This window comes from Pseudomonas sp. GW821-FHT10B02, from assembly GCF_059415665.1.
Genome location: NZ_JBWKNR010000018.1, coordinates 1 through 113,275 on the forward strand (window position 1 = coordinate 1; position 113,275 = coordinate 113,275).

At 61.9% G+C, this 113,275-nt stretch carries 102 protein-coding genes and 1 pseudogene (1 of these 103 cut by a window edge); 35 read left to right on the forward strand and 68 right to left on the reverse strand.

Annotation, left to right across the window (positions count from 1 at the left end; genetic code table 11):
• Nucleotides 1-275 precede the first annotated feature (275 nt).
• Complete coding sequence (locus tag AC07OF_RS23440) at nt 276-1,283, reverse strand: Ldh family oxidoreductase (protein ID WP_157192901.1); 1,008 nt, start codon at nt 1,281-1,283, stop codon at nt 276-278.
• Between the two features lie 124 nt (nt 1,284-1,407).
• Nucleotides 1,408-1,596 (reverse strand): hypothetical protein, encoded by a 189-nt coding sequence (locus AC07OF_RS23445; protein WP_157192902.1) that lies wholly within the window; start codon nt 1,594-1,596, stop codon nt 1,408-1,410.
• A 104-nt stretch (nt 1,597-1,700) separates the two neighbouring features.
• On the opposite strand from AC07OF_RS23445, the gene AC07OF_RS23450 reads away from it, so the two are divergent.
• Nucleotides 1,701-2,567, forward strand: coding sequence for a LysR family transcriptional regulator (locus AC07OF_RS23450; protein WP_342622378.1), 867 nt, complete (start codon nt 1,701-1,703; stop codon nt 2,565-2,567).
• On the opposite strand, the gene AC07OF_RS23455 is transcribed toward AC07OF_RS23450, so the two are convergent.
• The 3 genes from AC07OF_RS23455 to AC07OF_RS23465 all read right to left on the reverse strand — a co-directional run bounded on the left by AC07OF_RS23455 (nt 2,541) and on the right by AC07OF_RS23465 (nt 4,695).
• Nucleotides 2,541-3,698 (reverse strand): HPP family protein, encoded by a 1,158-nt coding sequence (locus AC07OF_RS23455; RefSeq protein WP_495073527.1) that lies wholly within the window; start codon nt 3,696-3,698, stop codon nt 2,541-2,543. The genes AC07OF_RS23450 and AC07OF_RS23455 overlap by 27 nt on opposite strands.
• A 214-nt stretch (nt 3,699-3,912) precedes the next feature.
• Nucleotides 3,913-4,071: a DUF2986 domain-containing protein gene (locus tag AC07OF_RS23460; protein ID WP_157192904.1), complete on the reverse strand. Its 159-nt coding sequence runs from the start codon at nt 4,069-4,071 to the stop codon at nt 3,913-3,915.
• Nucleotides 4,072-4,209: 138 nt separating this feature from the next.
• Nucleotides 4,210-4,695, reverse strand: a complete 486-nt coding sequence (locus AC07OF_RS23465; protein WP_495073528.1) for an adenosine-specific kinase — start codon at nt 4,693-4,695, stop codon at nt 4,210-4,212.
• Between the two features lie 160 nt (nt 4,696-4,855).
• On the opposite strand from AC07OF_RS23465, the gene AC07OF_RS23470 reads away from it, so the two are divergent.
• The gene (locus AC07OF_RS23470) at nt 4,856-5,386 is read left to right on the forward strand and encodes a P-loop NTPase family protein (protein WP_157194750.1); all 531 of its coding nucleotides are present in this window, start codon (nt 4,856-4,858) and stop codon (nt 5,384-5,386) included.
• 12 nt (nt 5,387-5,398) lie between these two features.
• Here AC07OF_RS23470 and AC07OF_RS23475 read toward each other — a convergent pair whose 3' ends face one another.
• The 3 genes from AC07OF_RS23475 to AC07OF_RS23485 all read right to left on the reverse strand — a co-directional run bounded on the left by AC07OF_RS23475 (nt 5,399) and on the right by AC07OF_RS23485 (nt 8,074).
• Nucleotides 5,399-6,016 (reverse strand): GAD-like domain-containing protein, encoded by a 618-nt coding sequence (locus AC07OF_RS23475; protein WP_495073529.1) that lies wholly within the window; start codon nt 6,014-6,016, stop codon nt 5,399-5,401.
• A 71-nt stretch (nt 6,017-6,087) separates the two neighbouring features.
• Nucleotides 6,088-6,705, reverse strand: a complete 618-nt coding sequence (locus tag AC07OF_RS23480; protein WP_157192905.1) for a GAD-like domain-containing protein — start codon at nt 6,703-6,705, stop codon at nt 6,088-6,090.
• A 10-nt stretch (nt 6,706-6,715) separates the two neighbouring features.
• On the reverse strand, nt 6,716-8,074 hold the full coding sequence (locus tag AC07OF_RS23485; protein ID WP_495073530.1) for a DUF6861 domain-containing protein: 1,359 nt from the start codon (nt 8,072-8,074) through the stop codon (nt 6,716-6,718).
• A 366-nt stretch (nt 8,075-8,440) separates the two neighbouring features.
• Here AC07OF_RS23485 and AC07OF_RS23490 point away from each other — a divergent pair, with 366 nt between their 5' ends.
• The 3 genes from AC07OF_RS23490 to AC07OF_RS23500 all read left to right on the forward strand — a co-directional run bounded on the left by AC07OF_RS23490 (nt 8,441) and on the right by AC07OF_RS23500 (nt 14,558).
• Nucleotides 8,441-11,842: an Ig-like domain-containing protein gene (locus tag AC07OF_RS23490; RefSeq protein WP_495073531.1), complete on the forward strand. Its 3,402-nt coding sequence runs from the start codon at nt 8,441-8,443 to the stop codon at nt 11,840-11,842.
• A gap of 293 nt (nt 11,843-12,135) precedes the next feature.
• Nucleotides 12,136-13,932, forward strand: coding sequence for a hypothetical protein (locus AC07OF_RS23495; protein ID WP_495073532.1), 1,797 nt, complete (start codon nt 12,136-12,138; stop codon nt 13,930-13,932).
• Entirely contained in the window at nt 13,929-14,558 is a 630-nt protein-coding gene (locus AC07OF_RS23500; protein WP_476446898.1) for a hypothetical protein, read from the forward strand. Before AC07OF_RS23495 ends, AC07OF_RS23500 begins: the two co-directional genes overlap by 4 nt.
• A 218-nt stretch (nt 14,559-14,776) precedes the next feature.
• Here the strand turns inward: AC07OF_RS23500 and AC07OF_RS23505 are convergent, their stop codons facing one another.
• The 12 genes from AC07OF_RS23505 to AC07OF_RS23560 form a co-directional block, all read right to left on the reverse strand.
• Entirely contained in the window at nt 14,777-15,064 is a 288-nt protein-coding gene (locus tag AC07OF_RS23505; protein ID WP_157192910.1) for a DUF3303 domain-containing protein, read from the reverse strand.
• Nucleotides 15,065-15,263: 199 nt separating this feature from the next.
• A complete protein-coding gene (locus AC07OF_RS23510) occupies nt 15,264-15,482 on the reverse strand; it encodes a DUF4287 domain-containing protein (protein WP_157192911.1) in 219 nt (72 codons plus the stop codon).
• A gap of 25 nt (nt 15,483-15,507) precedes the next feature.
• Nucleotides 15,508-19,053 carry a cellulose synthase complex outer membrane protein BcsC gene (gene bcsC / locus AC07OF_RS23515; RefSeq protein ID WP_495073533.1) on the reverse strand — a complete coding sequence of 1,182 codons (3,546 nt, stop codon included), beginning with the start codon at nt 19,051-19,053 and terminating at the stop codon, nt 15,508-15,510.
• Nucleotides 19,041-20,141, reverse strand: coding sequence for a cellulose synthase complex periplasmic endoglucanase BcsZ (gene bcsZ / locus AC07OF_RS23520; protein ID WP_495073534.1), 1,101 nt, complete (start codon nt 20,139-20,141; stop codon nt 19,041-19,043). Before bcsZ ends, bcsC begins: the two co-directional genes overlap by 13 nt.
• A complete protein-coding gene (bcsB, locus tag AC07OF_RS23525) occupies nt 20,138-22,393 on the reverse strand; it encodes a cellulose biosynthesis cyclic di-GMP-binding regulatory protein BcsB (RefSeq protein WP_495073566.1) in 2,256 nt (751 codons plus the stop codon). Before bcsB ends, bcsZ begins: the two co-directional genes overlap by 4 nt.
• 47 nt (nt 22,394-22,440) lie before the next feature.
• Entirely contained in the window at nt 22,441-25,038 is a 2,598-nt protein-coding gene (gene bcsA / locus AC07OF_RS23530) for a UDP-forming cellulose synthase catalytic subunit (protein ID WP_495073535.1), read from the reverse strand.
• Nucleotides 25,035-25,769 carry a cellulose biosynthesis protein BcsQ gene (gene bcsQ / locus AC07OF_RS23535; RefSeq protein WP_495073536.1) on the reverse strand — a complete coding sequence of 245 codons (735 nt, stop codon included), beginning with the start codon at nt 25,767-25,769 and terminating at the stop codon, nt 25,035-25,037. The genes bcsA and bcsQ overlap by 4 nt, the downstream gene beginning before the upstream one ends.
• Complete coding sequence (gene bcsR, locus AC07OF_RS23540; RefSeq protein WP_495073537.1) at nt 25,766-25,978, reverse strand: cellulose biosynthesis protein BcsR; 213 nt, start codon at nt 25,976-25,978, stop codon at nt 25,766-25,768. Before bcsR ends, bcsQ begins: the two co-directional genes overlap by 4 nt.
• A 23-nt stretch (nt 25,979-26,001) precedes the next feature.
• Complete coding sequence (bcsG, locus tag AC07OF_RS23545) at nt 26,002-27,600, reverse strand: cellulose biosynthesis protein BcsG (RefSeq protein WP_495073538.1); 1,599 nt, start codon at nt 27,598-27,600, stop codon at nt 26,002-26,004.
• Complete coding sequence (locus tag AC07OF_RS23550; RefSeq protein WP_157192919.1) at nt 27,593-27,781, reverse strand: cellulose biosynthesis protein BcsF; 189 nt, start codon at nt 27,779-27,781, stop codon at nt 27,593-27,595. Before AC07OF_RS23550 ends, bcsG begins: the two co-directional genes overlap by 8 nt.
• The gene (bcsE, locus tag AC07OF_RS23555; protein ID WP_495073539.1) at nt 27,778-29,337 is read right to left on the reverse strand and encodes a cellulose biosynthesis protein BcsE; all 1,560 of its coding nucleotides are present in this window, start codon (nt 29,335-29,337) and stop codon (nt 27,778-27,780) included. Before bcsE ends, AC07OF_RS23550 begins: the two co-directional genes overlap by 4 nt.
• 211 nt (nt 29,338-29,548) lie before the next feature.
• Nucleotides 29,549-32,272 carry a cation-transporting P-type ATPase gene (locus tag AC07OF_RS23560; RefSeq protein ID WP_495073540.1) on the reverse strand — a complete coding sequence of 908 codons (2,724 nt, stop codon included), beginning with the start codon at nt 32,270-32,272 and terminating at the stop codon, nt 29,549-29,551.
• 192 nt (nt 32,273-32,464) lie between these two features.
• Here AC07OF_RS23560 and AC07OF_RS23565 point away from each other — a divergent pair, with 192 nt between their 5' ends.
• Complete coding sequence (locus tag AC07OF_RS23565) at nt 32,465-33,493, forward strand: GlxA family transcriptional regulator (RefSeq protein WP_495073541.1); 1,029 nt, start codon at nt 32,465-32,467, stop codon at nt 33,491-33,493.
• A gap of 1 nt (nt 33,494) precedes the next feature.
• On the opposite strand, the gene AC07OF_RS23570 is transcribed toward AC07OF_RS23565, so the two are convergent.
• The 3 genes from AC07OF_RS23570 to AC07OF_RS23580 are packed head-to-tail and all read right to left on the reverse strand — an operon-like array spanning nt 33,495 to nt 36,169.
• Nucleotides 33,495-34,796, reverse strand: coding sequence for an MFS transporter (locus AC07OF_RS23570; RefSeq protein ID WP_495073542.1), 1,302 nt, complete (start codon nt 34,794-34,796; stop codon nt 33,495-33,497).
• A 38-nt stretch (nt 34,797-34,834) separates the two neighbouring features.
• Nucleotides 34,835-35,779: an NAD(P)-dependent oxidoreductase gene (locus tag AC07OF_RS23575; protein ID WP_495073543.1), complete on the reverse strand. Its 945-nt coding sequence runs from the start codon at nt 35,777-35,779 to the stop codon at nt 34,835-34,837.
• A gap of 42 nt (nt 35,780-35,821) precedes the next feature.
• Nucleotides 35,822-36,169 (reverse strand): RidA family protein, encoded by a 348-nt coding sequence (locus AC07OF_RS23580; protein ID WP_232478182.1) that lies wholly within the window; start codon nt 36,167-36,169, stop codon nt 35,822-35,824.
• Between the two features lie 281 nt (nt 36,170-36,450).
• Here AC07OF_RS23580 and AC07OF_RS23585 point away from each other — a divergent pair, with 281 nt between their 5' ends.
• Both AC07OF_RS23585 and AC07OF_RS23590 read left to right on the forward strand, forming a co-directional pair.
• Nucleotides 36,451-37,857 carry an NAD(P)/FAD-dependent oxidoreductase gene (locus AC07OF_RS23585; protein ID WP_408635427.1) on the forward strand — a complete coding sequence of 469 codons (1,407 nt, stop codon included), beginning with the start codon at nt 36,451-36,453 and terminating at the stop codon, nt 37,855-37,857.
• A gap of 9 nt (nt 37,858-37,866) precedes the next feature.
• Nucleotides 37,867-38,214 (forward strand): cupin domain-containing protein, encoded by a 348-nt coding sequence (locus AC07OF_RS23590; RefSeq protein ID WP_476446887.1) that lies wholly within the window; start codon nt 37,867-37,869, stop codon nt 38,212-38,214.
• Between the two features lie 38 nt (nt 38,215-38,252).
• On the opposite strand, the gene gltS is transcribed toward AC07OF_RS23590, so the two are convergent.
• Entirely contained in the window at nt 38,253-39,467 is a 1,215-nt protein-coding gene (gene gltS, locus AC07OF_RS23595; protein WP_157192925.1) for a sodium/glutamate symporter, read from the reverse strand.
• Nucleotides 39,468-39,647: 180 nt separating this feature from the next.
• Between gltS and AC07OF_RS23600 the strand changes: the two genes are divergently transcribed.
• Nucleotides 39,648-40,106: an HIT family protein gene (locus AC07OF_RS23600; protein WP_495073544.1), complete on the forward strand. Its 459-nt coding sequence runs from the start codon at nt 39,648-39,650 to the stop codon at nt 40,104-40,106.
• Nucleotides 40,107-40,131: 25 nt separating this feature from the next.
• Here AC07OF_RS23600 and AC07OF_RS23605 read toward each other — a convergent pair whose 3' ends face one another.
• Nucleotides 40,132-41,718, reverse strand: a complete 1,587-nt coding sequence (locus tag AC07OF_RS23605; RefSeq protein WP_495073545.1) for a winged helix-turn-helix domain-containing tetratricopeptide repeat protein — start codon at nt 41,716-41,718, stop codon at nt 40,132-40,134.
• Nucleotides 41,719-41,921: 203 nt separating this feature from the next.
• Between AC07OF_RS23605 and AC07OF_RS23610 the strand changes: the two genes are divergently transcribed.
• From AC07OF_RS23610 to AC07OF_RS23625, 4 genes are all read left to right on the forward strand, one after another.
• Nucleotides 41,922-42,683, forward strand: coding sequence for an SDR family oxidoreductase (locus AC07OF_RS23610; RefSeq protein WP_495073546.1), 762 nt, complete (start codon nt 41,922-41,924; stop codon nt 42,681-42,683).
• Between the two features lie 33 nt (nt 42,684-42,716).
• Nucleotides 42,717-43,130 carry a cupin domain-containing protein gene (locus AC07OF_RS23615; RefSeq protein ID WP_476446882.1) on the forward strand — a complete coding sequence of 138 codons (414 nt, stop codon included), beginning with the start codon at nt 42,717-42,719 and terminating at the stop codon, nt 43,128-43,130.
• A gap of 77 nt (nt 43,131-43,207) precedes the next feature.
• Entirely contained in the window at nt 43,208-44,305 is a 1,098-nt protein-coding gene (locus AC07OF_RS23620; protein ID WP_495073547.1) for an HlyD family secretion protein, read from the forward strand.
• Between the two features lie 56 nt (nt 44,306-44,361).
• Entirely contained in the window at nt 44,362-45,915 is a 1,554-nt protein-coding gene (locus tag AC07OF_RS23625; protein WP_495073567.1) for a DHA2 family efflux MFS transporter permease subunit, read from the forward strand.
• 8 nt (nt 45,916-45,923) lie between these two features.
• On the opposite strand, the gene AC07OF_RS23630 is transcribed toward AC07OF_RS23625, so the two are convergent.
• From AC07OF_RS23630 to speB, 15 genes are all read right to left on the reverse strand, one after another.
• Complete coding sequence (locus tag AC07OF_RS23630; protein WP_476446879.1) at nt 45,924-46,727, reverse strand: alpha/beta fold hydrolase; 804 nt, start codon at nt 46,725-46,727, stop codon at nt 45,924-45,926.
• Between the two features lie 151 nt (nt 46,728-46,878).
• The gene (locus AC07OF_RS23635; protein WP_157192933.1) at nt 46,879-47,691 is read right to left on the reverse strand and encodes a class I SAM-dependent methyltransferase; all 813 of its coding nucleotides are present in this window, start codon (nt 47,689-47,691) and stop codon (nt 46,879-46,881) included.
• Nucleotides 47,692-47,997: 306 nt separating this feature from the next.
• On the reverse strand, nt 47,998-48,966 hold the full coding sequence (gene lipA / locus AC07OF_RS23640; protein ID WP_495073548.1) for a lipoyl synthase: 969 nt from the start codon (nt 48,964-48,966) through the stop codon (nt 47,998-48,000).
• A 24-nt stretch (nt 48,967-48,990) separates the two neighbouring features.
• Complete coding sequence (gcvT, locus tag AC07OF_RS23645) at nt 48,991-50,115, reverse strand: glycine cleavage system aminomethyltransferase GcvT (RefSeq protein ID WP_495073549.1); 1,125 nt, start codon at nt 50,113-50,115, stop codon at nt 48,991-48,993.
• 9 nt (nt 50,116-50,124) lie between these two features.
• Nucleotides 50,125-51,501 carry an L-serine ammonia-lyase gene (locus tag AC07OF_RS23650; protein WP_495073550.1) on the reverse strand — a complete coding sequence of 459 codons (1,377 nt, stop codon included), beginning with the start codon at nt 51,499-51,501 and terminating at the stop codon, nt 50,125-50,127.
• A 27-nt stretch (nt 51,502-51,528) separates the two neighbouring features.
• On the reverse strand, nt 51,529-52,782 hold the full coding sequence (glyA, locus tag AC07OF_RS23655; protein ID WP_495073551.1) for a serine hydroxymethyltransferase: 1,254 nt from the start codon (nt 52,780-52,782) through the stop codon (nt 51,529-51,531).
• Between the two features lie 133 nt (nt 52,783-52,915).
• Nucleotides 52,916-55,786 carry an aminomethyl-transferring glycine dehydrogenase gene (gene gcvP / locus AC07OF_RS23660; protein WP_495073552.1) on the reverse strand — a complete coding sequence of 957 codons (2,871 nt, stop codon included), beginning with the start codon at nt 55,784-55,786 and terminating at the stop codon, nt 52,916-52,918.
• 14 nt (nt 55,787-55,800) lie between these two features.
• On the reverse strand, nt 55,801-56,178 hold the full coding sequence (gene gcvH / locus AC07OF_RS23665) for a glycine cleavage system protein GcvH (RefSeq protein WP_342622415.1): 378 nt from the start codon (nt 56,176-56,178) through the stop codon (nt 55,801-55,803).
• 257 nt (nt 56,179-56,435) lie between these two features.
• Nucleotides 56,436-57,968, reverse strand: coding sequence for a transcriptional regulator GcsR (gene gcsR, locus AC07OF_RS23670; RefSeq protein WP_157192940.1), 1,533 nt, complete (start codon nt 57,966-57,968; stop codon nt 56,436-56,438).
• Between the two features lie 81 nt (nt 57,969-58,049).
• On the reverse strand, nt 58,050-59,468 hold the full coding sequence (gene cycA / locus AC07OF_RS23675) for a D-serine/D-alanine/glycine transporter (RefSeq protein ID WP_495073553.1): 1,419 nt from the start codon (nt 59,466-59,468) through the stop codon (nt 58,050-58,052).
• A gap of 410 nt (nt 59,469-59,878) precedes the next feature.
• Nucleotides 59,879-61,564, reverse strand: coding sequence for a choline dehydrogenase (gene betA, locus AC07OF_RS23680; RefSeq protein ID WP_495073554.1), 1,686 nt, complete (start codon nt 61,562-61,564; stop codon nt 59,879-59,881).
• A gap of 4 nt (nt 61,565-61,568) precedes the next feature.
• Nucleotides 61,569-63,038, reverse strand: a complete 1,470-nt coding sequence (locus tag AC07OF_RS23685; RefSeq protein ID WP_157192943.1) for a cytosine permease — start codon at nt 63,036-63,038, stop codon at nt 61,569-61,571.
• Entirely contained in the window at nt 63,035-63,214 is a 180-nt protein-coding gene (locus tag AC07OF_RS23690; RefSeq protein WP_038611724.1) for a hypothetical protein, read from the reverse strand. The genes AC07OF_RS23685 and AC07OF_RS23690 overlap by 4 nt, the downstream gene beginning before the upstream one ends.
• A gap of 95 nt (nt 63,215-63,309) precedes the next feature.
• Complete coding sequence (locus AC07OF_RS23695; RefSeq protein ID WP_342622420.1) at nt 63,310-64,818, reverse strand: aldehyde dehydrogenase family protein; 1,509 nt, start codon at nt 64,816-64,818, stop codon at nt 63,310-63,312.
• Nucleotides 64,819-64,832: 14 nt separating this feature from the next.
• Nucleotides 64,833-65,804, reverse strand: a complete 972-nt coding sequence (gene speB / locus AC07OF_RS23700) for an agmatinase (RefSeq protein WP_157192945.1) — start codon at nt 65,802-65,804, stop codon at nt 64,833-64,835.
• A 302-nt stretch (nt 65,805-66,106) separates the two neighbouring features.
• On the opposite strand from speB, the gene AC07OF_RS23705 reads away from it, so the two are divergent.
• Nucleotides 66,107-67,018, forward strand: a complete 912-nt coding sequence (locus AC07OF_RS23705; protein WP_157194753.1) for a LysR family transcriptional regulator — start codon at nt 66,107-66,109, stop codon at nt 67,016-67,018.
• A 75-nt stretch (nt 67,019-67,093) separates the two neighbouring features.
• Here the strand turns inward: AC07OF_RS23705 and AC07OF_RS23710 are convergent, their stop codons facing one another.
• On the reverse strand, nt 67,094-69,034 hold the full coding sequence (locus AC07OF_RS23710) for a patatin-like phospholipase family protein (RefSeq protein ID WP_476446868.1): 1,941 nt from the start codon (nt 69,032-69,034) through the stop codon (nt 67,094-67,096).
• Between the two features lie 258 nt (nt 69,035-69,292).
• On the opposite strand from AC07OF_RS23710, the gene AC07OF_RS23715 reads away from it, so the two are divergent.
• The 3 genes from AC07OF_RS23715 (at nt 69,293) to AC07OF_RS23725 (ending at nt 71,031) form a co-directional block, all read left to right on the forward strand.
• Nucleotides 69,293-69,805, forward strand: a complete 513-nt coding sequence (locus AC07OF_RS23715) for a hypothetical protein (protein WP_157192946.1) — start codon at nt 69,293-69,295, stop codon at nt 69,803-69,805.
• 72 nt (nt 69,806-69,877) lie between these two features.
• Complete coding sequence (locus AC07OF_RS23720) at nt 69,878-70,270, forward strand: GFA family protein (RefSeq protein ID WP_157192947.1); 393 nt, start codon at nt 69,878-69,880, stop codon at nt 70,268-70,270.
• A gap of 122 nt (nt 70,271-70,392) precedes the next feature.
• A complete protein-coding gene (locus tag AC07OF_RS23725; protein ID WP_476446867.1) occupies nt 70,393-71,031 on the forward strand; it encodes a hypothetical protein in 639 nt (212 codons plus the stop codon).
• Between the two features lie 33 nt (nt 71,032-71,064).
• On the opposite strand, the gene AC07OF_RS23730 is transcribed toward AC07OF_RS23725, so the two are convergent.
• The 4 genes from AC07OF_RS23730 to AC07OF_RS23745 all read right to left on the reverse strand — a co-directional run bounded on the left by AC07OF_RS23730 (nt 71,065) and on the right by AC07OF_RS23745 (nt 75,374).
• A complete protein-coding gene (locus AC07OF_RS23730) occupies nt 71,065-73,488 on the reverse strand; it encodes a TonB-dependent receptor (RefSeq protein WP_157192949.1) in 2,424 nt (807 codons plus the stop codon).
• Nucleotides 73,489-73,587: 99 nt separating this feature from the next.
• The gene (locus AC07OF_RS23735; RefSeq protein WP_476446865.1) at nt 73,588-74,049 is read right to left on the reverse strand and encodes a MarR family winged helix-turn-helix transcriptional regulator; all 462 of its coding nucleotides are present in this window, start codon (nt 74,047-74,049) and stop codon (nt 73,588-73,590) included.
• 172 nt (nt 74,050-74,221) lie between these two features.
• Nucleotides 74,222-74,662, reverse strand: a complete 441-nt coding sequence (locus AC07OF_RS23740; protein WP_157192951.1) for an Ohr family peroxiredoxin — start codon at nt 74,660-74,662, stop codon at nt 74,222-74,224.
• A 202-nt stretch (nt 74,663-74,864) separates the two neighbouring features.
• On the reverse strand, nt 74,865-75,374 hold the full coding sequence (locus tag AC07OF_RS23745) for a GNAT family N-acetyltransferase (RefSeq protein ID WP_174446943.1): 510 nt from the start codon (nt 75,372-75,374) through the stop codon (nt 74,865-74,867).
• 92 nt (nt 75,375-75,466) lie between these two features.
• Here AC07OF_RS23745 and AC07OF_RS23750 point away from each other — a divergent pair, with 92 nt between their 5' ends.
• Both AC07OF_RS23750 and AC07OF_RS23755 read left to right on the forward strand, forming a co-directional pair.
• Nucleotides 75,467-76,177, forward strand: a complete 711-nt coding sequence (locus AC07OF_RS23750) for a methyltransferase family protein (RefSeq protein WP_476446863.1) — start codon at nt 75,467-75,469, stop codon at nt 76,175-76,177.
• Between the two features lie 15 nt (nt 76,178-76,192).
• Nucleotides 76,193-76,418: pseudogene (locus AC07OF_RS23755) on the forward strand (DUF1801 domain-containing protein); the annotation flags it as partial.
• A gap of 113 nt (nt 76,419-76,531) precedes the next feature.
• Here the strand turns inward: AC07OF_RS23755 and AC07OF_RS23760 are convergent.
• The 5 genes from AC07OF_RS23760 to AC07OF_RS23780 form a co-directional block, all read right to left on the reverse strand.
• Nucleotides 76,532-77,707, reverse strand: coding sequence for a cystathionine gamma-synthase (locus AC07OF_RS23760; RefSeq protein ID WP_191831638.1), 1,176 nt, complete (start codon nt 77,705-77,707; stop codon nt 76,532-76,534).
• The gene (locus AC07OF_RS23765; RefSeq protein ID WP_476446862.1) at nt 77,704-79,080 is read right to left on the reverse strand and encodes a pyridoxal-phosphate dependent enzyme; all 1,377 of its coding nucleotides are present in this window, start codon (nt 79,078-79,080) and stop codon (nt 77,704-77,706) included. Before AC07OF_RS23765 ends, AC07OF_RS23760 begins: the two co-directional genes overlap by 4 nt.
• A gap of 138 nt (nt 79,081-79,218) precedes the next feature.
• A complete protein-coding gene (locus AC07OF_RS23770; protein ID WP_495073555.1) occupies nt 79,219-79,578 on the reverse strand; it encodes a hydroxyisourate hydrolase in 360 nt (119 codons plus the stop codon).
• Entirely contained in the window at nt 79,575-80,084 is a 510-nt protein-coding gene (locus AC07OF_RS23775) for a nucleoside deaminase (protein WP_157192956.1), read from the reverse strand. Before AC07OF_RS23775 ends, AC07OF_RS23770 begins: the two co-directional genes overlap by 4 nt.
• A gap of 33 nt (nt 80,085-80,117) precedes the next feature.
• Nucleotides 80,118-81,455 carry a nucleobase:cation symporter-2 family protein gene (locus AC07OF_RS23780; protein ID WP_157192957.1) on the reverse strand — a complete coding sequence of 446 codons (1,338 nt, stop codon included), beginning with the start codon at nt 81,453-81,455 and terminating at the stop codon, nt 80,118-80,120.
• A gap of 203 nt (nt 81,456-81,658) precedes the next feature.
• On the opposite strand from AC07OF_RS23780, the gene AC07OF_RS23785 reads away from it, so the two are divergent.
• Nucleotides 81,659-82,573 carry a LysR family transcriptional regulator gene (locus AC07OF_RS23785; RefSeq protein WP_157192958.1) on the forward strand — a complete coding sequence of 305 codons (915 nt, stop codon included), beginning with the start codon at nt 81,659-81,661 and terminating at the stop codon, nt 82,571-82,573.
• Between the two features lie 40 nt (nt 82,574-82,613).
• Here the strand turns inward: AC07OF_RS23785 and AC07OF_RS23790 are convergent, their stop codons facing one another.
• The 3 genes from AC07OF_RS23790 to AC07OF_RS23800 all read right to left on the reverse strand — a co-directional run bounded on the left by AC07OF_RS23790 (nt 82,614) and on the right by AC07OF_RS23800 (nt 86,694).
• Nucleotides 82,614-85,127, reverse strand: a complete 2,514-nt coding sequence (locus tag AC07OF_RS23790; RefSeq protein WP_495073556.1) for a TonB-dependent siderophore receptor — start codon at nt 85,125-85,127, stop codon at nt 82,614-82,616.
• A 78-nt stretch (nt 85,128-85,205) separates the two neighbouring features.
• A complete protein-coding gene (locus AC07OF_RS23795) occupies nt 85,206-86,171 on the reverse strand; it encodes a FecR family protein (protein WP_495073557.1) in 966 nt (321 codons plus the stop codon).
• A 4-nt stretch (nt 86,172-86,175) separates the two neighbouring features.
• Nucleotides 86,176-86,694, reverse strand: a complete 519-nt coding sequence (locus tag AC07OF_RS23800; protein ID WP_157192961.1) for a sigma-70 family RNA polymerase sigma factor — start codon at nt 86,692-86,694, stop codon at nt 86,176-86,178.
• Between the two features lie 181 nt (nt 86,695-86,875).
• On the opposite strand from AC07OF_RS23800, the gene AC07OF_RS23805 reads away from it, so the two are divergent.
• The 4 genes from AC07OF_RS23805 to AC07OF_RS23820 all read left to right on the forward strand — a co-directional run bounded on the left by AC07OF_RS23805 (nt 86,876) and on the right by AC07OF_RS23820 (nt 89,538).
• A complete protein-coding gene (locus tag AC07OF_RS23805; protein WP_038611755.1) occupies nt 86,876-87,205 on the forward strand; it encodes a hypothetical protein in 330 nt (109 codons plus the stop codon).
• A 51-nt stretch (nt 87,206-87,256) separates the two neighbouring features.
• Nucleotides 87,257-87,661 (forward strand): GFA family protein, encoded by a 405-nt coding sequence (locus AC07OF_RS23810; RefSeq protein WP_157192963.1) that lies wholly within the window; start codon nt 87,257-87,259, stop codon nt 87,659-87,661.
• 79 nt (nt 87,662-87,740) lie between these two features.
• A complete protein-coding gene (locus tag AC07OF_RS23815; RefSeq protein ID WP_038611758.1) occupies nt 87,741-88,073 on the forward strand; it encodes a YegP family protein in 333 nt (110 codons plus the stop codon).
• A gap of 223 nt (nt 88,074-88,296) precedes the next feature.
• A complete protein-coding gene (locus AC07OF_RS23820; protein WP_495073558.1) occupies nt 88,297-89,538 on the forward strand; it encodes a DUF1835 domain-containing protein in 1,242 nt (413 codons plus the stop codon).
• A gap of 5 nt (nt 89,539-89,543) precedes the next feature.
• Here AC07OF_RS23820 and AC07OF_RS23825 read toward each other — a convergent pair whose 3' ends face one another.
• The 5 genes from AC07OF_RS23825 to AC07OF_RS23845 form a co-directional block, all read right to left on the reverse strand.
• Nucleotides 89,544-90,491: a DUF4880 domain-containing protein gene (locus AC07OF_RS23825; RefSeq protein ID WP_495073559.1), complete on the reverse strand. Its 948-nt coding sequence runs from the start codon at nt 90,489-90,491 to the stop codon at nt 89,544-89,546.
• Nucleotides 90,488-90,997 (reverse strand): sigma-70 family RNA polymerase sigma factor, encoded by a 510-nt coding sequence (locus AC07OF_RS23830; RefSeq protein ID WP_495073560.1) that lies wholly within the window; start codon nt 90,995-90,997, stop codon nt 90,488-90,490. The genes AC07OF_RS23825 and AC07OF_RS23830 overlap by 4 nt, the downstream gene beginning before the upstream one ends.
• Before the next feature lie 143 nt (nt 90,998-91,140).
• Nucleotides 91,141-91,476 (reverse strand): DUF2790 domain-containing protein, encoded by a 336-nt coding sequence (locus AC07OF_RS23835; RefSeq protein WP_157192967.1) that lies wholly within the window; start codon nt 91,474-91,476, stop codon nt 91,141-91,143.
• Between the two features lie 76 nt (nt 91,477-91,552).
• On the reverse strand, nt 91,553-92,305 hold the full coding sequence (locus tag AC07OF_RS23840; RefSeq protein ID WP_495073561.1) for an anti-sigma factor family protein: 753 nt from the start codon (nt 92,303-92,305) through the stop codon (nt 91,553-91,555).
• Nucleotides 92,302-92,811 carry a sigma-70 family RNA polymerase sigma factor gene (locus tag AC07OF_RS23845; protein ID WP_157192969.1) on the reverse strand — a complete coding sequence of 170 codons (510 nt, stop codon included), beginning with the start codon at nt 92,809-92,811 and terminating at the stop codon, nt 92,302-92,304. The genes AC07OF_RS23840 and AC07OF_RS23845 overlap by 4 nt, the downstream gene beginning before the upstream one ends.
• Nucleotides 92,812-92,943: 132 nt before the next feature.
• Between AC07OF_RS23845 and AC07OF_RS23850 the strand changes: the two genes are divergently transcribed.
• The 4 genes from AC07OF_RS23850 (at nt 92,944) to AC07OF_RS23865 (ending at nt 96,457) form a co-directional block, all read left to right on the forward strand.
• A complete protein-coding gene (locus AC07OF_RS23850) occupies nt 92,944-93,990 on the forward strand; it encodes a catalase family peroxidase (RefSeq protein WP_157192970.1) in 1,047 nt (348 codons plus the stop codon).
• Nucleotides 93,987-94,541, forward strand: a complete 555-nt coding sequence (locus AC07OF_RS23855) for a cytochrome b (protein WP_157192971.1) — start codon at nt 93,987-93,989, stop codon at nt 94,539-94,541. Before AC07OF_RS23850 ends, AC07OF_RS23855 begins: the two co-directional genes overlap by 4 nt.
• Before the next feature lie 79 nt (nt 94,542-94,620).
• Nucleotides 94,621-95,850 carry an MFS transporter gene (locus AC07OF_RS23860; protein WP_495073562.1) on the forward strand — a complete coding sequence of 410 codons (1,230 nt, stop codon included), beginning with the start codon at nt 94,621-94,623 and terminating at the stop codon, nt 95,848-95,850.
• A 58-nt stretch (nt 95,851-95,908) separates the two neighbouring features.
• Nucleotides 95,909-96,457: a cupin domain-containing protein gene (locus AC07OF_RS23865; RefSeq protein WP_157192973.1), complete on the forward strand. Its 549-nt coding sequence runs from the start codon at nt 95,909-95,911 to the stop codon at nt 96,455-96,457.
• Nucleotides 96,458-96,644: 187 nt separating this feature from the next.
• Here AC07OF_RS23865 and AC07OF_RS23870 read toward each other — a convergent pair whose 3' ends face one another.
• The gene (locus AC07OF_RS23870) at nt 96,645-98,135 is read right to left on the reverse strand and encodes a DASS family sodium-coupled anion symporter (protein ID WP_157192974.1); all 1,491 of its coding nucleotides are present in this window, start codon (nt 98,133-98,135) and stop codon (nt 96,645-96,647) included.
• Between the two features lie 363 nt (nt 98,136-98,498).
• Here AC07OF_RS23870 and AC07OF_RS23875 point away from each other — a divergent pair, with 363 nt between their 5' ends.
• Complete coding sequence (locus AC07OF_RS23875) at nt 98,499-98,831, forward strand: hypothetical protein (protein WP_476446854.1); 333 nt, start codon at nt 98,499-98,501, stop codon at nt 98,829-98,831.
• A gap of 110 nt (nt 98,832-98,941) precedes the next feature.
• Nucleotides 98,942-99,364, forward strand: coding sequence for a group II truncated hemoglobin (locus tag AC07OF_RS23880; protein WP_157192975.1), 423 nt, complete (start codon nt 98,942-98,944; stop codon nt 99,362-99,364).
• Here AC07OF_RS23880 and AC07OF_RS23885 read toward each other — a convergent pair.
• The 3 genes from AC07OF_RS23885 to AC07OF_RS23895 all read right to left on the reverse strand — a co-directional run bounded on the left by AC07OF_RS23885 (nt 99,355) and on the right by AC07OF_RS23895 (nt 100,472).
• Nucleotides 99,355-99,657: a hypothetical protein gene (locus tag AC07OF_RS23885; protein ID WP_157192976.1), complete on the reverse strand. Its 303-nt coding sequence runs from the start codon at nt 99,655-99,657 to the stop codon at nt 99,355-99,357. The two genes, AC07OF_RS23880 and AC07OF_RS23885, sit on opposite strands and share 10 nt — an antisense overlap.
• Nucleotides 99,658-99,799: 142 nt before the next feature.
• Entirely contained in the window at nt 99,800-99,988 is a 189-nt protein-coding gene (locus AC07OF_RS23890) for a hypothetical protein (RefSeq protein ID WP_038611798.1), read from the reverse strand.
• Nucleotides 99,989-100,151: 163 nt separating this feature from the next.
• Nucleotides 100,152-100,472 carry a YbjQ family protein gene (locus AC07OF_RS23895; protein WP_038611801.1) on the reverse strand — a complete coding sequence of 107 codons (321 nt, stop codon included), beginning with the start codon at nt 100,470-100,472 and terminating at the stop codon, nt 100,152-100,154.
• Nucleotides 100,473-100,654: 182 nt separating this feature from the next.
• Here AC07OF_RS23895 and AC07OF_RS23900 point away from each other — a divergent pair, with 182 nt between their 5' ends.
• Nucleotides 100,655-102,085 (forward strand): MFS transporter, encoded by a 1,431-nt coding sequence (locus AC07OF_RS23900; protein WP_495073563.1) that lies wholly within the window; start codon nt 100,655-100,657, stop codon nt 102,083-102,085.
• Between the two features lie 78 nt (nt 102,086-102,163).
• Nucleotides 102,164-102,835 carry a helix-turn-helix transcriptional regulator gene (locus tag AC07OF_RS23905; protein WP_191831620.1) on the forward strand — a complete coding sequence of 224 codons (672 nt, stop codon included), beginning with the start codon at nt 102,164-102,166 and terminating at the stop codon, nt 102,833-102,835.
• On the opposite strand, the gene AC07OF_RS23910 is transcribed toward AC07OF_RS23905, so the two are convergent.
• The 4 genes from AC07OF_RS23910 to AC07OF_RS23925 form a co-directional block, all read right to left on the reverse strand.
• Complete coding sequence (locus tag AC07OF_RS23910) at nt 102,816-103,301, reverse strand: DUF2165 family protein (RefSeq protein ID WP_157192979.1); 486 nt, start codon at nt 103,299-103,301, stop codon at nt 102,816-102,818. The two genes, AC07OF_RS23905 and AC07OF_RS23910, sit on opposite strands and share 20 nt — an antisense overlap.
• Before the next feature lie 119 nt (nt 103,302-103,420).
• On the reverse strand, nt 103,421-104,437 hold the full coding sequence (gene cydB, locus AC07OF_RS23915; RefSeq protein WP_157192980.1) for a cytochrome d ubiquinol oxidase subunit II: 1,017 nt from the start codon (nt 104,435-104,437) through the stop codon (nt 103,421-103,423).
• Nucleotides 104,438-104,450: 13 nt separating this feature from the next.
• Nucleotides 104,451-105,842, reverse strand: a complete 1,392-nt coding sequence (locus tag AC07OF_RS23920) for a cytochrome ubiquinol oxidase subunit I (protein ID WP_157192981.1) — start codon at nt 105,840-105,842, stop codon at nt 104,451-104,453.
• A gap of 102 nt (nt 105,843-105,944) precedes the next feature.
• A complete protein-coding gene (locus AC07OF_RS23925; RefSeq protein ID WP_157192982.1) occupies nt 105,945-108,269 on the reverse strand; it encodes an FdhF/YdeP family oxidoreductase in 2,325 nt (774 codons plus the stop codon).
• Nucleotides 108,270-108,633: 364 nt separating this feature from the next.
• On the opposite strand from AC07OF_RS23925, the gene moaA reads away from it, so the two are divergent.
• Both moaA and AC07OF_RS23935 read left to right on the forward strand, forming a co-directional pair.
• On the forward strand, nt 108,634-109,665 hold the full coding sequence (gene moaA, locus AC07OF_RS23930; protein ID WP_157192983.1) for a GTP 3',8-cyclase MoaA: 1,032 nt from the start codon (nt 108,634-108,636) through the stop codon (nt 109,663-109,665).
• A gap of 10 nt (nt 109,666-109,675) precedes the next feature.
• Complete coding sequence (locus AC07OF_RS23935) at nt 109,676-110,575, forward strand: bestrophin family protein (protein ID WP_157192984.1); 900 nt, start codon at nt 109,676-109,678, stop codon at nt 110,573-110,575.
• A gap of 98 nt (nt 110,576-110,673) precedes the next feature.
• Here the strand turns inward: AC07OF_RS23935 and moaB are convergent, their stop codons facing one another.
• Complete coding sequence (gene moaB, locus AC07OF_RS23940) at nt 110,674-111,219, reverse strand: molybdenum cofactor biosynthesis protein B (RefSeq protein WP_157192985.1); 546 nt, start codon at nt 111,217-111,219, stop codon at nt 110,674-110,676.
• 240 nt (nt 111,220-111,459) lie between these two features.
• Here moaB and AC07OF_RS23945 point away from each other — a divergent pair, with 240 nt between their 5' ends.
• The gene (locus tag AC07OF_RS23945; RefSeq protein ID WP_157192986.1) at nt 111,460-112,347 is read left to right on the forward strand and encodes a LysR family transcriptional regulator; all 888 of its coding nucleotides are present in this window, start codon (nt 111,460-111,462) and stop codon (nt 112,345-112,347) included.
• 17 nt (nt 112,348-112,364) lie between these two features.
• On the opposite strand, the gene AC07OF_RS23950 is transcribed toward AC07OF_RS23945, so the two are convergent.
• Nucleotides 112,365-113,275: the 3' portion of a Dyp-type peroxidase gene (locus AC07OF_RS23950; RefSeq protein ID WP_157192987.1), read on the reverse strand. Its footprint extends 37 nt past the window's final position; the window shows 911 of its 948 coding nt (coding positions 38-948); the start codon falls outside the window, past its right edge; it ends in the stop codon at nt 112,365-112,367.

Below are 113,275 nucleotides of genomic sequence, written 5' to 3' on the forward strand. Positions count from 1 at the left end.
GCACCCTTCGGCCTTAGCCGAAGTTCGCGAGCCGTAGACTTGGCGAAGCAAGTCGTAGGCCGCGATGCCCCTGGAAGGCACCGAAGCGAGGGGACCCGGAGCGCAGCGTAGGGCCGGATGTAGGAGCCAGCGGTTTTGCCTACTTTTTCCAAGAAAAAAGTAGGCCGCCGTAAAGGCGGAAGGGGCCGGCAGCCTCGCCACACCGAATGGATAAGCTCGCATTCAAAACCCAACCCAAAGCTCATACTCCCCAGGATCCCGTGAAGAGCCTTTCGTTATGCCAGCAACGCCTTGAGATCGTTGTACAAGGCTTCTGGAATCTCTACGCCCTCTACCAGACTGCGCGCCCGCGCGGCATAACGACGCTGCGATGGCAACCGCGCGCCCTGCCCTTCGATGCTTTCGAACACCGTTTCAGCGCGAGCCAGATGCTGATCGGCAGCGTCACCGAGGAACCGTTTCGGGTCCAGGGCAATCAGCAATTCCCCATGATAGGGCGAAGATTTACTGCCATCGGCATGGGCCAGCGATTCAGCGCTGGTCAGGTCACCGATCAACGGCCCGGCAATCAACTCGACCATCGCCGCCAAGGCCGAGCCCTTGTGCCCACCGAAGGTCAGCATCGCACCACGGTCCAGTACCACATTGGGATCGGTACTGGACTGGCCGTGCTCGTCCACACCCCAGCCTTCAGGGATCGCCTTGCCCGCGCGCCGATGCAATTCAATGTCACCCCGAGCGATGGCGCTGGTGGCAAAGTCGAACACATAAGGATGCTTGCCCGCCCGCGGCCAGCCGAACGCGATGGGGTTGGTACCGAACACCGGCTGGTGGCCGCCGGCCGGCGCAACCCAGGCATGGCTCGGGGTAAACGCCAAGGCAACCAGGCCGGCCTCGGCCAGTTGCTCGATCTCGACCCACAAGGCAGAAAAGTGCACACAGCGGTTGATCGCCAGGGCCGCGATGCCATTGCTCCGCGCCTTGGCTTGCAGCAGCGGCAAGCCAGCCTGAAACGCCAGCTGTGAGAACCCGCCGGCGGCGTCCACACGCACGATCGAGGGTGCCTGATCGATCACTTCGGGGCGCGCGTCGGCTACCACCTTGCCGGCCTTGAGCGAGCTGACACATCCCAGCACCCGGTACAGGCCATGGGACGCGCAACCGTCGCGCTCACCGGCAACGATGGTGTCTGTCACCGCCTGGGCGTGGTCAGCCGTGAAGCCATTGTGCAAGAGGATCGAATGGGCAAGCGTTCGCGCTTCGGACAGGGTCAATCGGATCATGGTCATCTCCTTGAGCAGACTGTCCAGCCTGCCCGACCCCTGCCTTACCGGCTTGATCGCTTTAGCCCGTTGCGGTGACGAACTCGGCACAGCCTGCTTACAGCGAAGGCTGTGCGCCTACCGGCTAGTCCTCAGCCTCGGGGAAGTTGCGACAACTCTTGCGTTCGGCCAGCTCTTTGTCGCTGGGGCGTTGAGCGACGAACACTGCATGGCCGTCCTTGTAGATTTCCAGGTATCCCCACTCCAGGTCCTCTTCCCGTTGACCGGGCTGCGGCGGCGTACGCCACCAAGGTTCGCGGCTGATCAGCTCCATGGACAAGGCTCTCGCTGAAAATGTCCTTTCACTATAGACAGCAGCTCGCCCCAACTCTGTGCAAACCCACTAGAATGGGCAACCTTCCCCATCCGGCAACCTCCATGGATATCGAGCTGGCCCGCACTTTCCTTGAAATCGTCCGCAGTGGCAGCCTGGTCTCCGCCGCCGAACGTCTGCACGTGACCCAGACGGCAATCACCGCGCGGGTGCAGAAGCTGGAGCAGCAACTGTCTTGCCAGCTGTTCATCCGCAGCCGCAGTGGCGCCAGCCTGACGGCCGACGGCGAAGCTTTCGTGGTGTATGCCAACCAGCTGGTGCAAACCTGGGAAGCCGCCCGCCGCGACCTGCCGCTGCCTGAGGGTTGTCACCAGGTGCTGCACATCGGTGGTGAAGTGAGCCTGGGCAACCCGATGGTGCTCGACTGGGTCAGCGCCCTGCACCGCAGCATGCCCAGCCATGCCATCCGCAACGAAGTCAGCGATGGCGAGTCGTTGCTGCGCAAGCTGGAAATGGGTGTGCTCGATGCCGTGCTGGTCTACCAGCCCACCTATGGGCCGGGCCTGCAGGTCGAGCAGTTGATGGAAGAAAAGCTCATCCGCATCCGCCGCAAAGACAAACCCGAGCCCTACATCTACATCGACTGGGGTCAGGCCTTTCGCCGCCAGCACGACGCCGCCCTGCCCGAGTGCGCCCGCCCTGCCCTGAGCTTCAACCTCGGCCCGCTGGCGTTGCAGTTCATCCTCGAAAACGGCGGCAGCGGCTACTTTCGCACCCGTGTGGTGCAGAGCTACCTGGACAGCGGTATTTTCGAACGCGTGCCGCAAGCGCCGGAGTTCACCTACCCGACCTACCTGGTACACGCCCGCGAGCGCGACACCGAAGCCCTGCAGCAGGCCTTCAGCATACTGCGCCAGCTGGTGGCCGACGGTGACAGCGACTGGTCACAACGCTGGGACCCGGTCATCTGAGCGCGACGCGGCACTGAGCAGGTGCCGCTTGAGCCCGGCGATCAGATCGGTCTGGGTGATCACCCCGACCAGTTGCTGCCCCTCCAGCACCGGCAGACAATGTAGCCCCTGCTCGCTGAGCAACGGTATCAACGCCACCGCAGGTTCGTCACTGCGCACGGTAATCACCGGCCGGCTCATGATCTGCTCGACCCGCACCTGGCGGCGCCGAAACAGCCCGCGCCAACTGAACCGCCCCTGGGCCATGGCGGCCCCGACCAGGTCGCTGAGCGTCACGATACCGACCAGTTGCCGCGCTTCATCGAGCACCGGCAACGCCTTCAAATGATGACTCGACAACTGCTGCCAGGCCTGCTGCAAGGTGCTGTCAGGCGTTGCCTGCTGCACATCCCGCGACATTACCGAAGCGGCAGTAATGCCGCCGAGGCTACGCTGCAACGCATGCTGTTCGGTCGCCAGAATGATCCGTTCCAGTTCATCGCGAGTGATGTCGACAAATTCACCCAGCTCCTCCAGCGCCTGATCCAGGTCGGCGCCGCTGACCCCGACCCGCTCGCTGGGAATCACATCGGCAGTGTGGTGCAGATCCTTGCGCGGTGCGGCGGTCTTCGGATAGCGCACCCCGGTCAGGCGGTTATAGATCACCGCCACAGCCACCAACACCAAGGCATTGAGCATGATCGGTTCAAACAGCTTGTCGCCCAACGCCGTCAGCGATGAATCCGCCAACACCACGCTGACCGCCACTCCGCCGCCCGGTGGGTGCAGGCAGCGCAGCACACACATCACCACCAACGCCAGGCCCAGTGCCAGCGCCGCCACCCACAACGCCGAACCGAACCAGTGATGCAGCACCAGCCCGACCAGCGTGGCACTGGCATAGCTGCCAACAAACGGCCAAGGCTGTGCCAGCGCCCCGGAATGCACGGCAAACAGCAACACTGCCGAAGCCGCCAGCGGCCCGAGCAGGTGCAGCGCTACGCTACTGCCAAAGGCGTAACTGCAGGCGGCCCCGGCCAGAAACAGGCCAAGCAATGCACCAACGCCTGCACGTAGCCATTCTTTCGGAGGGATGTTCAGCGGGGCCGGCATCAGCCGGGTAAACCAGTTGTTCATACGGCGCGAAGACATGGGGAAATCAGCTACCTGGCAGTAAAAAAAGCCCGGCCAAAGGGGCTGGGCTGAGTATCGCGAGGGGCAATACCGAATGGGCTCCGTCCATGGAGATGGAATTTTTTGCGCTTGCGGGTGATGCGTTGGGGGGATTTTGACGGGGATGAATGCGGGGGTGGTAATTCAAAAAACTGAGGGGTGGGTGCAAAAATTTTGAGGGATGCGCGGCGATTCACTCAGAAGGCGTGTTTGAGTCGTCACTCGATTCAGCGGCCAGTTTCAACCGGTCAGCTTTGCTGATGTATTTAGGCTTGTTTTTCGGCGCCAGCTTGGCGCTGGCTTTTTTGGCGTGAGCCTTTAATAGCTGTTTGATTTTCTTTTGACGATTCATTCTTTTTACTCGGATGTTTGCTGCTTGAATGGTACCAGTTCCAGCCTGGTTTTTAGCCGCTCAGGAGCATAAACGGATCGATGCATCTGTCCTTCGAGCGCGTCTGGCCGACCCGGGGTATGCCTGACCCGCTGCAGTTCACAGCTTGTAGCCGATCTGCCGCAACAGGTTCTTGCGCCACAGGATGTCATCGTCGCCTTCAATGTCCTTGGCACAGAAGCCATCCACTACACCCAGGATTGCTCGTCCCTGTTCTGTCTCAGCGAGAATCACTTCAACTGGATTGGCTGTTGCACAAAAAATACGGCAGACCTCTGGAACCATTTTGAGGCTGTTCAACACGTTCAGCGGATAGAAACCGTCGCCCAGGAAAATGATGAAACTATGGCCGGCGGCGATGGCTTGGGCATTCTTCTGTGCAAGGTCAATCATTGCGCTATCAGTGCCAGACCATCGCACCAGGCATTGGCCAGAAGCCTCACAAAAGGCCACGCCAAACTGGATGCCTGGCACGGTATTGACCAACGCTTCGTGGATGTCCTCGACGGACTTGATGAAGTGCGTCTGCCCCAAAATGAAGTTTGTCACATCCGGCTTATCGATTTTCAACGTGATGAGTTGCATTGCAAACGCCTCCTTTCACGATGTTGCTGCCAGCGCCTGGCAACAGATCAAGCATAGCTACTCATTTGTAATTGCTCAGCTCACCCCCCGCTTGCGCAGTGATCTGTTACTGCCCACAGAAAACCTGCACAATTACCGGTTCGCCGAAAAGGACTTCTTCATGCAACGCATTGTAATTCTGGGCAACGCCGGCAGCGGCAAATCGACTCTGGCGCGCGCGTTGGGCAAGCGCCTGGATGTGCCTGTCGTGCACCTGGATAAACTGTTCTGGGAGCCCGGCTGGATCGAGCCCGATGCCGAACAGTTCCGCCAACGTGTTGGCCACGCAGTGTCATCAGACGCGTGGATCTGCGAGGGCAACTACTCTCGGCGAACCTTTGATTTGAGGCTGCCACGCGCGCAGTTGATCATCTGGCTGGATACGCCACGCACTACCTGCTTTCGCCGGGTAATTGTGCGCAGTGTGTTGAACCGGCCTCGCGCCGATATGCCGGTCGGCTGCAGCGAGAAACTGGACCGGGCGTTCCTGACCTTTCTCAACTATGTATGGACTTTTGATCGTGACTACCGCCCCTCCATCGAGGCGATGCGCCTGGCCGTAGGGCCGCTTGTTCCAGTAGTCCATTTGCGCAGTGCTGAGCAGATTGCTGCGTTTCTGGCGCAGCCGCACGGGGTGAAGATTGCCGGGTAGCAACCTGTGCTCTCAAAACTCCGGAAATCCCCAATCTTGAAGGGGTGAGAGTTGGGATAGAAACTCCAGATGCTCGATAGTTTTGACTTTCTGTAGGTTCCTCAACTCCATTGCCCCGCCGAGGGCTAAAGCCGGTACAAATCCATACATCTCATCGCTACTCAACTGACCAAGCTTTTCCAGGGCAGGCTTGAATAATCCATTTAAGTCGTTGTGCTCGGGTCTAACGAATGCAAAAAACACACTAACCCCAAAGCTCAGCCTATCACCCGTGAATTTTGAGACACGACAAGAGTAACGCGCAGCATGAGTCGAAATAGTTAGGCACCAACCACTTTTTTCTCCCCACACATAAAGCTTGCCAAAAGCGCTTCGTGCAATGACATAGTAGTTATCTCGCAGATAAAACTCCGTACTCGCCAGCCAATGCTCCAGCAGGCCCTCATATTCTTGAGGATTGACAAGCCAAAATAGCCCCTCCGCGTAACCACCCCAACCAGATTCATGCCAATACTCAAGCAGCCGCTCAGGCAGTTTGTTTTCATAGTGAGCAATGCTGGACCCTGGAGCTTCCCGGTGATCAAAAACAGGACTGAATTTTTTGAGGAAAAAATCATAATACTCATCCATAATCATGATCCTACTTATACATTTCGAACTTAGTCTCCTCCGGACAGCGCAGTAGATGGCAGCTCGCCTCTTCAAAACTCTGGAAAGCCCCAATCCTGGAGGGGTGAGAGTTGTGATAAAAACTCCAGATGCTCGATAGTTTTGACTTTCTGCAGGCTCCTCAAGTCCATTGCCCCGCCAAGTGCTAAAGCCGGTACAAACCCATACATTTCGTCACTTTTAAGTTTGCCAAGATTTTCCAGGGCAGGTCTGAAAAGCCCTTCCAAGTCGTTGTATTCAGGTTCTAGAGATGAGAAAAACACCCTTACACCGAAATCTAGCCTATCACCTGCAAATATGGACTCACGGGTAGAGAAACGGCCCATATAAGTGGTAATTGTCAAGCAGTAAGCGCTTTCCTCACCCCACACATAGATCAATCCAAAGGCACTACGTGCAATAACATAGTATTTATCCTTCTGGCTAATTCCTGTACTAGCAAGCCATTGCTCCAACAGCACTTCATAGTCCTGAGGATTTACCGTCCAAAACAGCCCATCAGCGTACCCACACCACCCGTGCTCTCCCCAATATTCAAGCAGTTGATCAGGCAGTTTATTTCTGTATCGCTGGATACTTGAAAGCGGAACTTCCTGACGCTCTATTGCTGGGCCGAAATTCTTGATGAAAAACGCATAATCTTCATCCATAGCAAGGTCCTTATTTGCATCTTTCAAGTCGTGCGCTGATTTGTGTGGTACGGCGCATTGCCTCAGGCACATCATTTGCAGCTACATCCAGCCCGCCTATACGGCTAGGCCATTGGGGGCCAATACTAGAATTGACACGCCGATCCCCGAAACCACTAATGATGTCCTTCCCTCCCGCGAATAGATCAGGATTATGCAATGCGGCTAGGGTGGCCATTTTCTGGGATGCTATTTCCTGGGCCAAGAGTCTTGCTTGCTCCGCAGGCAATCCTTCCGACCGGAGCTTTTCACGAAACTTGCTCTCTATGTCAAGCCTAAGTGCTCGCCGAGCATCTGTAGCAACCTTCGAATTCCTAACAACCAGCTTATTCGTAAACGCATCCCTCCCCTTCAGATACTCATCCACGGTCAGCTCATTAAGTCCCTTCTGCTGCCCTGCCAACTGCCGGTCAAACTCCGCAATCTTGCTGGCGGGCATGTTGCTTGCGTTAAAGCATGGCACTTTATGCTCTGGCATGCCCACCGGATTTTTGCGCACTGGCGGTTGTGCTTGGCGATGCGCAGGTGACGCCGGCTCCTGCGGGTCATAAGCGCCTTTACGGGGGGCTGGTGGCTGCAGGTCCGGGTGCTTTTTCAAGGCGTCTTCGTGTTTGAGCATCCATTGCCCCAGCCGCGCACCCTTGGGGCTTGCCTGCATTTCCTGGGCAAGGACATGGGCATTGCCCCGGCCCCGGGTGAGGTAAGCAACCATGGCGCCCAGCAACAGCACCACAACTTCCTCGTGCCCACGCGCAATGTGGTGGGCAGCCCTTTGCAGGGCAAAGGGATCGTCCTGGCTGAACGGATTCAGGCCGTCGTCACCACGGGGGCCATTCCAGGCGATATTGATTCCGTCCAGGTAATACTCGCCAATACGTGGCAGGCCTTCGACGAAAAACTCGGCAACCGACACCAGCCCGAGCATCCCCAGTAACCAGGTACTGACTTGCAAGCCCATTGCCGCACCGGCCGCACCGAGGGGAATGGCACCCGCGCCTCCGGCAAAAAAACCCACCCCCGCGCCAATGGCGCCTCCGGTCACGGCACTGCCGACCACAATCATTGCCATCTGCGTGACCACCTCCAGCAACTCGGTGAGGATGCTGGCGATGTCGAGCGCGGAAAAACGTTGTCTCAACGTTTCAGCGGCTTGCCACTGCGCTCGATTAAATGCCGCCCTGACACTTGCGACGCGGCGAATGTTAAGGCCGATGCTGGGGACGAATTCATTGAGGTGGGTACGAAATCGACCTGCACCTTGAAAACCCATATCCCGGATGACCCGGTCCTCTATCTCGAACCACGAGGGCACGATGTTCCATAAAAACATTCGCTGTCTCCCTGACACTGCCTTGCTGCTGAGCAGCAACAGACGCTAGGGAGATAGGAGAACGCTGTCAAAAACGCGGTGTTTAATCGGCCGGGATGAATCAGAGAAGGATCCGACCCTCCGCCAGAATTGGGGCACTACACCCGCTCATCCAGACGCATCCCCGCTGTTTATAGAAAAATCCCCCACCGCTGCACACAGCCCAATAAGAAATATTTAGAAACATCTCATTAATAAGCCTGAACTTTTATTCCGCCTTGAGCACATGGCCCATCTGTTGCGATGGCCCCTCCAAGCGCTGCAGCTGCCGTCTCCACTTTGGGGGCGGCAGGTTTCGCCGTTTCGGCATGACGCGAGGGGAAAAGCATGAAAAACGCTACACCAGGGGTGTATTCGCGAAGCTGTTTGTGGGGGCCGGGGGTGGTCTCGGTGATGTTGATCAGCGCCAGCCTGGCGTCGGTCAGTGCAGCCCCCCTCGATGATTTCGGCCCACCGCCACCGACCGACCCGTCCGCTTTCACTAACCCACCCGCCGACCCGAAGGCCGCGCTGGAGGCCCTGGAAAAAATGGCGCCAGCCAACCAGGGCGCGCTGGCCTTGCCCAATGGCGTATTTGGCGACCGCAACACACCGCGGGCCGATAACGTGCTGCCGCCCGCCGCACAGACCTCGTTCAATTTCCCTACCAACGGCAAACCCAGCCCTTTGTTCGGGGCTCTGCCGTTTACCCAGCAATTGCTGTTGTTCGAAGAATTCGGCACGGAAAAATTCGACCCGACACTGCCGACGCCACCGCTGAAGTTCCCGGTACCCAAGGTCGGTCCCGCCCCGCAACAGGACCCCAACAGCGTTGCCCGCAGTGCGCCTTCCATCACCGAGCTGGATGATTTCATGCGCCAGCCGGGACTGTTCCCGTTTCCATCACAGTATTCCAACGTGCTCGATCGCAACCCCTGGAAGGCGCAAATCGAAGACTTCCTCAATCGTTATCCGGTGGGCTCTCCCGCCGAAGGCCGGCCACCGGGAAAAGGCTGGTCGCATCAGCGCTGGAACGAGTTCTTCCCTCAGGTCGATTTCAAAACCGTGCAGACCGGTGCGCGGCTCAACCTCGGTCTGCGCGACCGCGGGCAATTGCACAATTACGCGGTTGGCGAGTTCGGCCCCGGCGGGCTGTACTACCAGACCTCCGACATCCCGACCACGACCGGCACCACCCGCGGCATCGACACCCGTTTCCATCCGAACATGCCGGTGCAGAATCACAACTCGCTGTGGACCTTCGACGGCACCTTCCCGGTCAAGCTGCTGATGGCCCGTTACGGTCAACCGCTGCTGATGCGTCACTACAATGGCCTGCCGATCGACCCCGCAGCCAACGCCGGCTTCGGTCTGCACACCATCAGCACCCACGAACACAACGGCCACGCCCCCGCCGAAAGCGACGGCTACACCAATGCGTTCTTCTTTCCGGGGCAGTACTACGACTACCGCTGGCCGCTGCAACTAGCCGGCTACGACACCATCAACACCGACGCCCATGACCCGCGCGCGGCGTTCCCCTGCTCGCCGGGAGAAAAGCTGTTCGTCAACGACCGCAGCCCTGGCCTGAAGACCTGCGACAACGGCAGCATCAAGATTCGCGGCGACTGGCGCGAAACCATGAGCACCCACTGGTTCCACGACCACATGCTCGATTTCACCGCGCAGAACGTCTACAAGGGCAATGCGGTGATGATGAACTACTACAGCGCCCTGGATCGCGGCAACGAAGCCCTCGACGATGGCGTCAACCTGCGCCTGCCCAGCGGTTCGGCGCTGGCCTGGGGCAACCGCGACTACGATGTGAACCTGTTGGTCGCCGACAAGGCCTGGGACGAAAAGGGCCAGTTATGGTTCAACCCGTTCAACACCGATGGCTTTCTCGGCGACCAGATCCTGGTCAACTGGCAGTACGAGCCGCGCCTGAAAGTGCGGGCGCGCAGCTATCGCTTGCGTATCCTCAATGGTTCGGTGTCGCGCTACTTCAAGTTTGCCGTGGTGCGTGAAATCGCCGGCAATGGTGGCGAGTTCCCGGGGCCGTCCGGCTCTGGTGTGTCCTATGCCCGTGTGCCGTTTCACCTGATCGCCAACGACGGCAACATCATGGAACACGCAGTGCCGTTCGACGGCAGCATGGACCTGGACGGCGATGGCGACCGTCAGAACCACAACGCCATCCTGCCCACCCAGGGCATCGCCGAACGTTTCGACATCATCATCAATTTCGCCAAAAACGGGATCAAGGCCGGCGACAAGATCTACTTCGTCAACCTGATGGAGCACAAGACCGGCAAGGGCCCGGAGAAAAACCCGTTGAGCCTGGCCGACGTGCTGTCGGAGAAGTACAAAGCGGTGATCAAGCAGACCAGCAAAGGCCCGCAATGGGACAAGGGCGATCCGGCGGTGGGCAAGTTCCTGCAATTGCTGGTACAGCCTTACAGCGGCCAGGACCTGAGCATGAATCCGGCCGACTTCGAACCGGCAAAACCGGGAAAACCTGCGGGTAAATACATGATCCCCTTGACCCTCGATCGCGACGACCCGGCCGTTCAGGCCAGACTCAAGGCAGCGCGGCATCGCGAGTTCATTTTCGGCCGCTCCGATGGCACCGACGAAGCACCGTGGACGATCAAGACCGATGGAGGCTTCGGTTACAACATGGACCCGCGGCGCATCAGTGCTGCCCCGCAACTGGCCAACGGCCCCACGGACGCAGGTTTCTCCGGCGACGGCACGCTGGAAGTGTGGAAAATCGTAAACGGTGGCAATGGCTGGAACCACCCGGTCCATGTGCATTTCGAAGAAGGCATCATCCTCAGCCGCGACGGCAAGGCGCCACCGGAATGGGAGAAATGGGCGCGCAAAGATGTCTATCGCATCGGTGAAGGGATCGACAGTTCAGTCGATGTCGAAATGGCCATTCACTTCCGTGAGTTCGCCGGCACCTACATGGAGCACTGCCACAACACCCAGCATGAGGACACCTCGATGTTGCTGCGCTGGGACGTCGAGCATCCGGGTCAGTTCCAGTTGATGCCAACCCCGCTGCCTGGCTGGGACGGTGTCACTTACGTCAACTCTGCCGCGTTGCCGACGTTCCGCACCGGCGACCGGGACGACAACAACCAGGGCGATAACAAGAAGCCACAGGCCAACCCCGACAGTGCTGCCAGCAGCAATGGCCGGCCGCTGATCATCAATGTGCTGGCCAACGACACCGACCCCGACGGCAACCTGCCGCTCAAAGTGGTGGACCTGACCCAGCCCGACTCCGGCCTGGGCACGACCAGCACCGATGGCGTGCGCGTCACCTATACACCGCCGGCCATTGTCCCTGCGCCGTTTACCGCGACCTTCACCTATAACGCCAGTGATGCCAAGGACGCGGTATCGGAGAAACCGGCGACGGTATCGGTGGCGGTCAGTGCCGCAGCGGTCAGCGAGGAACTGGTGATCAGCAGTGCCTCGGTCACCGCCCGCAGCAACAGCCGCTACACCTGGGAGCTGGCGGGTACGACGTCACTCGCTACCGGGAACACGATCACGGTGACCGCCTCGACCGTCGCCGGCCCGCTGAGCCTCGGCACGGCGATGCTCAGCCCTACGGGTTCCGGAGCACGCTGGCGGATCTCGGTGACTACCACCGGTAGCGCGCCGACGAGCAACCCGACGGTGACCGTCAACTCGTCCGCAGGCACGAAGGTGACGGCGCCGATAGTCGTGCGCTAGTGGGTGGAGATACCGTGTTGCCCTTTACCGGGCAACTGCTGAAATCGGGGCCAAACGCTTGGCCCGATTTCAGCACACCGTAAATGAGGTGGAACATTTTACGCACGGCGGCACAGACGTTCTGCTTACCCACCTGCTAAAAAGTTAACCAGTTTAGCGTCAGATATAACAATCCATGCTAACAGACAACACAACTAGTCGAGGTTATAAAAGGGACGGCGATACTACGGGGTTCATCTATGCTGCTAGTGACAGCCGAATCGTTAGGGCCCTCCACCTGGAGACCACACGAAATGCAAGCAAAAATAGTGCGTTGCGGGAAGTTCAGTAACAGGCTTTTGAAGCTCCCCCTATTTGCGACGCTATTGCTTTTTGTGATCTGCACTCAACATGTGAATGCTGCAACAAGTGCTAAAGCAAATACGGCGCCGCATGAAAATGTAGCAGAGGCCCATACCAAACAACACGCTCAGGCTGGAGGCAGCGTTTCAGCCAAGCACTCTTTCAGCCCTGCAAGAAATCATGAAGCTTTACTGAACGGGTCACCGCGAGACGCAAGAGACTGGATAAATAATCTATCAACCATAGAGTTAGAGTTCCACCTCGGTTCGCTGAACCATGACACCTTGGGAAAGATGGAAATAGAGCCAACCTTTCGAACAGGAAGCGAAACCGGAATGCAATTACAGCAACTCAACAGCATGACCGAGATTAATAGAAAAAAATATATCGATTACATCACATCAAGCATAAGCGAACAGACCAAAAATTTCGTACTTAACTTAAAACCTGGCGCCGCAGACCTTTTGCTTGAATTTGCGCATGACAAAGGGATCAAAGAGCAAGACCCCTCAAAATTAAACACTGAAGTCATTCAGGAATGGCAGCGCGCATTGAGCAAGGAGCTAAAAGAACTTTCAGACAAATTCCCATTGCACGATGAGTCTGGATATGAATTGCGCAAAACAATTCTGCAAATGACAAGTGATCACTCACTGCTTTCCAGCGCTCATGAAAACGAATACGCAAAAAATGCACTTTATGACTATCTGAAAACCTCCGGCCTCTCAAAATATGGTATCGAGCGGTGGGATTTCAGAGCAGAGCACTATGAGGCTTTGTGGGAAGTTCTTCATCGGCTGAATGATCCAATACCAGGCGGTGAGCCAGAATTGGTTTTCTTTCTGGATTCGGCTTTAGCCCGATCATCAATCGTTAAAATGAGTGAAGCCTGGACTGAGCAAGGCCACCTGGATCCGCGCCTGTTGAGCCATCAAGATAGTAGTCGATTTCTTTCGGAGTTTTCGGGAAAAACCTTGATCCTGATTGGTCATATTGAAAACCGGCAGTTTGTCCAAGATCGTGGAGCGGGGCAGGATCCGCTGAGACTGGATATCCCGGCCCTTATTGAGCAAGCACAGCAGCGTGGTGTTTTCCTGGTACCTATAGGTTGCAACTCCGCGAAAGAAGGCGCCTTCTTTGGCTTTACACGACCGATTCATAGTGACGAGGTGGCTGAGCTTCTTAAAGCCATTCCTGTTGGTACATTGTCGCTTGGGGCGTTTCTTTCATCCTTCAACAAAATAGGCTCCATATCGATTGACGCTGAAAATTTCAATCAGTATTTAGAGGTTACCGTGCACAAATCGACAAGTGCCGGTGACATAAAAGACGAGAGCGCGATTACCGTTGCCCGTTACGCTTCTCCGCTCCGAGGAAGCAATGCTCCATTTAGCGCCTATCAAGCCTCTTGGGAGTCGGCTAACCGACCTATTACCGACTCCGGAGGGATTGGAGCTTGGCGGGCCAGTTACAGGTCGGGCCCCATTAAGACCTTGTTTGGCACAGGACTGACATTGGCACTTTGTGGCGCGGCATGGATACACATTAGAAAGAATATAATTCGCCGCCGCAAGCTAATTTCCAGATCTGAGATGTGGGCGCTACGAGGGGTATTTGCTGTTGCTTTTATTTTTTTTGCTGGTGCATTGGTTCGTATATTTTGGACTATCGGCTGGATGACGCTGGCTTTAGCAGCCGCATTTTTCTTGGCCTGTATTCTTGAGCCGGACAAAAAGGAGCGCGCATGAACAGTAAAGTCCTGGTTGGCTACCTTGAGGCGTCCAACCCTACAGCACTTGGCTTTCTGAGAAACAAATTCCCCGAAAGCAAACAAATGCTCTCAGGCGCAATGGATTTCGGAGGAGATAACAAAAACCCTACGAAAACCGAGCCTCCAAATCGGACAGCCAGCTTTGAACTAATAAAGGAAACGGTCGAACAACTAATTAAAGACATCGACTCTCTGGTTCTGGTCATGAAATCCAGCATGTTGCTTGTGCGCCGAATTCGCTTGAGCAGCTCAGTCGTCGCAGCCGCCACAGGGGTTATCAGTGCAGCGCTTGCCTTCATGGCCCAAGGCACCCCTTTAGCGAGTGACAAGGTTGCTGTTGGTGTCGCTGCGGTAACTGCTCTCAGTGGATTTCTAGGCGTGTTTGCTGAGCACTTTGAGCGCACTCCAATAGGTGTGAAGTTTGGCGGAGTGGAAGAGCTGACGAGTTTGGTGAATATGCGAACAGACGTCGAGAGAATATCGATTCGTACTCGCCATGACGACCTGAACCCGTGCTCTGAGGAAGAGATAAAACAATCGCTCGGCCTTGTCACTGACATAACACTGAAGGTACTTCGCTTAAAATACCTCAGCCCGAGTTGAAGCTTCGACAAAAAGCGTCCAATGAGTCTACTGACAATCAAGTTACGTTTACTTGCGAGTCATGAACTTGATAGTGCCAAACATCGTCATTCTTCGACGATACTCGAGACTGACCAACAGGGATAATTCTTCGGCAGATGTGCACCCTACCAGAATGAAAAGCCACCAACGAGGACCACCCCCCTCTGGCCCTCTTGCCGCAACAATGCCTGCGAAACTCAAATACTCATCTGGCTCACCACCGCCTTCAGCAAGGGCGCAGCTTGCTCGTCAGTCATCGCCGGATACACCTGCATATCCATCAGGTCGCTCCAGTCCAGTACCCATTTGAGCACCAGGCTGACGTCATCGGTTTCGGCCACGGCAAAGCCCTGGCGGCTACCAATGGCATGCCAGCGGCCAAGGACTTTGAGGTTAGCGGGTGGAACGCCGCCGGTCTGAACGAAGCGGGCCAAGGCAGCGTTGCGGTTTTCCGTGGTGACGGTCCAGTGAATGATGTACAGCATGGGGCACCTCCCGGTCGGGATCAGCGCCTGTTCGCCACACCTGGCTGCAGGGCGCCGAGGCCACAGCAGGCGGCTGCCATACAGGTGTGTTCATGCCTCGCCAACCACGCCTGAAACTACAGGTTCAACTATTAGGAATAGCAGAGATTCAGAGGGAAGGCTTGCTCCCACCGGCAAGCGCTTTTCCCACCAGGGACGATCAGGTGTTTTTGCCGGCAGCCAGAAAATGGGCAACCAGCGCATTGGCATGACCATGCCCCAGACCATGCTCAGTCTTCAGCCACGCCACCATCTCCATGTGCTTTTTACCACTGACTGTTTGCAGCAGCTCCAGCCAATGAGTGATGGGTTGCCCGTACTTTTTTTCAATCGAAGGAAAGTACGAAGCAGGTCCTTTGACTTTTGCATCTTCGCTCACGGTGCACACTCCTGTTCCATCGGTTTCAGCGAAACTCCGCATAAGGCTTGAGCGGATTCACCGGCAACGGCAGGTTGCCCTGCCACGGGTCAAAGCTGTAACGCAGGTACAGCAACGCGCGATTGGGTGAATAGTCTTCGCTGCGCTGCAGGGTGAACCCGCCGCCCAGCACCCAATGGTCATCCAGACGCCGTTCAACCATCGCCTGGGCCAGATAGCCCAGCCCTTGGTTGTTGTCACCTTCACGCGTACCGTCGATGTTGCCTTGCGCCCCACCATAGTGGTTGACGATGTCGTCGTTGACCGAAGACAGCGGGAAGGTACGCTCATCGTCACTGCGCGCCCAGGAGTAGCCCAGCGAGCCTTCCAGGTACACCGACCAGTCAGGGTTGCGCCAGGCGTAGCTGACCGGCACGCCGAACGACAGGTAGCGCTGCGGGCTGTAATAGCCGCCCTGGCCCAGGGTGTAGCCGCTGAGGTTGCGGTCGTAGTGCCAGGTCATGGCCGTGGCACCGATGCGCAGTTCTTCGTCGACACGGTTGATCAACCGGTAGTAGTAACCGCCCATGGCACGCCAGCGCTTGTTGTCTTCGACGTTCTTGCCTTGCAGCCAATGGTAGCCGAGGCTGGCCCACACACCATCGTCCAGGCCCCGATCACGGCTCAGGCCCAGGGTAAGTCCGGTAGCCGTCACCCCCCCCCAGCTGATGCCGGTGCGCGGGTCCTCGGCGCCGGCGTAAGACAGCAACGAGTTATTCATCGGCCGCCGCGAACCGGTCAGCGACCAGCCGATGCCGTGGGCCTTGCCATCGAAGGTGACGCCGCCCAACAGATTCTGTACCTCGAAGCCCATGGGCGAAGTGCCGATGTCGGCGCTGATGCCATCGCCCTGCCAGCCTGCAGCGAGGGTGACACCATCAGCGGTTTCCTTGCCGCCTGGGCAACCCGTGTTAGTCACACCTTCCCCGCCAAATGAACAACTGCCGAAGGCTTCGTGGTGCCGGCCGTCGGCATCGGTATCGAAGCTCGCCGCACGCAGCCCCACCTGCTCGACACGGGCAAAGCCAAGGCCATCGCCTACCGGCATCTGCGCATGGACCATGGTGGTCGAGGTGGTGAGATCGGAAATACCCTCGGCACCATCGTTGTCGCGCCAGCCGTAATCCTGCTGGACCGTCACGGTCGGACTCTGGCGCTGATAGCGCTTGTCGACATCCTGGCGCAGGCTTTGCCGCAACCAGTCGTCTTCATCCTTGGCGCGACTGGCACGGGTCAAGGCGATGTCATCGCGCGGGCTGGCCTGTTCGGCGCTCAGCAACCCGGCATCGCGCATGGCCAGTGCGTAGTAATCCAGCGCCTGATCGGCCTGTGCGTTCGGTACCATGCGCGCCAGGTCGCGGTAGAGCAAGGCGTCCGGGCTGGTCTTGCGCCGGGCGACGTCGGCCAGCAGCACCCGCGCCTTGTCACGCTCGCCCACGGCGGCCCAGGCATTGCCCAGGCGCCGGCGCTCGTCGACGCGGTCTACGGGTATCTGCGGTTCATGCTGCTGCAGGAGCTGCCGTGCAGCAGTGATTTCACCCCGTTCGATCAGCACCTCGATATGCCCCAGGCGCGCCTGGGTATCGTCCGGTTGCAAGGTCAGGATACGGCTGTAGTAACCATCGGCGGCGCTCAGGTCAGCCGACTGCCGCGCCCAGCCGGCCAGTTGCTGCAGGTCGCCAATCTGTTGCGCGACGGGCTGGTTGGCAGCCAGTTGCCCTTCCAGCACGGCCATTGCCCCGGCAATGTCGCCGCTGTCGGCGAGCGCGCGGGATCGATCGAGAACAACCTGACGCTGCAAGCGTTTGTGCAAGGCCTGCATGCTGTCGTTCCACTGCCTGGCGGGCACCTGTTCAAGGGTGTCCAGCCCGGCCTGACTGCGCCCGTCCGCCTCCAGGTACAAACCATGGGCGAAGCGTGCAGTCGGCTCCTGGCCCTGGCGCGACAGCAGATCGGCGAACACCGCATCGGCTTGCTGCCCCTTGCCCTGCATGCGCAAGGCACGCGCCAGGTCGCTGGCCAGCCACGGGTCGTTCGGCGCCAGCTGACGGGCCTGGCTCAATTGCCGCTCGGCGCCCGCCCAGTCCTGGCGCTCCAGCGACTGCCGGGCCTGGCTGCGCAACAGCTCCAGTTGCGAACTGCCAGGCGACTGACCACCGGCGGACTGCGCAGCCCACTGGCGCTGCTTGGCCGGCAAGCTGGCGACATAGCGCGAATAACGCGCCGGCGATTGCGCCTGGTACAGCCGCGACAAGGCGCGCACGGTGTTTTCGTTGCCCGGCTGCAAGCGCGACGCCTGCAGATAATACTGCTCGGCGCGCGGCAGTTGCTTGCGCGCCATCGCCATGTTACCCAGGCCGAGCAGCGCCAGCGGCTCCTTGGGATCGCGGCGGGCGGCCTCTTCATACGCCTGTTGGGCGACGTTGTAATTGCCTGTGTTCAGCGCCTGACGACCGCGCTGCATCAGCAGCCAGTACTCGGTGGACGCCAGCAGCTCGTGCCATTTACTGAGGATGTAGGTGTCCTGTTCTTCGGCGACCGCCTGTTTGAGCCAGTCGACCGCCTCCTGACGACGGCCCTGACGTGCCAGGGCCAGGCCCAGGTAACCCTTGAGGGTGGCGTCCTTCGGGTACGCGGCCAGGGCCTTGCGCAGGTTGCGCTCGGCCAGCGCTGGTGTGCGCTTCTCTACCAGCATGCGGATACCCAACTGACCGGCGCGCCAGGCCGGATCACCGGTGAGTTTCTGTTGCCCGGCCAGCAGCTCCTGCACTTGCACCTGGTGAGCGTCCCCGGGGTAGCGTTCAAGGAATGCCTGCCAGGCACGGACGCTGGCATCGCTGACCGGTTGCTTGCTCAGGTAGGCGTACTCCAGGCCGGCAGCGAGGTTGCGCGACTGGCTTTCGCCAGCCATGCGCTTGACCACGGCCAGGGCCTCGTCGTTGCGTTTGGCACGAAACAACTGCTCGGCAAGAAACTGCTGCAGCTCGGGACTGCCCGGGTACTGCTTGTCCAGGGTGTAGAGGTGGTCGATGGTGGTCGGCAACTGGTCGGGCAAGCGGCTACGGATGCGCCAGTACTCCAGCGCCAGCTCCAGGCTTGGCGGTTCGCCCTTGCCAAAGGCCGCCTCATAACGCGTCAGCGCCTCTTCGAAACGCCCGGCGGTAGCCAGCAGGCGGATCTGTTGCAGGGTCTGCTCGCCCTCCCCGCTGTTCATTTCCAGCAGGCGCAGCATCTGCCGGTCTTGCGGGCTGTCCGGAGCCAGGCGATGCAGGTCGGCATACAGTTGCCGGGCGCGGTCGATTTCGCGGGTGCGCACCGCCTGGCGGATCGAGGCGGTGAGCGCGTCGAGGTTGTTCGGCTCCAGCAGGCGCAAGCGCGCCAGGGAGTCTTCCACCAGGCTCTCGCGGTGCGTGGCTTCACCCAGGCGAATCTGCTGCATCAGCCATTCGCGCTGTTCGCTACGATCAGCGGGCTGGGCCAGCAGCGTCAGGGGTACCGCACTCAGGCACAGTAAGGTTGTCAGTTTTCGCATTGCGCTTTTTCCCAGCCTGGCACCAGTCTTCCTTTGGCGTCGAATCGATAACGACGCTCATCCCATCCCTGGCCAAACAGGCTCAGTACGCGGTTGTAATAACCGCTGGCCGGCGATTGCACCAAACGTTGACGCTGCTGTTGCAGGCCGTGCTGTTCTTTCAACGCCGCCAGCAGCGGCAGCAAGGCGGCAGAAAAACCTACCGGCCCGTAGCCGCTGGCCTCACCCGTTTCGACATTGACGGTTTCCGGCGGAACGCCCTGTTTGAGGGTCAAGGCAACCATTGGCCGGTAGCGTTCAAGCAACGCCTGGCGGCCGCTGGCAGAGGGATCGAGCATGCCCAGCCACAGGTACACGCGGATGGCATCGTAGCTACCCTTGGCGCCGTTGACCGGATCACTGGCCAGGCTGCCGTTGTCGCGCACCGCCAGCCAGTCGGGCGCCAGGCCCTTGGGAGCGCTGTCGAGCAGCAATTTGCGGCTGTTGCGGGCCAGTTCCTCCCAGAGCGGCGCCAGTTCGGCAAAACGCTCCAGCACCTGCGGCGGCAAGTAGCTGGTGTTCAGCCGGGTGCCCTGTGCGGTGGTAAAACCGCGATCACCCGGCAGCACCATCACACCGACGCCGGGCAGCGGCCGCACGGTCTGTGCGGCAACCCGCCAGAGCACCTGGATGGCCAGTTCGCGGTACTCGGCCACGGCCCACAAGCGCCCGGCCTCCAGCAGGCTGTAGGCCAGCCACAGGTCGGCATCGCTGGCGTTGTTAGTGTCCAGCACGCGCCATTTGCCTTTTTCGTCCTGACCCCACTTCCACGCCGGCAACTGCTTGCTCAGGTTGCCACCGGCGAGGTTGTTCTCGGTCCAGTTGAGCAGTTGTTTAAAGCGCTCGTGATCGTTCGCCACCAGGGCGAAGAACAGCCCGTACGTCTGCCCTTCCGAGGTGCTGATGCGCCCTTGGGCCGGGTCGATCACCCGCCCGTCAGGGCTGACCAGGTCAGCCTTGAACTGCTCCCAGGCCGGCCAGCAACCGGCCGTCGCGAGCGACGCGCACAGCCACAGCGCACCGCCCAGCAGCCACTTCGAAGCGGTCATTCCTTGCCCTCAAGCAGACGCCGGCGCGCGACCCAGGCCAGCAGACGCCAGGCCACCACCCCCAGCAGGACAATGCTCAGCACCGCGCCCAGGGCCAACAGCACCGGATGGTAAGAAAGCTTCAACCAGAGCAGCATCCACCACGGCAGACGACCGACGAAGTATGTGTCACCAACATAGTGGCTGCTGACGCCACTGCTGCGGATCAGGCTGACCGAACCGCGGATATGCTCATTGAGCTTGCCGGGATCGGTCAGGGCCTGGCGCAGCAGCGTGTAGTCGGCATCGTCGCTGGCCAGCAGCGCAACGATGCTGCGTTGCGAGTGAAACGGCGACTGCATGCCGGTGATCGCCGCAATCGGTGCGCGTGCGATCACCTCGACCTGGCTGGCGGGTTTGTTACGCACATCTTCACGCAAGCGCTGCACGCTGCTGGCATCCAGCGGCCACGGCGAACGTGCCTGGCGCAGCCAGTCGCGCGAACGGTCGAGCAGCAGGTTCAGCTCACGGCCATTGCCGTTGCGCAAATCGTCCGGCAGCGGGCCCAGCACCAGCAGATCGGCATCAGCCTTGGCGGCCACCGCCCAGTCGTCAGCCAGTTGCAGCCCGAGTGCCGGGTAGCCAATACGCGAGGCCATCCCGGCGACCAGATCGAGCATGGTGCCCAGCTGCAGCTCGTTGGGCTTGCCCGGCATCAGCAGCAGGGTCTGCGACAGGTCGGCCATGCGGCTGAACGGGAACGCACTACGGGCGAACGCGCGCAGGTCGGGCATGGCGATGTAGTGGTAGTAGCCGGACAGATCGATGGTCGAGTTCTCATCGATGGCCGCCTGCACGTCGGCCGGCAGGAAGGTCTGGCACTGGCCGTTCTGGGCGTTGCCGACCTTGCTGGCGAAGCTGAAGTCGTAGCGCAGCTTGTTGCGGTCTTCGACTTTTGCTGCCGGTACCAGGGTTTTGTCGGACAGCGTCGAGGTATCCGCGGAGAACACCCGCGAGCGCAGTTCCTGCAACGCCGCGCCCATGCCATCGGAACCGGGCAACGGAATGCTGCCGACGAAGTGGTCGTTGAGACGGATGGTCAGGCGTGATTCATCGGTCACCACCGGTGGCGTGTAGCGATACAGGGTTTGCACGGCAACCCCCTGATTGCGCCAGACGAACAGATCAGGCGGCACGTTGAGCGACAGTTCGATCGGCTGCGGGCGCAGGCCGTTGACCTGCAGCTGGCCCGGGTAATCCTGCAGTTCGGCGAAGCGCACCGGGCGGTCGGTGCGCACCCAGTTCGGCGCATCGTATGGTTCGCGTGGCTTGAGTTCCTGAACCCCCTGCACTGCCACCCGCGAGCCACGGAACAGGTCGGTGCCCACCGCCAGTGCCGAGGCGGCCTTGACCAGGTCGTCTTCGTTGCGGCCCAGCACCAGCAGCACCTTGCTGTAACGGTTGTCCGGGTGGGTGATCTGCTGGATCACCGGCCCGTCTACCGGCGGAAAGCGCTCAAGGTCGGCCAGGAACGCCGGGCGCCGGTCGTTGGTGGCGAAGACGATGCTCGGCAGCGGTTGCGTCGCGGTCTGCGCCGGTAGCTGGTTGTAGAGCACCGGGAAGGTCGCCATGCGCCATTTCGCCTTGCTGCCGAAATACGAAGCCAGAATCGCCGCAGCCTTCTGCTCGCCTAGCCCGGGGCTGCCGGCGAAGACCATGGGAATGCTCAGCTGGTCAGTGTCGCGCGCATCAAAATACGGCAGCGGGAAATACGCCAGGTCGTTGTCGGTGACCAGTGCCTGTTCATCGACGCGGATCACGCTTTTGCGGCTGACGTTCAGCCACAGCGAACTGTGTGCCGGGTCTTCGCAGATGTCGGTGTAGTGGCCGACGAACTCCACGCGCACGCGGTTGAAGTCCTGTACCAGTTTCGGGTCGAGGGCCATGCGTTGCTGGCGCGGCTGGCCGATGTCGTCGGCACTGATCGGCACCACGCCCATGAGCTCGTCGTTGAGGTACACCCGCAGGTGCGACAGGCGTGGCACCAGCGCCGGCGACGGGGTGAAATTCAGTTCCAGCTCGACGCTGCTGGCGAGGCGGTCGCGGCGCAGGCTGAATTCGATCTGGTCGCTGTTGCGCACGCCCATCAGCAAACTGTCGCTACCGCGTCCCAGGCTCTCGAAGGTTTGTGCACGCAACCAGTGGGGTACCTGTGGCGCGGCAGTAGTGATGGCTGGCTGCTCTTCGGCAGCCAGGGTGAACGGCAAGCCCATGGCCGCAACTAGCAGAGCCAGGGTCCATGGAGACAGGAATGAACGCTTCATGTCGTACTCTTCATTGAGTCGGAGGGAATGGGACGCGGCATCCGCGGGAAGAAACTGAGCAACCAGCGGGTTGCGCCAATGATCGGCATGGCCGGCAGGCGCACCCAGGCCGGGGCATATTCGATGACCCGGTAGTAGCCCATGGCGCCCAGCGCCAGCACATCGAAGAAACTGCGCAGGGGGCGGTCCGGTACATGGCTGTCGCTCCAGCCAAGCCAGTTGTCGGCGCGGGCGAAGGTGCACTGTACGTAGTCGATGCGTTGCTGCACGGTCAACTCTGCCAGGCTGATACCGACCTGGCGCTCGACGCTGCGCATGACCCGGCCGGGGAACACGAACTCGCGCCCGGCCCGCTCCAGCACCAACTGCACCTGGGTGTCCGGCGCCATCGCGCGGGCGCTTTCCAGCTCGATCCCGGCACCGCTGTCGGAGTAGTCGTAGAGCAGCCCCGGATAGAGGTGGCCGTCCGCCAGGCGCAAGGCCGCCGGCAGCTTCACCGGTACGCGCTGGAAGCGCCGCACCTGGCGAACTTCAGCCGCTACCGCCAGGGCCGCACCGATCAACAGCAGGTTGTAGATCACCCACAGCGAACTGACGATCACCGTGCCGTACTCGTTGCTCGGCCCGTAGTAGAAGCGCCACACCGCGAAGGCCAGGCCTACCACGTTGAACGCGGCCAGCACCAGGTAAGGCCGGGCGATGCGCCAGTCGAGCCGGTCGCTCTCGTTCATGCCGCCCTTGACGGTGACGTCGAAGTTGCCGCGTTTGGGCGAAAACAGCGCCACCAGAGTCGGACGCATGATGTACCAGGCCAGCACCGACTCGTAGACCTCGCCCCAGAAGGTTTGCCGGTACGGCCCCTGGACCCGCGAGTTGACCAGGCTGGCATGCAGCATGTGCGGCAGCACATAGAGCAACAGCAACACCGCCGGGGCATAGATCACATAGGCGTGCAGCAGCAGGAACGCCAACGGCGCGGTGAGGAAGACCAGCCGCGGCAGCCCGGACAGGAAGTGCAGCATGGCGTTGGCGTAGCACAGGCGCTGGAACAGGCTCAGGCCCTTGCCCAGTAACGGGTTGTCCATGCGGAAGATCTGCACCATGCCGCGTGCCCAGCGAATACGCTGACGCACATGGGCCGCCAGGCTGTCGGTGGCCAGGCCTGCCGCCAGCGGGATGCGCATGTACGCCGAGTTCCAGCCGGCGCGGTGCAGGCGCAAGGCGGTGTGGGCGTCTTCAGTGACGGTCTGGGTGGCGAAGCCGCCGATGTCGTCCAGCGCCGCGCGGCGCAATACCGCGCATGAGCCACAGAAGAACGTGGCGTTCCACAGGTCATTGCCATCCTGAATCAGGCCATAGAACAACTCGCCTTCGTTGGGTTTGCGGCGGAACGAGCCGAGGTTGTGCTCGAACGGGTCGGCGGAAAAGAAGTGGTGCGGCGTCTGCACCAGGGCCATTTTCGGGTCCTGGAGAAACCAGCCGACGGTCAACTGCAGGAATGCCCGCACCGGGATATGGTCGCAGTCGAACACCGCGACCAGATCGCCGGTCAATTGCTCCAGCGCGTGGTTGAGGTTGCCCGCCTTGGCGCCGCGGTTATCGTGACGGTCGATGTAACCGACCCCGATCTCTTTGGCGAACGCCCGAAACGACGCGCGGGCACCGTCATCAAGGATAAACACCTTGAGCTTGTCGCGCGGCCAGTCCAGGCCGAGGGCGGCCATGACCGTGGTGCGCACCACCGACAGATCTTCGTTGTAGGTCGGGATCACCAGATCGACGCTCGGCCACAAGCGCCGGTCTTCTGGCAAGGCCAGCACCGGCCGGCGCAATGGCCAGACGCTTTGTATAAAACTGAGGATCAGCACCAGCCACGAATAGGTCTCGGCCAGCAACAGGATCATGCCCAGGATCAGGTCGAGGTTGCTTTCCCAGTGCAGCGTCGAGGTGTAGCGCCACCACAGGTAACGGCAGGAGATGGTAATCGACAGAATGATCATCATCAGGGTCGGAAAGCGCCCGGGCATATAGCGCATCAGCAGCGCCATCGCCCCCAGGGTGACGACGAATACCAGCTGTGCGTAGAGGTTGAACGGCGAGGTGATGCACAGCAGCGCGATGACCATCCCGACCACTGCCAGGGTCCAGTAGAACACCCGCTCGCCGGTCGAGCCGCTCGCCTTGATCCGCCGTTGTGTCTGCGCCAGGGCGTCGCTGCGGCCGATAAGCCGCGGCAGTCTGCGCATCAGCCCCACCAGCGGCAGGCGTACCCGTTGCACTGTGGTGTACAGTCCACGCCCCAGGCGTTGCCCCCAGCGAATGCCTTTACCCCGTTTCAGGTCGGCACCCCGTGCCGGACGCGCCGGCCTTAGCAGCAACAGCCAGAGGGTCTGTACCAGGCCCCGCAGCGGGTCGCCCAGGCTCGGACGCTTGTGCGCAAGCTGCGGGTAGTACTGACGCCAGTTACGCAGCAAGCGTTGCCACTGCGGCGAGTCCAGGCGCAGAAACACCCAGGCCAGACTGGCACCGATGCTGAGCACAACGGCCGTGAACGGACGGGCGCCGCGCTGGCGGTAGGCGCGATAGCGATTCATACGCGCTGTGCCTCCTGTGCCAGTAGCCAGGTCGCCAGGCTGCGCACGTCATGGCTGGCAAGGGAGTCTGGCGCGTAATGGCCCACCGGGCTCTTCCAGGCCAGCGCACCGGCCATGGCCTCGTCGCGGTGGATCACCTGGGGAATCAGTTGCGCATGGCGTTCGCCCCAGAGCAGCAACAGGTCGCGTTGCAACTGGCTGATCGGGTCGAAGCGGTTGACCAGCAACAGGTCGTCGCCCGCCCCTTCGGTGCTCAGCAAGGCATGGCAAGCGGCGTCCGTCTCGACCACCCGGACACGCAGCGTCGCCTCCGGCAACAGCGGCAGCGCCGCTTGCCCGGCGGGTTGCGTGGCAGACAGGTCCAGCAGGATCCAGTCAAAGTGCGCCTGCAAGGTTTGCAAGCGTTGCGGCCACTCCTGTGGTTGGGTCTGTTGACGCTGCGCCAATGCGCCCAGCTCTGCCGCCGACAGCTGCCCGAATGGCAGCAGGTACAAACCTTCCACCACCTGCAGCAACGCCTCGTTCCAGCGCCCTTCGGCGTCCTGGTCGACCGAGGCCCAACCCTGCTCCGCATCCAGGGCCAGGTTGCAGTGCAGGCGCAACAGGTTGCGCGGATGCAGGTCGATCATCAGCACGCGCTGCTGCAGCAGGTGCAAGGCAAAGCCCAGGCCGGCAACCACCGAGGTCGTGCCGACGCCACCACGAATACCGCTCAGTGCCACCACCGTCATAGGTTCGGCGCCTTGTGACTGACCTGCGTTGGTGTCACGTCGTGATCGCTCGACCAGCCCTCGCTTTCGGCCAGCAACGGCCAGCGCCGGCAGGCGGCAAGCAGCTCGCCTTCGCGGCTGATGTCCTGGTACGGCATGTCTTCATCGCCCAGGCGCTGCTTGAGCCGGGCGATGTCATCGCTATGCAGTTTGCGCTCGTCCTCGGCCATATTGCCTCCTGTTTTTTCGCGGCTCATTCGGGATACAGCATCCATTGCGTCTGCCCCTTGATGCGCACATAGGGTCGGCCCTGGAACTCGACCACCGCAGAATCGGAGTTCTCCGAAACCGCCGCGGTGGTCGGCAGATCGTGGGTCAACGCCGCCAGGTCGAGCGGCCCGCCCTGCTGCGCATACAGCCGGGCGATCAGCTCGGAAACCGCCAGGTAGCTGGATGGCGTGGTGACGTGCAGAGGCCCTTGCTGGTCGTTTTCGCCCATGTTGATCAGCTTGATGACCGCCGGTACGTGGGTGATGGAGCGCGACGGGATCTCGCGCATGCCGGAAATCTGCATGCGGTCGCCGTGCACCGCCGCGCCATGTTCAGGCACCAGCACCAGCACCACGCGCCGCCCGCTTTGCTGGATCATGTCGATGAACTGGTCAATGTCGCCGAGGAAGTTCTTCGCCCGTTCCTGGAACGAAGCGCGCCGGGTGCTGCCATCGGCATTGGTGATGCGGTTGCCGTCATGCAGGGTGATGGTGTTGTAGAACAGCGACACCGCCGGTTTCTGCTCCTTGATCCGCTGCGTCCACCAGGCCTGCAGCACGTCGTGGTCGCGGGCAATGTTGGCGCCGTCGTACGACTTCAGTGCGGTGGGGAACTCGTCGCTGCTCATCAGCGGTGCAGGCAGGTGCTGACCGGCGAGGAAGGTCATGTACTTGCGGGTGATCGGGCCGTTGTGGTTGAGCATCAACTCGGGGCTGTAACCGAGCTTGGCCAGGTTGTCGAACAGCATGCACTGCTCGTTAGCCGGCTCGTACAGTTTGATGTGATGCGGCTGGCCACAGCTGGCGCGCAGCATGCGGATCGCTGCCGGGCCGCTGTACGAGGTGGCCGAGTTGAAGCGGTCGAACACCACGTTCATGCGCCGGAACAAGGCGTTGTCGCGCATGCCGGCATCTTCCAGGTCGTCCCAGGCCAGCGAGCACACGTTGAGCACCAGCAGGTCGAAAGGTTCGGCCGCGGGATTACGCTCCGGAAAACGGGTCATCTTGCCCGCCTGCTCGCGGTAGAACTGCTCCAGCCAGGCATCGATGGCCTTGCTTTCGGCCAGCGGGCTACTGGCGCCCTGGGTGGTGCCCGCCTCGCTGGCGACCGACTGCACCGGGGCACTGATTGCAGGCAAAGCACCGGCGAGGTACACCCACAGCAGCAACGCTACACTGACCAGCGTCAGGCGCACCCACGGGGCAATGAACAGGTAGGCCAGAGCGATGGCGAGAAGCACGCCGAGCACGTCCCAGTTGACGAAACGCCCAAGCAGATCGATGACGTAGTCGACGGAGAACGCCAACACCTCGGACTGCTCGAACAGCCTGCGAAACGGCGGGTACCAGGTGTCCTTGTAGAGCAGCGCGGCTCCCAGCGGCACCGCAACGACGTTGCGCAGGCGCGGTAGCCATGGCCCCGGCAAGGGCAACAGCAACCCGGCCGCGAGCAGCAGATTGAGCAGTGCGTTGAAGTCCAGCAGGCCCATCCATAACAAGAGAAACTTGGCGAGAAAGTACAGATTCCATAGCCCCAGTTCCGGCCATTTCAGTACCGGCGCTGTGGCGACCGCGTCACTCATGGACGCCCTCCTTTTCGGCATCATGATTAATCCGCACACCCCGGGCGATCAGGTGGCGCGGCGGCAAGCGGCGATTGAACCAAGTGACCAGACGCTGTCCCACCAGGAACAAGGCGATCGCCAGCGGTGCAGTCAATACAGCGGTGAGGCCAATGACCCACAGCAGTTCTTCGTAGGTCATTGGCGCGCCTCCAGCGCTTGCAGGGAAATCTTCTGTGGTTGCAGCGGCCGGAACGCCTCAACGTCCGGCTGCGCGTCAGTCGGCTCGAGCACCAGGGCGTCGACCGGGGCGCTCTCATCGGACTGGAACTGCGGCATCGACAGTACTTGCGACGGCAGCACACTTTCGTAACCGGCGAGCACATCCTGCCAGGGCAAGCGGAATACATTGCGCAACGCGGCGTCGACCAGCGACGGGCTGCAGGCGAACAGGAACAGATAAGGCACATCACCGGCAATGCAGGCGATATCGCCATAGCGGCGCAGTTGCAGCTGCTGCAACACCACCGCTGGTGTCAGGGTCGGCAACGGCTGCAAGCGCAGCAACTGGTGGCGCACCTCGGTGCCGACGGTGTTGTCGGCCATCTTCTTCGCCGCGGCGGCGAACGCCCGTGGCGACAAGCTGCCACGCACCTGCAGCGGCTGCAGGCGGGCCAGCAGCGCAGACGGTTCGGCCGCCATCGGACGCTGCCAGCGGTGTCCCTGGATAGAGCGCACCAGGGTCAGGAAACGCAGAAACGGCGTGCCCAGCGGCACCACCAGATTCGCCCCGCTGGCCAGCAGCAGCTGTTCTTCGTGCTGACGCAGGCCTTGCAGCATCTCGCGCACCACCAGCTTGACCGCGCGCCCGCAATGACTGCGCAACTGGTACAGGCGTCTGGCAAGTGCGTTGACATCGTCGGTGCCGCTCAAGGCGAAAATCACGGTCGCCGCCTGTGCATCCATGCCCCGCTCCAGCAGCGCATCCGGGTCGTCGAACAGTTGCCATTGCGCTGTCGGTGGCGCCTCGCCGGCCAGCACCGCAGTGTCTGCCAGGACCTGGCGCTGATCGTTGGCGATCGGCGCGGCGTTGTCATCCTCAGGGCGAGGCGACACGCGAAAACCATTGCCTTCATCGAGCAGGAGGAAATCATGCGGGCCGTTGACGCCCGCGTCGTTACTCCAGAAGTGCACCAGCAGATGCCGCGCGCCCTGGGCAACGTAGACCTGGGCCAGGCCGGAAATGTTGTCGTTGTGGCGCAGCAGAATATCCAGCAACGCCGGTGGCGGTGTATCGCCGACAACCAGCAGCGTACTGCCCACCGAGCGCAACCAGTCCTGGGCACGGGAGCACCATAGCGCCAGGGATTCAGCCACCAGTTCATCCCAGCCCTTGTGCGGCACCCGGATCAGCCAGATCGCCTGCTCCCCGCCGCGTACCCGTGGTACGTCCTGGCGCACCGCCTGGATCATGCGTCTGGGAGACATCGCCGGGAGGTCGAACAGGGTCAGATGCCCTGGCCCGCGGTCATCGGGAATCGCCTTGACCAGGTCGCGCGAGGCGCCGGCGGCATTCACCAGCAAGGCCCGCGCCGAGGCCGGCAGGCTCATCAGTAACTGCGTGCACAGCCGGTCGGCGGTGTCCGGCGATTCGCAGGCCAGCCAGTACAGGCCACCGGTGCGCATTTCTGCTTGTCTGTCGGGAAGACCGGGCAATACCGGTGTCGACGAATGCAATAGCCACCTCCATGAGGGCATTGGACTTCAGTCCATCCAGTCGGGCGCGTTTGCAAAACAATGCACGCCATACACGCCTCGATCCTGTCGAGGGTGCTGGGGGTTAAAAATAGAACGGGCCTGCAGCAAAGACTTTAGACCGATTTTCTCAAGTCGTAAGACGTTTGCCCGGCAGCAGGAAAAATCCTGAAGCGGTAGCACACCCTGCAGCACAGGGTGTGCTAATACGTAGCTAAGCGCTCTTGCTCGCCTTCCAACGGCGCACCACCAGTTTTTCGAGTTCCACCGCGAAGAAAACCAGTACGCCAATACCCAATGCCACCATCCAGTTACTGAACGACAGGGGCACGGTATGGAACGCCGTTTGCATGAAGGGCGCGTAGGATATCAGGCACTGCAGCAAGATCAAGCCGAGTGTCACCGTCAGCAGCGCGCCATTGCGCAGCAAGGCCAGGTTCAGCGAGAACTGATCCTGCAGCCGGCAGTTGAACAGATAGGCCCATTGCGCCGTCACCAGGGTGTGCAGGACCATGGTGCGGATCGTGTCGGTGTCCTGGCCATCGGCAACCATCCACGCCTCCAGCAGGAAGGCCGCCGCCGTCAGCAGCACACCGACAAACAGCACCCGCCACACCGCGTAGGCATTGAGGATCGACTCACCGGCTTTCCTCGGTGAGCGGCGCATCATCCCCGCCTCGCCCGGCTCGAAGGCCAGGGCGAAAGACAAGGTGGTGGAGGTCGCCATGTTCATCCACAGGATCTGCAACGGTGACAACGGCACCACCGCCCCGACCAGCAACGCCATGACGATCAACAGCCCCTGGGCCATGTTGGTCGGCAGAATGAACAGCACGGTTTTCTTCAGGTTGTCGTATACCCGCCGCCCCTCGCGCACGGCATTGGCGATGGTCGAGAAGTTGTCGTCGGTGAGCACCATGTCGGCGGCCTCCTTGGTCACCTCGGTGCCCTTGATGCCCATGGCGATACCGACGTCGGCCTGTTTCAGTGCCGGGGCGTCGTTGACGCCGTCGCCGGTCATGCCGACGACCTGGCCGTTGGCCTGCAACGCCCGCACCAGGCGCAACTTGTGCTCCGGGCTGGTCCGGGCAAACACCGAGTAGTGCATGACCAACGCTTGCAGCGCGGCATCGTCGGTCTGCTCCAGCTCCTGGCCGGTCATGGCCCGCAGGTCGTTGCCCATGCCGAGCATACGGGCGATGGCCACGGCGGTATCCGGGTGGTCACCGGTAATCATCTTGACCTGGATGCCCGCCTGCTTGCACAGGGCGATGGCCTCGATCGCCTCGGGCCGCGGCGGATCCATCAACCCGGCGACACCGAGAAACACCATGCCCTGGTGCAGGTCGTCATGCGCAATTTCGCCGCCCGCGCCCGGCACCGCTCGGTAAGCCGCGGCCAGCATGCGCAGACCCTGCTCGGCGATATGGCTCATCTCGCGTTCCCAGTAAGCACGATCCAGCGCTTCGGGGCCGTCGGCGCCCAGTTGCTGCTGGCACATGTTCAGCAGCACGTCGGGGGCGCCCTTGAGGTAGATCAGGCTTTCACCGTCCACATCACAGCGCCGGGCCATGTACTTGTAGGCCGAGTCGAAGGGGATCTTGCCCAGGCGCCGCACATCCACAGGGGCCAGTTCGGCCTTGCGCGCCAACACTTTGAGCGCCCCTTCGGTAGGGCCGCCGATCACCGTCCAGCGCCCGTCTTCATCGCGTTGCAGGCTGCTGTCGTTGCAGATGTCCACGGCGCGGATGAATGCCGCCAGGTTGCCGTGCGCGGTCCAGTCCAGCGCTTCGGTGGCACCGGCCAGGGTAATGCGCCCACGCGGTTCGTAGCTCTGCCCGCCTACACCGTAGAACCGGTTGGCCGTCAGCACGTGCTTGACGGTCATCTCGTTCATGGTCAGCGTGCCGGTCTTGTCCGAGCAGATCACGTTCATCGCGCCCAGGGTTTCTACCGTCGGCAGCTTGCGGATGATTGCCTTGTTGCGCGCCATGCGCTGCACGCCGAGCGAAAGAATGATCGACACAATCGCCGGCAGCCCTTCAGGTACCGCCGCAACGGCCAGGCTGATCAGTGACAGCGACAGCTCGCCCAGCGGATAGTCGTGCCAGAAGAAGCCGATGATGAACAACAGCGCCATCATGCCGATGATCAGCTGGAAGATCCGCTTGCCGAGCTGGGCGATCTGCCGCAGCAAGGGCGTCTCGGTTTCGTCCACCGTGGCGATCATGCGGTTGATCTTGCCAAGCTCGGTGGCAGTGCCGGTCTCGACCACCACGCCCTTGGCGTTGCCGGCGCTGACACTGGTGCCGGAGAAGGCCAGGTTGCTGCGGTCGGCCAGTTGTGCCTCGTGGTCCAGCGCTTCGGTCTGCTTGGCAACGGTGAGCGATTCACCGGTGAGCATCGACTCCTCGACCTGCAACTGGTGCACTTCGAACAGACGCACATCGGCGGGAATCTTGTCGCCCGGACGCAACACCACGATATCGCCCGGCACCAGTTCGCCGGCATCGACCTCCAGCTTCTGGCCGCCGCGCACGACGCGGGCCGTACTGCTGAGCATGCCGCGCAAGGCGGCCAGGGATTTCTCGGCCTTGTTCTCCTGAAAGAAGCCGATCGCGGCATTGATCAGCGCCACGATGATGATCACCAGGGTATCGGTCCAGTGCCCCATCAATGCCGTGGCCAGCGCGGCCGCCAGCAGAATATAGATGAGCACATCGTTGAAGTGCCGGGCAAAGCGCAGCCAGATCGGCTCGACAGCCTTGGCCGGCAAGGCATTGGGACCCAGGCGCAGCAAGCGGGACCCGGCCTCCTCAGGGGTCAGGCCCGCCGTGCTGGTGTGCAGGTCGACCATGGTTTGTTGTGTGCTTTTGCGGTACCACGGCTGTGCAGTGCTACGGGTGGTGCTGCGCGTTTGCGGTTGCAATGATCCCATGCTGTCCTCCCGGCGTCCGTCCTGAGGTGGAGGCCAATTTTGCGCGCTGGGCGCCAGGGGTACTTGATGCAGATCAGCAGTGCAGGACTCTGCCCGCAGACACCTCAGCGCAGCCGGCAAAAGGGTCGGTGATGTACTTGTGCAAAGGCTCGGAGTAGGATCGTTTTCGTCCTGCATAGCCTGAGCAGTACCGTGAAAACCCAGAGCCATTTCGAAGCCCCGCACGATACCCCGGCCCAGCACCTCAAGCCCGACCTGCGGGTTGCCTTCGTGCTCATCGATCAATTCACCCTGACGCCCGTGGCCGGTTTCGTCGACTCGTTGCGCTTTGCTGCAGACCGCTCTTTCGACAGCCGGCAGATCCTCTGCCAATGGGACTGGCTGAGTGTGAGCGGCGAGCCGGTCAGCGCCAGCTGTGGCCTGCCCATCGCCCCGACCCAGCGCCTGGACCCGGATGCCCACTACGACTATGTGGTGCTCGCCGGTGGCCTGCTATCCGGGGTCATGAACCCTGCCCCCGCGCTGCTCAGCTACATCCATCAACTGCACCAGCGCAAGGTCCCGATCATCGCCCTGTGTGCCTCCTACTTCACTCTTGGCCTGGCGGGTTTGCTCAAGGGCCGGCGCTGCGCGGTGCACTTCACGGTGCGGGATGAATTTGCAGCGCTGTTCCCCGATACCCAGATCGTCGTCGACAAGGCTTACGTGGAAGACAACGGCATATTCACCTGCCCGGGCGGCACGGCGTTCGAGCTGGCGGCAGAGATCATCAGCCGGCACTGCGGCAAACGCCGGGCGCAGAAAGGCCTGGAGTACTTGCTGGTCGATGACGAGGAAGTCCAGCGCAGCACCGGTTCCGACGTCGCCCATGTCTACCAGGACCCGCTGGTGCAGCGCGCCACCGACTACATGCGCAAGCATCTGGACAGCCACTGCACACTCAAAGAACTGGCCATCAGCCTGGATTGCAGTGAACGCCAGTTGCATCGCGCGTTTCTGCTCAACACCGACCAGCCGCCCGCCCAGTACTGGCGCAAGCTGCGCTTGCAGCAGGCGCGCAAGTTGCTCAGCGACACCAGCCTGCATGTGACGCAGATTGCCTACGCCACGGGCTTTTCCGACGCCTCGCACTTCATCCAGCAATTTCGCAAATGCTATGGCGAGACGCCGCATCTGTTTCGCAAGATCCGGCACCAGGCCGAGCGGTTGGTACGGCCGTAAATCAGCGCACGTAACGCGGGTTGGTTTCCGGCGCCCAGAACAGGCAGACCACCGCACCGATGACCAAAGCGGCCACGCAGGTACCGATCGCCACCGAAGTACCGAAGCGCTCCATCACCACCGGCAGCAGGAAGGTGCACGACGCCGCGCCGATGCGGCTGGCCGCCACCGACAGGCCGACACCCGATGCGCGCAATTCGGTGGGGAACAACTCGGAGGTGTAGGCAAACTCCAGCACCCCGGAGCCGGCCATGACAAAGGCGAACACGGCGAACACTCCGACCACATAGACCGCCGGCATGCCGCTCCAGGTTGCCAGCACGAACAACGCAATGGCATTGATGGTAAAGGTGCCGATCAGGAACGCCCGGCGCGTCAGCAGGTTGATCAGCATCAGCCCGACAACCGAACCGGCCAGCAGGAAGATGTTGTAGACCAGGCCACCGGTGTAACTGTCTTCGACCTTCAGCGCCGAGAAGATGCGCGGGATGAAGGTGCTCATGGCGAAGTAAGGAATCACCTGGCAGGTGTAGAACACCGCACCCACCAGGGTGTTACGCCGATGCTGGCGGCTGAACAACTGGCTCCAGGACGCTTTCGCCACGCCCTTCTCGACCATCGGCAGATCACCACCGCCGAGGCGATCGATCACCTCGCGCGCTTCCCGCTCGCGGCCCTTTTTCATCAACCACAACGGCGACTCCGGGGTGCCTTGGCGTACCAGCAGCACCAACAGCGAAGGCACCGCACTGCTGAACAGGATCCAGCGCCAGGCATCGTCGCCCATGGACTGCATCAGGTAGCCGATGATGTAGGACACGGTGAAACCGAGGGTCCAGGCCACGGCCATCAGCGCCAGCAGCGGCCCGCGGAAACGTCGCGGCACCAATTCTGCGACCAGCGATACACCGACAACGAAATCCGACCCCAGGGCAAACCCGAGCAGCAGGCGCAACACCAGTAATTGCTCGGCGTTCTGGGCAAAGAATTGCGCCACCGAGACAACGCAAAACAGCGCCATGTTCCAGCGATAGATATGCTTGCGGCCAAAGCGGTCGGCGATCGGCCCGGTCAGCAGGCTGCCGAGGAACAAACCGATCAGCGCGGCGCCCCCGAGCAAGCCCAGCGACAGTGCGTCCAGGCCCAGCGGCGTGGTTGCCAGACTGATGGCGATACCGATGATGCCGAGCACGTAGCCATCACAGAACTGGCCACCGACACCGCCGATGGCCGCCTTGATGTGCAGGGGCCGAACGGGTGATTCATCGAACGAACGGGTACTGACTATATCGACGTTTTGCATGACCTACCTCTTGTTGTTTTTATAAGCGGGATCGGTGATCAGGACGCGTGCGAAACGAAAGCGCTAACGTTGTCCAGCGCGGTATCCATCAGCCCTTGCGTGGCCTCGGCACTGCTCCAGGCGATATGCGGGTTGAGAATCAGGTTGTGAGTGGCGGCCAGGTGCAGCAGCGGCTCGTCGAGGGTGATCGGCTCGTTGCTCAGCACATCGAGCGCAGCGCCAGCAATCTGCCCGGTCTCCAGGGCGTGGATCAGGTCGGCCTCGTTGATCACGGCGCCGCGCGCAGTGTTGACCAGCATGGCGTCATGCTTCATCCAGGCGAATTGCTGGCGACCGATCAGGTGCCGGGTCTGGGCGGTCAACGGGCAGTTGATCGAGACCACATCGCTGCGGCGCAGCAACTGCTCCAGCGTCAGGTAGCGCTCACCCTGGTAGTGGCCATCGCGATCGAAGAAGTAGACGTCCATCTCCAGGCGGCCAGCCAGCTCCGCCAATCGCTGGGCGATCGGACCATGGCCGATGATGCCGAGCACCTTGCCGCGAATGTCGCGGATCGGGTAGTCGAAACAGGTACCGCTCCACGCCCGCTTGCCAGCGCGCACGTCCATCAGCAACTGGTGATAACGGCCGACGTTGCGCAGCAACGCGAAAATCATCGCCAGCGCATGTTCGGCCACCGCATGGGTACCGTAGCCGGGCACGTTACTGACATGAATCCCGCGGCGCCGGCAATAATCGAGGTCGACCACATCGGTGCCGGTCATGGCCAGGGAGATCATCTGCAGTGCCGGCAATTGCTCCAGCTGCTGCACCGAGATCGGTACGCCGCTGGTGATGGCGATGGTCGCGCCGGTCAGGCGTTCAACCATCTGCTCGGGTGCGGTGTAGTCGTAAAGGGTCCAGCGATGGGGAAAAGGCAGCTCTTTGATCCGCACGCTTTCGGCGAAGCCGTCACGGTCGAGGAATACGACGTCATGCAGCATGGACACCTCCTGAAGGCATCTATTGTTGTTGTCTTTTTTCCATCAGCTGACGGCGCACGCCTGGATTTCCAGGCGGTATCGGCTGTCGGCCAATGCTGCGCCGACGCAGGCACGCGCCGGCGGGTTTTGCTGATCGACCCAGGCGTCGTAGACCGCGTTCATGGCATCGAAGTCGGCCATGTCGGCGAGCCAGATCTGCACCCGGGTGAGGTGGGACTTGTCGACCTTGGCCATGGCCAGAATGTCTTCCAGTTGCTGCAGCACGTCGCGGGTCTGGGCGCCGATGTCCTGGCGCAAATCACGGGCGACGATGCCAGCTGTTTCGATCCTGTCTGCGCTGATCACGCATTGGCTGTAGCGGGCGTTGCCGCCCAATCGTTGTAGGTTCACGCCGACCTCTCTTGTCATTGTTATGGGGGCTGTACGGGTGCTGTGGGGAGCATCGGCGAAAAGTCTGTGGCCAGTCGCGGGCAGCCGGCTAGGAAGAAAATGACGATAAACAGGAGAAATCTGCAAAATTAAGAAATCTTGTTAATATTTTCTCTCAGTAAAAAATACTGTTGTTTTTTTACAATTCTGGCGATAGCTTCGACGGCATAAAAACAAACGCCCTGGAGATCACCATGACCTCGATGACAGTGGGCCAGACCGTGCAACGCACGAGCACCCCGATGAAATTCCCCGCCGTTGCGCCGTTGAAGCGCAGCTTCTGGCTGCAGTGCGCCGAACCTTCCTTGCAGCCTTCGCCCGCCCTGCAAGGCACGCATACGGCTGACATCGTCATTGTCGGCGGCGGTTTCGTCGGTTTGTGGACGGCGTTGACCATCAAGGAGCACGAGCCCGATTGCCGGGTCATGGTGCTGGAGCAGGACGTCTGCGGAGGTGGCGCCTCGGGACGCAATGGCGGTTTCGTGATGTCGTGGTGGCCGAAAATTCAATCGCTCGGCTCATTCTGCTCCCCGGAGCAAGCGCTGTTTCTGGCCAACAGTGCCGAGCGGGCCATCAGTGAGCTGGGCGAGTTTTGCCTGCAACACAACATCGACGCTGCCTTTAAACAAAAAGGCTGGCTGTGGACCGCCACCTGCGAAGCCCATATCGACGCCTGGAACGGCACCCTGGCCGCCTGCAAGCGCGTGGGTGCCGAGCCTTTCGAGCGCCTGTCACGCCAGGAAGTGGCCCGGCGCACCGGCTCGGCCGTGCACCTGGCGGGAGTGTTCGAGCGCAGCAACGCCACCGTGCAACCGGCAGCGCTGGTACGCGGCATGCGCCGGGTGGCGATCAATGCCGGCGTCGAGATTTATGAAAACACCGCGGTCAGCGACATTCAGCCGGGACGCCCGGTGCAGCTGGTCACCGCTCAGGGCCGGGTAACCGCCAACAACGTGGTACTGGCCACCAACGCGTGGTCTGCCGCCATCCCGGAACTGGCCAAGCTGTTTGTTCCGGTCGGCAGCTCCATCGTCGTCACCCAACCCATTGGCGAACGCCTGAACAGCCTGGGCTGGAGCGGTGCCGAAGCCATCACCGACTCGCAATTGCTGGTCGACTACTACCGCACCACCGCGGATGGGCGGATTGCCTTTGGCAAGGGCACCGGCGCCCTGTCCTACGGTTCGCGCATGGGCAAGGTGTTCAGTGACGATGCCGAAGGCATCGGCCTGACCACCGCCGACCTGCGACGCACCTACCCCATGCTCGACGATGTCGAGGTCACTCACGCCTGGTCTGGCCCGATCGATCGTACCTACGACAGCCTGCCGGTGTTCAACCACATCAACGGCAGCGACAACATTCATTACGGCATCGGCTGGAGCGGCAACGGCGTAGGGCCGAGCCGCCTTGGTGGGCGCATCCTGGCCAGCCTTGCGCTGGGCAGAAACGATCAATGGAGCCGCTGCGCGCTGGTCGGCCGCCGCTGCAAAGCCTTCCCGCCCGAGCCGCTGCGCTACTTCGGTGGCGCCATGGTCCGTGCTTCGGTGCTGCGCAAGGAACGCGCGGAACTGCGTAACAACAAGGCAAACCGCCTCGACGTGATGATGGCCGGTTTCGCCCCTGCTGGTCTTGAAGACAAATCCTGAGGAAACGCCATGTCCCCTGTTCTGATCCGTCTTGAAAACGAAGCTCAATTCTCCGCGCCTGAGCCTGCGGGCTTGCCCGTCGGCGAACCGGTGCCGATGACGCGCACCGCTGTACACCATGACATCGCCGGGCAGAACGTCTGCAGCGGCTTCTGGGAATGCTCACCCGGCCGTTTGCGCCGCGCAATCATGCAGGCTGAGTTCAGCTACATCATCGAAGGTAAAGGCAGCTTCACCCCGGAAGGCGGCGAAACCCTGCACTTCAAGGCAGGTGACTCGCTGTACTTTGCCGCCAACACCCAGGGTGAATGGGAGATTATCGAGAAGGTTCGCAAGACCTACTTCATTCTCGGCTAACCCGGTCGTCCAGCGAGCCCCTTGAGACCCCGGGGGCTCTATAGACCGCTGAACATGCCGATGATCACGGCATTGACCAGGTCAATGAAAAAGCCGCACACCAGTGGCACGATCAGGAAAGCCTGGTGGGCCGCACCGTACTTTTGCGTCACGGTGGTCATGTTGACGATGGCCGTCGCCGTCGAGCCGAGAGTAATCCCGCCGAATCCGGACGCAACCACACTGGCTTCGTAATCACGCCCCATGCAGCGGAACACCACAAAATAGGTGTAGAGAACCGTCAGCAGCACCTGCAGGGTCAAGGCGCACAGAATGAACATCAACGCCCCGCTGAGCTGCCATAACTGCAGCCCCATCAGGGCCATGGTCAAAAACATGCCCAGACAGATGTCGGAGATCAATGCCAGGCCCAGGCTCGCGCCGCTCCAGCTTTTCAGCTTCTTCTCACCGACAACGGCAAGCACGATGTGGTGGATGACGATACCGGCGAACAGGCAACTGACGAATTTGGGCAAGGTAACGCCGGCATCGACCAGCAGCAGGTTGAGGCCATAGCCGAGCATCAGGGTCAGGTTGAGCCACATCCATGCCCAGAGCACGTCGTAGTAGTTCACGCCCTGGTTCGGTTGATGTTCGAGAATGCCGATTTCCAGCGCGGCATCCCTGGAAGGCGTCAGGTTATGGCGCCGTATCAACTGGTTGGCGATCGGGCCGCCGATCACGCACGCGGCAATCAGGCCGACGGTGTTGCTGGCGATGCCCAGTTCATGTGCATTGCTGATGCCGAGCTTCTCGACGAACAGCGGAGCCCAGGCCAGTGTTGTGCCCACCCCGCCGGTCAGAGAAATCGAGCCCACCATCAACCCCGCCTTGGGATCCAGGCCAAACACCTCGGCCAGGCCCATGCCCAGGGTGTTTTGCAGGACGATGAAGACACTGGCGAGCACCAGCAGGATCACTAGCGGGCGTCCGCCCTTGAGCAGTTGGCGGACATCCGATTTCAAGCCGATGCCGGCAAAGAAGTACAGCAGCAAGGTGTCGCGAACCTGCAGATCGAATTCGATCTGGATATTCAGACCGAAGTACAACAGGCTGGTAACTGCGGCACAGACGAAACCGCCGACAACCGATTCGGGAATGCAGTATTGACGCAGCAAGGTGCTGTGCTGGACAAGGGTTTTGCCGAGAAAAAGCAGGAGGATCGCAAGGGTAAAGCTCACGAGACCGTGAACCGGGAAAAGCTGGGAGGTCATCAACGCCTTCCTCTAATCTGAAAAAAGCATTATCACGATTTGCCCACTGCGGGTTCCGATCCGGATCAATAAAAGCTGAATCAGATCGCCAGCGTGGTGCACATTGACCAACCTGCGTAGAGGCCCCTGCAAGGGTAGTCGCGATCCATTCGCTACGCCCAACATCATCAAGGACTATGAATGCCGCTGATCTCGCAACGTGTAGCGCTGGCACGCACTGGCGCCAACGATAAAGTCATTTGCCGCATGGCATCGGGTTGGGCGGTCATGGGCGATGTGCAATTCCTGCCGGGATACTGCCTGCTGCTGCCCGACCCGGTGGTTGCGAGCCTGAACGATCTGGACGCTGAGGCCAGAGCGACCTACCTGCTCGACATGGCCCGCATCGGTGATGCCGTTTTACAGGCCACCGGGGCGGTTCGCATAAACTACGAAATTCTGGGGAACACAGAGCCCGAGTTGCATTGCCACATTTTCCCGCGCTACGCCTCGGAGCCGGAACACAATCGCAAGATGCCCGTGTGGTTTTACGACTGGAAAACGGCGATCGCTTACTCGGAGGAAACCCATGGGGCATTGCGCAGCGCCATTGCTGAGCTTTTAGCGGCGTCGGGCGCAGGCGAGCCCGGGCTGCAGTAGCGCGCCGCAAGGATCCAGGCAGCGACTACGGCAGCCCCGCCAGGCGCAAGCCTTCGGCAAACCGGGCAAGATCTTCCGCCCGCTGAATCGGCAACCACTCCTGCAAATTGCCCAACCGTAATGTCGGATCCAGCGCGCGCAGCCGCTGCAGCGCCAGCCGCGCCTTGTCCATCCGGCCACTGTGGGCATGGCTGGCCGCCAGCAGGGCAACCGCCGGCAGCAGGCTGGGCAGGTTGCCCTGGGCTTTTTCCGCCCAGGCTGCAGCGGTTTCGTAGCGACCGGCGAAGAAGTGAGCGAGTGCCATGCCCACCTGCATACGGAACATTTCCGGATCCAGCGGGCTCAGGCGTACGGCATGGTTGAGGTTGTCGATGGCAGCGTCGGTTTCACCCTTGAGCGCCCGCAGGATGCCGCCGAGGAACCAGGCCGGTGCGAGGTTGGGGTTGAGCAGCCGCGCCCGGTCGAGCAAGGCGATGCCGCTGTCGACATCGCCGGCCAGGTGGGCCAGGGCATGGCCGCCACGGGTCAGCGCCACGGCGTCATCGCGCCCCAGTTCCACAGCCTGGCGAGCAAGGCGCACGCCTTCGGCGATTTCGCCGCTACGCTCGCTCATCCAGCCATTGATCTTGCGCCAGAAGTGACACCAGGCGGCCATGCCATAGGCCGATGCGTATTCCGGATCCAGTTCGATGGCCTTGTAGAACCACAGCAGCGCCTGGTCGATCGCTTCGCGGGTGCCGTTGTGCAGTTTCGCCGTGCCACGCAGGTAGTAATCATAAGCGTCGAGGCTGTCGGTGGGTTTGCGTTTCGCCCGTTCGATTTCCGCCCGTTCCAGTTGCGGGGCGATGGCGCCGACAACGCTCTCGGCGATCTGGTCCTGCAATTCGAAGATGCTGTCGAGCAGGCCTTCGAAACGCTCCGCCCAGATATGCGTGCCGCTGGTGGCATCGATCAACTGGCCGGTGATGCGCACTTTGTTACCGCACTGGCGCACACTGCCTTCGAGCACGTAGCGCACGCCCAGCGCCTGGCCGACACCCTGGACGTCGACCGCCCTGCCCTTGTAGGTAAAGCTGGAGTTGCGGGCAATGACGAACAGCCAGCGGATACGCGACAAGGCGCCGATGATGTCTTCGACGATGCCATCGGCAAAATAATCCTGCTCCGGATCGCCGCTGAGGTTCTGGAAGGGCAAGACCGTGATCGACGGCTTGTCGGGCAGCACCAGCGCGGCTGGCGCTGTTTGCTGAGCTTCGCCGGGGGCGTCGGGGCCCGGCTCGGCAGACAGTGCCTGTACGCCGTCGCTGATCCTCACCTGGCCAACAAAGCGGTAACCCTTGCGGGCCACCGTGCGCACCAGGCGCTGCTCTTCGCCGGTGTCGCCAATGGCCTTGCGCACGGCGTTGATGTGGCTGGTGATGGTCGATTCGGAGACGATCCGGCCAGTCCATACCGCCGCGAGCAACTCGTCCTTGCTGACCACCCGCTCATGCTGGCTGACCAGTTGCAGTAACAGATCAAAGACCTGCGGCCCGACGGCCACGACCTGGCCACGCTGGGTCAGTTCCCGGCGTTCCTGGTCGAGCACGTAGTCCTCAAACGCGAATGGCAACGGCAGTATCCCCGGCATTAATGCGAACAATTGATGATACGGCAGCCCATCGCCCGCCGCACCGTCCACCCAGCCGCTTTGGACGAAAAAGCAGGCTGGCGCCAAGGTAAACCCACGGCCGCTACAAGGACTTGCTGCCCGCGCAACGGCACTCTGAAGCTACCTCGACGGCAATCGGTGCCGTCCGTAAGCGGAGAGATGCCATGAAGATCGTCGTCATCGGAGGCACCGGCCTCATTGGATCGAAGCTTGTAAAAAACCTCACCGAGCGCGGCCATCAGGCAATCGCCGCCTCGCCCAACACCGGCATCAACAGCATCACCCGCGAAGGCCTGGCCGAAGCGATGGATGGCGCGGATGTGGTTGTCGATGTGGCCAACGCGCCGTCGTGGGAAGACCAGGCGGTACTGGAGTTTTTCCAGACCTCGACGCGCAATCTGCTGGCCGCCGAAGCCGCTGCGGGTGTTGCTCATCACATTGCCCTGTCGATCGTCGCCTGCGAACGCTCGCCCGAGAACGGCTACTTTCGCGCCAAGGTCGCCCAGGAAGAACTGATCAAGGCTTCGGGCCGACCATTCACCCTGGTGCGCGCCACCCAGTTCTTCGAATTTGTCGGCGGTATCGCCGAATCGGCCGTGGTCGGCGACGAGGTTCACCTGTCGCCGGCGCTGATCCAGCCGATGGCCTCCGACGATGTCGCCGCGGCGCTCACCGATGTGGCCCTGGCGCCAGCGGCCAACGCCACAGTGGAAATTGCCGGCCCCGAGGCCATGCCGCTGGACGAGCTGGTCAGACGCTTGTTCCGCGTCACCCGGGACTCGCGCAAAGTCGTTGCCGATGTACACGCGCGCTACTTCGGCGGCGTGCTCGACGACCAGTCCCTGACCCCCGGCAGCAAGCCGCGCCTGGGCACGGTCCGTTTCGAGGACTGGCTCGCCCGCTCGAGTGCTCAGGCGCCACGCTGAGCCGCACTCCCCTCACTACCAAGGAGCACAGCAATGTTCACTCGATTCCTTCTGACCGCCGCCTGCTGCGCACTCACGCTCAGCTCAGCATCGGCCGCCGAGCCGGTTCCCGGCAAGGTCACGGTGGTGTTCGATCGCCCGTTGCCGAACGTACCGGGCAAGAGCATGCGCGGCGTACTGGTCGAGTACGCGCCAGGCGCTTCGTCGCCGTCCCACACCCATCCGAAGTCGGCCTTCATCTACGCCACGGTGCTTGAAGGCGCAGTGCGCAGCCAGGTCAATGACGGGCCGGAAAAGGTCTACAAGGCCGGGGAAAACTTCGTCGAAGAGCCGGGCTCGTACCACGCGGTCAGCGCCAATGCCAGCAACACGCAACCGGCCCGCCTGCTGGCGGTGTTTGTCCTCGACAGCACTGAGAAGGAGCTGGTCACGCCGGCAAAAAAATAACCGATCAACCTGCTGATCGCCCCCGCAAGCCGCCAAGGCCGCCGGGGGCATTGGCCTATTCACACAGGACAGAGAACATGAACGCGCGCGAGGACAAGGCCGCCATGGCCACCGATGCCAGCGCCGAAGCCGGTAGCGCCGGGCCGCGGCGCAACCGGAAAAAGCTGATTGGCGTGCTGCTCTGCCTGAGCGCCGTGGCACTGGTGGCGGGCGGCTGGGTGATGGCATTCAGCTACGGCAGCACCTCGACCGACAATGCTTATGTGCGCGGCGACGTCACCTCGCTCGCCGCCAAGGTGGCCGGCTACGTCACTGCGGTAGAGGTCAGGGATAACCAGAGCGTGCGCGCCGGGGACGTGTTGTTTCGCATCGATGACGAAGACTACCGCGCGCACCTGGCCCAGGCCGAGGCCAATTTCAGCGCGGCGCAGGCGCGCCTGAGCAATTTCGATGCCGAAACCCGGCTCCAGCACGCCCTGATCCGCCAGGCCGAAGCCCAGCGCCGCTCTGCCGGGGCCGAGATGGATCTGGCAAGCAAAACCCATGATCGCAGCCGCAGGCTGATCGTCAGCCATGCGGTCAGCCAGGCGCTGGTCGATGAAACCGACGCGGCACGCTCAAAGGCTGGCGCGACGCTCTTGGCCGCGGCGGCCAGCGTGGAGGCGCAACAGCAGCGCATTGCCGTGCTGCAGGCCCAGCGCGAAGCGGCCGTTGCCGCCGTTGCCCAGGCCGAGGCCGCGCGCGAGCTGGCACGGATCGATCTGCACAGCACCGTGGTACGCGCCCCCGTGGACGGCGTCGTCGGTAATCGCCAGGTCCGCGTCGGCCGCTTTGTGACGCCCGGCGTTGCCCTGCTGGATATCGTGCCCGTGCACAATGTGTGGGTGGTAGCGAACTTCAAGGAAACCCAGCTCGAACACATTCGCATCGGACAGCAGGTAAGCATCAGTGTCGACGGTTATCCCAATGATGCCCTTGAAGGTGTGGTCGACAGTTTAGCCCCCGGTAGCGGCTCAGCCTTCAGCCTGCTGCCCACCGACAACGCCACCGGCAACTTCGTGCGCGTGGTGCAGCGGGTGCCGGTCAAGATCCGCCTGTCCCATAACCCGCTACCGGGCCGCATCGTCCCGGGCCTGTCGGCGCGCGTCGAGGTGGCCCAAGGAGCTGGATCGTGAACACGTTGACCGGGGACTCACGCAGCCACACCAAAACGACCAGCGGCGTCGTGCTCATGGCGGGCATCATCCTGGCGACGCTGACCGAGGCCATCGCCAGCACCGTGCTGGCGCTCGCCCGCAGCGACATCATTGGCGACACCTACGCCACGCCGGATGAATTTGCCTGGCTGGACATCGGCTACACCGCGTTCAAGCTGATCGGGTTCATGAGCGCCGCCTGGCTGTTGAGTCGCTTCAACTCCCGCAACGTGGTGGTGGGCGCCACGTTGGCGATGGGCCTGGCCTGCGCCCTGGCGGCCCTCAGCACCCGCCTGGATCTGCTGGTCGCCTTGCGCGTCATCCAGGGCTTTAGCGGCGGTACCTTGCTGGTCGGCGGTCAGGCCATCATCTTTGGCGCCTATGCACGGCACCAGCAACCGTTTCTGCAAGCCCTGTTTGCCATGGGTGCAGTGGTCGCCTCGGCGACTATCGCCCCGGCCCTGCAAGGCTGGCTGATCGATAGCCAATCCTGGGCGTGGATCTTTTTCTGCGTGGTGCCACTGGCCCTGGCGGCCAGCGGACTGCTGCTGATCGCAGACGCACCAGCGCTCATCAAGGCTGAACACCGTCCGTTTGACCCAATCGGCTTCACCCTGATGGCGACCGCCCTGCTCTGCTTCACCTACGTCCTGGCTCAAGGCAGCCGCTGGGACTGGTTCGAAGAGCCACGGATTGTCTGGCTGACCCTGACCGGTGCAGCTGCCCTGCTCGCCTTTGTCGGTCAACAGTTGCTGATCAAAGGGCCGGGACTACTGGACTTCAGCCTCTTCCAGTCGAAAGATTTTTCGTTTGCCTTGATCGTCAGTTTTGTCGCTGGCGCCGCCTTGTTCGGCAGTGCCTTTCTGATCCCTGCATTCGCCTTGTCAGTCCTCGGTTTCCGACCAACCGATGCCGGCTTGCTGCTGTTGCCCAGTGGCGGCTGTTTTATCGCCGCGCTACTGATTGCTGCCTGGCTCATGCAGGCTCGCCGCGTCGCGCCATTCGCCACGGTGCCCTTTGGCATCCTGATGATCATGCTAGCGATGTGGATGCTGTCCGGCTCCACCAGCGAAAGCGGCGCGCACGACATGATGGCCGCGGTCCTGTTGCGCGGCCTGGGCCTGGGCTTGCTGTTCCTGTCCATCACCCTGATTGCCTTCAGCGACCTCAACCGCCGCAACCTCGCCAGCGGCATCGGGCTGTTCAATACCGGTCGGCAACTGGGTGGCCTGATGGGCGTCGCGGCCTTGCAGAGCCTGATCGAACACGATCTCGCCAGCAATGCTGTGGTGCTGGGCAGCCATGTCACTGCAGGTACAGGTGCGGTGATCGAACGCCTGACCGGCCTGTCCGCCTTGCTGGCAGGCAAAGGCATCGACGCTGTCAGCGCTGGCCGTGCCGCGACCAGCCTGCTAGGCCGGACGGTGCTGGGGCAATCCACGGTGATTGCCTTCGACACCGCGTTCATGGCCGTGACCCTGCTGTTCGCGGTGGCGGCGCCGATTCTGGTGGCCATCAAGATTGGCTTTGCGCGGTCCGGGAACGGCGGGCATCGCGGCGCAAGCTCGCTTCCACAGAAGGGCTCATAGCGCCCCGCTCAACGATCAGCATCAAGGAATCGAACCACCTCCCCCAGCACCGTTTCAGGCGCCTCGCGGTGCGGAACATGGTGGCAATCTTCGAGGATCACGTACTCGCTGGGGCCTTGCGACAGCCTGGCTATCCGTTCCGGGTGCAGCGCCGAACCGTACTCATCATGCTCACCGTGCAGAACCAGTGCCGGGCAATGAATGGCATCCACTGTGCTTTCGATCGTCCAGTCGCCGAAAGCCTCTGCTAGCCATGTCCGGGTCCAGGCAGCCAGTACCCAGGGCGCTTTGTCGCCATGGTATTTTTTCAACCGCGCCATGTGCTCGGGTTCTTCGAACTGTAACTCGGCGGCGCGAATGCCCTGCAGCGTGCGTTCTTCGACAAACGCCTGCGCAGCGATGGTGATCAATGCCATGCAATGTTGCGGATACAAGGAGGCACAGGCTGCTGCCATGGCCCCTCCGACGCTATGGCCCAGGGCAACGAAGCGCTCGACCTGAAGCGCTGTCTTCAGATGGGCAAAAAAGTACTCGGCTTCTTCACGGATGAACTGCGGCGGCAGGCGTCCCGGATACTCATCGGACTGGCCGAAGCCGAGCCGGTCATAGGCAATCACCTCGCGTCCGGTGGCCTGGCTCAACTGCTGGGGAAAATCCCGCCACAGGGCGATGCAGCCCAGTGAGTCATGAAACAGGACTATCGGTGGTTTGTCCGGATTGCTCGGGCCATCTGCGGGGAACCATCGACTACAAAACAGCCGCCCTTGCGGCGTGTCAATCCAGAGCATTTCGGTATTGATCGACAATGACATGCAGGTCCCCGGTTGATGGTTCAGGCCGCAGGATAGCAGTTCCCTGTAGGAGCGGGCTTGCCCCGCGATGCGATGTGGCGGATAGCCCGCAATCGCCGGGCAAGTCGAGTCGTCGCACCGCCGCTCCCACAGGGGGAACAGTGGCCTGGATTCAGCGGCGGCTGATGACCACCTCCAGGTATTCGCTGGGCACCACCAACGACGAGGCGCCGGCCACGTTGTTGTCGTTCAGCAGCTGGGTAAGATCGCGCTCCAAAGCATAGGCGGCGTCACTCTGCAATGAGGCAAAGGCTTTGTGCACCGGGCCATACCAGGTTCTGAACACGTCGATGAAGTGCGCCGCCGAGCGGTAGCGAAAATTGAACTGTTGACGGCTGACATTGATAACCCCGACGTTATCGCCGAACAGTTGCTGCAACTGTTCTTCGTCCCCCCAGCGCGAAGGCGGCAGCGCCCCGGCGGGTGGCGGAACATGGCGCCCGAGGGTCTTGAACATCTGCCCGATGAAGCCCTGTGGCGTCCAGTTCGCCAGGCCGATCCGCCCGCCTGAGCGGCAGACCCGTGCAAGCTCCCTCGCCGCTTGAGCCTGATCCGGGGCAAACATCACGCCGAAGGTCGATATCACTGCATCGAAGGCGCCATCGGCAAATGGCAGCGCCTCGGCATCGGCGGTTTGAAACACTACGCTCAGATGCTCGGCCCGTGCGCGTTCTTCACCGCGTTTCAACAGCTCGGGCACGTAGTCCGTGGAGGTCACCTGACAGCCGCGCCGTGCCGCGGCAAGGGTGGCATTGCCGTTGCCGGCAGCCACATCCAGGACCTTTTCGTCCCAACGCAAGTCGCAGGCTTCGGCCAGGCGTTCGCCGACCAGCTGCAAGGTCGTGCCGATCACCGCGTAATCGCCGCTGGCCCACGCCGTCTGCTGGCGTGCCTTCAAGGCATTCAAATCCAGAGGTGTGCTCATTGTCTGCACCTGATTTATCCGCGCGGCCGTCAGCCTCTACGGCGGTCAACGCGCCTTGGTCTTTTGGGTTGTTCACGTTGCGGCGGCGGACCGAGGATGCGCGCCCGCGCCTGCGTCCAGCTAAAACCCAACCCGGTTCGTGGTACAAGACCCGTTGGATACATGCATATAGCCCTTGCGAATAACTGTGGGAGCTGGCCTTGCCAGCGATGCAGACGCTGCGCAACACCTGACACCGCAACGATCTTATCGCCGGCAACGCCGGCTCCCACAAAGACACGGAGAAATGCCGTATCTTGCCCGTCCCTACGCCAACTGCGCCTGTTGATCGGCATGGTAGGAGGAGCGCACCAGCGGCCCGGACGCCACATTCCTGAAGCCCATCGCCAGCGCCTGCTCGACAAACCAGGCAAAGGTATCGGGGTGGACGAAACGCTGCACCGGCAGGTGGCTGCGCGAAGGCTGCAGGTACTGCCCCAGGGTCAGCATGTCGACTTGATGCTCGCGCAGGCGTTGCATCACCTCGATCACTTCGTCATCGGTTTCGCCCAGCCCCAGCATCAACCCGGACTTGGTCGGCACCGCGGGTACGCGCAGTTTGAAGTTCTCCAGCAAATCCAGCGACCACTCGAAGTCCGAACCCGGCCGTGCCGCCTTGTACAGGCGCGGCACGGTTTCCAGGTTGTGGTTGAAGACATCCGGCGGCTCCTGCGCGGTGATCGCCAGGGCCACGTCCATGCGCCCCCGGTAGTCGGGCACCAGGGTTTCCAGACGGATACCCGGCGACAGTTTGCGGATCTCGCGCAGGCAGTCGACGAAGTGCTGGGCACCACCGTCGCGCAGGTCGTCGCGGTCGACCGAGGTGATGACCACGTACTTCAGGCGCAGGTCGGCGATGGCGATGGCCAGGTTCTTCGGCTCATCGACGTCCAGTGGCTTGGGCCGGCCGTGACCGACATCGCAAAACGGGCAACGGCGGGTACAGATGTCGCCCATGATCATGAAGGTCGCCGTACCGCCGGAGAAGCACTCGCCCAGGTTCGGACAGGAGGCTTCCTCGCAGACGCTATGCAGTTTGTGCTTGCGCAGCAGCGCCTTGACCCGCGCCACCTCCGGTGACGTTGCGATCTCCACGCGGATCCACTCGGGCTTGCGCGGTATCTCTTCGGTGGGCAGGATTTTCACCGGGATACGCGCCACCTTCTCGGCGCCGCGCAGTTTCACCCCGGCCTGCAGCGGCTGTGGGCGAGAGGCGACAGCTTGGGTTTGGTTCATGCTCATGCTCCGACGATCTGGCCATCAGCCACGGTAGTAACGTTGCGCCACGAACGGCGTGCGGGCGACAACCATCGGCACCCGCTTGCCGCGCACCAGGGCAAAGACTTCGGTGTCCAGCGCCGCATAGCCGCTCTGCACATAGCCCATCGCCAGCGGCCCAGCCAGACTCGGGCCGAATCCGCCGCTGGTAACACGACCGATTTCCTGCTCTTGCGCGTCGACGATCAGCGTCCCTTCACGCACCGGCACCCGCTCTTTGGGCAGCAAGCCGACGCGCTTGCTGGCCACGCCTTCGCGTTGCTGGGCAAAAATCCGTTCGGCACCGGGGAAGCCACCTGCGCGTACACCATCGGCACGTCGGGCCTTGGAAATCGCCCAGGTCAGGCTGGCCTCGATCGGCGTGGTGCGCAGGTCCATGTCATGGCCGTACAGGCACAGCCCGGCCTCCAGGCGCAGCGAATCACGGGCACCGAGGCCGATGGCCTCGACCTCGGGCTCGGCCAGCAGCGAACGGGCCAGCATTTGCGCTGCCTCTGCCGGCACGGAGATTTCGTACCCATCCTCACCGGTGTAACCGGAGCGGCTGACGTAGCAGTCGACACCGAGCAACCTCAGCTTGGCGAACTGCATGAAGGTCATGCTGCCGACCTCAGGCGCCAGACGCGCCAGCACCCTGGCCGCCGCCGGGCCTTGCAGCGCCAGCAAGGCGCGGCTGTCGAACAGTGACTCGACGTCGCACTGCCCTTCCAGATGCTGCTTGAGGTGGGTCAGGTCCTGGTCCTTGCAGCCGGCGTTGACCACCAGGAACAGCTCGTCGTTGCCCAGGTTGGCGACCATCAGGTCATCGAGGATGCCACCCTCGTCGTTGGTGAACAGCGCATAGCGCTGCATGCCCACCGGCAGGTCGATGATATCGACCGGCACCAGTGCTTCCAGCGCCTTGGCGGCGCCCGCACCACGCAGGCGGATCTGGCCCATGTGCGACACGTCGAACAGGCCGGCCTGTTCACGGCTGTGCAGGTGCTCCTTGAGCACGCCCAGCGGGTACTGCACCGGCATGGCGAAGCCGGCGAACGGCACCATGCGCGCACCGAGCTCCAGGTGCAGACCATGCAACGGCGTTTGTTGTAGTTGTTCTGTGGACATGGGTGACTCCTAGCATTCGATGATATTGACCGCCAGCCCGCCGCGGGCAGTCTCTTTGTATTTGCTTTTCATGTCGGCGCCGGTCTGGCGCATGGTGCGGATCACCTTGTCGAGGGAGACGAAGTGCTGGCCATCGCCGCGCAAGGCCATGCGCGCGGCATTGATGGCCTTGACCGAACCCATGGCGTTGCGCTCGATGCACGGCACCTGGACCAGCCCGCCAATCGGGTCGCAGGTCAGCCCGAGGTTGTGCTCCATGCCGATTTCGGCGGCGTTTTCCACTTGCTGCACGCTGCCGCCAAGCACTTCGCACAAGGCCCCGGCCGCCATCGAGCAGGCCACCCCGACCTCACCCTGGCAGCCGACTTCGGCCCCGGAGATCGAAGCGTTTTCCTTGTACAGAATGCCGATCGCGGCGGCAGTGAGCAGAAAGCGCACCACCCCGTCCTCGTTGGCCCCCGGCACGAAACGCGTGTAGTAATGCAGCACCGCCGGGATGATGCCGGCCGCGCCATTGGTCGGCGCGGTAACCACCCGCCCGCCGCTGGCGTTTTCCTCGTTGACCGCCAGGGCGTAGAGGTTGACCCAGTCGAGCACCGAAAGGCTGTCGCGCAAGCCGGCTTCAGGGCTGGCGCTCAACTGCCGGTGCAGCGCCGCGGCACGGCGCTTGACCTTGAGCCCGCCGGGCATGATGCCCTCGGTGCGGCACCCGGCCTTGACGCAGTCCTGCATCACCTGCCAGATGTGCAGCAAGCCCTGGCGCGTCTGCTCCGGGCTGCGCCAGGCGGTCTCGTTCTCGGCCATCAACTGGCTGATCGACAGGCCGTGCTGGGCACATTGCGCCAACAGCTCGCGTCCGCTCAGAAACGGGAAGCGCAACGGCGTGCGGTCTTCGACGATGCGATCGACGCCAATCGCCGCCTCGTCCACCACAAAACCGCCTCCCACCGAGTAATACTCGCGACTGCACAGCTGCAGCCCGGCCGCGTCGAAGGCACGCAGGATCATGCCGTTGGGGTGATAGGGCAAGGGCTTGCGGATCATCGCCAGGTGTTCTTTTTCGACGAAACGGATGCGCTTCTCACCGAGCAGCGACAGCATCCCGCTCTGGCGAATCATCCCCAGACGATCGGCCACCAGCGACGTCTCGACGGTATCCGGGTGCTCACCCTCAAGCCCCAGCAGCACCGCCTTGTCGCTGCCGTGGCCTTTGCCGGTGGCGCCGAGCGAGCCATACAGCTCGGCGCGCACACCCTCCACCTGAGCCAGCAGCCCCTGCTCCCTGAGCCCTTCGACAAAGCGCGCCGCGGCGCGCATCGGCCCGACCGTGTGGGAGCTGGACGGGCCGATGCCCACCTTGAACAGATCAAAAACACTCAGCGACATACAGGCCTCCGCCATCACACCCAGGGATCAGGCCGGATAAACCGGGAACAGTTTGCACAGCTCGGCCACCTGCCGGGCCACCTGGGCCTCGACGTCGGCATCGCCGAGGTGGTCGAGGATGTCGCAGATCCAGGTCGCCAGGGCGCGGCACTCCGGCACCTGGAAACCCCGGGTGGTCACCGCCGGGGTACCGATACGCAGGCCCGAGGTCACGAACGGCGATTGCGGGTCGTTGGGCACGGCGTTCTTGTTCACCGTGATGTGCGCACGGCCCAAGGCGGCATCGGCGTCCTTGCCGGTGATGCCCTGGCGGATCAGGCTGACCAAGAACAGGTGGTTGTCGGTGCCACCGGAGACCACGTCGTAACCGCGCTGGCGGAAGATTTCCGCCATGGCCTGGGCGTTCTTGATGACCTGCAACTGGTAATCCTTGAAGCCCGGTTCCAGCGCTTCCTTGAAGCACACGGCCTTGGCGGCGATCACATGCATCAGCGGCCCGCCCTGCCCGCCCGGGAACACTGCCGAGTTGAGTTTCTTCTCCAGCTCCGGATCGGCCTTGGCCAGGATCAGCCCACCGCGCGGACCGCGAAGAGTCTTGTGGGTGGTGGTGGTGACCACATCGGCGTAGGGCAGCGGATTGGGGTACAGGCCCGCCGCAACCAGGCCGGCGACGTGGGCCATGTCGACGAACAGATAGGCACCGACCTTGTCGGCGATCTGCCGGAAGCGCGGGAAGTCCAGGGTTTTCGAGTAGGCCGAGAACCCGGCGACGATCATCTTCGGCTTATGTTCCACGGCCAGGCGCTCGACTTCGTCGTAATCGATCAGGCCATTGGCGTCGATGCCGTACTGCACGGCGTTGTACAACTTGCCCGAGGAGCTGACCTTGGCACCGTGAGTGAGGTGACCGCCATGGGCCAGACTCATGCCCAGGAGAGTGTCGCCAGCCTGCAGCAAGGCCAGGTAGACCGCCGCGTTGGCCTGCGAGCCGGAGTGCGGCTGGACGTTGGCATAGCCTGCACCGAACAGTTGCTTGGCGCGGTCAATGGCCAGTTGCTCGACCACATCGACGTGCTCGCAACCGCCGTAGTAGCGCTTGCCCGGGTAGCCTTCGGCGTACTTGTTGGTCAGCTCGGTGCCCTGGGCCTGCATCACCTGCGGGCTGGTGTAGTTTTCCGAGGCGATCAGCTCGATATGGTCTTCCTGGCGCTGTGCCTCGCGGTGGATGGCGGCGGACAGCGCAGGGTCGAAATCGGAGAGGGTCAGGCTTTTATGGAACATGGTGGTTTTCCTTGTTATTAGTGTTCAACCAAAGAGCAACTGCTACCTGTGGCGGTGGGAGCGGGCTTGCCCCGCGATTGCGGTTTATCAGTCACATCGCATCGCGGGGCAAGCCCGCTCCCACCCAGTGCAATCAAGCGTCTTGATAGATCGACATCGGCGGGCACGCACACGCCAGGTTGCGGTCGCCGTAGACGTTGTCCACGCGCCCCACCGGCGGCCAGTACTTGCTCTCGCGCAGATCGGCCAGCGGATACACCGCCAGCTCCCGGCCATAGCGATGCGGCCATTCACCGACCAGCTCGCTGGCGGTATGCGGTGCGTTTTTCAGCGGGTTGTCGAGCTTGTCCAGGCTGCCGTTTTCCACCGCGCGGATTTCTTCGCGGATGCAGATCATCGCCTCGCAGAAGCGGTCCAGCTCTTGCTTCGACTCGCTCTCGGTCGGCTCGACCATCAAGGTGCCAGCCACCGGGAAGGACATCGTCGGGGCATGGAAGCCGAAGTCGATCAGGCGCTTGGCCACGTCTTCGACACTGATGCCGCTGCTGTCCTTGAGCGGGCGCAGATCAAGAATGCATTCATGCGCGACCAGGCCGTTCTCGCCGGTGTAGAGCACCGGGTAGTGCTCCTCAAGGCGCCGGGCGATGTAGTTGGCACTCAGGATCGCCAGCTGCGAGGCACGCTTGAGCCCTTCACCGCCCATCATGCGGATGTACATCCAGGTAATCGGCAGGATGCTGGCGCTGCCATACGGCGCTGCACTGACCGCGCCGTGCTTGTTGTCCATGTGCGCGTGACCGGGCAGGAACGGCGCCAGGTGCGCCTTGACGCCGATCGGGCCGACACCCGGACCGCCACCGCCGTGCGGAATGCAAAAGGTCTTGTGCAGGTTCAGGTGCGAGACGTCGCCACCGAATTTGCCCGGGGCGCAGAGGCCGACCATGGCATTCATGTTGGCGCCGTCCAGGTACACCTGGCCGCCGTGCGCATGGATGATGTCGCAGATGCGGGTGATGCCGTCTTCAAACACGCCATGGGTCGAGGGATAGGTGATCATCAACGCCGCCAGGCTGTCCCGGTGCTGCGCAGCCTTGCTTTGCAGGTCCGCGACATCGACGTTGCCGCGCTCATCGCAGTTGACCACCACCACCCGCATGCCGGCCATCTGCGCCGTGGCCGGGTTGGTGCCATGGGCCGACGACGGAATCAGGCAGACATCGCGCCCCGCCTCGCCACGGCTGGCGTGATAGGCGCGGATCGCCAGCAGGCCGGCATACTCGCCCTGGGAGCCGGCATTGGGCTGCAGGGACATGGCGTCATAACCGGTGGCCGCGCAGAGCATGGCCTCCAGTTCGTCGGTCAACTGGCGGTAACCCAATGACTGCTCAGCCGGGGCGAACGGGTGCAAGGCACCGAACTCGGGCCAGGTGATCGGGATCATTTCACTGGCGGCATTGAGTTTCATGGTGCATGAACCCAAGGCGATCATGCTGCGGTCCAGGGCCAGGTCCTTGTCGGCCAGGCGCCGCAGGTAGCGCATCAGCTCGGTTTCCGAATGGTAGCGGTTGAACACCTGGTGCTGCAGGAACGGCGTTTCGCGCAGCAGTGGCAACGGCAGGCAATCACCCGTGTCGGCGGCCAGCGCGGTGAAGTCTGGAAGCGCCTGCCCGGGCATCGCGAAGACTTGCCACAAGGCCTCGACGGCGGCCTGCTCGCAGGTTTCATCCAGCGACAGACCGACCCGCTGCCCGTCGATCAGCCGCAGGTTCAACTGCGCGCCGTTGGCGGCGGCGAGCACCTCGGCCACAGGGCGTGCAGTCACCACGCTGACGGTGTCGAAGAAGTGTTGCTGCTCGACCTGATGCCCGAGCTGCTGCAGCCCACGTACCAGAATCGCAGTCAGCCGGTGCACGCGCCGGGCGATCTGCGCCAGGCCTTGAGGGCCGTGGTAAACCGCATACATGCTGGCGATGTTGGCCAGCAGGACCTGCGCGGTGCAGATGTTGCTGGTGGCTTTCTCACGACGAATGTGCTGCTCGCGGGTCTGCATGGCCAGGCGCAGGGCCGGCTTGCCGAAGCGGTCGATGGACACGCCGACCAGACGCCCGGGCATGTCGCGCTTGAAGCTGTCGCGGGTGGCGAAGAACGCCGCGTGCGGGCCGCCAAAACCCAGTGGCACACCAAAACGCTGGGCACTGCCCAAGACCACGTCGGCACCGAATTCGCCCGGCGGGGTCAGCAAGGTCAGCGCCAGCAGGTCGGCGGCCACCGCCACCAGCGCGCCGGCGGCATGGGCGCGCTGCACCAGGGCGCGATGGTCGACGATAGCGCCAGTGCTGGCCGGGTATTGCAGCAACAGGCCGAAATAGCCCTCCAGGCTCTGGTTCAGCAGCGCCGACTCATCACCGATGACCACTTCGATACCCAGCGGCTCGGCACGGGTGCGCAGCACGTCGAGGGTTTGCGGATGACAATGGTGAGAGACGAAAAACGCCGGGGCCTTGCTCTTCGCCAGACGCTTGCAGAAGGTCATGGCTTCGGCGGCGGCGGTGGCTTCATCGAGCAACGAGGCGTTGGCGATCTCCATACCGGTCAGGTCGCTGATCAGGGTCTGGAAGTTCAGCAGCGCTTCCAGCCGGCCCTGGGAGATCTCCGGCTGGTACGGTGTGTACGCGGTGTACCAGGCCGGGTTCTCCAGCAGGTTGCACAGGATCGGCGTCGGTGTGTGGCACGGGTAATAGCCCTGGCCGATGTGATTGCGAAACAGCTGGTTCTTCGCCGCGATGGCCTTGAGCGAGGCCAGCGCCTCGGCTTCGCCCTGCCCTTTGCACAGCTCAAGCACGCTGGTGCCCTTGATGCTGTCCGGGATGACGCTGTCGATCAGGCCGTCGAGGCTGTCATGGCCGATCAGCGCCAGCATCGCGTCGATGTCGTCCTCGCGCGGGCCGATGTGACGGGCGATGAACTCATTGTCGGTAGTCAGCGGGATGGATGCATTGCTCATGTCGGCCCCCTGGCTCAGGCGTTGTCGGCCAGGAAGCGGTCGTAGCCGTCCTGGTCCATCAGGGTGTCGAGGTCGGCAGGGTTGGCCACCTTGATGCGGAAGAACCAGCCGTCCTGCATCGGCGAGGCGTTGACCAGTTCGGGGTCGTCAGCCAGGGCCTGGTTGACCGCCACTACGGTACCGTTCAGGGGCATGCTGATGTTGCTGGCGGCCTTCACCGATTCCAGCACCGCGACTTCATTGCCCTCGCCGTATTCGCCCGGCTCCGGCAACTGCACGAACACCACGTCACCGAGGGCTTCCTGGGCGTAGGTGGTGATGCCGACGGTCAGTTCGCCAGTCGCTTCCAGGCGCAGCCATTCGTGTTCGGGAGTAAAACGCAGCGTGGTCATGGATCTTCCTCTCTTGTTATCAGGTAGGTCCTGGTGCAGGACTGATTGATACAAGAGCAAGGGCAATGCCAACTTGTTAAAACCTTTATATTTCAACAGGTTGAACAACAAAACCGATCAGCATCAAGGCGCTGCGCTGGAGCGAAATCGCTCCGTTGCCCGGGCCCGGCAGCCAGCCCTGACAGGACGGGCCAATGAAGCCGCGGCTCACGCCCGACTGGAGCACAATCACTCCAGTGGAGCGTATTCGAACCAGGTTACGAGACCCGGCTGGCGATGCCGTATTTACGCAAGCGCTGGCCGATGGCCGTGTGGGAAGTCTGCAGGCGCACCGCCAGTTGCCGGGTCGAGGGATAGGCCGCGTACATCGTTTCCAGCAGCGACTTTTCGAAGCCCTGCACCGCCGCTTCCAGGCTGGTGACTTGCGGGGTATCGGGCTGCTGGCTGTTCAGGGCAGTACCGGCCAGCTCCAGGTCGTCGCAGTCAATCACCTCGCCTTCGCTGATGGCCGCGGCACGGAAGATCACGTTCTGCAGCTGGCGCACATTGCCCGCCCAGCGATTGCCCAGCAGCAGCGGATGGGTGGCCAGCGCCAGCCGGCACGGTGAGCGCTGTATCTGCGCGCAGGCCTGACGCAGAAAGTGCTCGGCCAGCAGAAGGATGTCCCTGCCGCGTTCGCGCAACGGCGGCACCAGCAGATTGAGTACGTTCAGGCGGTAGTAGAGGTCTTCGCGAAAGCTGCCTTCGACCACCATGTTTTCCAGGTTGCGGTGCGTCGCGCAAACCACCCGCACATTCACCCGCACCTCGCCGCCGCCACCGACCCGGCGAAAGCTGCCGTCACTGAGAAAACGCAGCAGCTTGGCCTGCAGGTAAGGCGACATCTCGCCCACCTCATCAAGGAACACCGTGCCACCGTCGGCCAGTTCCAGCAGGCCCGGCTTGCCGCCGCGCTGGGCGCCGGTAAAGGCGCCGGCGGCGTAGCCGAACAGCTCGCTCTCGGCCAGGCTCTCTGGCAGCGCCGCGCAGTTGAGCGCCAGGAAGGATGCATCGCGGCGCACGCTCAATGCATGGCAGGCACGCGCTACCAGCTCTTTGCCGGTGCCGGTTTCGCCCTGGATCAACAGCGGCGCCTCCAGGCTCGCCACCTTGTGCAGGCGTGCCTTGAGCTCCTTGAGCGGCGCCGATTCGCCCAGCAGCGCCTGCAGCCCCTCGGCATGATCGTGCAGCAGCGAGGCCAGACGCTCGCCGATACGGCTTGGCGGATACAGGGTCAGCAGGCCGCCGACCAAGGCATCGGCGCCGCCGCTGATCGGCGTGGCTTCCAGCAATAGCGCCTGGCCCTGCAGGCTCACCTCGCACATCGGCAGGCGAAAGCCTTTGTCGATCAGGGTCTGCGCCAGGTCGGGTTCGGCGAACAGCCTGGACAACGGCTCACCGGCCGGCTCGCGACCGACGAGGCTGACCAGCGTCGGATTGGCCAGCAGCACATGGCCACCGGGGTCCACCGCCAGGACCGGATCGCTCATCGCCGCGAGCAAGGCTTCCAGTTGCAGGTGCCGGCGCTGGCCGGGGAGAAAGTCGACCAGCTCCACCGCCTGGACCCCGATCACCCGCAGCAAGGCATGGTGAAGTTCGTCCAGCACCGCCTGTGACAACGCCGGTGCATCGATATAGACGTTGGGCGGGATCATTTCCACCGCGTCCAGGTTGAGGTTGCGCGCGCCCAGCAAGGCCAGGATCTCCTGGGTAATGCCAACGCGGTCGATAAAGGTGACGTGAATGCGCATGACGACTCCCTGGTTGTGCAAAGACGACAGGGGGACGGCCCTCTTGTGCCGTCCCCCCGGGTAAAAGCGTGAATGTGGCGATCAGTCCGCGTCGTAGGACAACTGCACGCCCTCCGACTTTTTCTGACGCATCGAGCGGTAAGCCAGACCGAGGATGACGAACCAGACCGGCACGAACACCAGCGCTTTACGGGTGTCTTCTTCCAGCGCCAGCAAGGCCAGCATGGCGACGAAGAACACCAGGCAGGCCCAGCTCATGAAGATGCCGCCCGGCATGCGGTATTTCGAGGCGCGATGCAGGTGCTCGCGCTGCTTGCGATAGGCCAGGTACGACAGCAGGATCATCGACCAGACGCACATGAACAGGATCGCCGACACCGTGGTGATCAGGGTGAAGGCATCGAGCATGTTCGGCACCAGGTAGATCACCAGCGCCCCCGCCGACAGGCAGACACAGGAAAAGATCAGGCCATTGGAGGGCACGGCGCGGCTGGACAACGCCTTGAACTTGCCAGGCGCATCGCCATCCACGGCCAGGCCGTAGAGCATGCGGCTGGTGGAAAACACGCCACTGTTTGCCGAAGAAGCGGCAGAGGTGAGGACCACGAAGTTGATGATCCCGGCAGCCGCCGGCAGACCGGCCAGGACGAACAGCTCGACAAACGGGCTCTTGCTGGCAACCACATCACGCCAGGGCGTAACGGCCATGATCGCGATCAGCGCGAACACATAGAACACGATGATGCGCAGCGGAATCGAGTTGATCGCCCGTGGCAGGTTGCGTTCAGGGTTCTTGGTTTCTGCGGCGGTGGTACCCACCAGCTCGATCCCGGCAAAGGCAAAGATCGCAATCTGGAATCCGGCGAAGAAGCCCATGGCGCCATGGGGGAACATGCCGCCGTCATTCCACAGGTTGGCCAGCGACGCGACATCGCCGGCAGGCGACTGATAGGCTGCGACCACCATGTAAAGGCCGGTGCAGACCAGGGCACAAATGGCCACGATCTTGATCATGGCGAACCAGAACTCCAGTTCACCGAACATCTTCACGGTCAGCAGATTGAGCGAAAGCAACAGGCCTACACAACTGAGTGCCGGCAACCATTGCGGAATATCCGGGAACCAGAACTGTGAATAGGCGGAGATCGCAATGACATCGGCAATGCCGGTCACTATCCAGCAGAACCAATAAGTCCAGCCGGTGAAGAACCCTGCCCAGGGTCCCAGCAGATCCGCGGAGAAATCAATGAACGATTTGTACTTGAGATTGGACAACAGCAACTCGCCCATTGCCCGCATGACGAAGAACAGCATGAAACCGATGATCATGTAGACAAAGATGATCGAGGGTCCCGCCAGGCTGATGGTCTTGCCGGAGCCCATGAACAGGCCGGTGCCGATGGCACCACCGATGGCGATCAACTGGATATGGCGGTTGGAGAGGTTGCGTTGCAGTTCGTGCGCTTCGCTGTCAGGCGGACCCAGCGTCGAGTTTTTCATTAGGCTTTACCTTGCTAGTTTAATTGTTTTTATAACGTCACAAGTTCAAACACCTCAGCCAGTGCGGCGGAGTGCCTATGAAAGAGCAAGGTCTATGCCAAGCGAAAAAGCGTTGTTTTATGCGGGGTTGTGTTGATTGGCTGTAATGAAGTCACTCCATGAAAAGGCGTTAATCCGCCTGCTCACTGGCGCTTAAGCGTCGTAAACCCTGCGCTTGGTCCCACTGTAGCGGTTTCGCTCCAATGGAACGCATTCAGTCCGGCGTGTGAGAACATCCGTCTATTACCGGGTTAACTGTGGGAGCTGGTCTTGCCAGCGATGCAGACGCCGCGTATCACCTGACACCGCAACGATCCTATCGCCGGCAATGCCGGCTCCCACAAGGATGTATCCCTGGCACTAACGGGTCGTCAGGCACTTACCTTGCGCTTCGGTGCGCGGCTGCGCTGTTCTTGTTCCCAACCCTCGACCAGGCCGACCGGTACTTGCGCCGGTGCCAGCGGCTCACGCCCGCGCACCAGGTCGGCGGCACGCTCGGCGAGCATGATGGTCGGCGCGTTGAGGTTGCCGTTGGGCTCGCTGGGGAATACCGACGAGTCGATCACCCGCAGCCCTTGCAGCCCCCGTACGCGCAGTGAAGAGTCGACCACCGCCATGTCATCCTCGCCCATGCGGCAGGAACCGCAGGGGTGCATGGTGCTTTCCATGTTGGCGCGTACGAAGGCGTCGATCTGTTCATCGGTCTGCACCTGCGGCCCTGGTGCCAGTTCCTCGCCACGGAAGCGGTCCATGGCCGGCTGGGCGATGATTTCCCGGGTCAGGCGCACGCAGCGGCGGAAGCCCTCGCGGTCCTCTTCGCTCTCCAGGTAGTTGAAGCGGATTTCCGGGTGCTGGTAAGGGTCGGCCGACAGCGCCCGCACATGGCCACGGCTCTTGGGCTTGTTCGGCCCGGTCAGGACCATGAAACCATGGCCCTTGAACGGCTTGTCACCGTCGTAGCGCATCGCCGCCGGCAGGAAGTGGAACTGGATGTCCGGCCAGCGCAGGCCCTTGGACGAGCGAATGAAACCGCCGGCCTCGAAGTGGTTGCTGGCTCCCAGGCCATCCTTGAACAGCAGCCAGCGCAGGCCGATCAGCGCCTTGCCCAGCAGGTTCATCTTGCCGTTGAGCGTCACCGGCTCCTTGCAGGCGTACTGGATGTAGATTTCCGAATGGTCCTGAAGGTTTTCGCCGACCCCTGGCAGGTCGTGGCGCACCTCGATACCAGCCTTTTTCAGCACCGCCTGCGGGCCGATCCCCGAGCGCTGCAACAGGTGTGGCGAGCCAATCGGGCCGGACGACACCAGCACCTCGCGGTTGCAATAGACCTTGTGGGTCAGGCCGCCTTCGTCGTACTCCACACCCACCGCACGCTTGCCGTCGAGGAGGATGCGCCGGGTCATGGCATGGGTGACGACGGTCAGGTTGGGCCGGGTCATCGCCGGGCGCAGGTAGGCATTGGCGGTGGACCAGCGCACGCCGTCCTTGACCGTCATGTGCATGGCACCGAAGCCTTCCTGCATGTAGCCGTTGCAGTCGTCGGTCTTGATGTAGCCGGCCTCGGCGCCGGCCTCGACCCAGGCGCCGTACAACGGGTTCTGCATGTTGTTGCCGTTGTTGGTGGCCAGGGGGCCTGCGCCACCGCGATAGTCATCGCCACCGAACTTGTAGGTCTCGGCGCGCTTGAAATACGGCAGGCAATTTCGATAGCCCCAGTTTTTCGCGCCCAGGCTTTCCCATTCGTCGAAGTCACAGGCATGGCCGCGGATATACACCAGGCCGTTGATCGACGATGAACCGCCGAGCACCTTGCCCCGTGGGCAGTGCAGGCGTCGGCCGTCCAGGTGCGGCTCGGCGACTGTCTCGTAGCGCCAGTTGTACTTCTTGGTGTTCATCGGCAACGAGAACGCGCTGGGCATCTGGATCAGCACGCTGCGGTCGCTGCCGCCGAACTCCAGGACCAGCACCGAAGTACCGGCGTCCTCGGTCAGGCGGTTGGCCAGAACGCAGCCGGCAGAGCCCGCACCGATGATGATGTAGTCGTATCGCTTGTTCATGGTTTTAGTCCTTTGCGCCGAAGCCTGCGGCTTCGATGTTGCGTTCATTGCCCTTGGAGTAGCCGCCCCAGCCCAGCCGCGCGGCCAGCAGACGGGTCAGCCCGTAGTGAACCAGCCCGGCCAGCAGGCAGGACGGCAGCGATGCGCTGGCGAAGGTGAAGAAGCTGGTGTTGGCCAGCGTCTGCGGGTTGAACACCACCACATAGATCGCGAATCCCGCCACCAGCGCCAGCAATGCGATGGGATTGAAGCCCTTGCAGAAGCGCACCGGCGACGCACCTTGCGTGGCATAGACATGGCGCAGGTTGACGCGCTGCTGGCGCAGGAAGAAGTAGTCGGCGATGCCGATGCCGGCCAGTGCACTGTTAAGTGCCGAGGTCCAGACCAGGAAGATGAAGAAGCCGTCGTAGATACCCGGGAAGCACAGCACGATGAGCACCGGAATCACGCAGAACAGCCCGATCAATACCCCCCAGCGCACGCTGCGCAAGCGCTCCCCGGCCAGCTGGCGCAGGCCGATGACGGCGGTGTAGAGGATGTTGACCATACCGGTCAGGTTAGCCAGCGCCAGGAAGCTCAACGCCACCACGCCGAAGCCCACGCCACCGGCCAGACGCATCCAGGCAGTAGGGTCGCTGCTGCCAAGGGTGGAGGCAGCGAACAGGCTGACTGTTTCGCCCAGCGCGGCAGCGCCGAAGATACCCACCAGGTTGGGCCAGAAGGCCGTGCGCTGGTTGCTGCACAAACGCGACAGGTTGCCGATGTACGGCCACCAGGAGAAGCCGGCGGCGATGTTGATTTCCACGGCGATCATGAAGTTGATGCGCTGATCGGCAAACGGCGGCTGCAACGGCGGCATGGCCAGCAATTCGGCGAAACTGAAACGCTGGGAAATGAAGTACATCAGCGCCAGCATGATCAGGATCAGGCTGGGCGCGATCACCGCGCTCAACCGCCGGATCATGTCCGGCCCGCGCATGGCCACCAGCGCGGCGAGGACGATGGCTAACAAAGCGCCCGCCGTCACCAGCCAACCGTCGCCGTCGGGCTGGCTGTGCTGCACCAGGGTCTCCAGGTTGTCCAGCGCCCGCCCGCACATCAGCCCCAGCACCGCCAGCCAGCCCATGGTCAGCACCACCACCGACAGCACATAGACCAGGCGGCTGCCGTTGATGCCGAACATGCTGCGCAGGTAAGTGAACTGCTCGACACCGTACTTGCCACACGGCAGGCAGGTGGACGACGCGGCGAGAATCACGCCGATGATGTTACCGATGACAATCGCGCTGATGCCTTGCAATGGCCCGACGAACAGCGCGGTGGCGCCGCCGATCAGGAACACCCAGGTGGCCACCGCCAACGCCGAGTTGGCATAGGCAAAGCCCCAGAAGCCCCACACCCGTTCGCTGGGCAGCAACGGCGTATCGCCACGTTCGGCGCTCAGGCGAAATTCCTGCTCTCTGGACTGGCTCATGGATGGCCTCCGAGAAAGTAAGCCCCGGCAACCATCACCAGCGTCAGCAGGGTCAGCGCGATGAAATCGCCAGCGCTCAATGCGCCGGGCCAGTCCGCCCTGCTCTCCAGTTCTTCATAGGCGCGTATGCGCCTGTCCAGGTCTTGCGCACGCTCTACATCCACTTGGCTGTTCATGGGCATCACCTCGATAGGTTCTTGTTCTTGAAATACGATGCATGTGAAACCCGCGCCGCCCGCCAACCGTCAGCGACGCAGGTTTGCCCTGTGCCTCAGGGCAAGGTGATCCAGACCGCCTTGGTCTCCAGCAAAAACTCCAGTTGTTCGGCACCCATGTCCTTGCCATAGCCCGACTGCTTGTAGCCGCCGAACGGCATGGACGGGTCCAGGGTGCTATGGGCGTTGACGTAGACCGTACCGGCCCGCAGCTGCGGAATCAGCCCGTGGACCCGGCCCAGGTCATTGGAGTAGATCGCCGCCGCCAGGCCGAACGCCGAATCGTTGGCCAGCGCCAGGGCCTGCTCCTGGGTGTCGAACGCAGCGGTCACCAGGACCGGGCCGAAAATCTCCTCGCGCACGATGCGCATGTCGTTGTTGCAGTCGGCGAAGATCGTCGGCTGCACGAAGAAGCCCGGGCCCTCGACCGGCTCGCCACCGTAGTACAGCTGCGCCCCTTCGGCCTTGCCCAGCTCGATGTACTCCAGCACCCGCTGCTGTTGCTGACGCGACACCATGGGGCTGATGAAGCAGTCCGGATCCAGGCCCGGCGCGATCTTCAGGGTGGCCGTGTACCTGGCCAGCGCCGCGAGGAACTCGGGATAGATACTGCGTTCGACATAGGCGCGGGTACCGGCATCGCAGACCTGCCCCGAGTTGAAGAACACACCGTTGGCGACCGCCTCGGCCGCCGCCTCGATATCGGCGTCGGCGAACACGATCACCGGCGACTTGCCGCCGAGCTCAAGGGTCAGGCGTTTCATCTGGTCCATCGCCGTCTTGCCCACCGAGCAACCCACTGGCGTGGAGCCGGTAAAGCTCAGCTTGTCGATGCCCGGGTGGCTGGACATCGCCGTGCCGACCACGCTGCCGCGCCCGGTGACGATGTTCAGCACGCCGTCGGGAATGCCCGCTTCCTGCACCAGTTCGGCGAAACGCAGGGCTGAAAGCGAGGTCAGCTCAGCCGGTTTGACCACCACGGTGCAGCCGGTCGCCAGCGCCGCACCGAGCTTCCAGGCCATGGTCTGCAACGGGAAGTTCCACGGCACGATGGCGCCGACCACGCCCACCGCTTCCTTGCGGGTGTAGGCCAGGTAATTGCCAGGCAGCGAGGGTTCGACCGTGCGCCCGTGGATCTTGCTGGCCCAGCCGGCGAAGTAGCGCAGCGTATCGACGGTGCCCTGAATATCCACGGCGCGTGCCTGGACGACCGACTTGCCCATGTCGATGGACTCGATCTGCGCCAGCTCCTCGGCATTGGCGTCGATCAGGTCGGCCAGACGATGAATCAGGCGCTCGCGTTCCAGCGGCTTGAGCTGGCTCCAGGGGCCGCCATCGAACTGTGCACGCGCGGCACGCACGGCACGGTCCAGGTCTTCAGCAGTGCCCATCGGGATGCGCGTCAGCACGCCCTCGGTGGACGGCTCGATGACCTCGGCACTGGCACCATCACTGGCCTCAAGCCACGCCCCACCGATAAACATGCGCTGGGGTTTGCAGAGAAAACGCTGGGTGGCCTCGGAAACGCCGTAGGCTTGCAGGTAGGCTTTAACCTTGTTGTCCACTGGGATTCTCCGGATCAGCGAGCGTTGGCGCGCGCGTGGAAGATGAAGCCGATGCTGTTCATCAGCAGTTGCGCGGCGAGGATCGAGGTGACACCGGCCGGGTCGTAGGCCGGCGCCACTTCCACCAGGTCCATGCCGACGATCCGGCCCTGGCTGCGCCGGGCCAGGGCCTGGATGATTTCCAGCACTTCGTAGTAGTAGAAACCGCCATGGCTCGGTGTACCGGTGCCCGGGGCAATGGACGGGTCGAAACCGTCGATGTCGATGGTGATGTAGTAGTCGCGGCCCTCGGGAATCTTCGCCATCACACCTTCAAGGCCCAGGCGGCGCACGTCGCGCACCGAGAGGATCTGCGAGCCGGCTTCGCGGGCGGCATCGTAGTCGTCGCGGTTGGAGGAAGACACGTTGCGGATGCCCATCTGGGTCATGCCGACGATGTGATCCAGTTCCGAGGCGCGGCGCAGCGGGCTGCCGTGACCGTAGCGCACACCGTGGCGTTCATCGACGAAGTCCAGGTGCGCATCGAAATGCACGATATGGATCGGCCCGCGCCCTTCGAAGGCCTTGATCACCGGAGCGTGGATCGAGTGGTCACCGCCCAGCACCACCGGCATGGCGCCTGCCGCGAGGATCTGGCGCACGGCCGATTCGATGTTGGCGTTACTGGTTTCCATGTCGGTGTGAACGATATCGGCATCGCCGACATCGACCATGCGCAACTGGTCTTCGGTCAGGTAGGTGGCGTCATCTTCAAAGTCGTAAGCGCCGGCATGGCCGAAGGAGAACAGCGTCGATGCCTCGCGGATGCCGCGGGGTCCGAAACGCGCCCCGGAGCGCCATTGGGTGCCCATGTCGTTGGGCGCGCCAAGGATCGCCACGTCGGCATTGATGGCAGCCCAGTCGGTGCAAATGGGCGACTTGGCGAAGGTGCAATGGCCCACGAAGGGCAGGTTCAGACGGCCGGATTCATAACCGTGCTTTGCCATGTTCGAGTTTCTCCACGTTATTGTTCTGGTCAGGAGACGGGGCGACTGCTCGACCACCGTTGCAGCCACTATGGCGGCAGGCCGGTCAGGGAAAAATGCGCAAGTGCAGATGCATACATCGCCGGAGCCGAAGTATCCGTACGGATGTCAGTCGCCCGCAGAACACCGCCACTGCAACCTGGCTGTATTTCGAAATGCCAGGCATTGCGGTTGAAACACGCACATGGTTAGCTTGGAAAAAACAACAATGCCCGTGCGTTCATATCAGCCGCCACGATGTGACGCCCGACCGGGAGGTCATGGTGATCCAGCTCCACGATGTCGACCTGAAACTGCTCAGGGTTTTCACCACGATTGTCAGGTGCGGTGGCTTTTCCGCCGCGCAGGCCGCGCTGAACGCTGGCCAGTCGACGATCAGCGAGCAGATGACGCACCTGGAAACCCGCCTGGGGGTCAAGCTCTGCCAGCGCGGGCGCAGCGGCTTTCGCCTGACTGAACAAGGCGTGGCGATCCATGAAGCCACACTGCGTCTGCTCAGCGCGGTGGAGAGCTTCTGCCTGGACGCCGACGTGCTCAAGCAGCACATCAGCGGCAAGCTCAACCTGGGCATCATCGACTCCACCCTGACCGATCCCGACTCGCCGCTGCCGCGTACCACCCAGCGTTTTGTCTCGCGCGGCCACGACGCTCATCTGCACATCTACATCGGCGCCCCCGCGGAGCTGGAGGAACGCGTACTGGACGGTCGCCTGCATCTGGCCATCGGTCACTTTCCCCTGCGGGTACCGGGGCTGTCCTACCTGCCGCTCTACAACGAAGCCCTGGGACTCTACTGTGGGCGCCGCCATCCGCTGTTTGCCAGCAAAGCGTCGAACGGTCGTCTGCTCGAGGACGTTCGCGCCTGCCGTATCGTTGTGCGCGGTTACATGAATGAGTACGACCTGGAGCAACTGGGCATGACCAAGGCCGCTGCCACCGTCGAGAACATCGAGGCGGCGGCGATCCTGATCATTTCCGGCGCCTACATCGGCTTCCTGCCGGTGCACTTCGCCGAGCAGTGGGTCAAGACCGGCGAGATGCGCCGCCTGGGTGCCAGCGCGCTGGACCTGACCTCGCCGTTCGATGTCGTCACCCGTCGCGGCGTATCACCGCCACCGATCCTGCACGCCTTCCTCGAAGACCTCGCCGCCTGTATGCACCCGCCACTGCCTTGAGCGGGTCCCCCAGTGGGATCGGGCTTGCAATTGATTGCCAGTATGCTTCGTGGCTGAATGACTTTCTTAACACCGTCACTGCGTGCAGGACACAGCGCTCAGATCGGACTTCTCACATAACAACGGCTGATCCTTGATAACGGTCCCCGGCTTCAAACCAAGGGTTCCATCAGCCTTTATCTGTAAGGCCGAGGCCGCTGTTCTACCTAGCTCACGGTAAGCCCAGAACAGGTAAGTGCTGGAGTTGAACGCTGCCCCCGCCGTAGGCAACTGCGGGAAGTAAAGATTGTCGTCATCGCGAACCGTGGTGCCTGCGTTACTGCCATAGTAGGCCGCTAGCATGCAACTGACCGGATAGGCTCGGGTTTCACACTTACCATCTTTGAAAGCACGTCTTACTGCCGCTTGGTCCCAACCCAGCTTGATAAGCCAGATATGCGAGACTGGCATTGCGCTACCCTCAGGCCATATGACTTCGCCTGGTACAACACCATTGAACCACGCCGAGGTGTTATAGGCATGGCGCGGTTTTCCCGGGCCGTTGTTCCAGTCGCTGCACACTTGATCCAGATTGATCAGCGCCTTATCGAATCTCATTTCTGCGCCTTCTTTTTTCAGCATCTGCCGGGCAATGCAGATGCCTTCCATCCGGCCCTCAACATCCTCTTCAGCATCAACGATGATGACATCTCGGGCACCGCGGCGTAGCAAGCTGTAAAGCCCAAGGTTTTCGGTATGACCTCCATCGCTTAGCCGTATGCTGGCTGGTTCAGCCCGGAAGGGGTTCTTGACCGTTGCTCCCCATCTAATGGCTGGCGGATGGAATGTGTTTACTGAGTCAACTGCCGCACCCGACACACGGACCGATGTACCAAGGTCTGGGATAACAGGCGTGTCAGTACGTAAATAGCCCGTCAGCGTAGACCCTTGGCCAAAGGCTGTTATCTCAAAGATCTCGGACTGATCCCGGTAGAGAACATCGCCTGGCCTGCCATTTTCGCTCGGGGTCAAGCTGGTGTTCAGAATCCACAAAGGCATCCTGGCTGCAGACTTGTCGTTGTGCAGTGCGCGCAACAGTTGCCACGTTGCTGTATCCGGATCGAGATGCCATTCGCTGGTGTGAATCTGGCCTTTGTCGTTCGTATAGGAAAACGCCTGACTCCACGAGGTTCGTGGATTTGGATTTAACCCCCAGGCACGCTCGATCCCGTATTGATAGGAGATGGCAACGTCGCTTGTCTCAACAAAGGGCGCTTTTATCCATTCACCCAGAACAACAAAGCCGTATTTGACCGCTTGCCACCACGGGGCGCCCTGACGATCACCTGTGGCTACAGTTTCAGAATCCTCAAAGATGTCAGGCCAGCGGCCCAGGTGAGTCTGCCAACGAAACGGGTCACGGTTATACGCCAGGCCAGTGGCGGGGTCGTCAAAGGTGAAGTGCATTTTGTATTTACATTGGTACATCCGTTTGAACCCTTCATCTCCTTGTCCGGCCTGCAGTAAAGCAGCGCGGATGAGCAACTCAGTTTCCTTTCGACTGGAGCTTGGCCTAGGCTCGTCTTGCCACCATAAAGGTATGCAGTCCGTGAAAACGACCCTATGGTCACGGATGCCGGCCTTTCGGGTTTCAAGACGCTTTGTGTAATACCAGAGTGCTGCGTAACTGCCGCCAGAAACCGATGAAATGGCATCGACCTGGTCAAGAACCTGACTGTCATTCAGGCCCTGCATGACGCCATGGGCAAACATCGCAGCACGCGTTCCGCCACCCGATAGCGCCAGCCCAATCGAGAGTGGAGCACCGCCGCTGGGTTCAGCTGAAAAATCTTTTTTCAGTGACGCCAACATCGTGTGGGAAATAGGCCGCAATTCAGTAACACCTGAGGCACGTGTCGGCTTTCCCTGCGCCCATTGTTCGTGCACATATTTCGAGGAACAACTGGCCGACAATACGACCAAGGTGAAACATGTTGTACGCGAAAGTGCTCTCCCAAACTGCTTTGATCTGATCATAGTCACGCTCCCAAGGATGCAATGATGTGCACTTCCTTTGAGCATAGGAGAAAGCTTATAAGTAACCAGCGCAAGCTCGAAGAGTAAAACTCAAGCAAACAACAAAAAAACAAAGCTCCGACACGCCCACACTCATAATGTGTCAGACCAACCTTTACAGCCAATCATTCTAAGTACTCACATTGCTTTATCTCAACACCTGGATAGGCTAATTACACAGCGGTTGTTGCAATCACCAGCAGATCTTGAGTGCACACCATGAGCGGCGAAAATACACAAACTACTGAACCCTCGTTTGAAAATAGCTTTCGTGCCTACGCGTGGGACTATTTTGCCCTGCATGCGGACCAAAGGTTGAAAGCCTTTCACTTCTACATTTTGCTTTCAACAGCGATCATTGGTGGCTTTGCAGTTCTTCTGAAAAATGGTGATGCGTATAAGTGGATGGCCGTGTTCGGCGCACTGTTGACATTCTTCTCTTTTGTCTTCTGGAAACTCGACAGAAGAACTCATGACTTGCTTGGTTATGGCAAGGCCGCACTAGAGTATCTGGACGCCCAGCACAACCTGCCAAATGACAACGACGGCCTTCCACATGTTCTTCGTCTTATTTCACGAGAGCAGGCAGTGAGTAAACAGATAGCTGCCCGGGAAGCTATCAGCGATAAACTGGCATTCACCTATACACGCTGTTTCAGCTGGGTGTTTATTACATTCTCACTTGTTGGAGTCGTCACAGTCCTGGCTTGCATGGCCTATGGTCACTATTGAGCACGTCATCAACTGATCTGTTCAAGCGTGTACTCAAGCACGTCGGGAAAGTTGAGGAAAAGGAGGCGCTGCATGAACTCACTCACCGGCGGTTGCCTCTGCGGCAACGTACGAATCGTCGCCTCGGGACGCCCTTATCGGGTCGGCCTTTGTCACTGCCTGGACTGCCGAAAACATCATGGTGCGCTGTTCAACGCCTCGGCCATATTCCCTCAGGATGCGGTGACCATCGAGGGCGAGACGCAGCACTACGCCGGCCGTCATTTCTGTCCCCGCTGCGGCTCCTCGGTGTTCGCCCGCAGCGACGACGAAATCGAAGTGCACCTGGGATCCCTGGATGCCCCGGATCAACTGATACCCACCTACGAAAGCTGGATTATCCGCCGCGAATCCTGGTTGCCGGCATTTGCACTGAGCAGACGCTACCAGCGCGATCGAGACGCCAGCGGGCGCTTTGAGGAGTAATCCCCCCCCCCTCGCCCGCTCATAGCCGCACTCTTGCCAGCTGATAGTAAAAATCTCTTGTACGAACCCCTGGCGGGAGGAAGATGGTGTGATCAGCGACCTGCACGAACAAGGCCCGGATCATGAACACTCGCCCGCGCTGCACTGCCTTCCATGAAGCAGGCCACGTCCTGGCTTTCTGGTGGAATGGCCAGCGCATCAAGCGAGTGACCGTACGCACCCGCGCCGAAGCACTGATCGGCCCGATGGTGGATCTGCGTGGCAACCTGCAGGCGGTCAAGGGCCTGGTCGAAGCCGACTACCTGGTGCCGCTCCCCGCCTTCGAGCCGCCCGGCATCGCCGAACACCTGCCTTCGATGATCAGCGCCATTGAGCGCGACCTGGTGGATTGCTTCGCAGGCCCTATGGCCGAAGCGATCTACAGACACTGCCCGGTCGACAGGTGCCTGCAGCGTAGCGGTGCCGGCGACCGCCAGCGCGGCATGGAGTTGATCCGCCTGCTGCCGGCGCGCATGGTACTCGACGCCGAGCCCCTGGCCATTGCCCGTGCCAGCTGCCTGGTACATCGATACTGGGCGGTGGTCAGCGCTGTTGCGCAGTTTCTGCATGCCCAGGGCACGGTCAACGGCGAGGAGATCAGCGCGTTGTTGTGCCAGCTCAGCGGCGAGTCACCGACACCTCAGGGCAACCTCCTGCGCGACCTCGACAGCCGACACAATCGTCATGCCACTACCCGGTTACGGCCTGTCTGCCTGGCATGATAAAGGTGCTCGTCGGCGGGGCTGAACCTGCGCTCAGAAACCCACACTCGCGGAGAGCAGGTAGGTCCTGGGGGTAGACAACGTCAGACCGGCTTCGCTGTCATCGGAGGCACCCGCCGAGGCCCAGTAGCGCTCATCCAGCAGGTTCTCGACACTGGCGCGCAGGGTGATGTCCTTGCCGTCGACCTTGAAGGCATAGCGGGCGCCGGCATCGAAGCGTTGCCAGCCGTCAATCTGCTTGCTGTTGGCCTGGTCCAGGTACTGCGAACTGGAATGAATGCCACGGGCCGTCAGGGTCAATCCCGAGAGGCTCGGCACGTCCCACTCGGCCCCCAGGTTGACGTTGTACTCGGGCGTTGCCGGGGCGCGGTTGCCGTCGAAGGTGCCGCCATTGGTGCCGGTCAGTTCACTGTCGATGTACATCACCCCACCCAGCAGGCGAAAGCCCTTGAGCGGTTCACCGAACACACTCAGCTCGACACCTTTGTTCTCGCGCTTGCCGTTGGGGCCGAAGACCCGGGTACTGGCATTGGTTTCGTAGGCCGGCTGACGGATCCGGAAGGCGCTGGCGGTCAGGGCAAGGTTGCCCAGATCATACTTGGCACCGACTTCCACCTGGCGGCTGATGAACGGCGGGAAGATCTGGTCTTCGTTGATCGCGGTCGAAGGCGCGATCTTGCCCTGGCTCAGGCCTTCCATGTAGTTGGCATAAAGAGACAGTTGATCAGTGACCTTGTACAGAATCCCGCCCGACGGCGAGACCTTCTCTTCGTCATAGGCCGTAGCGCCTTTGACGTTGTTGCTCCAGTCGTCGACCTGGACCCGCTGCCAGCGCGCGCCGAGGGTCAGCAGCACCCGGTCATCGAAGAACCCGAGGGTGTCGGCCAACGCTACGCCAGTGAAGCGGTTCTCGGTGTACACCTTGGCGTCCTGGCGTGTGGGGGTACCGGGCGTAGGCGTCGGTCGCGGGTCGTAGAGGTTGCTTGGCGCCGATGCATAGCGGGCACCGCCGTTCTCGAAATCCATATAGAAGTAGCTGGCGGCCAGGTTCACTTCGTGGCTCACCGGACCGGTATGGAACCAGTTGCGCAGGCCGGCGGTGGCGGTCTTGACGTTTTCATCGCGGGTGAAATCCCGCGGCTGGACGCTGAAGTCACCGGCATCGTTGGAGACCGGAACGTTGTGCCGAAGGAAGTCATGGTCGCTTTTGCGCGCGCCGACTGCCGCGTAGGCCATCAGCGAATCGCTGATGTCGTATTCGCCATTGAGGGTACCGAAGGTGTCGTTGGTACGGGCCTGGCTCCAGGCCTGGGCATAATTGCGCCGCACATCATCGGCATCCGGGACCTTGGCATTGGCGCCGACGATCACGCGCTCCTGCGGTGCATCGGTGTCGCGCTCGGTGTGGCCGAAATCCGCCGACAGCCGCAATCGCTCACCGCGAAAGTCCAGGCCCAACACGGCCATCTCACGCTCGACGCTCTGATGGTCCCACTCAGTGTCACCGCCCTGCTTGACGCCGTTGAAGCGCAGGCCGAACTGGTTCTGGTCACCGAACCGACGGCCAATGTCTACCGCCCCCCCTACCTGACTGTCTGACACGTAGCTGCCGGTGAACTCGGTGAGCGGCTTGTCAGCCGCGCGCTTGGCCACCACGTTGATGCCGCCGCCGACACTGCCTCGCGGCGAGATCCCGTTGATCAGCTGGCTGGGGCCCTTGATGATGTCGACGCGATCGGCCATTTCCATGTCGATCGAGTAGGTCGGCAGCACGCCGTACAGACCGTTGTAGGAAACATCGCTGTTAAACAGGCTGAAACCGCGGATGGTGAACTGCTCGAAGCGTCCGCCAGCCGGGTTGGTCGCCCGTACCGAAGGGTCGCTGGCGATCAGGTCGCCGAGGGTCCGCGCCTGCTGGTTCTGCACCGCCTCACTGGTGTAGGTGGTCATGCTGAACGGCGTTTCCATGAAGTCCCGCGAGCCCAGCAAACCCTGCGAGCCACGCCGGGCGACCTGCCCGCCGGCATAGCGCTCGCCGTCCAGGTCGCCCCCGGCGTGGCTGCCGAGGATGCTGGTCGGCGCGATTTCCAGGGCATCCGCCCCCGCTGGCAGCGGCACCAGGGTGTAGGCACCGGCACTGACCGGCTGCAGTTGCAGACCACTGCCCTGCAGCAACCGGGCGAAGCCTTCATCAATGCTGTAGTTACCCGACAGGCCGGCGCTGCGCCGGCCACTGACCAGGCCCGGCTCCACCGAAACGCTCACCCCGGCCTGGCCAGCAAAGCGGATCAAGGCCGAGCCGAGGTCGCCGGCCGGCACCTTGTAGCTGCGTTGCTCGCTGTCGGCCACGGCCATCTGCGGCGCCAACGGGCCGAAGCCGAGCATCAGGCTCAAGCACAAGGTGGAACAGGAAAACGAAGACGCCGGTGGCGTTCGGCGACGTGTCACTGCGGGCATTGTTGCGCTCTCTTGTGGATTCACTTGCCCTTGATGACAACCGAACGAAAGAAAGGGGACAGGCTTCAGGCAATTATTTTCAACGGCCTGGACTGCATGTCATTCCCTGTCCTTGAACGAGCGGATCAGGTTGTCGCGCAGCTTGACCACCGCTCGCTGAACCTGGGTGAACTCTTCTGCGGTGAGGCCGGTGGCTTCGAAAAGGTCGACGTCCGAGCCCTCGTCGCGCAGTTGCCGACCACTGGCCGTCAGCCGGATGCGCACCTGACGCTCATCCTCCGGGTCGCGCTGGCGTTGCACGTAGCCCATGGCTTCGAGTTTTTTCAGGATCGGCGTCAGGGTGTTGGATTCGAGAAACAGCTTTTCACCCAGGCTGCCGACGGTCTGGTCGTCCTGCTCCCAGAGCGCAACCAGGGTGATGTACTGGGTGTAGGTAAGGCCCAGTCGCTCAAGTTTCGGCTTGTAGGCTTTGCCGAAGGCGAGATTGCTCGAATAGACGGCAAAACACAGAAACTCCGAGAGTTTCAGGTCGGCAGGCATCGCAGTTTCGGTGGGTTTCATGGCTATCCCTTGTTGACCAGAGCAGAACGAGGAACGGCCAGGCGAGCGTATAAAACGTTCACCTGGCCTTTCCTGCTTTATACCCCATACGATTTAATCGCATGCGACTTAGCTGATAGTCCTTTCCCGGCGTTTCGATGTCAAGACAGCGGGTGCTTGGCCACCTGTCCTGTTACTCGGTGATCGCCTTCAAGGTTACCTCGATGTTGCCGCGGGTGGCCTTGGAGTATGGGCAAACCTGGTCGGCGGCATGCACCAGGGCATTGGCGACTTCAGGGTCCAGGCCTGGCAAGCGCGCAGTCAGTCGGGCCTGGAGGAAGTAGTCCTTGCCGGTCTGGCCGAGGTCGACTTCGATCTCGACCGCCAGACCTTCTGGCAATGCCACCTTCATTTCCTTGGCGACCAGTTCCACTGCCGCGATGTAGCAGGCCGACCATGCCCCGGAGAACAGTTGCTCGGCGGTCGGGTGCGGCGCAATGGCGTTGAACTCGTGGGCAGGCTTGCTGGCGCCCGGCGACGACAGCTGGATGTTCAGGCCACGTGCGGTGGTACCGGCGACACTAAGGGTGGTGTGGGTTTTACCGGTCAACAGGACTTTTTCGATCTTGCTCATGGGGGAGTTCCTCTGGATTTGCTTGAGTTATATCGTTAGCGATTTAATCGCATGCGATAGATCAATAATCAGGCCGGCACGTCTCGACGTCAACAGGGTTGGTATGGTGCTGCGACGGACGGTCTCATCGCGGGGCAAGCCCGCTCCCACAGGATTTTCTGCAGCCCTGTGGGAGCGGGCTTGCCCCGCGATAAGGCCCTGCTTAGTGCACCGCACGCGTGACCAGATAACTCAGCAGCTCAGGCTCATCATCCAGTTCAATGGTCCGCACCGGCCGCGGCAGGTTGTCCAGCACCGCGCGCCAGAACGCCTGGGCGGTTTCGTCCTGGTCATAGAAACGCACCAGCCAGTCACTCTCCCCGCTCATCAGCACCTGGCTGGCGATTGCGCGGCCGATGCCTTTGCGCCGGTAACGCTTGAGGATGAACAGGTCAGCCAGCTCCAGGGCATTAAGTGCCGCGAACTCGCTGCGCTCAATCAGCAGGAAACCGGCGATGAAGCCATCGACCAGGATCAGGTTGGCGCTCCACTGCGGCTCCTGCCAGTAGCGGATCAGGTGCTCTTCGTGGATGTAGAAGCGGCCGTCCACTTCCACATCCTCTTGCTCCCAGTCCGAAGACTCATAGGCATAGAACTGATACAGGTTGCGGATCAGCTCAGCCTGGTCGGGGCCGGTTTGCAGCAGTTCGACAGTGAAAGGGATCGAAGGCATGGGGATCTCGGTCAATAAACGGGTAGCGCGTTTTTCGCGGGCGCTATTGTTTACAAAAGCCGTGGCCAATGCCAGCAGCAGGAGGTGAACCCATGACCTATCGCGAACCCGCCCGCGACCCGGCCCCCATGTCGCGCCCCACGGCGATTGCCTATGCGATTGGCCTGCCGCTGGCCCTGCTGGTGCTGATCTTCCTGCCCGCCGGCAGCCTCACCTGGCGCCCCGGCTGGATATTCCTTGGCGTGCTGGTGCTGGCTTTTGCGGTGTCGGCGCTGGTGCTCGCCCGCGTCAATCCGGTGATCTATCGTGCGCGCAGCCGCTTCCAGGCCGGCACCAAAAGCTGGGATAAAGCGCTACTGGCGCTCATCCTGCCGGCAATGACTGCCGTCTTGCCCGTGGCAGCGCTCGATGCCGGGCGCTTTCATCACGCGCTGGTACCGGGCTGGCTGGTGCTGATGGGCTATGCTGCGGTACTGCTGGGCATCGCGGTGGCCGGATGGGCGCAGGCGGTCAATCCATTTTTCGAGCCCGGTGTGCGCATCCAGTCAGAGCGCCATCAACGGGTGATCGACAGCGGTCCGTATCGCTTTGTCCGCCACCCCGGATACACCGCCGCACTCTGGCTATTCTTCGGTATGGCGCTGGCACTGGGCTCATTCTGGGCGCTGCTACCTGCTGCATTGGCAGCGGCTTTTCTGATAGTGCGTACCGCCTGGGAAGATCAGTTGTTGCAGGCCGAACTGGACGGCTATGTTGAGTATGCCGGGCGGGTTCAATTCAAGCTGTTCCCCGGGATCTGGTGAAGGACGACATGCGCCATGAACAAATCCCGTAGCAGTGACCCGGCACACACGGCTGAATCCTCCGCCAGTGCTTTGATCGAGGCCAGAATTCGCGCTCAACGACTGGCGCGGGGCAACCCTTGCCCGGGTACGCAGACTCATCCACCAGGCCGACCCCGAGTTACTTGAGGAGTGGAAATGGCGCGGTGTTCCGGTGTGGTCCCACGCGGGCATTCTGTGCACCGGCGAGACCTGTAGGAGCGGATTCATCCGCGATGGGGCGCAACGCGGCCCTAAACAGGTGGGACTGCTATGCAGTCCATCGCGGCGGTCCAGCGTCCCGGTGAATCCGCTCCTACAAGCGTCATGAACCTGTCAGATGCGCGCCAGTGCCTGCGCCAAGTCCGCGCGCAAATCTTCGACGTCTTCCACCCCTACCGACAGGCGCACCAGTGCATCGCCGATCCCCAGCTGCGCGCGGGTTTCGGCGGGGATGCTGGCATGGGTCATGATCGCCGGGTGCTCGATCAGGCTTTCCACCCCGCCCAGGCTTTCGGCCAGGGCAAAGATGCGCACGCTTTCGAGAAAGCGCCGGGCGCCGGCCAGGTCGCTGTTGAGGTCCAGGGAAATCATCCCGCCGAAACCATGCATCTGCCGCCGTGCCAGACCGTGCTGGGGGTGCGAGACCAGCCCCGGATAATAGACCCGCGCCACCTGCGGCTGGCGTTCCAGCCAGTGTGCTAGCTCCAGGGCATTGCTGCAGTGGCGCTCCATGCGCAACGCCAGGGTCTTCACCCCGCGCAAGGTGAGAAAGGCGTCGAACGGCCCGGCAATCGCGCCCACCGCATTCTGCAAAAAGCCCAGGCGCTCGGCCAGTTCGGGATTGCCGACCACGGCGATCCCGCCAATCACGTCGGAGTGGCCGTTGAGGTACTTGGTGGTCGAGTGCAGGACTATATCGAAACCCAGCTCCAGCGGCCGCTGCACCCAGGGGCTGGCGAAGGTGTTGTCGGCGACACAGAGAATGCCGCGCTGGCGACAGATGTCGGCGACGGCGACCAGATCAGTCAGTCTGAGCAAGGGGTTGCTGGGGGTCTCAACCCAGACCATGCTCGTGTCGTCTTCCAATGCCGCCTCGAAAGCCTCCAGGTCGGTCAGGTCGACAAAGCTGAAGCGATGCCCGGCACTCTGCCGCCGAACCTTGTCGAACAGGCGGAACGTACCACCATAGAGATCATTGCCAGAAACGATGTGCGAGCCAGCGTCGAGCAACTCGAGGACATTGGCAATGGTCGCCAGCCCCGAGGCGAACGCGAAGGCCTGGGTACCGCCCTCAAGATCCGCCACGCAACGCTCCAAGGCCCAGCGCGTGGGATTGTGCGAGCGCCCGTAGTCCAGGCCTTTGTGCACGCCGGGGCTCTGCTGGGCGTAGGTGGAGTTGGCATAGATCGGCGGCATCAGGGCCCCGGTGGACGGGTCCGGGGTTTGCCCGGCGTGGATCACGCGGGTGGCGAAGGCGCGTGGCGCGGTGGTTTCGTCGTGCTGGCTCATGGCAAGGACCTGCGCAGGTGGTTGAGCATGTCGACACGGGTAATCAGGCCATAGAAGCCCGAGGCGTCGGCGATGATCGCCACCAACCCACGGTCGAGTTCCGCTTGCAGTGTAGTCAGGCTGGCACTCGGCGGCAGGGTTTGCAGCTTGTCGGTCATGGCGCTGGCAACCGGCAGACGAAAGTGCGTGGGGTCAGCGTGCATGCCGACGAGGATATCCGACTCGTCGATCACCCCGACCAGCCGCTGGCCGTCTTCAAGCACCGGTAATTGCGAGACATCGGCTAGGCGCATGCGCTGGAACGCAGTGAGCAAGGTGTCGCCGGGGCCGACGCTGATCACCCGGCCATCCTCGAAGCGCCGGGCAATGAGGTCGCGTAAATCGCCATAGTGCTTGAACTGCAGCAGGCCCTGGTCGGTCATCCACTGATCGTTGTAAACCTTCGACAGGTAGCGGGTGCCGGTGTCGCAGACAAAGCTGACCACCCGTTTCGCTTCGGTCTGTTCGCGGCAATAGCGCAGCGCCGCTGCCAGCAAGGTCCCGGTCGAGGAGCCACCAAGAATGCCTTCGGCACGCAGCAACTGGCGGGCATGATCGAAGCTGTCTTCATCGCTGATCGAGTAGGCCTGGCGCACGCTGGACAGATCGGCGATCGAGGGAATGAAATCCTCACCGATGCCCTCCACTGCCCAGGAACCGGGGGTGCCCAGGGCGCCGCTGCGGCTGTACTCGGCCACTACCGAGCCGACCGGATCGGCCAGCACCATGGCCAGGTCCGGCTGTACCCGGCGAAAGAAGCGGGTCAAGCCGGTCAAGGTACCGGCCGAGCCGACACCGACGACGATGGCATCCACATCATGGTGCATCTGCGCCCAGATCTCCGGCGCGGTGCTGCACTCGTGGGCCAGGGGGTTGGCCGGGTTATTGAACTGATCGGCGAAGAACGCCTCGGGGATCTCTGTGGTCAGCCGCGCTGCCACGTCCTGGTAATACTCCGGATGCCCCTTGCCGACATCGGAGCGAGTGATATGCACTTCAGCGCCCATCGCCTTGAGGTGCAGGACCTTTTCGGTAGACATCTTGTCCGGCACCACCAGCACTACCCGGTAGCCCTTGGCCCGGCCGACCAGCGCCAGCCCCAGACCGGTATTGCCCGCAGTGGCTTCAACGATGGTGCCACCGGGTCGCAGCCGGCCATCGCGCTCGGCCGCATCGATCATGGCCAGGCCGATGCGGTCCTTGATCGAACCGCCGGGGTTCTGCGATTCGAGCTTGAGAAACAAGGTACAGGGGCCGGTATCGAAGCGGCTGACGCGGACCAGGGGCGTGTTGCCGATCAGTTCGAGTACGGCTGGGCGGGAATCGTTGGACATAGGCTCACCTCGCAGCGGGACAGGGTGCGGGTTGAACAGCGGCCTATGGTCCAACCCGGGCGACGCTTCGTTTGGACCATAGGCCCGCTTGACGCCCACCGCAACCGTTCGCGGCCAGCCGGTAATGTACGCCGGCTGTCAGGCTCCACCGCGGAAACAGGAGACACCCCAGGCCGTCAGTTTGAACGGCAGGTGATAGTGCTGGCCGGGGTCGGCCAGCCCGAAGCGGTAAACCAACTCGTCAAGAAACGGCACCGCAGGCAGTACCATGCCTTTAGCCCGATAGAAATCGGCTACCTGCAGGCTGACTTCATATACGCCTGGGGTACAACGCTCGGCCTCGCCCTCCAGTTCCGCCAGCACACCGTTGCTGGCGATCCGCCCTTGGCAGATCAGCTCCCCCTGACCGCCGTCCAGGCGCACCAGGCGCACCTCCAGACCTTGCGCCACACAGCCGCTGGCAACATCGACAATATGAATGGAGATGCCTGCACTCATGACCAGAAGCCTTTGTGAGGTTCAGCCGCCTCTGCTTCAAGCATCGGCCCGAGAACACTGACCTGACGTTGCCCGCGTGCAAACACTTCGCGGCACGGTAGTGAGAAGGTCGGATTTTCCGGATGGTCGCCGGTCAACCCCAGCAGTGCATGTTCGGACAAGGCGTACACCACCCGGCCAATACCGGTCCAGTACACGGCTCCGGCGCACATGCAGCAGGGCTCGGCGCTGGTGTACAGGGTGCAGTCCGCCAGCGCCTCGGGACTCAGGCACTTGGCTGCCTGGGCCGCGGCAACCAGCTCGGCGTGCTGGGTCGGATCACCTTCGGGTGGCATCGAGTTGTTGCCGGCCTGGGCGATCACCTGACCATTACGGTCCGCCACCAGTGCGGCAAACGGATGGCGGCCGCGTTGCCGGGATTGCTCGGACAGCTCGATGGTGCGGCGCAGCAGTTCAAGGTCGAGCGCGCTGACACCGGCGGGGGTGAGGTTGGTAAAACTGGTCATGTGAAACTCCTTGGCAGTAGGTAAAGGAATACGTCAGTCAGCCAGCTCGGCGTCGCTAGAGAGTGCCTCGGTCGGCTGGTTTTCGTTGTTGAGGAGGATGTTGAGGACAATGGCGGTGATCGCCCCGAGGAAGATGCCGCTTTCAAGCACCAGCTTGAGCGCGCCATTGGCGTGTTCGAACAACGCCGGGAAGGACATCGGCAACACCCCGACACTGACCGATACCGCGACGATGATGCCGTTGCGCGTACCTTCGAAGCGGACCCGGGAAAGCTCCTGGATACCGGCCACCGTCGTCATACCGAACATGACGATCGCGCAGCCACCCAGCACCGGCGTCGGCACTGCGGCAATCAAGGCACCGAGTTTGGGAAACAGGCCCATCAACACCATGATCGCGCCAGCTGCGGCTACCACGAAGCGGCTCTTGATGTTGGAAAGCGCGATAAGGCCGGTGTTCTGAGTGAAGGCGTTGTAGGGGAAGCTGTTGAACAACCCGCCGAGCATGGTCGACAAACCGTCAGCACGAAAGGCATTGCCCAGGGTCTGCTGGCTGGTCGGTTTGCCGGTCAACTTACCGATGGCCAGGCAATTACCGGTGGTCTCGGCCATGATCACCAGCATCGCCAGGGTCATCACCAGAATCGGCATCAGCGAAAACTCAGGTACACCAAACGCCATCGGCGGACTCAGTTCGAACCAGGCCGCCTCCCCTACCCGGCTGAAGTTGGTCATGCCAAAGGCTGCGGCAATCAAGCTGCCCACGAACAGGCCGATGAGCACACTGAGGTTGCCGATAAAGCCGGAGAATCGCGCATAGATCAGCAACGTCACTGCCACCGTGGCCAAGCCCAGCAACAGGTTGGCGGGCTTGCCGAAATCATCCGCGCCCGGATTGCCCCCGCCCAACCAGATCGCCGCAGCAGGCATCAGCGAGATGCCGATAATGGTGATCAGGCTGCCAATCACCACCGGCGGAAAAAACCGCAGCAGACGGCTGAACACCGGCGCCAGGGCGATGGTAATTGCACCTGCGGCGATCACTGCACCAAAGATCTGGCTGAGGCCGAACTCTTTGCCAATCATGATCATCGGCGCCAGGGCAATGAACGAGCAGCCCTGGATCATCGGCAAGCGCGCGCCGAACTTCCAGAAACCCAGGGTCTGGATCAGCGTGGCAACACCGGAGGTCAGCAAGTTGGCATTGATCAGCATGACGATCTGCGCCGAGGTCAAACCCAGGGCGCTACCAAGAATCAAGGGGACCGCTACGGCGCCGGCATACATCACCAGTACGTGTTGCAGGCCGAAGGTGAACAACTGGCGCAATGGCAGGATTTCGTCCACCGGATGAACCCGTTTTATGCTCATGTCGCGTGTCTCCTGAAGGTGCAGCTTTTATTGTTGTTAAGGCTGGCCGGCACAGGAATGCTTGACCCGAGGCGATATTTACCCGCCCCAGACGATGAAACAAGTTAGTAACTATCGCTTTGATCGATGGATGAAACCTTGCGTAGCTGGCGTCGGCAGGCGAGGATTGGCCCGCCCCCTCATCCGCCCAAGGAGCCGTCACCTTGCGTTTCTCACTGGATCAGCTGTCGATGTTCGTCGAGGCGGTGAAAACCGGCTCGTTTTCCGCCGCCGGGCGCAAGCTGGGTAAAACCCAATCGACCATCAGCGCTGCCATTTCCAACCTGGAAACCGACCTGGGCGTGGAGCTGTTCGACCGTTCCAGCCGCAACCCGGTGCTCACCGCCAGTGGCCAGAAGATGCTGGTGCAAGCCGAGGCCGTACTGGAGCGCTGCCTGACCCTGGAGGCCCATGCCGATTGTTTGAGTGAAGTGATCGAGCCCAGCCTGACGCTGGCCATCGAAACGCCCTACGGCCCGCTTTTACCCGTGCTCAAAGCGTTCGAGCAGACGTTTCCCTATGTCGACCTGGTGATTCGCCACCCGGTGCATGGCGACGTCAGTGAATTGGTCGCCAAAGGCGAAGCGGTGCTGGGCGTAGCCTTTTCGCAGCCGGGTTATGTGCAGGAGTTGGCGTTCCAGCAGTTGGGCAAGCTGATCATGCTGCATGTGTGTCATCCACAGCATCCCTTGGCGCAAATTGCCAACCTGGGCTTTGACGACCTGCATGTTCATCGGCGTCTGGCCTTCAGCGCCCATGCCAGCAAGCTGCCCAGCAGCGAATACCTGCGCTCGACCCAGGTGTGGCAGGCCGAAAGCTACCTGGCGCTGCTGGAAATGGTCCGAGCCGGACTGGGCTGGGCCACGCTGCCGCGCCAGTTGATTCAGCGCGAACTGGCCAGCGGCGAACTGGTGGAGTTGCAGCTATCGGCCTATCCGTACACCGACTGGCAGGTGGGCGTCGACCTGCTCTGGTCCAGGCAACGACGCCTGGGCAAGGCCGAACGCTGGCTCAAGGAGCACTTGCAGGCCAACAAGGTGTTCGAGCTGGACCGCAAGGGGCAGACCACCACCTTGTGAAGATGAGGATCCACCCTGGTCCGGCGTGGGGCTGCCTTGATCAGTAAGTGCCGCGCAGGGTCAGCATGAAGTTGCGCGGGTCGCCATAGTAGTTGCCATAGGTCGAGGTGCCGACAGTCTGGTAGTACTTCTTGTCAAACAGGTTGTTGCCGTTGAGCGTGAGGTCCCAGTGCTCGTCCAGTTTGTAGTCCACCAATGCGCTCCAGGTGGCATAACCGCCCTGGCTGAAGTCGAACGGCACATCGCTCTGGGCCACGCTGCCATCGGCGTTGAAACGCGTGGCGGTGCCTGACACATAGGTTGCGCTCTGCACCTGCACGCCGCCGCCAACCTTGAAGTCCTGCAGCATGCCTGGCAAGCGGTAGGTGGTGTAGAGCTTGAACAGATGCTTGGGCATGACCGTGCTCAGCGGCGAGTCGGCACTGCGATTGCGGTTGAGGTTGAAGGTGTAGCCACCGATCAACGTCCAGTCCGGCATCAACTCCCCCGACGCTTCGATGTCTACCCCCTTGCTGACCACCTTGCCATTGCTCAGGTAGCAGCAGCTGCCGGCAAACAGGTTGCTGCTGTCGGTATAGCCTGGGTCCCTGACCGCTTCGTTTTCGCGGGTGGTGTAGTACAAGGCGATGTTGGTGTTCAGAGCGCCGTCGAACAATTCGCCTTTAAGGCCTGTCTCGTAGGTCTTGCCAGTCATCGGCTCAAGCGGGCTGCCCGGCTGTGGCCCGGAAAGTTTGTTGGACTGTGGCTTGTAGATTTCCGAGTAGCTGGCGTAAGCCGACCACTCATCGTTGAGGTCATAGACGATGCCACCGAAGGGCGTGACTTTGGTGCCGATACGTTGGTCGACATCGGATACCGGCGTCCACTGGGTACCACTGCGGGTCTGGTAGGTCTGGTTGAAGTGATAGCGCTGGGCCCGCGCGCCGAGGATCAGGTGCAATGGCTCGGCCAGCTGCAGACGCAGGCTGGAATACAGGCCGTACTGGCGCTGAGCGTTCGGGTTGTAGTCGCGGCTGTAATCGGTGTGATTGGCCGGTTCCTCCCATGGCGTGGAATCCGGGTCGAAGACATCCACCGGGCCACGGGCAGTTGCGTGCGGCGCGGTCCCCAACCAGCGGCTGTCGATGCGCTGATAGTCAGCCCCGAGCACCAGTTGGTGGTCCAGTCCAAAAGCCTGGAAGTTGCCGGCCAGGTTGACGTCGTACAGGTGCTGTTCGTTTTCCTGACGGCTCTGGGTGCCATACCAGACCACTCCGGTATGGGTATTGGGATCTACTGCATTGAGGGTAGTGGCGGTCTTGAACCAGGAGACGTCCCAGATATTGGTGTACGACAGGTTGAGTTTCCAGTCGTCATTGAAGCGGTGGTCGTACTTGGCAAAGTACTCGCGCGCGGTGGTGTCGGCGAACGCCCAGTTCTGGGTCAGGCCAGTGTGGCGCGGCAGCCCGAGGTCGGCACCGTTGCTGTAACGAGGCACCGAACTCTGCGTACCGTTTTCATGGGATTTGTTGTAACGCACGCCGAAAGTGAGCATGTCGTCGTCGCTCACGTCGGCTTCCATCACCCCGTAGACCAAGGGCTTTTCCGTGCTGCGCTTGTCGACGAAATACTGGCGATCGGTGTTGGCCACCACCAGCCGTCCACGCAGCCGCCCGTCCCAGCCCATGGGGCCGGTGATATCCAGCTCCTGCCGGTAGTTGTCCCAGCTGCCGGCGCTCAGGGTGAGCTTCAGCTGGTTGTAAGCCATCGGCCGTTTGCGCACCAGGTTGATGATGCCTCCCGGATCGCCCGAGCCACCGAACAAGGCGCCAGAGCCGCGCAGCACTTCAACGTGGTCGAACTCAGCGAGGTCGAAAATGTTCGAGGAGTAGAACGAGCCCATCGCGGTGCCCAGCGCCTGAGGGGCGGCGCCATCGATCTGCAGGTTCTGGATGGAGAAGCCGCGGGAGATGAAATCCTGGATACGGAATGTGGTGCTTTGGGTAATCACCCCTGGTGTGGCCTTCATCGCTTCGTTGATGTCGGTCAGTTGCTGATCTTCGATCAGCTGGCGGGTGATCACCGACACCGACTGCGGTGTCTCACGCAGGCTGGTCGGCGATTTCGAGCCGACACTGATCAGGCCCGGCGCGTAACTGCCAGTGTTCTCGGTGCTCTCGCCCATGCCTTGACCGGCAACGGTGGTCACACCCAGTTCCAGGGTCTGGCCGCTTTGCGCATCGACAATCGGCAGCAGCACATAACCACTGTCACTGTGGCTGATGCGGTAACCGCTACCGTCGAGCAAAGTGGCAAATCCATCCTCCACCGTGTAGTTGCCTACCAGGCCGTGGCTACTGCGCCCCGCCAGTTCATCAGCCTGAAATACCAGGGCGACACCCGCCTGTTGGGCGAAGCGGTTGAGGGTGCTGCTGAGCGATCCGGCCGGGATATCGTAGTGCTGCTGGGTCTGGGCCACGGCCAGTTGCGGCATGGCCACCGCAACGCCGGCACACGCCAGGTGGATACACAGCGCAAGGGGGCGCAAGGCCTGCGAGTCAGCAAATCGACGCATGGGAAAACGGCTCCTGTTTAATCATGTTGGCCTCTTGCTTGACGGGCCACGCTGACAATGCGGAACCAATAGGAATGATTATTTTTCAGAGGCAACACGTTCGATGCGCGTCCACAGCGGCGTGTACTGCTGCAAACGTATCGGCAGGGCCTGGGCCAGCAACTGCAACGCGCGGTCGGTGTCGTCCAGGGGCAGTACAGCGGAGACATTGAGGTCGGCCAGGGCAGCAGCATCGAACTGCAGATGCCCACGACGCTGACGCCCCAGCGCCTCAAGTACCTGCACCAGCGGCACCTGATCGACCACCAGTTGATGGCGCTGCCAGGCCTGTTCAAGGCTGGCCGGATCAATGTCGGGCAAACGCCCCACCGCATCGCGACGCGCCCAGGCGCGACCGCCACCTTGCACCTCCAGCGACTGGCTGCGGTCAGCGCTCTGCACCTGGACCACAGACTGCAACATGCTCAGTTCGCTCTGCCCTTCCCCGTGGCTGACGACAAAGCGTGTGCCCAGCGCCTTGAAACTGCCTTCTGTGGTGCTGACCACAAACGGCCTGGACTGCTCGTGAGCCACATCCACCAGCACCTGACCGCGGCGCAGTGCGATGCGCCGCTGAGCACCATCGAACTGCACATCGATAGCACTGTTGCCGTACAAGGTAATGCGTGAGCCGTCTTCCAGCGTGCGTGTCTGCCACTGGCCGGGGGACGTGTGCACGTCGGCGAAAAGGTCGTCGACGCGGTAACCGCTGAAGCTCAGGATCACGCCCAGGTTGGCCAGCAACACGGCAATGCCGAGCAGGTGCCGGGCCCGGTTCCGACGCTTGCCCGGTACCTGCAACGCGGCACGCACCGGCACGCGCTGCGAACGCAGACTGTGCAGTTGTGCGACCACGCTGCTGATACGCTCAAAGGTGGCCTGATGACGATGGTCGAGCTGACACCAGTGCTCAAAGGCCTGCCGCTCCTGCTCACTCAATTCGCCTTCGCTCAGCCGCAGCACCCACTCGGCGGCCTGGGCTTCGATGCTGTCCTCGCTGCTCATTGGCTCACACGTCCAGGGCCTGGTTGCAGTGCATCAATGCTTGCAGCAAGTATTTGCGCACCATCCGTTCGGAGACCTCCAGGCGTCGGGCGATCTGGACCTGGGTCTGTTCGTCCAGGTAATAATCGACGAAGGCCTGGCGCACCTTGTCGCTGAGGCCTTCGAGGACAAAGGCGATCTGCTCCAGGGCTTCAAGGGTGGTGAGGATCTGCTCCGGGGACTGGTGCCCCTCAAGCGCATCGACGGTCAGCGCCAGCTCACGCAGGTAGGCGTCCTCAATGTGCTGGCGGCGGGCCTTGTCGATGATCAACCGGCGTGCCGTAGTACTGAGAAAAGCCCGCGGCTCGCGGATACCGACCAGTGAATCGCGCGAACCGAGAATCCGCAGGAAGGTATCCTGGGCCGTGTCGGCGGCGTTCTGCGGGCAGCGCAGCTTGCGGCGCAGCCAACCGAACAGCCAGCCGTGGTGCTCGCTGTACAGTTCATGAATCGCTCGCTGGAAGGTCGGCTCGACGGCGGACATGAACACACCCGGTACATGTAAGTGAGAATTGTTCCGAATAGTATCCAGTCGGCTGTCCAGTCCGCAACCTTTGCTGCTGCCGCGCGCTGAAAGATAGACAGCAGATAAGGCAAACTGCTGGCCCCCCGCCACAACCTTCGTTGGCAAACTTGCTTTCCTTTCAACAGCTTAGGTTGACACTATGCGGGCTTATGGATTGACCCTTGCAACGTTTTTTCTCGCCACTTTTGCCCTTGGTGCACAGGCCAAAGCACTCGGCAAGAATGATCGCTATGTGTGCAGTTGGGGATCGGATATCGCCGCTGGCGCACAACAGTCCAAGCTGTCTGGCGTGACCTTGTACTCGGCACGCAAAAAGCTGCAGGTGCGCAAATTCCCCAAACCGTGGATGCGCATGACCGCCATGGGCATCACCGAGCAAACCTACAACAGCCAGTCGCGGCTCAAGCCGGCGGCGATCAAACAGACCTACTACGAGCAGTGTGTCCAGCATGCGGTCGCGCAGCGCTAGCGAATTGCCGGTGTATGATCTTCAGCCTTTTTGTCCTGGGCGCATCAACGGATGGATAGCACATCGACATACCACGGCAGCTGCCTGTGCAGCGCCGTCACTTTTCGCATTGACGGGCCAATCAAGGCCGTTAGCCATTGCCATTGCAGCCAATGCCGCAAGGCGCATGGTGCGGCCTTTGCCAGTTACGGCAGCGTGCCGGCTACACGCCTGACGGTCTGCGACCCTGAGCAGGCGATACGCGTGTTCAAGTCGTCGCCCAGTGTCAGTCGCAGCTTCTGTGCAACCTGTGGCACGAATCTGTTCTGGAGCGATGCGGCGGGCAAATTTGCCGATTGGGTCAGTATCGCGCTGGGGACACTGGACACTCCGTTCCAGCCTGTGCAGCAGAAGCATGTGCATGTGCAGTCAGGGTTGTCCTGGGTGGACGGCCCCCGCGATTGGACAAGCGCATAAAGCCCACCATACTGACTTGTCACTGCAAGCGAGCACGCAAGCAGCGCACCCAGGCTTATCTGCGTAATAAGGAGTTCCTATGGCAGGATGGTTTGAGTTGAGTAACAGCAGTGACGGCCAGTTCCGCTTCGTTCTCAAGGCGGGCAATGGCGAGGTCATTCTTACCAGTGAGTTGTACAAGGCCAAGGCCTCTGCCGAAAGTGGCATTGCCTCGGTCCAGGCCAACAGCGGCACGGATGAGCGCTACGAAAAGAAAGAGGCCAGCAATGGCAAATTTCACTTCAACCTCAAAGCCGCCAACCACCAGATCATCGGCAGCAGCCAGATGTATGCCACCGCGCAATCGCGTGATGCAGGCATTGCTTCAGTGAAAACCAACGGCAGCAGCAAGACGATCAAGGACAACACCTAATCGCAAGGCCCCTGTGCACGCCAACCGTGTGCACAGGGGGTTGTTGCTCTCGCATGACGAGCCGTGCCGACAATTGCCTTTTACCCTGAGTCAGGCCTATAGTCGCAGCCGGCGTCATCCACGCCCCCCGTCCGCGGAAAGGGCTGCGCCCAGGACAGCACTCCAGGAATTCTCACTACGACTCCCGGCCTGACAGCGGACAAGGCTCGCACAAGGAGTTCGTATGTCTGCTCGACTGTCGTCGCCGTCCCATGATGGGCGCATCAACCTTGAACAACAGCGCAAGCGCGCCAAGGAACTGCTCCAGCGCCTGCGCTCGGGTACGGCGCCTGAACAACTGGCGCAACTGCAATCCTCGCTCCTCACCCCACGTCTGGCCGATGCCCAATGGCTGATTGCCCGCGATCTGGGGTTTGCCAGCTGGCCCAAACTCAAGGCGCATATCGACGCCATCGACTTTGCCGCACGCCACCCTCAGTTCGTCGCCGACGATGAAGCTCGCACCCAGCATTGGCGCTGCGGTAACGACATCGGCCACAGCTTGCGCCTGGCGGGATTCACTGGCGCCTTTCACATGCTCACCGATCCACTGTGCATGGGCCCGGTACGCGACCTGCCGAGCGAGCAATATCAGGCGATGCGCATCGACTACATCAGCCAGGCCTACGCTCTTGACCGCGAGCAAGTGCAGCGCAAGATGCTCGATGAGTACAGTCATCTGCCGTTAATTGGCGATTGTCCGCGGGCCGTACTCTGGTGCGAAGCAGACGCCTACGATCAGCTGTTTCTGATTCGCCTGCTTTCGAGCCTGGAGCAGTTGCCACAGCGCCTGGAAGTGATCCAGATCGGCGACATGCCCGGTGTCCAGCGTTTCATCGGCATCGGCCAGCTGGCGCCGGATGTACTGGCCTGGCTGTGGCCGCAACGCCAGGCGGTCAGCAAACCGATGTTGCAGCTGGCGCAACAGGCCTGGGCGGCGTACTGCGCACCGTCACCCGAAGCCTGGGCGCAACTGGCACACCGCCAGGACCTGGCCCTGCCCTTGCTGGCGCGCGCCCTGTTACGGCAGTTGCAGGAGTTGCCGGGCCTGGGTGATGGGCTGTCGCTGAGCGAGCGCCTGTCACTACAGATTATTGGCGAGTTTGGCGAAGTCCCGTTCGGCCGGGTGTTTGCCGAACTGATGGCCAAGCGTGAGCCGCTGCCGTATCTGGGCGACATGATGTTTCATGCGTTGTTACGGCCGTTGATTGATTCGCCGACGCCATTGATTGCCGAAGCCCGGACCGACCTGGAATGGGTTAAACGGCCACTGACGCTGACGGCCTTGGGTGAACGGGTATTGGCGGGCCAGGCTTACTGGCTGGATCAGCAAGCGCCCGAGCGCTGGGTCGGCGGTGTGCGTCTGTTGGCCGGGCAAGGGCATTGGGCGCTGGACAAGAATCTCTGGCCGGTGTGGCGAGCATAGCTCGCTCACACAGACGCTTGCCGTGGAACCAGCGTGACCCAGTAACGGCTACGCGATTGCACGGTCAGCGGCAGGCTGGCCGCCAGCAAGGCAAGGATCCGGTCGGTGTCGTTCAACTGGAAAGTGCCGGTGACCTTCAGCGACTCCAGCCCCGGCTCCCAGCGCAGGATGCCCGGACGATAACGGGCGACTTCACCCAGGAACAGGCCCAAGGGCTGGTTGTTGACACTCAGCACACCGTCACGCCAGTCAGGCATATGCGGATCGAAGCGCCCCATGGCGCCGCTGCCATCGGCATACAGGGTCAGTTGATCGCCGTAATCCAGCGCCAGTTCCACACCCTGCACCGGTTGCACCCGCACTTTGCCGGAGAGCACCGAAATCCGGCAGTTGTCGGCGTCGCGGCGCAGACAGATCTGCGCTTGCCCCGTACTCACCCGGCCCAAACCGAAGTCGACATCAATCGGCTGCGCGCGATTGACGCTGAGGGCAATCTCGCCTGCGACCAGGGTCAATTGATGCTCAGCCATATCCAGATCCACCGCAGTGGCGGTGTTCAGCTGCAGCAGGCTGCCATCGACCAGACGCACACCGCGCCGCTCACCGACGGCAGTGCGCAAGTCTGCGCGCCACACCGCCAGCGGCAGCTGCTGGCTGAGTAACCAGCCACCTGGCACCAGCACGGTCAAGGCCAGGCCACGCTTGAGCAAGGTACGGCGATTGGTCTGTGGACGGTCCAGGCTGGCCATCGCCAACGCTGGCGGAACCGCCTGAAAGCGTTGACGCAGACCTTCGGCGCGTTGCCAGAGCTGTTCATGGCGCGGATCAGCCGCGCGCCAATGATCAAGCCGCTGCAAGTCCTCGGCACTTGCCCGCCCCGAGTCGAGCAACGCCAGCCAGGCTGCAGCAGTGCGGGCCAGCTGGCGCGCCTCGGGAGTGCTCGTACGGTTCATGGTTCGGCCAACAGGCAGTGCTCGTAGGCCTGGGCCATGTAGCGTTTTACCGTGCGTTCGCTGACCTGCAGGCGCTCGGCGATTTGTGCATAACCGAGACCTTCAAGCTGCGCCCAGAGAAACGCCCGCCGCACCTGGGGCGCCAGGCCATCGAGCAGTTCATCCAGGGCTTGCAGGGTTTCCAGCAGCAACCAGCGCTGCTCCGGTGACGGTGCCAGGGCCTCTGGCAAGTTGGCCAGTGCCTCAAGGTAAGCCTGTTCGAGACTGCGGCGTTTATAGAAGTTAACCAGCAGACGCTTGCCGACTGTCAACAGGTAGGCCCGTGGTTCCCGCAGTTCTTCAAGCACCTGAGGGCTGGCGAGCACGCGCAGGAAAGTATCCTGACTGAGGTCGGCAGCATCCCAGCGATTGCCCAGGCGCCGCTGCAACCAGCTTTCGAGCCAACTGCGGTGATCACGGTAAAGGCCGTGCAGCGTCTGCTCGGAAAGGATCACCGCTTCACTCATCTCGACGCACCTGCACGGGAAAAGAATCAAATGAGATTGATTCTAATTAATACCCATGCACAAACCAAGTGCCTTCATCGATTTCGCAGTCGGTATTCGCTGCGGTGGAGCAGCGACGCCCCCGCGCCGCTGCCGCAGGTGTATCAACGCGTGGCCTGAAACCGCGGGCACTGTCCTTCGAGCCGGTAACGCAGGGTTACCAGTTGCCCGGACGCATCTTCGTAGGTCATCAACATCGGCGCCGCTTCGCAGCCGCGGGCCATGGGGGTCTGTTCGATCAGCCGGGCGACATCGATCGATGTGCCGTAGCGGTAGTCCTGAACAGCCGGGACGGTTTTGCCGGTTCTTGCCGCATAGGCCTGCACTGCCTGCTCATGGGCAACCAGACGCGCATCCTTCACTTCTGGTGCCGAGGCCAGCGCGCTCTGGCCGGTCAGCAGCACCAGGGCTGCCACTACCAAACCTTGCTTGCGCTTCATTTCGCCTTACCTCACAGGTGATGGAACGAACTGCCGGGTCAAACAGTTCGAGCTTACGCCTGCTGGCAGCGACCGGCTACAAGGCGATATCCAGCGCCTTGCGCAGCTGGGTGCCACGGTTGTCGGCGGCGGCACTGATCAACGCATAGTTGTAGTCGCCACGCGACCAGTAACGGGCCTGCAACTGGCCATCGGTGCGCTCGCCACTGGGCATGCGGGTGAACTGTTCGCTCGGCGAACGCAGGAACAGGCTGATCCGCTGGCCCTGGGTATCTTCGAATACCAGCAAGGCGGCTGGCCCCTGTTCGTTGCTCAGCAAGCGTGCGCCCAGCGGGGTGAAACCATAGGCCGACAAGTCCGGCAGGTTGCCGACATGGCGGAAATGCTGGCCAAGCCAGGCCTGCAGACGCGCCGGATCACGCGCACTGAGGTCCAGAGCGCTGGCATCAGCGAACAGCCGATGGGCCTGCAGCGCATCGGCCATCGGCAGGTTGCTGGCCACCAGACTGCTCTCGCGCACCTGCCAGCCACCCAGGCCACCGATGCCCAGCGCCAGCAACAGCACCGCAGCGTTGGCCCAGTGCCGCTGCCGACGCCGACGCAGTTCACGCCGCACATGGGCCGGATCAAGCCGTGGGTTGGCGGCCTGCCCGGCATAGCCTGACAGGGCCGCGCGCAGTTGCCGGGCGTCCCGGCGCCAGCCGTCGACCTGGCGGGCCTGCTCGGGATTGGCGGCCAGGTACAGCTCTACCGCCCGCCGACGCTCCGGGTCCAGGCACTCGTCGACATAGGCGTGCAGCTCGTCTTCGGACGGGATCAACTGACTCATTTCAACCTCCGCAACACCGGGGACGCAGTAGTGCCCTCGGCCAGTTCGCGCAGCGCCACGCGCGCCCGCGACAAACGCGACATCACCGTGCCAATCGGCACCCCCAGGGCCTGGGCGGCCTCCTTGTAACTCAGGCCCTCGACACTGACCAGCAGCAACAAGGCACGTTGCTCGGTGGGCAAACGGGCAAAGGCAGCCAGGCCAGACTGGGCCAGGACGATGTCCTCGGTAGCGTTGCCGGCCTCCTCGCCGCGTCCGAACCAGGCCAGCCAGCGGGCATGGCGACGCTCGCGGCGTTTGCCGTCGATAAATTGCCGGTAGAGGATCGAGAACAGCCAGGCCCGCAAGCTGTCCTGCTCGCGCTGCTGGCCGCGGCGGCTGAGGGCACGCTCGACGGTGGCCTGGACCAGGTCGTCAGCGCTGCTCGCCTCGCGGGTCAGCCAGAGGGCGAAGCGGCGCAGGCGCTCGAGCATCTCGCGTAATTGGTCGTCATCGAGTTCGTTCATTGCCAGGGTCTTGGCCTGTAGGCGATCAGTGTACGAGGCAGACGCTGCTGAGAAAAAATTATTCCACGAGGTCAGGAATAAATTTTCGCCCCGAACGTCGTACCGACTCATTCACTGACCCGGATCGCCACCATGAGCACTCCGTTACACGGTCGTCCCCGCGCCTTGCGCCTGGCTGCAATCGGTCTCGGCCTGAGCGCCCTGGCCGCAGGTTTTGCCTATGCCGCCGGCTGGATCGGCAGCGAACGCCTGACCCCGAAACGCATCATCGACACCTTCGAAGCCCAGGCCGGACACTACCCCGGTTACCGTAAGAATCACGCCAAAGGCCTGTGTGTCAGTGGCTACTTCCTCAGCAGTAACCAGGCCGCATCGTTGTCCCGGGCGCGGGTGTTCAGCCAGCAACGGGTGCCGGTGATCGGCCGTTTCGCGATTGGTGGCAGCAACCCTTACAGCGCCGATACCAGCGTGCCGACCCGCAGCCTGGCGCTGCAGTTGAGCAGCGACGACGGCCAGGTCTGGCGCACCGGCATGAACACCCCACCGGTATTGGCGGTGAACACCCCTGAAGCCTTCTATCAGCAGGTGCTGGCGATGACCCCGGCCCCGGCGACCGGCAAACCGGACCCGGCGCGGGTCCAGGCGTTTTTCGCCGCCCACCCGGAAAGTGCTGCATTTCGCCAATGGGCCAAGGACTACAAAGCCCCGGACAGTTTTGCCAATTCCAGCTTCAACAGCATCAATGCCTTTGCCCTGGTCGATGACGCAGGCAATCGCCAGTATGTGCGCTGGAGCCTGTTACCACAGACGCCGTTCGCCGCTTTGCAGGGCCAGGTCGACGACCGTGACTACCTGCAACACGACCTGCAACAACGCCTGCGCCAAGGTCCCCTGCGCTGGACCCTGCGCCTGACCCTGGCACAAGCTGCTGATGCGGTCGACGACCCGAGCCAGCCCTGGCCCGCAGAGCGCCGCAGCGTCGATGCCGGCACCCTGGTGATCGAGCAGGTCGACGGCCCTGAACAAGGCGCCTGCCGCGACCTCAACTTCGACCCGCTGATTCTGCCCAGCGGCATCGAACCCTCCGCCGACCCGATCCTCGCCGCCCGTTCGGCCGCGTACGCCGAGTCCTTCAACCGCCGCAGCCGCGAAGCGGCGCAGTTGGGAGCACGACCATGAAAACCGTCCCTGTTGCCTTCCATCCCCTGGCGCGCCTGCTGCACTGGCTGATGGCGGTGCTGATCCTGGCCATGCTGTTCGTCGGCGTGAGCATGATCAGCGACCTGTCGCCGCGCCACACCTGGCTGCTCAGCCTGCACAAGGCGATTGGCCTGGCCTTGCTGTTGTTGGTGCTGGTGCGCATTGTTTTGCGCCTGACCGTGCCCCACCCGCCGCTGCCTGCTGACCTGCCGACGGTGCAGCGCCTGGCTGCCGGGGCTTCACACCTGCTTTTGTATGGACTGATGCTGGCCATGCCCTTGATTGGCTGGGGCATGCTGTCGGCCGGCGGCTACCCGTTGCCCTTGCACCTGCCGGCCCTGCTGCCTCATGACCTGCAGTTGTACGCAGTGCTACGCCAGGCCCATGGCTGGCTGGCCTACGTGCTGTTCGCGACCGTGCTGGTGCACCTGGGCGCGGCATTGGTGCATGGCCTGGTACGGCGCGACGGAGTATTGCGCAGCATGTCGCCGGCCCCCTTGCGCAACCGCCAGGCCAACGATCAGGACTAACGATTCTTATTATCAAGGGATGCTGTCAGCGAGCCATTTGCGGCACAATGCAACGCTTGCCTCTAAGCCTTGGATAGCCATGAATAGCGCACAGGATCCTGCCCGACCCGCCCCGCTTGCCGCCACGCAAAGTAGCTTCGACCTGCGACCGCTGCTGTTTGCCAACATGGCCTGCACCATGGCGATGATGGCGTTTGTTTCCTTGATCGGCCCGATCGCCCGCACCCTGGGCCTGGCCACCTGGCAGGCCGGGGCGGCGGTGACCGTAGCCGGGGTGATCTGGATGTTACTGGCGCGGCCTTGGGGCCAGGCCAGTGATCGCCTCGGCCGGCGGCGGGTGCTGTTGCTCGGCACCGCAGGCTTTACCCTGGCGTACTGGGCCTTGTGCCTGTTCATCGATACCGCCTTGAATCTGCTGCCCAGCGCCACCCTGGCCTTCATTGGCCTGATGTTCGGCCGCGGTTTGATTGGTGCGTTCTACGCCGCCCTGCCGGTGGGTGGTGCTGCGCTGATCGCTGACAACATCCCACCACAGCATCGCGCTCGAACCCTGGCGTCGCTGGGCGCGGCCAACGCCGTCGGCCTGGTGCTCGGCCCAGCGTTGGCGGCACTGCTGGCGCGCCACAGCCTGAGCCTGCCGTTCTATGCGATGGCGCTCCTGCCGATGCTGGCGTTTGTAGTGCTATTGCGCAAACTCAAACGCCAGGAGCTGCACCTCAAGCAACCGCCGCGCCCCGTGCGCCTGGCCGATCCGCGCTTGCGCCGACCGCTGCTGGTGGCTTTCGTGGCCATGCTCAGCGTTTCCGTAGCGCAGATCACCGTCGGCTTCTTCGCCCTGGATCGTTTGGGCATGAACCCGGCGGGCGCGGCGCAGGCCGCGGGCATCGCCCTGACCATGGTCGGCGTGGCACTGATCCTCGCGCAACTGCTGGTGCGCGCGTTGCAGTGGCCGCCGCTGCGGATGATCCGCGTCGGTGCCAGCCTCTCGGCCCTGGGCTTTGCCGCTGCCGCCTTTGCCAGCAGCGCCGAAATGCTCTGGGCCAGCTTTTTTGTTTCGGCCTGCGGCATGGGCTGGGTGTTCCCGGCCTTTTCGGCCTTGGCCGCCAACGCCATGGACGCCTCCGAACAAGGCGCCACGGCCGGTTCAATCGGTGCTGCGCAGGGTCTGGGAGTAGTCATCGGCCCGTTGGCCGGGACCTTGATCTACGCCGTCGATCCGCGCCTGCCCTACCTGATCGTGGCGGCGTTGCTGCTACTGGTCGGACTGTGGCCACACCCGCGCCAGTCGTCCGTACAGGCGGGCCGCTAAAGCATCACGGAATGTGCTTTAATGCTCCGCCAAAAAATTTTCGATATATAAGGCGGCTATGGACACGGGGACACGACTCAAACTGGTGCGTGAACGCAACAAACTCTCCCAGCGGGAGCTGGCCCGTCGTAGCGGGCTGACAAACTCGACGATTTCCCAGATCGAGCAAAATCGCGTCAGCCCCTCGGTCAGTTCCCTGAAAAAACTGCTCGAAGGCATTCCCATGTCCCTCGCGGAGTTTTTCAGCTTCGACGAGCCGCCGCGCGAAGAACGCTTCGTGTTCCGCTCCACCGAACAGCCTGACCTGGGCAACAGCGGCTTGCGCTTGCTGCTGGTCGGCGCCAGTGTCGAAGGCCGGCAGATGCGCATGCTGCGTGAACTGTACGCACCGGGTGCCGACTCCGGCGACGAACCGATCGTCCATGCCGAAGGCGAAGAATGCGGCCTGGTGACCCGTGGCACCATCGAATTGCGGGTGGATGGCCAGGTCAGCATCCTCAACTCCGGTGACGGCTACTACTTCCCGACTACCCTGCCGCACAGCTTCAAGAACATCGGCCAGGACGAAGCAGAAATCATCAGCGCCAACACCCCGGCAAACTTCTGATCGCGCCGCAAGAAAGCGCGAAACCAGTTGAACAGTGATCAACTTGTGGGAGCCGGCATTGCCGGCGAGAGGCCGGTACTGCCAACGACAAGCGGGAAGCCGGATCTGCGACCGCTTTGCGGTCGATCGCAGGCCACGCCTGCTCCCACAAGTTCGCACGAGACAATTTCCACAAGGGTGACTTGCCTTACATCCACCCCAACCAGTGCCACCAGGTCGCCGCAAACACCAGCATCAACAGATAACCAATCACCGTCACCAGAATCCCCACCCGCGCAAACTGCTTGGCACTGAACGTCTCAGTCCCCAGGCACACCATGTTCTGCGGCGCATTGATCGGCAGAATAAAGCCATAACTGACCACAAACCCCAATGCCATGGTCATCCCCAGACGACTGAAATCCCCGGGCAAGGTCTGCAACACCGCAATCAGAATCGGCAACAGCGCCGAGGTCAGCGCCGTCGCACTGGCAAACCCCAGATGGATCAGAATCAAGAACGCCGCCAGGATCGAAAACACCCCCAGCGTGCCCAACTGATCCAGCCCGGTATTGGCCACCACCTGTGCCCCTAGCCATTGCCCCGCCTGGGTAGTCAGCAAGGTAGTCCCCAGACTGATCCCGACCCCGAAGACAATCACCGTGCCCCATGGAATCCGTGCTTGCACATCTTTCCAGGTCATCACCCCAAAGCGCGGCAGCAACAGAATCACCAGCCCGGCATAGGTGGTCGAAGTGGTATCGAAACTATGCAGCTTGCCCTCGGTGGCCCAGGCCAGCAGCAACAGCACCGACACCCCGAGCAAGCGCTTCTGCGCTCCGCTCATGGGCCCAAGCTCGGCCAGCGTCTTGTTCACTGCCTCCTTACCACCAGGAATGCTGTCACTCTCTGGCGGCAACAGTTTGAGCACGATGAAAATCAGCACCGCCGACATGATCACCGCCCACGGCGCACCAGCAATCAGCCAGTCGATCCACGACACCCGGGCACCGAGCATCTTGTCCATGAAGCCCACGGTCAGCAGGTTCTGCGCCGCCGCAGTCTGGATACCGATGTTCCAGATGCTGGTGCCCTGGGCCACGATGATCATGATCCCGGCGGCAATGTTGGAGCGCTTGTCGACGCCAAACGCGGCAATCACCCCCATCATGATCGGCACCACGCAGGCACTACGGGCGGTGGCACTGGGCACCACCAGGCTGAGCAGGATCGTCACCACCACCGCGCCGAGCAAAATGCGCCGGGTGCTGACGCCGACGCGGGACAGGGTCACCAGGGCGATACGCCGGTCCAGCCCGGTATGGGTCATGGCCGCAGCAATGAACAAGGCACCGACCACCAGCGCCAGGGCGCTATTGGAAAACCCGGTAAGCGCCAGGCTGATGGCCGCGGAGGAGCCATAGGTTACCGAGGGATCGGCCACCGTCGGCGCCGTGCCGAGCAGGAAGGCCATCAACGAAGTGATCATGATCGCGCTGGCTTCGTACGACACCGCCTCGCTGATCCACACCACCACGGCAAACGCCAGAATTGCCAGAACCCGCTGCCCGGCCACCGGCAAGTCGGCCGGCAGTGGAAGCATCAACACGCCAATCAGGGCAGCAACCCCCAACAACAAACCAATCGGAATCTTGACCCGGGTGGATTGTGCACCCGGTGTGCTAGCCGACGAACTCATGGGAATCTCCCTACTATGCATGTGTGAACATGATCGGCCAGTTGCCATGGTGGCGAACTGATTCGTATCAACACGGGCGAATGAAGTATTGTCGGACAAGAATGTAGTGCTCAAAAAAAATCACTACAAAACCTATTGACGCCATTCGTCGGCCCTTGCATGATGAGGCCGTCTCCCCGATCGGGGACACTGGCAAGGGTGTTCCAGGCAGCTCGAAGGATCCATGAGCTGTATGCGGATGGGTACTGCCCAAAAGGCAGCGTGTAAAAGCCCCCAGTTGTGACGCTGCTGTAGCAGCTTTCTTTCTACGCTACATGACGTGCGCCGAGTTTGAACTCAACTACGAATGGTCAAGGGGGCTTTATGATGAATCTGAACAATCAACCGACTGTTGACGAACTGGCCCGGCTGTTCGCCGCGCGCAAGGACACACTCGACAGCCACATTCTCTGGGTATGCGAAGCCGGTGAAGTGCGCCTGGACAAGCTGGGGCCACTGACCGATGAAGCGCAGTTCGAGCAACGCACGCCGAACATGCGCGCCCGGTTGAAGATGTACCGTCGCGGCCAGGGCTACGTCGGCAAGAAAGCCGCCGCCGACACCCAATATGTCGGTCGCGTTCTGCAGACCCTGCAACATGAGTGGGCCGAGCTGCAGAACAAACCAGGCGTTGCGGTAATCGACCGCCTCTGCTGAGAACAACAAAAGGCAACAGGCAATACATTGAAGCCCGGTTCGCAAGGATCGGGCTTTTTTCATTAGTGCCCTACCCGGCTACAATGCCCCTTTTGCCCAAGAGCCCAGCCATGAACACTCCCGCATTCGGCACCGGCGATGCCTCCTACCAGGCCGCAGGCGGCATTGATGGCCTACGTCGGCTGGTCGATGATTTCTACCGTTTGATGGACCAGGCCCCGAGCGCCCGCGTGGTGCGTCAGATGCACCCGGACAACCTCGACAGCTCGCGGGACAAGCTGGCCTGTTTTCTCAGTGGCTGGCTCGGCGGCCCGGCGTTGTTCAGCGAACGCTATGGATCGATCGCCATCCCGGCTTTCCATGCCCGTTGGCCGATCGATGAATCCCACAGTGAAATCTGGCTGAACTGCATGGCGCAGGCCATCGCCCTGCAAGGTTACTCAGCGGAGTTTGCCGAGTACTTGCTGCGCCAGTTGCGCGTGCCGGCCCAACGCATTGTCCAGGCCAGCCGCAATCGTCATGCTCAGGCCTGACGCCGCAATGGCGCCTGCTCCATGGGGAAGTCCCCGGTGAGCAACGCCCGGGCCCGGTCCACACCCCAGACCATGGCGCGGGTCATGGTTTCACCCGGGCGATTGTTGTAGTACTCCTCCACCATCGCCTTGCCATGGCGGGCGTATACGCCGATGAACAATTGTGTAGCGCCGGTGCGCGACAACCTGACCTGAACATCAATGCTGGTACCGTCACTGAGTTGTTCGTCGTGGCTGCGACTGTGCAGCTGCGCGTCCGCCCATCTCCAGTATGTTTCTTCCCTGATGCGCATCGGTTACCCCCTGTATTGATAGCAGCCGGACAAGTAAGACATACAAGTGCGCTACAGGCGAGCGCCCAAGCCTTAACCGTTGAGCAAGGTCAAACAATGCAGAAAAAACCCCGCAACAATGTGCGGGGTGATGTGAACCGGTTCACTTTTTCAGCGGGACTCTGGGCATGAAGCGGCCTTTCTTGGCGCGCTGCAGATGGCTCGGTCTGGCGTGTTCGGCGTCGTCCCGGGTCATATGGGCAAAACCCAGACGGAAATCCGCCTGACCGCAACGTACCTGGCTGTTGATGGGAAATTCGTCGCCATTGTCCTCGTGGTAGAACTCACTCATGCCCTGTCTCCCTCTGACAGCGAGCCCATACCGGCAAGCAGATGATTGCCCAGATAAGTATCGGCTCAAGTGATTCTGAGACTAGCCGGTCATTTGTGGACCGTGCAGGCGGATAACAAAAAAGCCCGACCAATGGCCGGGACATTTTGTCGCACCCTGAAAACTACCTGAGTTTGACAGCAGTGCCGGTGACGAACACCACGACCATCCCGCCACGGGCCGACGGCATGCTGATCTCGTAATCCAGGCCGACCACGGCATCGGCCTGCAGGCTGCGGGCACGAGCCTTGATTTCATCGGTGGCCTGCTCGCGGGCTTCTTTCAAGGCGCTTTCCAGGGTTTGCGAACGGCCCCCGAAAAAGTCGCGAAAGCTTGCGAACACGTCGCGCACCACGTTGATACCCTGGACCGATTCGGCGCTGACCACGTCCAGGTAGGCGGCAATTTGCCGACCCTCGACAGTGCCTGTAGTGGTGATAATCATGCTGCTCTCCTTCCCTTCGGTCTTGCAGGTTGTACGCCGAGCCCGTCCGGACCACGGCAAAAAAAGCGATGGTAACAAATGCCGAAGATCGTCCACCGGCTATTTATCCAAGCAATCATTTGTGTAATACGAGAGGCGCACCTAGACTTCCAGGCACTCATCACCTTGCGAAGGAACCGCACATGCCCTCACCGTCTACACCGGCAAACGCCTCCTGGGCCGAACTGCTGCATGGCCGCAATGCCCTGCGTTCGATTGCGCTGGCCGGCGGGGTGGCGCTGCATGCGATCAACGTCTACATCGTCACCACCATCCTGCCGACCGTGATTGCCGACATCGGTGGATTGGCCTTCTATGCCTGGAGCACGACGCTGTTCGTGGTCACCTCGATCATCGGCTCGACCCTTTCGGCGCGGCTGCTCGAAGGCCTTGGACCACGGCGCGCGTTCCTCCTGGCCTTGGCCGTGTTCGCGGCAGGTTCAGCGCTCTGCGCGGCAGCCCCGAGCATGCCGGTGCTGCTGGCTGGCCGCAGCGTCCAGGGCCTGGGTGGCGGTATTCTGTTTGCCCTGAGCTATGCCCTGATCCGTCTGGTGTTCGATGCACGCCTATGGCCGCGCGCCATGGCCATGGTTTCCGGCATGTGGGGCCTGGCGACCCTCTGCGGCCCGGCCATCGGCGGCGTGTTTGCCGAGAGCGGACATTGGCGCTGGGCATTCTGGACCTTGCTGCCAGTGATTGCGCTGCTGGCGGTGATCGTCATCACGCAACTGAACAACACCCTCGCCGGCACCTCCAGCAGCTTACGCCCACCCTATGGTTTGATCGCCTGCCTGGTGGCCTCGGTGCTGGCTATCTCGGCGGCCAGCCTGTCCAGTCACCTGCTGTGGAACCTGCTCGGCATCGCTGCCGGTCTTGCCATCGCCGTGCTGATCGCCCGCCTTGACCGGGATCCCGAACGTCGTCTGCTGCCCACCGGGGCCTACTCATTGGCTACCCGCCTGGGCGTGCTGTATGGGGTGATGTGTCTGTTGATTGCGGCCATGACCACCGAGATTTTCGTGCCCTATTTCCTCCAGCAGATCCATGGTCTCGGCCCCCTCGCCGCAGGCTACATGACCGCCGCCATGGCCGCTGGCTGGACCCTCGCCGCCCTGCTCAGCGCCAGCCGCACGGGCGATGCGGCCGAGCGGCTGATTCGCCTGGGGCCGGCGGTGATCGTCGCGGCGCTGCTGGCGCTGGCCTGGATGACCGCGCAGATCCACTGGCTGAGAAGCGTGCTCGGCGTTGCCAGTTACTGCCTGGCCCTGGCCGGGGTTGGCCTGGGTATCGGGCTTGGCTGGCCGCACCTGTTGAGCCGGGTCTTGAGCGCCGCACGCCCTGGCGAAGAGAACCTCGCTTCGGCGTCGATCACCACCGTGCAGTTGTATGCCACGGCCCTGGCTGCGGCGTTGGCCGGACTGGTGAGCAACAGCGCCGGGTTGGTCGATCCCGGTGGTGTGGTCGGTGCCCAGCACGCTGCGTTGTGGTTGTTCGGCGTATTTGCCCTGGCACCCGTACTGACCCTGATACTGGTTCGGCGCATCACCGGCAGCCGTGGCCTGGCCCTGGCCTGATGCGCGGCGCAGAGCGGCATTTGCAGCGCTCATTCAATACAATCCTGGACTTTCCATGTGCATGACGACCGCCCTTCCATGACCCCGACCGCCACCGACGCCAGCAACTCCACCGCCGAGCGCATCCTGTTTCTGCTCAAGACCCGCGGCGCGCTGAAGACCACCGACCTGGCCAGCCTGCTGCAGATCAGCTTCGAGGCCGCGCGCCAACACGTTCAGAAGTTGCAGGCGGCGCAGCTGATCAGCGGCATCAGCGCGCCAGCCAACGGCGCCGGTCGGCCCTCACAGAAATGGTTACTGACCGAGACGGCGCAACGGCGCTTTCCGGATGCTCACAGTGTGTTGACCCTGCAACTGATCGAAAGCGTCGAGCAGGTGTTCGGCAGCGACGGTGTCGAGCAACTGATCCAGCGCATGGAAGCGACCCATCGCGCCGAATACCAACAGGCCTGCAGCCAACTGCACAACCTGGAAGACAAGGTGCGCACCCTGGTGCAGTTGCGCGAACAGGCCGGCTACATGGCCGAAATGCAGGCCTGCGACAACGGCTGGCTGATCATCGAGAACCACTGTCCGATTTGCGTCGCCGCCAGCCGCTGCCAGGGTTTCTGCCGCTCGGAGCTGCAGGTGTTTCAAGCGGTGCTCGGCGAGCAGGCGCTGGTCGAACGTTGTGAACATCTGCTGTCGGGCCAACGCCGTTGTGTGTATCGGGTCAGCCCACGGCATTCCCCTACGCCCAAGGCAGGTTGAACACCACAAAGGCCAGCAAGGCCCAGAGCACCAGCACCAGATGGGTCAGCTGCAAGCCTTCCTGACGAATCCAGTAACCAAACCAGAGGCCCCCCAAGAGCATGCTGAAGGTAAAGCCGAGAAACGCGCTCAGCGCCAGGTTCAACCACGGGCGGGCCTGCACCAGATCGGCCTCGGCCAGCAACAGGTAGCTGCCGGTCAGTGCAGCCCCTGCGGCGATGACCTGCAACAGCACCACCAGCAGCAAGGCGATGCGGTGCCAGGCAGGCGAATGCAGGGCGCGGCCGAGCAACGGGATATCAATGGCCGGCGCCTGACGCAAGGGCGCCATGGCCATGGTCGCCCCTACTGCACCGACGGATGCGCGAAAGGCCTGAAGATTGTTGAGTACTGCAATACACAGCCAGAGACTCAAACCCGACGCGAGGGTGGCCTGAAACAGCCACAGGGAGGTGTGCAAATCCATTTGATTGTCAGCCCTAATACACAAGTTTGAACTTGGATATTAGGACTGCACCGGGCAATGCACAAGCTATTGCCCTACCCGACCCTGCAACGGCGTCAGGCACTCAGCGGGCAATCGCCTCAGTGATAGGCGTCCCCCACCTTCACCTTGCCGCGGAACACGTGGTAGCTCCAGAAGGTGTAGACGAGGATGACCGGAATGATGAACAGCGCCCCGATCAAGGCAAACAACTGACTCGACGCTGGCGATGCGGCCTGCCACAGGCTGATCGCGGGCGGCACGATGTTCGGCCAGATGCTGATGGCCAGTCCCAGATAGCCGAGGAACACCAAGGCAACCACCGCGATGAACGGCCAGTGCGAGTGACGTTTGCGCAAGCTCTTCTGGATCACCAGCACTGCGGCCACGGCCAGCACGGCAATGGCAGCAGAACGCAGCCAGTGACTGCCAGCGAGCCAGCGCTGGGCGATGTCGTCATGGATCAATGCCGTCCAGCCACAGATGATCGCGATGACCAGCGCCAGCAGGTACGCCAGCGGACGGCTGTAGTGACGCATGCGCGACTCGAGCATGCCCTCGGTCTTGATCAGCAGCCAGGTGCTGCCCAGCAGTGCGTAGGTCAGGATCAGGCCCAGGCCACAGAACAGCGGGAATGGCGCCAGCCAGTCCAGGGCGCTGCCGGCAAACTGACGATCCACCACCGGGATGCCACTGATGTAGGTACCAATCGCCACCCCCTGAAAGAACGTCGCCAGGATCGAACCACCAATAAATGCTTTATCCCACCAGTGACGCTTTTGCGCGCTCGCCTTGAAGCGAAACTCGAACGCCACGCCACGAAAGATCAGCCCGGCCAGCACCAGCACCAGCGGCAGATAGAGCGCCTCGAGGATCACCGAGTAGGCCAACGGAAACGCTCCATACAACGCCGCCGCACCGAGCACCACCCAAGTCTCGTTACCATCCCAGACCGGCGCGACGGTATTCATCATCACATCCCGCTCGCTGGTGTCGGAAATCAGCGGGAAAAGGATACCCAGCCCCAGGTCAAAGCCATCCATGATCACGTACATCATCAGGCCGAAGGCGATAATAACGCCCCAGATGATCGACAGATCGATACCTTGAATTGCCATGTTCCAGTCCCTCTCAGTCGGCGACAGACAGCGGTCTGCGGGAAGTTGCTAGCAGGGTCTCGGCAGGTGTGACGTCATGCGCCGCACAGGCCTTCGGCCCCTTGCGGACCAGGCGCATCATGTAGCCAATGCCAACGGTGAACACCGAGAAGTAAATGACCACGAACAGTGCCAGGGTCACGCTCATCTGCATGGCACTGTGATTGGACGCCGCTTGCGTGGTGCGCATCAGGCCGTAGACCACCCAGGGCTGACGCCCCACTTCGGTGGTGAACCAGCCGGCCAACAGGGCAATCAGACCGGAGGGCCCCATCAACAAGGCGAACCACAGGAACAGCCTGTTGCGGTACAGCGCAGCGTTGCGCCGCAGCACCAGGGCCAGCAGTGCGCAGCCAAGCATCAACATGCCGAGCCCGGCCATGACCCGGAAACTCCAGAAAATGATGGTGGAGTTGGGCCGGTCCTGTTTGGCAAAACTCTTGAGCGCCGGGATCTGTTTGTTCAGGCTGTGGGTGAGGATCAGGCTGCCCAGGTAGGGGATTTCGATGTTGTAGTGCGTGGTCTCGGCATCCATATCCGGCAACCCGAACAGCACCAGCGGTGACGGCTCGCCGGGCTTGTTCTCCCAGTGGCCTTCGATTGCCGCGATTTTCGCCGGCTGATACTTGAGGGTGTTCAGACCATGGGCATCACCGACGACAATCTGCACCGGGGTGGCAATCAGGATCATCCACATGGCCATCGACAGCATCTTCCTGATCTGCGCCGAGTCGTTGCCGCGCAGCAGGTGCCAGGCCGCCGAGGCGCCGACAAACAACGCGGTGGACAGAAACGCCGCCAGCGCCATGTGCATCAGGCGATAAGGGAACGACGGGTTGAAGACGATCTTGAACCAGTCCACCGGTGCCACCCGGCCATCGATGATCTCGATCCCCTGTGGTGTCTGCATCCAGCTGTTGGACGACAAGATCCAGAACATCGAGATCAGCGTACCGATGGCCACCATCACCGTGGCAAAGAAATGCAGGCGCCGCCCCACCCGGTCCCAACCAAACAGCATCACCCCGAGGAAACCGGCCTCGAGGAAGAACGCGGTGAGTACTTCGTAAGTCAGCAGTGGCCCGGTGACGCTGCCGGCGAAGTCGGAGAAGCGTGCCCAATTGGTGCCGAACTCGTAGGCCATGACCAGACCCGAGACCACGCCCATGCCGAAATTGACGGCAAATATCTTCGACCAGAAATGGTAGAGGTCTTTGTAGACCCGGTTATTGCTCTTCAGCCAGCAGCCTTCGAGCACGGCCAGAAAACTGGCCAGACCGATGGTGATGGCCGGGAAGATGATGTGGAACGAGACGGTGAACGCGAATTGAATCCGCGCCAGGTCCAACGCACCCAGAGTGTTCATGAGGAAATCCTTGCAGACGCGCGCACGCCCGGACACGGCAGCCCGCTGGAGCTGCCGTGGGCGCTCAACGCTTCAAGTCAAATAACGCAAACGGCGTAACGATCAGAGGTTCGCCGACGCAATCCGGTTGTTGTCCCGCGCCTTCTCAAGTTTGATGGCGATGAACTTCGAGGTTGGCGTGAAAGTGCGGTCGCCGTAGCTTTCCAGCGGCACCAGTGGATTGGTCTCCGGGTAGTACGCTGCGGCCTGGCCACAGGGAATGTCGTAGGCCACCAGGGTAAAGCCGCTCACACGGCGCTCGCGGTCATCCTCCCAGAGCGAAACCAGGTCGACCTTTTCGTTGGGTTTGAAGCCCAGGCGACGAATGTCCTGCTCATTGGCAAAGATCACCTCACGCAGGCCAAACACGCCGCGATAGCGGTCATCCAGACCATACAAGGTGGTGTTGTACTGGTCATGGGAACGCAAGGTCTGCAACACCAGGTCAGGCTTGTCGCCACGCGCCAGCACCGCTTGATTGACCAACTGCTCCGGCAACAGGCTCGGGGTGAACTGGGCCTTGCCAGAGGCGGTGTTCCACTGCCGTTCGGCGGCGGGGTTACCCAGATGGAAGCCACCGGGATGTTGTAAACGGGCGTTGAAATCCTCGAAGCCCGGGATGGTGTCGGCGATCAGATCACGGATACGGCTGTAGTCGGCCACGGTCCACTCCCAATCGATCGGCCGGTCACCCAAGGTGGCCTTGGCAATACCGGCAATGATCGATGGCTCCGAACGTTGCAGCGGCGAGCTCGGTTTGAGCTGGCCGTAGGAGATATGCACCATGCTGAAGGTGTCTTCCACGGTAACGCCCTGCGGGCCTTCAGCCTGCACATCGATTTCGGTGCGTCCAAGGCACGGCAGGATCAACGCATCACGGCCAGTGACCAGATGCGACCGATTGAGCTTGGTGGCGATGTGCACGGTCAGCTCGCAGTTGCGCAAGGCGTCGTGAGTGCGCGGCGTATCCGGCGTAGCCTGAGCGAAGTTGCCGCCCAGGGCGATGAACACCTTGGCACGTTTTTCCTCCATCGCCTGGATCGCCAGAACCGCGTTATGGCCATGCGCGCGTGGCACCTGAAAGCGAAAACGCTGCTCCAGGGCATCAAGCAGCCGCGCTGGCGGTTGCTCGTCGATGCCCATGGTGCGGTCTCCCTGTACGTTGCTGTGACCGCGCACCGGCGACAGCCCGGCCCCCGGTTTGCCGACGTTGCCGCGCAGCAGTTGCAGGTTGATGATTTCCTGCACGGTGGGCACCGAATGGCGGTGCTGGGTAACGCCCATCGCCCAGCACATCACCACCCGCTCGGCACGCCGGTACATGCGCGCCGCCAGCTCCAGCTCGGCCAGACTCAGGCCGGATTGCTCGACGATGTGCGCCCAGCTGGTGGCATCGACCTGCGCCAGGTAGGCATCTACGCCCGAGGTATGCTCGGCAATGAAGGCATGGTCGAACACCGCCGGTTCGCCATTGGCCTGGGCCTCACGCTCCCACTTGAGCAGGAACTTGGCGATACCGCGCATCACCGCCATGTCGCCGCCCAAGGCAGGCCGAAAGTACGCGGTGTTGGTCGGCTCGGAGCCATTGCTGAGCATTTCGAAAGGATGCTGCGGATGCTGGAAACGTTCCAGGCCGCGCTCCTTGAGCGGGTTGAAGCAGACCACCTGGGCGCCGCGTTTGACCGCTTCGCGCAGCGGTTCAAGCATGCGCGGGTGGTTGGTGCCGGGGTTCTGGCCGATGACGAAAATTGCGTCCGCCTCCTCCAGGTCGTGGAACACCACAGTGCCCTTGCCTACCCCGAGGGTTTCGCCCATCCCTACGCCACTAGCCTCGTGGCACATGTTCGAGCAGTCGGGGAAGTTATTGGTGCCGAAGGCCCGCACGAACAACTGGTAGAGGAACGCCGCCTCGTTACTGGCGCGACCGGAGGTGTAGAACTCGGCCTGGTCGGGCGAGTCGAGGCCGTTGAGGTGTTGAGCGACCAGGGCAAAGGCCTCCTCCCACGAGGTTTCGACGTAATGATCGGTGGCCGCGTCATAGCGCATCGGGTGTGTCAGGCGGCCCTGATATTCGAGCCAGTAGTCGCTCTGCCCGGCGAGCGCGCTGACGCTGTAGCGGGAGAAGAACGTCGGGTCGACAGCGCGACCGGTGGACTCCCAGTTGACCGCCTTGGCACCGTTCTCACAGAACTTGACCATGCCATCTTCAGGCGACTCGCCCCAGGCACAACCCGGGCAATCGAAGCCGCCGTTCTGGTTGGTCTTGAGCATCACCCGCAGGTTCTTGAAAGCATTCTCACTGCCCAGCCAGCTCTTGGTCACGCTTTTCAGTGCGCCCCAACCGGCTGCCGGGGCATTATAGTTTTTGATGTGTTCGTCTTGACTCATCAGGGTAATCCTCGATATGCACGCAGAGATTAATTAATCTCAAGGCAAGGGCCGTTATACGGCTAACTCAAGCTGCCATATAAACAACAATCAGCCGGACACTAACTGCCTTCCCGTTTCATTTACCCTTTCAGGCTATTGAGCCAATTCCTACGCGTCCAATCGAAAGTAATTACAGACCGATCAAAACCGTCTATCACAGCCAGAAGCCACAAAATACGGGGCTCACAGCAGTGATAGACGGTACTTATCAATTAGTCACTAAAAGCAATTTGACGTCACTCCCGCAGCTCCCTATGCTCGATACAAGGCACCATGATTATTTATTTTATTTGCACCCCATGCGTTCACCGCAATAACCGACATGAAATTAAAAGAGGTAATCGCAACCGTGAATGCAAACGACACTACATTGGTCGATGGCTTCAATAGAAAGATTGATTACCTGAGGATGTCGGTGACCGATCGTTGCGATTTCCGTTGCGTCTACTGCATGGCTGAAGACATGCAGTTCCTGCCGCGCCAACGCATTCTGACCCTTGAAGAGCTGTATCAAGTGGCCGAGCGTTTCATCGCCATGGGCACCCGCAAGATCCGCCTGACCGGCGGTGAGCCACTGGTGCGCAGCGGCATTGTCGAGCTGTGCACACGCGTCGCGGCGCTGCCGGGGTTGCGCGAGCTGTGCATGACCAGCAATGGCTCACAACTCGGACGCCTGGCCAAACCCTTGTTCGATGCCGGGCTGTCGCGCCTGAACATCAGCCTCGACAGCCTCGACCCGCAGCGCTTCAAAGCGCTTACCCGCACCGGCGATCTGCATCAGGTGATCGCTGGTATCGACGCCGCACGCGCAGCCGGCTTTCGCCGCACCAAACTCAATTGCGTGGTGCTCAAGGGCCGCAACGACGGCGAGATCAACGACCTGGTGCGCTTTGCCATCGACCGCGAGCTGGACATTTCCTTCATCGAAGAAATGCCCCTGGGAGTCATCAGTGAGCACCAGCGCAGCGAGTCCTACTGCTCGAGCGATGAAGTCCGCGCACGCATCGCCGAGCAATTCACCTTGATCGAATCCGCTGAATCCACCCAGGGCCCTTCACGGTACTGGCGCCTGGCCGAAGCGCCGCAGATTCGCATCGGCTTCATTTCGCCCCACAGCCATAACTTCTGTGGCAGTTGCAACCGCGTGCGCCTGACCGTCGAAGGCCGTTTGTTGCTGTGCCTGGGCAACGAGCACGCCAGCGACCTGAAGCAGGTGCTGCGCGCGCACCCCGGCGACAGCGCCCGGCTGGACAAGGCCATTCGCGACGCCATGACCCTCAAGCCCTACCGTCACCACTTCGACATCAACGGCGACGTGCAGATCCTGCGTTTCATGAACATGACCGGCGGCTAACGGAACCCTGATGATCGTTCACCCCAAACCCAACCTGCTCAACGTCCTGATCTCCCTCAAAGGCTCGATAGCCAAGCGCATCGCCCGGCGCACTGTCATGGTCACCGCGCTGGCTTCGCTGATCGTGCTGATCGAGAACCAGCACCCGGCGCTGTTTTCCCGGGTCAACGCCACGCCCTTCACGTTGCTCGGCATCTCTTTGTCGATTTTCATGAGCTTTCGCAACAACGCCTGCTATGAACGCTGGTGGGAAGGCCGCAAAGCCTGGGGTCAGGTGATCATCGAAATACGCTCGTTCATTCGCGAAAGCTGCGTCATCGCCGATCGGCAACTGCGCGAAAGCCTGCTGCTGAATCTGTGCGGTTATGCCCATGCGCTGAACGCCAGGTTACGCGGCGAAGACGAACTGCACGTCGCGCGCAAATGGGTGCCTGGTGTATCCGCCCTGCCCACTCACAACATCAGCGATGCAATCCTGCAAGAGACAGGCAGGATCTGTTCGCGTCTGGCCGAAGAAAACACCATCAGTGAATGGCGCTACATGGCACTTGAGCAGCGCTTGCATGGGCTGTCCGAAGCCCAGGCCGTTTGTGAGCGGATCAAAAGCACACCCTTGCCCTTCCCCTACACCTTGCTGCTGCACCGCACGATCTACATCTTCTGCGTGCTGCTGCCGTTCGCCATGGCCCAGCCGCTGGGTTGGCTGGCGCCGATTTTCACGGCGATTGTCAGCTACACCTTCTTCGGCCTGGACGCCATCAGCGATGAGCTGGAAGACCCGTTCGGACACGATGAAAACGACCTGCCTACCGATGCCATGGTGCGTACGATCGAACGGGAAATTCTCTCAGCGGCAGGTCACACCGACCTGCCTGCGCCCCTGCAGCCGGTGGACTTCGTTCTCAGTTGAAGGCATAGGGTGGGAGCGGGCTTGCCCCGCGATTGCGGTCTGTCAGCCAAATCGTATCGCGGGGCAAGCCCGCTCCCACTGGCATCCCCCACCATTGTTCATTGGCCTTGACGCGACCCGCACAGATTGCCGGGTTTGAGGTGGGCAACGAAGTTGCAGGGACGGTGACGGGCATCGAGCTGCTCGGCCAGGATGCCTTCCCATGCCGTGCGGCAGGCACCGGTCGAGCCCGGCAGGCAGCACACCAGCGTACCATTGGCCAGCCCGGCCAAAGCGCGGGTCTGCACCGTGGAGGTGCCGATGTCGAGGATCGACAAGGCGCGGAACAACTCGCCAAACCCGTCAATATGCTTGTCGAGCAAACAGGCCACCGCCTCGGGGGTGCTGTCGCGGGCGGTAAAACCGGTGCCACCGGTCACCAGCACCACCTGCACCTGGTCGTCGGCGATCCAGGTCGCCACCTGCGCGCGGATTTTGTAGACATCGTCCTTGAGCAACTCACGGGCCACCAGGCGATGGCCCATTTCCACCGCGCGAGTCGCCAGCAATTCGCCAGAGGTGTCGGTGGCAAAAGTACGGGTATCACTGACGGTCAGTACGGCGATGTTGATCGGTACGAAAACCGCATCCATTTTCACACTCATGTAATAGCCTCAGGGTCGAAGAGTAATCTTCGGGGAAACTAGTGACTAAAACAAAAGCCGTCCAATCGATAGTTCACAACAGCCTATCGACCCCCTCTATTGGCAAAACACCACAACCACCCGCTTGATCGACCGCACTTATCAACCAGTCACTCATACTCATTGGACGCACTTTTGCCCTGCGAGTAGGGTTGCGTAACCGCACTATGCTCAACCCCATACCACTTGCCAGGCCGCGCCATGGACATCAAACAACTCAAGTTTCTCATCGCCCTGGATCAGACCAGACACTTCGGCCAGGCCGCTGCGCTGTGCCACATCACCCAGCCGACGCTGTCCATGCGCTTGCGCAACCTGGAAGACGAGCTGGACCTGGTGCTGGTAACCCGCGGCCAACGTTTTGAAGGTTTCACCGAAGCCGGCGAGCGCATCCTGGCCTGGGCCCGGACCCTACTGGCGGCCTACGACGGCCTGCAGGCCGAGGCTGCCAGCTGCCGCGGGCAGATCGTCGGCAACCTGCGCCTGGGCATGGTGCCGTTGTCGAGCATCAACCCCATGAGCTTCCTCACGCCCCTGGCCCAGCGCTATCCAGAGCTGCATTTCCAGCTCTCGTCACTGAGCTCGGAACAGGTCATCGATGGTTTGAGCCGCAACCAGCTCGATCTCGGTATCTGCTATCTGGACCAGATCAACACCAGCTTCTTCGAGGTCATCGAACTGGGCGCTACCAGCATGGGCCTGCTGTACGACACGCGCCACTACCACTTTGACCAGCCCGAACTGCCGTGGGAGGCAGTCAGCGATATCCCCCTGGGGATGCTGTCCAAGGGCATGCACTACCGCCAATCCGTCGACCTGAGTTTCAGAAGCCGGGGCCTGCACCCGCAACCGGTGCTGGAGAGCGACTCCACCTACCAGCTGATCCAGGCGATCTGCGCCGGCATCTGCTGCGCGATCATGCCACTGCAAAGCGGGCTGGACGAACTGAGCGAACACATTCGTATCGTGCCGATAGCCAGCGCCAGCGTGCATGCTCCGATCGGCCTGCTGCTGCGCCGTAGCGAACCGCGCTCGGCCCTCGCTGAGAAATGTTTTGCCGAAGTCAAAGCACTGCTCGACAGCCACTGACAACGCGCATGTGCCGATTAGCCGGTGCGCTCGGCAAGCGCTTCGAGCACATCGGCTGAAGGCACGAAAAACAGGCCACCGCTGACCGCCGTGCTGAAGTCGAGCAAGCGGTCGTAGTTACCTGCAGGTTTACCGACAAACATGTTTTCGAGCATCTGTTCGATCGGCTCGGGAGAACGCGCATAACCAATGAAGTAGGTGCCGAATTCCCCGGCACCAGGGCGGCCGAACGGCATGTTGTCGCGCAGGATCTTCACTTCCTCGCCGTCCTGCTCAAGGACCGTCAACGCGCTGTGCGAGCAACTGGGTTTGACCGATTCGTCGAGTTCGATATCAGCCAGTTTGCTACGGCCGATCACGCGTTCCTGGGCCTCGACAGTCAGTGCGTTCCACGCCTGCATGTTGTGCAGGTACTTCTGCACCAACACATAACTGCCTGCGCTGAAGGCCGGGTCTTCAGCACCGATCAGGGTGAAATGCTCTGCCTTGCGCCCGACCGGGTTTTCCGTGCCGTCGACAAAACCGATGATGCTGCGCATGTCGAAATAACGAAAACCCTGAACCTCATCGACCACGGTCACCGCATCGCCCAGCGCCGCCATCAATTGCGTGGCCAGCTCGAAGCACAGGTCCATGTGTTCGGCGCGGATATGCAACAGCAGGTCACCCGGCGTTGCCAGGGCACGGCGCTGCTCTGGACCGAACTCGCGAAAGGGGTGCAAGGCCGCCGGACGCGGATCACCGAACAGGCGGTCCCAGGCGCTGTCAGCAAAACCGCAGACGCACGACAGGTTGCCGCCCGGCACGCGCTTGCCCACCGAACGGGTCAGCCCGGCGACATCGGCACACCACCCGCGTACGCGTTCGGCAGCTTCAGGCCCGGGCTTGAGCGTGGCGACGATAAAGATCGCGCTGCGAGTGATCGGGC

What these genes read in the sequence shown, in the direction of transcription:
- AC07OF_RS23440 (WP_157192901.1), bottom strand. Translation starts at nt 1,283, where the DNA reads ATGATCCGATTGACCCTGTCCGAAGCGCGAACGCTTGCCCATTCGATC.
- AC07OF_RS23445 (WP_157192902.1), bottom strand. Translation starts at nt 1,596, where the DNA reads ATGGAGCTGATCAGCCGCGAACCTTGGTGGCGTACGCCGCCGCAGCCC.
- AC07OF_RS23450 (WP_342622378.1), top strand. Translation starts at nt 1,701, where the DNA reads ATGGATATCGAGCTGGCCCGCACTTTCCTTGAAATCGTCCGCAGTGGC.
- AC07OF_RS23455 (WP_495073527.1), bottom strand. Translation starts at nt 3,698, where the DNA reads ATGTCTTCGCGCCGTATGAACAACTGGTTTACCCGGCTGATGCCGGCC.
- AC07OF_RS23460 (WP_157192904.1), bottom strand. Translation starts at nt 4,071, where the DNA reads ATGAATCGTCAAAAGAAAATCAAACAGCTATTAAAGGCTCACGCCAAA.
- AC07OF_RS23465 (WP_495073528.1), bottom strand. Translation starts at nt 4,695, where the DNA reads ATGCAACTCATCACGTTGAAAATCGATAAGCCGGATGTGACAAACTTC.
- AC07OF_RS23470 (WP_157194750.1), top strand. Translation starts at nt 4,856, where the DNA reads ATGCAACGCATTGTAATTCTGGGCAACGCCGGCAGCGGCAAATCGACT.
- AC07OF_RS23475 (WP_495073529.1), bottom strand. Translation starts at nt 6,016, where the DNA reads ATGGATGAGTATTATGATTTTTTCCTCAAAAAATTCAGTCCTGTTTTT.
- AC07OF_RS23480 (WP_157192905.1), bottom strand. Translation starts at nt 6,705, where the DNA reads ATGGATGAAGATTATGCGTTTTTCATCAAGAATTTCGGCCCAGCAATA.
- AC07OF_RS23485 (WP_495073530.1), bottom strand. Translation starts at nt 8,074, where the DNA reads ATGTTTTTATGGAACATCGTGCCCTCGTGGTTCGAGATAGAGGACCGG.
- AC07OF_RS23490 (WP_495073531.1), top strand. Translation starts at nt 8,441, where the DNA reads ATGAAAAACGCTACACCAGGGGTGTATTCGCGAAGCTGTTTGTGGGGG.
- AC07OF_RS23495 (WP_495073532.1), top strand. Translation starts at nt 12,136, where the DNA reads ATGCAAGCAAAAATAGTGCGTTGCGGGAAGTTCAGTAACAGGCTTTTG.
- AC07OF_RS23500 (WP_476446898.1), top strand. Translation starts at nt 13,929, where the DNA reads ATGAACAGTAAAGTCCTGGTTGGCTACCTTGAGGCGTCCAACCCTACA.
- AC07OF_RS23505 (WP_157192910.1), bottom strand. Translation starts at nt 15,064, where the DNA reads ATGCTGTACATCATTCACTGGACCGTCACCACGGAAAACCGCAACGCT.
- bcsC (WP_495073533.1), bottom strand. Translation starts at nt 19,053, where the DNA reads ATGCGAAAACTGACAACCTTACTGTGCCTGAGTGCGGTACCCCTGACG.
- bcsZ (WP_495073534.1), bottom strand. Translation starts at nt 20,141, where the DNA reads ATGACCGCTTCGAAGTGGCTGCTGGGCGGTGCGCTGTGGCTGTGCGCG.
- bcsB (WP_495073566.1), bottom strand. Translation starts at nt 22,393, where the DNA reads ATGGGCTTGCCGTTCACCCTGGCTGCCGAAGAGCAGCCAGCCATCACT.
- bcsA (WP_495073535.1), bottom strand. Translation starts at nt 25,038, where the DNA reads ATGAATCGCTATCGCGCCTACCGCCAGCGCGGCGCCCGTCCGTTCACG.
- bcsQ (WP_495073536.1), bottom strand. Translation starts at nt 25,769, where the DNA reads ATGACGGTGGTGGCACTGAGCGGTATTCGTGGTGGCGTCGGCACGACC.
- bcsR (WP_495073537.1), bottom strand. Translation starts at nt 25,978, where the DNA reads ATGGCCGAGGACGAGCGCAAACTGCATAGCGATGACATCGCCCGGCTC.
- bcsG (WP_495073538.1), bottom strand. Translation starts at nt 27,600, where the DNA reads ATGAGTGACGCGGTCGCCACAGCGCCGGTACTGAAATGGCCGGAACTG.
- AC07OF_RS23550 (WP_157192919.1), bottom strand. Translation starts at nt 27,781, where the DNA reads ATGACCTACGAAGAACTGCTGTGGGTCATTGGCCTCACCGCTGTATTG.
- bcsE (WP_495073539.1), bottom strand. Translation starts at nt 29,337, where the DNA reads ATGCCCTCATGGAGGTGGCTATTGCATTCGTCGACACCGGTATTGCCC.
- AC07OF_RS23560 (WP_495073540.1), bottom strand. Translation starts at nt 32,272, where the DNA reads ATGGGATCATTGCAACCGCAAACGCGCAGCACCACCCGTAGCACTGCA.
- AC07OF_RS23570 (WP_495073542.1), bottom strand. Translation starts at nt 34,796, where the DNA reads ATGCAAAACGTCGATATAGTCAGTACCCGTTCGTTCGATGAATCACCC.
- AC07OF_RS23575 (WP_495073543.1), bottom strand. Translation starts at nt 35,779, where the DNA reads ATGCTGCATGACGTCGTATTCCTCGACCGTGACGGCTTCGCCGAAAGC.
- AC07OF_RS23585 (WP_408635427.1), top strand. Translation starts at nt 36,451, where the DNA reads ATGAAATTCCCCGCCGTTGCGCCGTTGAAGCGCAGCTTCTGGCTGCAG.
- AC07OF_RS23590 (WP_476446887.1), top strand. Translation starts at nt 37,867, where the DNA reads ATGTCCCCTGTTCTGATCCGTCTTGAAAACGAAGCTCAATTCTCCGCG.
- gltS (WP_157192925.1), bottom strand. Translation starts at nt 39,467, where the DNA reads ATGACCTCCCAGCTTTTCCCGGTTCACGGTCTCGTGAGCTTTACCCTT.
- AC07OF_RS23600 (WP_495073544.1), top strand. Translation starts at nt 39,648, where the DNA reads ATGCCGCTGATCTCGCAACGTGTAGCGCTGGCACGCACTGGCGCCAAC.
- AC07OF_RS23610 (WP_495073546.1), top strand. Translation starts at nt 41,922, where the DNA reads ATGAAGATCGTCGTCATCGGAGGCACCGGCCTCATTGGATCGAAGCTT.
- AC07OF_RS23615 (WP_476446882.1), top strand. Translation starts at nt 42,717, where the DNA reads ATGTTCACTCGATTCCTTCTGACCGCCGCCTGCTGCGCACTCACGCTC.
- AC07OF_RS23620 (WP_495073547.1), top strand. Translation starts at nt 43,208, where the DNA reads ATGAACGCGCGCGAGGACAAGGCCGCCATGGCCACCGATGCCAGCGCC.
- AC07OF_RS23625 (WP_495073567.1), top strand. Translation starts at nt 44,362, where the DNA reads ATGGCGGGCATCATCCTGGCGACGCTGACCGAGGCCATCGCCAGCACC.
- AC07OF_RS23630 (WP_476446879.1), bottom strand. Translation starts at nt 46,727, where the DNA reads ATGTCATTGTCGATCAATACCGAAATGCTCTGGATTGACACGCCGCAA.
- AC07OF_RS23635 (WP_157192933.1), bottom strand. Translation starts at nt 47,691, where the DNA reads ATGAGCACACCTCTGGATTTGAATGCCTTGAAGGCACGCCAGCAGACG.
- lipA (WP_495073548.1), bottom strand. Translation starts at nt 48,966, where the DNA reads ATGAACCAAACCCAAGCTGTCGCCTCTCGCCCACAGCCGCTGCAGGCC.
- gcvT (WP_495073549.1), bottom strand. Translation starts at nt 50,115, where the DNA reads ATGTCCACAGAACAACTACAACAAACGCCGTTGCATGGTCTGCACCTG.
- AC07OF_RS23650 (WP_495073550.1), bottom strand. Translation starts at nt 51,501, where the DNA reads ATGTCGCTGAGTGTTTTTGATCTGTTCAAGGTGGGCATCGGCCCGTCC.
- glyA (WP_495073551.1), bottom strand. Translation starts at nt 52,782, where the DNA reads ATGTTCCATAAAAGCCTGACCCTCTCCGATTTCGACCCTGCGCTGTCC.
- gcvP (WP_495073552.1), bottom strand. Translation starts at nt 55,786, where the DNA reads ATGAGCAATGCATCCATCCCGCTGACTACCGACAATGAGTTCATCGCC.
- gcvH (WP_342622415.1), bottom strand. Translation starts at nt 56,178, where the DNA reads ATGACCACGCTGCGTTTTACTCCCGAACACGAATGGCTGCGCCTGGAA.
- gcsR (WP_157192940.1), bottom strand. Translation starts at nt 57,968, where the DNA reads ATGCGCATTCACGTCACCTTTATCGACCGCGTTGGCATTACCCAGGAG.
- cycA (WP_495073553.1), bottom strand. Translation starts at nt 59,468, where the DNA reads ATGAAAAACTCGACGCTGGGTCCGCCTGACAGCGAAGCGCACGAACTG.
- betA (WP_495073554.1), bottom strand. Translation starts at nt 61,564, where the DNA reads ATGAACAAGCGATACGACTACATCATCATCGGTGCGGGCTCTGCCGGC.
- AC07OF_RS23685 (WP_157192943.1), bottom strand. Translation starts at nt 63,038, where the DNA reads ATGAGCCAGTCCAGAGAGCAGGAATTTCGCCTGAGCGCCGAACGTGGC.
- AC07OF_RS23690 (WP_038611724.1), bottom strand. Translation starts at nt 63,214, where the DNA reads ATGAACAGCCAAGTGGATGTAGAGCGTGCGCAAGACCTGGACAGGCGC.
- speB (WP_157192945.1), bottom strand. Translation starts at nt 65,804, where the DNA reads ATGGCAAAGCACGGTTATGAATCCGGCCGTCTGAACCTGCCCTTCGTG.
- AC07OF_RS23710 (WP_476446868.1), bottom strand. Translation starts at nt 69,034, where the DNA reads ATGATCAGATCAAAGCAGTTTGGGAGAGCACTTTCGCGTACAACATGT.
- AC07OF_RS23715 (WP_157192946.1), top strand. Translation starts at nt 69,293, where the DNA reads ATGAGCGGCGAAAATACACAAACTACTGAACCCTCGTTTGAAAATAGC.
- AC07OF_RS23720 (WP_157192947.1), top strand. Translation starts at nt 69,878, where the DNA reads ATGAACTCACTCACCGGCGGTTGCCTCTGCGGCAACGTACGAATCGTC.
- AC07OF_RS23725 (WP_476446867.1), top strand. Translation starts at nt 70,393, where the DNA reads ATGAACACTCGCCCGCGCTGCACTGCCTTCCATGAAGCAGGCCACGTC.
- AC07OF_RS23730 (WP_157192949.1), bottom strand. Translation starts at nt 73,488, where the DNA reads ATGCCCGCAGTGACACGTCGCCGAACGCCACCGGCGTCTTCGTTTTCC.
- AC07OF_RS23735 (WP_476446865.1), bottom strand. Translation starts at nt 74,049, where the DNA reads ATGAAACCCACCGAAACTGCGATGCCTGCCGACCTGAAACTCTCGGAG.
- AC07OF_RS23740 (WP_157192951.1), bottom strand. Translation starts at nt 74,662, where the DNA reads ATGAGCAAGATCGAAAAAGTCCTGTTGACCGGTAAAACCCACACCACC.
- AC07OF_RS23745 (WP_174446943.1), bottom strand. Translation starts at nt 75,374, where the DNA reads ATGCCTTCGATCCCTTTCACTGTCGAACTGCTGCAAACCGGCCCCGAC.
- AC07OF_RS23750 (WP_476446863.1), top strand. Translation starts at nt 75,467, where the DNA reads ATGACCTATCGCGAACCCGCCCGCGACCCGGCCCCCATGTCGCGCCCC.
- AC07OF_RS23760 (WP_191831638.1), bottom strand. Translation starts at nt 77,707, where the DNA reads ATGAGCCAGCACGACGAAACCACCGCGCCACGCGCCTTCGCCACCCGC.
- AC07OF_RS23765 (WP_476446862.1), bottom strand. Translation starts at nt 79,080, where the DNA reads ATGTCCAACGATTCCCGCCCAGCCGTACTCGAACTGATCGGCAACACG.
- AC07OF_RS23770 (WP_495073555.1), bottom strand. Translation starts at nt 79,578, where the DNA reads ATGAGTGCAGGCATCTCCATTCATATTGTCGATGTTGCCAGCGGCTGT.
- AC07OF_RS23775 (WP_157192956.1), bottom strand. Translation starts at nt 80,084, where the DNA reads ATGACCAGTTTTACCAACCTCACCCCCGCCGGTGTCAGCGCGCTCGAC.
- AC07OF_RS23780 (WP_157192957.1), bottom strand. Translation starts at nt 81,455, where the DNA reads ATGAGCATAAAACGGGTTCATCCGGTGGACGAAATCCTGCCATTGCGC.
- AC07OF_RS23790 (WP_495073556.1), bottom strand. Translation starts at nt 85,127, where the DNA reads ATGCGTCGATTTGCTGACTCGCAGGCCTTGCGCCCCCTTGCGCTGTGT.
- AC07OF_RS23795 (WP_495073557.1), bottom strand. Translation starts at nt 86,171, where the DNA reads ATGAGCAGCGAGGACAGCATCGAAGCCCAGGCCGCCGAGTGGGTGCTG.
- AC07OF_RS23800 (WP_157192961.1), bottom strand. Translation starts at nt 86,694, where the DNA reads ATGTCCGCCGTCGAGCCGACCTTCCAGCGAGCGATTCATGAACTGTAC.
- AC07OF_RS23805 (WP_038611755.1), top strand. Translation starts at nt 86,876, where the DNA reads ATGCGGGCTTATGGATTGACCCTTGCAACGTTTTTTCTCGCCACTTTT.
- AC07OF_RS23810 (WP_157192963.1), top strand. Translation starts at nt 87,257, where the DNA reads ATGGATAGCACATCGACATACCACGGCAGCTGCCTGTGCAGCGCCGTC.
- AC07OF_RS23815 (WP_038611758.1), top strand. Translation starts at nt 87,741, where the DNA reads ATGGCAGGATGGTTTGAGTTGAGTAACAGCAGTGACGGCCAGTTCCGC.
- AC07OF_RS23820 (WP_495073558.1), top strand. Translation starts at nt 88,297, where the DNA reads ATGTCTGCTCGACTGTCGTCGCCGTCCCATGATGGGCGCATCAACCTT.
- AC07OF_RS23825 (WP_495073559.1), bottom strand. Translation starts at nt 90,491, where the DNA reads ATGAACCGTACGAGCACTCCCGAGGCGCGCCAGCTGGCCCGCACTGCT.
- AC07OF_RS23830 (WP_495073560.1), bottom strand. Translation starts at nt 90,997, where the DNA reads ATGAGTGAAGCGGTGATCCTTTCCGAGCAGACGCTGCACGGCCTTTAC.
- AC07OF_RS23835 (WP_157192967.1), bottom strand. Translation starts at nt 91,476, where the DNA reads ATGAAGCGCAAGCAAGGTTTGGTAGTGGCAGCCCTGGTGCTGCTGACC.
- AC07OF_RS23840 (WP_495073561.1), bottom strand. Translation starts at nt 92,305, where the DNA reads ATGAGTCAGTTGATCCCGTCCGAAGACGAGCTGCACGCCTATGTCGAC.
- AC07OF_RS23845 (WP_157192969.1), bottom strand. Translation starts at nt 92,811, where the DNA reads ATGAACGAACTCGATGACGACCAATTACGCGAGATGCTCGAGCGCCTG.
- AC07OF_RS23850 (WP_157192970.1), top strand. Translation starts at nt 92,944, where the DNA reads ATGAGCACTCCGTTACACGGTCGTCCCCGCGCCTTGCGCCTGGCTGCA.
- AC07OF_RS23855 (WP_157192971.1), top strand. Translation starts at nt 93,987, where the DNA reads ATGAAAACCGTCCCTGTTGCCTTCCATCCCCTGGCGCGCCTGCTGCAC.
- AC07OF_RS23860 (WP_495073562.1), top strand. Translation starts at nt 94,621, where the DNA reads ATGAATAGCGCACAGGATCCTGCCCGACCCGCCCCGCTTGCCGCCACG.
- AC07OF_RS23865 (WP_157192973.1), top strand. Translation starts at nt 95,909, where the DNA reads ATGGACACGGGGACACGACTCAAACTGGTGCGTGAACGCAACAAACTC.
- AC07OF_RS23870 (WP_157192974.1), bottom strand. Translation starts at nt 98,135, where the DNA reads ATGAGTTCGTCGGCTAGCACACCGGGTGCACAATCCACCCGGGTCAAG.
- AC07OF_RS23875 (WP_476446854.1), top strand. Translation starts at nt 98,499, where the DNA reads ATGATGAATCTGAACAATCAACCGACTGTTGACGAACTGGCCCGGCTG.
- AC07OF_RS23880 (WP_157192975.1), top strand. Translation starts at nt 98,942, where the DNA reads ATGAACACTCCCGCATTCGGCACCGGCGATGCCTCCTACCAGGCCGCA.
- AC07OF_RS23885 (WP_157192976.1), bottom strand. Translation starts at nt 99,657, where the DNA reads ATGCGCATCAGGGAAGAAACATACTGGAGATGGGCGGACGCGCAGCTG.
- AC07OF_RS23890 (WP_038611798.1), bottom strand. Translation starts at nt 99,988, where the DNA reads ATGAGTGAGTTCTACCACGAGGACAATGGCGACGAATTTCCCATCAAC.
- AC07OF_RS23895 (WP_038611801.1), bottom strand. Translation starts at nt 100,472, where the DNA reads ATGATTATCACCACTACAGGCACTGTCGAGGGTCGGCAAATTGCCGCC.
- AC07OF_RS23900 (WP_495073563.1), top strand. Translation starts at nt 100,655, where the DNA reads ATGCCCTCACCGTCTACACCGGCAAACGCCTCCTGGGCCGAACTGCTG.
- AC07OF_RS23905 (WP_191831620.1), top strand. Translation starts at nt 102,164, where the DNA reads ATGACCCCGACCGCCACCGACGCCAGCAACTCCACCGCCGAGCGCATC.
- AC07OF_RS23910 (WP_157192979.1), bottom strand. Translation starts at nt 103,301, where the DNA reads ATGGATTTGCACACCTCCCTGTGGCTGTTTCAGGCCACCCTCGCGTCG.
- cydB (WP_157192980.1), bottom strand. Translation starts at nt 104,437, where the DNA reads ATGGCAATTCAAGGTATCGATCTGTCGATCATCTGGGGCGTTATTATC.
- AC07OF_RS23920 (WP_157192981.1), bottom strand. Translation starts at nt 105,842, where the DNA reads ATGAACACTCTGGGTGCGTTGGACCTGGCGCGGATTCAATTCGCGTTC.
- AC07OF_RS23925 (WP_157192982.1), bottom strand. Translation starts at nt 108,269, where the DNA reads ATGAGTCAAGACGAACACATCAAAAACTATAATGCCCCGGCAGCCGGT.
- moaA (WP_157192983.1), top strand. Translation starts at nt 108,634, where the DNA reads ATGAAATTAAAAGAGGTAATCGCAACCGTGAATGCAAACGACACTACA.
- AC07OF_RS23935 (WP_157192984.1), top strand. Translation starts at nt 109,676, where the DNA reads ATGATCGTTCACCCCAAACCCAACCTGCTCAACGTCCTGATCTCCCTC.
- moaB (WP_157192985.1), bottom strand. Translation starts at nt 111,219, where the DNA reads ATGAGTGTGAAAATGGATGCGGTTTTCGTACCGATCAACATCGCCGTA.
- AC07OF_RS23945 (WP_157192986.1), top strand. Translation starts at nt 111,460, where the DNA reads ATGGACATCAAACAACTCAAGTTTCTCATCGCCCTGGATCAGACCAGA.